Consider the following 115,343-nt stretch of genomic DNA (forward strand, 5'->3'; position numbering starts at 1 on the left):
TCCCGACCAATTGACCGACCGGCAGGACGAATCCCTCACCGCATTGGGGAACACGGACCCCAAGGGCCAGCTCTACCGCGCCTGGCAGCTCAAGGAACTCCTGCGCACCCTGCTCAAACACCCCATCGGACAGGCCAAGGGCGAGTTGAACCACTGGGTGTTCTGGGCGTCCCACAGCCGCATCCCCGAGATCGTCGAACTCTCCAAAAAGATCCGCAGACGCCGCCCCGACATCCTGCGCACCATCGAACTCGGCTACTCCAACGCGAGACTCGAGGCGTTCAACAACCGGATCAAGGTCACCATCCGTATGGCCTACGGCTTCCACCACGTCGACAACCTCATCGCCCTGGTCATGCTCCGATGCGGCGGCCTCGACATCCGACTACCCCAACCCACCAACTAACCCACGAAAACAACAGAAGCCTCACATTTCTCCAGCTCCTCACAAGATCGTGAGGAGCTTTTTATGTTTTCATAATGTTTTATAATCTTTATGAATGTTTCATAATTCTCCTGAAAGGACTGCTATGGTCAGGGCGAACGGGAATCCCTTCAAGCCCAGTGCAGGCCATACTCCCCCATTGCTGATAGGCAGGGATGAAGTCATCGATGATTTCACGGAGGGACTGGGCGATGGCCCTGGCGCCCCATCACGTCTGATGCGCATCACCGGCGCCAGAGGTGGCGGAAGCATTTGAGGACACCTTCTCCGAATCCGGCATGACGATTGCCGGTCAGGCGCTGAGCATCGCCACCGAAGCCACCTATGGCTACCCGTTCATGGTGCAACTGGTCGGCTACCACATCTGGCGGCTCGCCAGCCGCCTGCATCCTCTGGATCCCGTCATCTCCATGGAGGACGCGGAGCAGGGCATCGCCAAGGCGCTTTCCCGACTGGGAGACATGGTGCACGGTCCGGAACTGGACAGCCTCTCCCCCGTGGACAAGACATACCTATTGGCGATGGCCCAGAATGACGGTCCTTCCTCAACATCGGTGATAGCCAACCGCATGGGCAAGGATCTCGGCTACGCCAGCACGCCGCCTACATCCGCATGAGCATCGATCCGGGCAACTGACGGGATGTCACCACCAACGGAATGTCACCGCCGCAACTCTACTTCGCGAAGTACTCCTCGACCGCGGTGCTCAGATCGGCGATGTCGTCGATGATGCGGTAGCAGCCGTGCTCCTTGAGCTCGCCGGGTTCGGCGTATCCCCAACCGCAGCCGAGGCAATCAAGTCCGCATGCCAGAGCGCCGTCTGCATCGGTCCAACGGTCACCGACCATGAGCGCCCTGTCGCCGGCGGCCGCGTCGAAGTCGATGTGTTCGAAGCAGTAGCGGATGACCTGTTCCTTGGTCAGACGCGAGTTGTCCTTGCTGGCTCCATAGATTCCGGACACCATCGGCGTCACGCCGAATCGATCGCAGATCGGCTTGGCCTGGTATTCGGGCTTGCAGGTGGCCACGGCAAGGTAATAGCCGTCAGCACGCAACACATCAAGCTGCTCGGCGATGCCGTCGAACACCTTGTTGACATAGCGTCCGGCGACCTTCTGTCCGGGGTTGTTCGGGTCATCGAACACGTTCTGGTTGGCGTAGTAGTCGCGGTAGATGTCGACGGCCTCGTCGAGTTTATCCTCCGGGACGTGGTTGCGACGTAGCGAGGTGATGATGGCGGGGCCCACGAAGCGGTGCAGTTCCTCGTCGTCCGGCACCGTCATGCCGATCTTCCTGAAGGTCTCGGTCACGGCCGCGATGATGCCGGGCGCGGAATCGGTGAGCGTGCCGTCCAGATCAAGCAGGACCACGTTCCTCGGATGTTCAGCCATCGGTGTCACTCCCCTGATTATCTCGTCATTTCCATCGGCCACGGGATCATCTGCTCTTGTGCCCCGGGCCGCTTGCCTAGAATAGATTACGTTGTAGCACGGAAGAAAAGTGCCCGGTCCATCGGGCCGGGCACAACGTTCATGCACTGTTCACTCATGACACTCGTTCGCGGTACTCGTATCGCTTATACGTTGCCATCCGTGAGATGCCGAAGGCAATCACTCGTAATCGGGAATCCAGCCGTCGCGATGCATCTGCAGGCGCTTCTCGAGCAGCTCCTTGAGCTCCTCCTCGCTACGACGTTCAAGCAGCATGTCCCAGTGGGTACGCGTTGGCTTGGCGATCTCGTTGGCCTCGGCGTCCTCTCCCTCGCGATGCGCGGTCGAACCGCAACGGCACTCCCATTCGTCCGGGATCTCGGCTCCCTCGGCGAACGGCAGAATGGTGCGGTGCCCATTCGGGCACACGTAGGCGACCTCTTCGCGCGCGGCGAAGTCGACGTTGGAATCGGATTCCAACGACTTCGCACCGATGCTCATGCCACGCAGACTGCGTTCTGCCATAGTTCACGTCCTCCTTATACGACCTATCAACATTACGAAACAGCTCGGACGAGCGTTATATTCCGGTCCGGAAGAGGAACTCAGTCGACACCGGAATAGGATACGACACCTCGATTGACCATTTCGACCGCTCTACGCGCCCGTTTTGCAAGCGATTCGCCGCCAGGGCCGAGATAGGCTTCGGCCGCCGCGATCTGCTGCAGCACGTCGGCAAGCCGCTTGGCATTGCGTACGAAATCGCCACCGGTCAGTTCGACGCCGTGCAGGACGTCCGCCAGATCCCTTCCATCGGCCCACTCGTACATGATGTCGAGAATGCCGGCATCAAGATCGGGAAGCGGATCGAGTCCGTGATCCTCGCACAGGGCGTTGACCTGGTTGCGGATCGCCTTGAGTTCTCCTGCGGCCACGGCGATCGGACCATGCACCGATCCGGGATAGTAGCGCGGTTCGCCACCGAGTCCGCGACGCGCCTCGTACACCAGCAGCGACAGCACAGCCGCAAGACCAGCAGGGGGCAGAAGATCGAGAGCGCCGGTGAGGATCGCCTGCGCAAGCACCACATCCTGTTCGCTGTACAGGCGACGCAGCAGCTGGCCGTGCTCGGTAAGCACGAGATCATGCTCACCTGATTGCTCCAGATACCCGAGTTCGGTAAGCACGTCGCAGATGCGATCGAACTGGCGCGCCACGGAACCGGTGCGTGAATCGTAGCGCTCCTGCGTACGCATCAGTTCGCGCATTTCGCGAGTCCACCGGTGCCCCCATTTGAGATGTTGCTGCAGATCGGGGCATTCGCGACACGGATGCTGCTGCTCCTGCCTGCGCAGATCGCCGATACGTCGATCCAGATCGCGGAACGCATCGGAACGCGCCCGATCAGAGGAGAAGGCCGTGTGTTTGAGTCGATTGCGTTCGGTCTTCTCAAGATCGCTCAACTGCATGCGAATGGTCATGAACTGTCTGAAATCACCGTGATCGCATGCAAAGGCGCGCTCGTAGCCCTCGATCGCCTCACGGAGCGTGGCCATGCGCGATTCCAGCTGCCATGCGGAGGCATTCGCCTCCCACTGTGCGAAGGAATGGTCGAGCGTGATGCGGCTGGTCTCGTAATCACTGGCGTTGAGCAGGTTCACCGCCATGTTGAACGTGGCCTTGAAGCTCGAGTGCAGCGGATAGACGCGCTTGCTGGAGAGCGCCGCTGCCGTGGCCGGGACGAATCCTCGATGATCGACGACAATCGCGTGTCCGATCGTGTCGATGCCGCGGCGTCCGGCGCGGCCGGTCAGCTGGGTGAACTCCCCCGGCGTCAGCGCCACGTGTCCGGTGCCGTCGAACTTCTCCAGCTTCTCGACCACGACGCATCGTGCGGGCATGTTGATGCCGAGGGCCAGCGTCTCGGTGGCGAAGACCATCTTGACGAGTCCCTCCTCGAACAGTCGTTCGACGATCTGTCGGAACAGGGCCACCATGCCGGCATGGTGGGAGGCGAACCCCTCCTCGAGTGCGAATCGGAAGCGGGAGAAGCCCAACGCCTTGAGATCATCCTGCGAGAGCTGCCCTTCGACCATCTCGTCGACGATGGCGCGGATACGCTTCGCCTCCTGTTCGCTAGTGAGCTCGAGCCCGGCGTTGATGCACTGCTCGACGGCCTGATCGCATCCGTTGCGGGAGAAGATGAAGTAGATTCCGGGCAGCATATCGAGGAAGTTGAGTTCGTCGACGACGGCCCACCGACGCGGCGTATGCCGTTCCGGCTTGCGAGCCGGCGCCCCCGCTCGCCCCCGACCCTTGCCACCGTGGCCATGATCATGGCCCTTGTGAGGACGCTCCGCGCCGGCACGTCTTGCAGCACGCCGGTCGAGCTGGTCGAGGCGATTGGCGAGTTCGGGATTGACCTTGGTGGTCTGCTCACCTGAGTCGTCACGCTGATACAGGTCGATGATCTCCGGCTCGGTGCGGTCGTCCTGCTGAACGATGACATGCTGTTCGAGGGGAACCGGACGGCGCTCGGAGACGACCAGTTCGGTATCTCCCCTGACCGATGAGATCCATTTGCCGAAATCCTCGACGTTGGAGACCGTTGCGGACAGTGCCACGATGCGTACGCGCTCGGGCAGATGGATGATGACCTCCTCCCACACCGGTCCGCGGAACCGATCGGCGAGGTAGTGCACTTCGTCGAGGATCACGTAATGGAGCGCATCGAGTGTGGTGGAGTGCTCGTAGAGCATATTGCGCAGTACCTCGGTGGTCATCACGACGATGTCCGCTTCGGAGTTGATCGAGGTGTCGCCGGTGAGCAGACCCACCTTGTCCTGACCGTACACGTCGACGAGATCGTGGTATTTCTGATTGCTCAGCGCCTTGATCGGCGTGGTGTAGAACGCCTTGACGTTGCGCTCCTGTGCGAGATAGACGGCGAAGTCGGCCACGACCGTCTTGCCGGCTCCGGTGGGTGCCGCGACGAGGACGTTTTTGCCGGCCTCAAGCGCTTCGTCGGCCTGCGTCTGGAAGTCGTCGAGTTCGAACGGCAGGGTACGCGCGAAGCGTGACGCCACACTCGAGGTGCGGATCTGACGCTTCCTGAACGCGGCATACCTCGCGGCGGGCGAGGACATGACCGCATCGTGATCGCCGTTGCGGTGTTTCTTTGTGATATTGCTCTTTGTGCTCATTTATCCGAGAATGCCGTGACGCCAACGCCGCCATGCCTGAACATGGCGGTCTCGTCTGGCTTCCTTCCTGAGGATCACGCCGACGTGCGCCTCTTCGTAGCGCTCGGCGGCGACCTTCAACGGTTGCGTGAATATCGGTGCCTCGTCAGGATTTTCCTGATCGACCGGCTCACTCATACGTGTGAGCCGATCTCCGATCCGTGCACCGGTTTCGGAGATCACCGACAATGCGGCGAGGGCACGTCGGAATACGTAGATGCCACCGATGACGAGCATGGCGATCATGAACAGCGCCAGCAGCAGCCAGATCCACCAAGGCATGACTCTTCCCCTTAATCCGCGTTAATCCGCGTCGCGTGCGGCGATACTCAGCTCGCGCTGTGCACGGGCCACGATCATCGTACGCAGCGTCTCGGGCGCAACGGCGACGATATGACGTGCATGTGCGATGCAGAACGCCACAAACCACGAATCGGATGAGACGATGAGATTCACCTTCTCGCCGTCACCACACGGCGTAACGGTGGCACCGGGCAGGTTCTTGACGAAGGACATATCCTTCGTGTCGGTGATGAACGCCGCAGCGGTTCCGTTGTCGAAGCTCCACTTGCGCAGCTCGCTCAACGGCATGTCCGGAATATCCAGACGCGTGGTCGGCTCGACGAGCTTCGCCTGTTCGATGCGGGCGATGCGAAGCACCTGCCAGGTGCGTGGCTTGCCGTTGGCCTTGTTGATGGCGGGATTCTTCAGGATGATGTCCTGCTTGTCCGCCGGAGCCGCTTTGGCCACATCGGTCCATACGGCCACGTAGTACACGCCTTCATCCACATAGATCTTGACCGGTGCCACGAGACGGCGACGATTGTTGCCGGCACCGTCCGTGTAGGTCATGTCAAGCAGGGACTGCGACGTGATGGCGCGCTTGACCATGCCGAAGTTGTGTGGTTCGAGTTCGTAGCCGGTCAGGCTCAGCCACGGGGTCTGACCGGGCTTGACATGCTGATGCAGACGATGATAAAGGCTTTCGGCCTGGGCCCGCTGATCATCCGGGAGCAGCGGCGAATGGGCCAGATAGCTGACGGATGCGGTGAGCATGCTCAGATACTGGGGTGAGATGCCGGCAAGCCGTTCCAAGCCGAGCGAATTGGTTGCCGATACGATGCCCTCGGCATCCAGCAGTGACCAGTCGATGTCGAAGAACTGGCTTCCGGCCATCTCGCCGTCATCGGAAACGGTGGTGAGCGTGTTGATGTCCTTGTGGATCACGTTGACGGACTTCTTGAGTTCCTCCGGGGTGCGGGGACGGCCGATGAACCGTTCGGCGAGTTCCTCGAGCGAGAACTCCTCGCCCAGATGCGCGGAGAGGAACAGCATCAGCCGGAGACGACGATCCACCTCGCTGCCGGTCTGGAACGACGACTTCTTGGAACGTTGCTTGGAACCGTCGTCCTCGTCCATCTCCCGGTCGTTGTCGGTTCGAGTGGTGTCGGCGGAGACGACGGCCTTCTTCTCGGCGTCGGCGTCGGCCAGAGCCAGCGCCTCGGCGGCGACGAGACGGCGGTGGAACGCGTCGGCCGCCTCCTGGGGGCTGACGATCGAGGCGCCCGGATGCTCGAGCACGTACATGGCCAGATCATCCGAATCGGTATATGCCACGTTGATGTGCTCGCCGTCCACGTCGATGGTGGCGGCGAAACGGCGTGAGTCGATGACCTTGACGAGTGCGTCCGGAATGGTCTGCGTGCCCAGTCCCGGGGCGATCGAATCGAGGCCGAGACCCGGAATCGGGGTCTGGGGAACCCTAGGCGCCGTGCGGGAGGCATGGCTGCTTGCCGCCGACTGATCGGATTCGCTGGACATCGACATGGACCGTGCCAGATAGTTCGCTGCGGCCAGGACAGGCATGTCCTCCGGGTCGAAGCGCAGCCGTACGCGCGGTTCGTCTCCCAGCTGAAGACGATAGGAAGCGAAGTCCTGTCCTTCGGATTTGGACGAATATTCGGGCTGACGTGACTCGATGGCGATTCCCATGGCCGCCAGCTTGGCGCGATCGCGCTGGAACTGCTTGGCGAAAGCGGCCTTGGCTGCCTGATCGGCCAGCTCCCCGTAGGAGTCGGCGTACGCCTTGACTCGTTGCGCGATCTGACGTGAGGTGAGCCACTGCGGGAATGCGGATGACAACACGGCCAGCACATCGAGCTCGTGCTTACCCCACTTGTCCGAAAACCGCCGCCTTCCGGTACTACCTTCTGCCATTAGTCCTCACGTATCGTTAATCTTAAATTTCAACTGCGTGCATAACGCAACTTCCATCTATATTAACTGTGTTTTCAGGCCATGAGGTGCCTTTCGCTAAATTTCGGTCTCAAATTTTTGCCTGACGCCGGTTCGATGCCGGTTCGATGGGCCGGATCCCGCTGTTCGGACCCCGACAATATCCGCTTCACACGGTATATGGCCGATGGGTGGACGCGTATCCGTCTGCACGCGTCCGGGACATGCCGAACGGCGTGTCGCAACGGGGCGAGTGCAGTTTTCGAGAGAGGCGCGATGACGGGGATTCAGGCGGTCGTGACCAGATCGTTCACCCATGTGCGGGCGTCGTGCAACGCGTCGAACGAGCGGTGGACGACCTTGCGGTCCATCGACGTGACTACCACCTTATCCTCGACGGATGCGGGGAGACCATACGATTCGGGAACGATCACCGTGGCGTCGTAGGTGAGATTGGGAGTCAGTCGCGTGATACGCGCCTCGATGCCGTTCGGCGCATCCGCAAGGATCGCCTGATAGTCGAAGACGGAACGCTGTTTGATGAACATGCTTGGTCCTTTCGAAAAATGGGAAACAGGGCCGACACCCTAGGAGGGTTGGTCCGCCCGATGCTAAAAATGGGATAACAAGTGCAGAAAGCAGCAGAATCGACGATATTGAAATCGATGGTGGCCAAGTTAGCCCACCGTCGAGACAAACGGCGATTAAGCTGGATGGAGAACGAATCGACGTCAGTCAGGGAGGTTGTTGATGACGGCGAAACCGATGAGCCGTGATGAGATGCTCAGGATGTTGCGTGTTCACGACGGCGAGGTGCCGAGCCAATGCTCGATGCTCGAAGGACTCGAGTCGGCCCGGAGCACGCTTGCGTCCATGCCCACGCTTGAGGAGCTGTCCCGCAGGGAGCAGGGCAGGCTCGGTGCCACCCGGCACTGAGCCTTGATCGTCGGGTCCGCCGACGGGGTTGCTGGTGGACCCATTGCATCGTTTATTCGACAGTTATTCGACAATCGTCATTTCAGCGCTGTGATAAGCGCCTGCATGGCCTGGTTGCCTGGAAGCTCAGCAACGTCCGTGACCTGATCCACGACGCCGTTCACACCGAACCGCGCGATGGAGTCGTCGCCGGTGTAATCGACGGACCGGAATCCGTGACGTCTCCACGCGAGACGTTGCACGTCGGAGGATGTGAGCAGATCAAGCAGTCTCTCCCCCTTCTCATCCAGAGCCATGAGCGTATGCGTGCTCCAGACTGTGGGCGTGGGATAGGCGATGACGATATCGTCCTTGACCTGCTTGAACGCGTCCGGCTTGTTGACTGCAAGATCAAGTATCTGGCTTTCGTATCCCACGGTCATGGGTTTGGAACCGACCCCGAGAGTGAGAAACTGACTGAACGAATCCTCGCTGGAGGTCTCCATCCATCCCGATTTCTCGAAGATGGCCTTCACGCGTGGGCCGTCTCGTGTGACCGATTCGGTGGTGGCGGGTGCGCCGCCGTTCATGACGGTGGCGATGAGGGCCGCGTATTCGTTACCGGAGTTCGATTGGACGGGATCGGTCGAGTCGATGCGGAACTGTCCGTAGCCGGCGGCGTACCCCACGTCCGTCCATGATCTGTTCGCCTCCATGGCCGTGACCGCCTTGGCCATGTCGATGCGATACACACCATCCTTCACGCTCATGAGCCCCGTGGACACCAGACCGTCGGCGACGGCCTTATGCGTGTAGATGACGATCGGCGAGTTGAACACGATATCGCTGCGCACGGCCTTCACTCCCTGCGCCTTGCCGTATTCGACGGCGATGCGGGAGGAGGGGAACAGATAGTCGAGGCCCTTTCGATTGGCGTCCATCATCGCAAGGCTTCCGGCTTTGCGATACGAGACATCGAGACCCTGTGCGGCGGCGATCCTGCCGAACTCGGGATCGTCGAACAGGCCGATCTTCTCTCCTCCGAGATATCCGTCGACCGTGACGGTTCTGGTCGGTTGGGAGGTCGTAGGGGCGGGACGGGAGGCGTTCCATACGACCAGCCCGAACACGATGGCAACCGCCGCCAGCAGGGCGATCAGTCCGATGAGTTTTGCCGGGATTCGTTTCGTCTCCATGTGGCTTCCCTCCCCTATCCGTACGGGTTCATGCGATGATTCCAACGATACGCGGGATGCGGCGAGTCGATGTATCCGGTCGCGTATCGTGAAGCGCATGGATCGCGTGCGTATAATCTTCGATTTTCCCGATAGGGCCTCCGCGCGCGCATGGCTGTTCCGTCTGCGCGAATTGGGATTGGAATCGCCGAAGGCGACTGTGGAGGACGAACAGCAGCTCAACGTCAAGCGCAATGGCCCCAAGCTCGCCCGTTGGCTACTCACCCACGAGGGATGGCATCTCGTCGCGGACGCCGCGAACCGTTCGGCGGCGCGCAAGGCCGCATACAAGATCAACAACGGCATTCGACGCGGATTCGAGACGGGGGCCTTCGAGGCTAGGGCGCGGCTGGACGAAAGCGGTTCATGGATCGTTGAGGCACGCGTCCGCCCCCGTGCCGATGCGATCGGCGAATCGGGGGCGGACATGGATCCGTTGTTCTGATTCGTTCGTCACTCGGGGCTCTTCAACGCGCCGACCATGTCGATGCGGTCGAGAGAGCGGTTCGTGGCGAGTTCGACCAGCACGGTGAACAGCAATGCCAGCAGCGCGGCAACGGCATAGCAGTACCATGCCACATTCGGCACGATGTTCATGCCCGGCAGATCGAGCTGACTCAGGAGGAATCCGAGCAGGCCGCGGCCGCACGGCAGACCGATCGCGATGCCTAGGCAGGCGAGCAGCAGCATCTCCTTGTTCACGTACCCGTGCACCTCGCGCTTGCGGAAGCCCAGCACCTTGATGGTGGCGAGCTCGCGTTCGCGCTCGGAGATGTTCGTGGAGGCGAGCGTGTAGAGCACCACCACGGCGAGGATGGCCGCCATGACGACGATGAAGCCGATCATCACGAAGAAGATCATGAAGCTCTTGCCGAAGTCCCTCATCTGCTTGGCGGCACTCGTCACGGACAGGTATTCGTCCTGCGAGGCCAGCCGGTCGGCGAATGCGATCTGCGCGTCGTCATCGCCCTTCACCTTGATGAGGTCGGCATTGAGCGTCAAATCCGTATCACTGTCGATGTCGAAGGCGGCGCGGTATGCGCTTTCGGACATGACCACGATGTTGCCGGTGTAGTACTGGGCCACGCCGGTCACCTGCACCTCGGTCGTGTTGTTCGTCGCGTCGGCCAGGGAGACCCTGCTTCCCTTGGACAGCGATAGGGTTTTCGCGGCGTTGGCGGTGACGATCGCGGATACCGAATCGGAGGTGTCGAGCGTGATCGTCTCCCCGTCGCTCGTATGCAGATCAAGGTAGCCGTCGAGGGATTCGCCGTCGGGCACGACCATGAGCTGCGCGGTGAGCTTCTCGTCGGAGTCGCTGCCGTCGGATCCCTCCGTCTGCCCTGCCGTTGAGGACAGCGTGCCGCTTTCGATGTGCATCGGCAGCGAGGATTCAACGTCATGGTTGCTGTCGAGGTCACGCTGCGCCGCATCATGGTCGGCCGGTGAGGTCGCGGCCATGATGTCGTATTTCGCGATCTCGTCGAACTGGCGAGGCATGAGCGTGAGAGCCGACGAGCCCATGCCGAATCCGGCGGTCATGAGCGCGGTGCAGCCGAGCACGCCGATGATCACCATCAGCGCGCGGGACTTGTATCTAAACAGGTTACGCGCGGTCACCTTGCCGAGGAAGCTCAGGTGGTTCCAAATGAAGCCGATTCGCTGCAGCAGGATGGTTCTGCCGGCCTTTGGCGCCTTCGGACGCAGCAGTTCGGCTGGGTTCAGCCGTAGCGAGCCGGCGCATACTGCCATCGCGCTGCCGGTGATGAGCACGAGGAACAGGGCGATGCCGCCCAGTCCGATCGTCCAGTCGATGAGTAGCGGGTAGGTGGGGATCACGTACAGCAGGTGCAGCATGCGTTTGGTGAACACGAACGGCAGTCCGAGCAGGCCGATCAGGTCGCCGATGGCGCCGCCGACGAGCACGGCGGCTGCCGAGTAGATGAGGTACTTGAGCATCGTCTCGTGCCGCGTATAGCCGAGCGCCTTGTAGGTGCCGATGAGCTGGCGGTCCTCCTCCACCATGCGTGCCACCGCGGTCAGACTCACGAGGATCGCGATGACGAGGAACAGGATCGGGAACAGCTTGCCGAGACGACTGATCATCTCGGATTCGGTCTTCACGTCCGCCCAGCTGGCAAGGACGCTGCGGTCGCGGATGACCCATGTGGCGGAGGGCATGGCATCGAGCTTGTCATCCAGCTGTGATTCGGCCTCGTCGATCTTCTGCTCGGCGGCCGTTTTGGCGGGGTTGCCGTCCGGCAGGGCCGCGAGCTTCGCCTTCTGCTCGTCAAGCTGTTGCTGGACGGGTTCGCGGATGGCGTCCTTGACCGTGCCCGTGCGTGTCTGTTCACGCTCGGACTGGATCTTCTCGATGTTCGACTGCACGTCGGACACGCGCTCGAGGTAGGCGTCATCGTAGGTGTTCATCGCGTTGGCCTCGTCCACCCTGATCGCGGCGGACGTGTACGGCGTGTTGTCGTCGGCCACCGCCTGCGGGGCGACGAACAGTGGGTACACGGTCTTCGTTGCGGTCACGAGTGCGAGCGGTCCGGTGGGGTTGACGATGTCGTTCGGATCGATGACCGTGCCGACGATCGTGTAGTCGCCGTCCTCGAACGTGCCGGTCGATTCATCGGCTGTGCCTGACGTGGAGGACAGGGCCGACACTGCCGACGCTGTCGACTCGTCGGGGGTGAACGTGAGCGTATCGCCGATCCTCTTGCCGCTGTCGGTCAGATACTGGCTGGTCACGGCGATCTCGTGTGCAGCCTTGGGAAGTCGTCCCTCGGTCAGGTACGGTTCGTCGATGTGGCGGTCGTTGAGCGCGGTCACGGTGGCCGACGCCTGCCTGTCGTCGATCTTCGTGTACGCGTTGGAGGAGCGTACGCCGGCGACCGCGGACACGCCGTCCACGTCTCGCAGTGCGGCGATGTCGTCATCGTCTAAGCCGAGCGTGGAGACGATGCTCAGATCATGCATCGACGTCGTGTCGAGGAACTCGTCCATGCCCGCGCGCAGGTCGTTGCTGATCGAGGAGAGCGCGCCCATCATCATCACGCCGACCGCGCAGATCACCGCGATCGCCGCGAAGCGTTTACCGTTGCCTGCGATCGCGCGCCAGGCGTCCTTGTAGAGTACGGTGCGTTTCGTGCGCGCATTGCGCGCGCCATGTGCGTGTCCCATGTCGTCTCCTACCATTCGATGTCGGCGATGGGCGTCGGGTTCGGGTTGTGCTTGATCTCGGTGACCTTGCCGGAGCGGAAGCGGATCAGACGGTCGCCCATCGGGGCCAGCGCGGAGTTGTGCGTGACGAGCGCGACGGTGATGCCGCGATCGCGGCAGGCGTCCTGCAGCAGCTGGAGGATCTGCTTGCCGGTGTTGTAGTCGAGTGCGCCGGTCGGTTCGTCGCACAGCAGGAGCTTCGGGTTCTTGGCGAGGGCGCGCGCGATGGCGACGCGCTGCTGCTCGCCGCCGGAGAGCTGCGCCGGGAAGTTGTTGAGTCTCTCCCCCAGCCCGACCTTCTTCAGGGTTTCGCGGGCGTCGAGCGCGTCGGGGCAGATCTGGCTGGCGAGCTCCACGTTCTCAAGGGCCGTGAGGTTGGGCACAAGGTTGTAGAACTGGAACACGAATCCGACGTCGAAGCGGCGGTAATCGGTCAGCTGCGCCTCGCTGGCCTTGGTCACGTCCTTGCCGTCGATGGTGACGGTTCCGGAAGTGGCGCGGTCCATGCCGCCGAGGATGTTCAGCGTGGTGGATTTGCCGGCGCCCGATGCGCCGAGGATGACGGCGAGCTCGCCTTTTTCGATGTCGAAGGTCGCGTGGTTCAGTGCCAGCACTTCTGATTCGCCGCTGCCGTAACGGCGCACGACGTCATGGAATTGAAGGAAGGGCATGGTGGGTTTCCTCTCTTGTGATTACTCGACAGTATGTCGTCGCATCACACGATAATGAGGTCGACGGCAATCATCAATCGACAATTTCCCGTGATATATCGAGTGATTCCCCGAGTGATTCAAGGAGCGTGAGTAGTGGCCAGGAAGAACCCGGAACTGACCGGACAGACCATCAGGAACATCAAGGAGGCCTTCTGGAAGCTGTATGAGGAGAAGCCCATCGAGAAGATCAGTGTGAAGCAGATCACCGATCTTGCCGGCTACAACAGGGCCACGTTCTACCTGTACTTCTCCTCGGTGCGCGACGTGCGCGACCAGATCGAGGACGATCTGCTCGCCCGGCGAGACGCGATGCTCGATGCATCGGTGCATGACGGCAAGCTCGACATCACCCCCGAACTGACCGCCCTGCCCGTGGCGCTGTCTCGCTACGGCAGGGTACTGCTCGGTCCGCATGGCGACCCGAAGTTCGTGGCACGCGCCGAGGAGAGCGTCTGGCCGTACATCCAACCCATTCTGTTCCCGGACACCCCGAACGTCGAGGACATCAAAGACCCGCAGGAACGACGTCGGCTGGAACTGCTCAAGCATTTCTATCTCTCTGGCATTCTCGGTATCCTCCGTGCGGCGATCAACGATCGCGATCTCATCGACCCCACCGAGATCGGCAGGTTCATGTCCGAGGAGCTGCTCCCACGCATCACCCCGCATACCGCGGACGCTGGCGAAAACCAAACAGCCAAGCCCAGCGGGCATGCCGCCCCGATAGGCATGGACGGCGCCGGACGCGACTCAGGTTCGCGCGGATACGCCGCGCCGGGTCAAATACAGCACGTACCAGGCGACGGGCAGGGTGAGCAGGCCTCCGGCGATGAACACCCATGAGATCGGGATCACGTCGGCGAGCGGGGCGAAGATCAGCATGCCGAGCGGCATGCCGAACGTGGCGAGCGTGGTATCGAGACCGAAGACGCGGCCGGTCATCGACTCGTCGGATTCGGACTGCATGATCGTGCGCATCGGACCGACGCAGATGGCCGACGACATGCCGTTGAGCACGTTGATGACGAGATAGGCGAGCAGGTTGGGAGCGGTGCCGAGCCCGATGACGGTGACGCCCACCATGGCGATGCCGAACACGACCATGCGCATCTGTGAGCGGCCGTCACGCAGCACCTTCGCGCCGATCGTGGACATGAGCGCGCCACCGAGCAGCATGCCCGCGCTCCAGCCGAGCTCATTGGCGGCGAGCTTGTCGGACGCGGTGACGAGGTTCACGAATCCCAGATGCAGGTCGATGCCCTCGTATTCGCGGGTCATGAGCAGCAGCGTCAGATTCATCGGGGCGACGGCCACGAAGCACGTGAGCGCGTCGCCTACGATCACGCCCTTGAGACGCGGGTTGCCCATCGTGTAGGCGAAGCCGGACTTCAGATCCGCGAACGTGCGCTTGAGCACGGCGAGCGGCAGCGGTCCGTCCGGCAACGGCTCCCCTGCTGCGTCGGCCACGTCGGCATCTACCTTTGATCCGTCCGCCGGACGTTTCGCCGGCACACGGATCATCGCGACGAAGCCGACGCCAATGACCGCGGTCGTCACATCGACCAGCAGGATCGACCACAACGGCACCATGTTGATGAGCACGGCGGCGATCGCCGGCGCGACGATCATGTTCGCCGAATTGATGACGCCGTAGATCGAATTGACGCGCAGCAACTTGCCCGTAGGCGTCACATCGGGGATGAACGATTGGACCGCGGGCATCTGGATGCCGCCGCCCGCCGAGCGGATGAACAGGACCGCGAAAATCACCGCGAGGTTCGCCCATCCCAGCGCGAAGCTCACGGACAGGAACACAGTGACGGCCGCGATGACAAGGTCGGGCAGCATGATGAGGATCTTGCGGTTGTACCGGTCGGCCATGGGGCCGCCGAACATGGAGACGATGGCCTGCGGCACCACGCCGAACAGGGTGGCGAACAGCATGGACGCGCCGGTGCGCGATTCGAGGACGATCCACCACCACAGGGCGTATTGGACGATGCTGGAGCCGAGCAGGGAGAACGCCTGGCCGGCGAGCAGGAGCGCGACGCGGCGCATCCAGCCGTCCTCGCGCCGGTCATGTGCGATTGCCGTCGTTTCGACGGCACGGTTGTTCTGAGACATGGATGTGTTCTCGGACTTTCTTCGTTGGGCGCATACGTGGGAAACGTGGCGTATCGCGCCGTTTGCTTGATGACAATGATGGATGGCGATGATCGGGCGTGCCTTACGCGCATTTGGGTACAGCTTCGCTTGGGCTCGAACGGTCGCGGTTCGGGCCTCAGTACTCGTATCGGCCCAGCAGACCATCGGTCTGTGGGCACATGGTCATCAGTAGGGAACACATGGGTTCAGAGCGTATACGTATATGGCGACCACATGGGCGTGAACGTTGATGCCCATGTCGTCGCCATAAACGCCGTGATTCGGCACGCGCCCTCGTCGGCCGCGTGATGTTCCGTCAGGCAAGGTCAATCGGTGTTGCCGACCCGTCCAGATACGCTGCGCACGCCTTCGCACAATACTCCCAGACAGCCTTCTCCCCTTGCGGAGAGATCCATTTCGGGTTGATGCGCTTGGGCTTGCGGTTACCCCAGAACTCGCCGCTCACCCCTTCGACGCTCGGAGAGGTAGCCATCAGCACGCTGGTTCTAGCCCCGTGCGCGGCGGTTCGCATGAACGGCGTCCACAGGATGACGAGCGGTAGCATGAACGGCGACTTGCGCAACGATTCGCGCTGCAATCCGGTGACGGCCGATCCGGGTTCGACGGTGTTCACGGTGATGTTGGCGACGCCGGCCGCTTTGAGCCGCGCATCGAACTGCCGCATCAGCCACCATACATACAGTTTCGAGGAACCATAGGCGCGCACGAGCGAATAGGAGTGTTCGAGTTCGATGTCATCGAGCCGGGGTGCGCCGCTTTGCCGGTATGATTCGCTGGACACGGTGACGATGCGTGCGGACGGGCTGTTCGCCAGCATCGGTAGGAGCAGGTTGGTGAGCAGGAACGGCGCCAACGTGTTGATCGCGAACGTGCGCTCGTGCCCTTCGGCCGTGGTCTCGCGCTCGTTTCCGAATTGCCCTCCGGCGTTGTTGACGAGCACGTCGAGACGGCCGTACCGTTCGTTGATTTCGACAGCGAAGCGCGCCACCTCCCTCATCAGCGACAGATCGGCAACGTGACAGGTCACGTTGGGGTTTCCGGTTTGTTCGATGACCCAATCGCACGCGTGTCGAGTCTTGTCCGGGCTGCGTCCGTGCATGATGACGGTGTGACCCTGCGAGGCGAGCGCAAGCGCCGTCCGTTTACCGATGCCTCCGGATGCGCCGGTGACGAGTATGATCTTCGCGCCTTCCCTGCTCTCCGGGTGTCCGATCGCGTGATTCATGGTGCCATCGTTCATGGTGGTTCCGTCCTCCGTTCCGTCCGTTGCGGTGGCTGTTATCCTGCGTGTCCCGCGCGGATGCGCCGCCGATGTGATGTAACATGTGTGACACCATCGACGCTATCGGACATCGACGCCGCAGCGCAAGCGAGCCGGCGTCGGACATGACAGAAGGCGGGGAACTGTGACATGGCAACCGACCGCAGACTCATCACCCTCCACCGCAACAACGAGGAGTCGAACGCGTTCGTGCGCGAGTGCATCGAAGGCGCACTCATCCGCCTTATGGAGACGAAACCGTTCGCCACGATTACTGTGACGGACATTGCGCGGCAGGCTGGGGTCTCACGCAACGCCTACTACCGCAACTACGCGTCGAAGGAGGCGATACTCGCCGAATACCTGAACGGTCTCATCGAAGCGGTCGACCGCACCCTGAACGCATACGACCCGCTCACGCAGACGCGCGACGCGTGGATGGCGATGCTCGCCGCCGTGCGCGACGTCGCACCGCAATATCGTCTGCTGTTGGAGGCCGGCTACGGCGGGCGGATCGCTGACGCGATGCAACGCACATGAACCGTGGGCCCGCCGCGGGCGAGACCGGACCACGCTACGCGAGCCGGTTCTGGGCGGGCGCGATCTACGCGGTAATCGAACAATGGGTCCTTTCGGACCTGGACGCGCCGGAGGAGGAACTGGCGGACATCATGACCGCGCTGATGCACCGTGGCGTGGCGACCGCCGCCGAATTCGGCACCGGCTGCACGGCGAATGCCGGTGCCGACGAGGCTGTGGCCGACTGACCAGGACGGATGCGAATGCCGCCTATGCGACTTGCGGACGCAGGCTGCCGTGTTCGCCTACGACGTAGCGCAGTGCGTGGCCGCCGTGCTGTCTGCGACACTGGTGACTGGCATCGGGATGCCGGGCAACGGTCTAACGAAACCATATGCGACCGTCGACATCGTCGACGACAACACATCGAAGACAAGGAGCATGATATGAAGAAGACGCTGGTGCTGGTGTTCCACCCGGACCTGGGCGGACAGTCCCACGTGAACAAGACGCTGGCCGAGGCCGCCGGCGAACTGGAGAACGTGATCGTGCGCGACGAGTACGCGCTGTATCCGGACGGCAACATCGATGTGAAGGCCGAGCAGCAGGCCGTCGAGGCCGCCGACCGCGTCGTGTTCCAGTTCCCGCTCTACTGGTTCTCCTCCCCCGCGCTCCTCAAGGAGTGGGAGGACGTGGTGCTCGAGCATGGCTGGGCGTACGGCTCCGAAGGCCACGCGTTCGAGGGCAAGGAGTTCGTCGTCGCCGTGTCCACCGGATCACCGGAGTCGAAGTATCAGCCGGACGGCGACAACCGCTTCACCATCGACCAGGTGCTCGTGCCGTTCGAGGGCACCGCCAACCACATCAACGCCACGTGGGTCAAGCCGTTCGTCACGTTCGCGTCCTTCGGCATCAGCGACGAGACGCTGGCCGAGCAGGCCGAGGCGTACAAGGCGTTCCTGACCAAGTGAGTTGATCGAGAGACGCCGGTTCCCGGGACTCGACGATGTGATCCCGGGGAACCGGCTCAGCGCCTGCGGCAGAAGAGGACGGTCATGACGAAGCCGACGGCCGTCAGCGCGATCATGGCCCAGAACGCCACGCTCACGCCGGTCGGATCGTTGCCGCAGGCGACCATGACGGCGACGAACACGGCAGAACCCAGCGCTCCGGCGATCGTTCTGAGCGAGGTCAGCAGGGCGCTTGCGTCGCTGGCATGCGCGCGGGCCTTCCGTAGCAGCTTCGAGCCGAACGCGGACATGAGCGCGCCGCCGAGCAGCATGGCCGAGCCGGTGTGGGTCTGCATGACTATCCACCACCAGATGGCATACTGCACGATGCTGGAACCCAAAAGCGAGAGGGCCTGGCCGGCGAGCAGCAACGTGACGCGGAGAAGCCAGCCGTCCTCCTTGGGGATGTCTTTGGGAGCGTCCTTGAGGTCGTGCGTCACGATGGCGGTCGAATCGTCGGTGATATGCGTTTATGAGCGTGATCGGTCTGAGACTTGTATGTGTGTTTGCCCCTTTCCCCTGTTGCTTGTGACGACTGGCTTCCAGCCGATCGTCCATCGATACGGGGAAATCGCGGGCGAAGAACGGCTGGCGTGTTGTTCGCGGCACCGGTTTTCCTCGGCGTAACCGGCCCGTGACATGGGGTGAGGTTTGCGCATCTACCGTACGGGCCATGAGCGAAAACAAGGATGCGGCCTCGGTGCCGCTGCCCGTTCTTTCCCCGACCGGCGTCGCCGGGGACAACACGGAAGGCGATCTCTACGACGCCGTCATCATCGGCGGCGGCCCCGCCGGACTGTCGGCGGCGATTTACATGACGCGAGCCGGCTACCGCACGCTGGTCGTCGAGGCCGGTTCGTACGGCGGCCAGATCACGCTCACCTCCGAGGTGCGCAACTATCCGGGCATCGAGCGGGCGACCGGCCAATGGCTCGCCGAGTCGATGCACCGCCAGGCGGCCGGGTTCGGCGCGGAGTTCCTCGAGGCGAAGGTGCAGATGATCGATCCCCGCGGGGACGTCAAGGTCGTCGCCACATCCAAGGGCGTGGTGCGCGCGTTCAGCGTATTGATCGCGACCGGGGCGGTGCCGCGCCGTGCCGGGTTCGCGGGCGAGCGGGAGTTCGCCGACCGATCGGTGGCCTACTGCGCGACCTCGGCGGGCAACATCTACAACGGCTACGAGGTGTTCGTCATCGGCGGCGGTTATTCGGCCGCCGAGGAGGCGGTGTACCTGACGCAGTTCGCCGACCATGTCACCGTGCTGGTGCGCGGACACGGGTTCACCTGCGCCGCGCAGGTGGCCGAGAAGTGCATGCGCCATCCGAAGATCGACGTCAGGTTCGACACCGTGTTGGAAGCGGTCGGATCATCGCCCGACGGGGAATCCGCCGATGACGGCTCCGTGGGCGATGGTTGTCTGCGCTGGGCCCGACTGCGGGATCGGACGACCGGTGAAACCACCGAATACCGGGCACGCCGTGGCCTGACGTTCGGCGTGTTCGTGTTCGCCGGGTTCATCCCCAACACCACGCTGGTCCGTGACTTCGTCGACCTCGACGAGCGCGGGTACATCAGGGTCGACGCGAAGCAGCGCACCAACGTCCCGGGCGTCTACGCGGCCGGCGACGTGTGCGCCAAGGACCTGCGCCAGGTCGTCACCGCTGTCGCGGACGGCGCCGTGGCCGCCCTCGACATGCAGTATCTCGCCTCCGACATGCAGGACAAAACCGGCCAGATCCCGCCCGCGCCCGTACCGCGGTATTAGATTCCAGCGGAAGTATCCACGCTTTCGGTCTCTCCTCTTTCACTGCAGCTGCGCCCATATCTTCGTTTGTGTTCGATGAAGATAGAAGTCAATCTTCATCGAACGCAGATGAAGATGTGATAGCATCTTCATTGCAGGCAGAAGAAGATGGAGAAATATATGGCTCCTCATCGAAACTGCTGTCTTCGGACATTCCCACGAACCTGCGCGGCCGGTCCCTGTCAAGGGAGATGTGGCCTCTGAGTTTCAAGGAGTATTGCCTGTTCCACGATATTCCGACGACCCGGATCGCCGGGGAGTATTCCGCGAACACACGGCGCCCGCTGCAATCCGCGTTCGTTGAATATCTCAACGTGGGAGGATTCCCCGCCGTGCAGCGCATGGGTACGCTTGACCGCATGCGCATGCTTCAGGGCTATGCGGATGAGATCGTAATCAAGGACGTCCTGGAACGATTCGGCACCACCTCGATGCGGGTCGCCACATGTTTTTCCCGCAACGCCATGCGATCCACGGGACTCAAATTCTCCGTCAACGCCCAGATCAAAGCCCTGCGCGGCATGCAGGTTCCGGTCTCCGGCCCCAAGCTGTATGATCTGATGGACGATTTCGAAGATGCACACCTGCTATTCAAAGTGGGCGACTTCACCCTCTCCATTCGCGACAACCCCAAATCCTCGTACAAGGTCTACTCCGTCGACCCCGGCCTCTCATTGGCCGTGGCGCCCGCCAATCATCTCGACCTCGGGCAACGGCTGGAAACGGCGGTGTTCATAGAACTCAAACGACGATACGGCGACAACCGAACCAACGCGATCGCCTCATATTCAGCCAAAAACTGCCCGGAAGTGGACTTCGTCGTCGGGGACGAAGCGACCGGAGAGCCATATCAACTGATCCAGGTCGCAGTACGGACCGGCATTGACGGCACAAGCGTCGTCGACTTCGCGGACCCGTCGTTGAGCGACAAATTCCGCAGCGAGATAGGCAACCTCACGGCAGCTATGTCTAATACGGCCCTACGACACGGAACGCTTATCTCATTGGATGAGGAGGAGGGAAGCGTTACCACTCCTGCGGGAACCATCGATGTGGTTCCCGCATGGCGTTGGTTCCTGCAATAGACGATGCCCCACAAGGCTACGCGAGCCTGCGGTATTCCTTCTCGTCGACGGGCTCGAGCCATTCGTTGGAGGCACCATCGCGTTTCGGCATGATGGCGATGTGCGCGAACGCCTCGGTGGGAGCGGCGCCGTGCCAGTGTTTGGTCTCCGGCGGAATGTAGGCCACGTCGCCGGGCTTCATCTCGACCGGGTCGCGCCCTTCGATCTGGTAGTAGCCGCGGCCGCCCACGGCGAGCAGGATCTGGCACACGCCGTGGTGCACATGCCAGTGGTTCGTGCAGCCGGCCTCGAACGTCACGTTCGCGACGTTCACCTGAGCGTCGCCGGCGAGCGCAGCCAGGTAGCTTTGTCCTTCGAAGTACTGCGCGTAGGCGTCGTTCGGTTCCCCGATTGGGAATGCGCTTGGATTGTCCATGATCGTCCTTTCCTTATGTTCTTTGTGTCGGCCGGCGTCGCGGCCGGCCGTGCATCGTGTCGTGTCCGGGTGCACGGTTTTGTACGCTACGGACCTCAAGCGCTCGAAGTCAATACCGGAAGGCGTCGGCGCCTCACAGGAACAGACGGACGACCGCCACGACGGACAGCACGTAGACGAGCATGCTGAACGTGGACTGGCTCACGCGCCGGGCCACCCAACGCCCGCAGAGTACCGCGGCGACCACCAGTGGGATCGTCCACGCCATCGCCGTGAAGTTCGTCCATGTGATCATGCCCAGGCCGATGGAGAACGGCAGTTTGACCAGATTGATGATGAGATAGAACCATGCGGTGGTGCCTAGGAACCGCATGACGCTGAGGTTTTCGGACAGGAAGTAGATGGACGTGATCGGCCCGCCCGCGTTGGCCACCATCGTGGTGAACCCGGCGAGCGCGCCGCATACCACGCGTTTGGCGAGGGAGAGCGCCGTCTTCCCGTTTCCGGCATTGTCGTCTGTGGCCGGTTCCGTCCCCTGCCTCCGGCCGGCATGTGCCGTCCGGTCCGTTCCCGCCATCCGTTTGCGTGCGAGCGATAGGAAGTACATCGACACGAACACCGCGAGGATCACGCCGATCGTCAGGCGCGTGACGGTGTTGTCCGCCACGAACAGGAACCCGGCCCCCGCCGCGATGCCTATGGCGACGAACGGGAGCAGGCGGATGAGCGAACGACGCGACACGTTGCCGCGGTACGCCCAGATGGCGCTCCAGTCGGCCACGATCGCCATGATGAGCGTGATGCCGGTGGCCTCCTTGGCGGGCATGACGGCGGTGAGCGTGGCCACGGCGAGGATGCCCGCGCCGGGAGCCAGCGACTTGTCCAATCCGTACAGCACCGCGGCCAAAGCCACCACGGCCATCACGCCCACCGTCGTCATCGTCATCTCCCTCTTGTGCGCGTTGCCTCGCATTCATGCCGCATGGTTTTCCGCACATATAGGATGTGGCGTGCGGGCACCCATACGGGCGAGCACGGTGATTCATCCTACGCCCGAAAGCCGGCCCGCGTCCCGCATGTTTGGGAATCAACCGAATATCGGGACCGGGGCCGGTCTTTTCATGCCGTTCCGTGCGGAATCACACCTTGGCCATCTCGGGTGGGAGGCGCGTGGAGAAACGGAACATGAGCGCGGCGAGGACGATGCCGGCCACGGCCAACCCGGCGATGACCCACATGCTCGATGCGAACCCTTCAAGATACGAGTCGGACTGCGAGGTTCCGGAGCGTGCGGCGGAGGCGGCGAACTCGGTGATCAGGGCGCTGGCCACGGCGGTGCCGATCGCGCCGGCCAGCTGCTGGACGGTGTTCATCACGGCCGAACCGTCCGCGTTGAGCCGCGCGGGCAACTGGTTGAGGGCATGGGTCTGGTCGGGCACGAGCACGAAGCCGGAGGACGCCATGAACAGTGCGTATGCGACGGCCACCACCCACACGTTCGCGTGTCCCACGATGAGCGCGATGTCCGTCATGGTGACGCCGATGAAGCCGCACAGGATGAACTTCGGCGGGAAATGGCTCTTCAACGCGCCGCCGATCATCGGGGCCGCGATGGCGCCGACGACCGCGCCCGGCAGCAGGATCAGCGCCGCGACGAGCGAGCCATGGCCGAAGCCGCGCTGCAACAGGATCGGCAGCAGGAAGTTCAATCCTAGCACACCGCCCGAGGCCATGAGCAGGATGAGCATGCCGAGCGAGAACCCCGCGTAGCCGAACACGCGCACCTCGATGAGCGGATGCTCCATGCGAAGCTGCACGGCCACGAATACGGCGAGCACCGCCACGGCCGCGACAAGCGTGGCCCAGAACTGCCGGTCGCCGTTCCATTCGGCGAAGAAGCTCACCGCCACGATGAGGCCGGCGAGACCCAACGCCACCAGCATGAGCGACGGCATGCTGATCGAGGCGTGCTCCTTGTCCCCCGGATGGCGGATCTCAGGCACCGAAACCATGCCGAGCGCGAACGAGAGCACGAGGAACGGCAGCATCGTGTAGAAGATCCAATGCCAGTCGAGGTACTCCATGACCACGCCTCCGAACACCGGTCCCACGGCGGGGGCGGCGCAGGTGACGAGGCTGACGATGCCGAGCATCGCTCCTCGTTGTTCGAGCGGGGCCTTCTCCAGGATGATGTTGGTGATGAGCGGCAGCGAGATGCCGGTGCCGAGCGCCATGACCAGACGTGCGGCCAGCAGCATCGGGAAGCTCGAGGCGAGCGCGCCGATCAGCGTGCCGAGCGTGAAGATCGCGACGGCCGCGACGAACAGGGCGCGGGTGGCGAACCGGCGCACCATGAACGGCGAGCTCGGGATCGCGATGGACAGCAGCAGCAGGTAGCCGGTGGTGAGCCATTGCACGACGGACGCGCCGATCGAGAACTCCTCCATGAGCGTGGAGTAGGCGATGTTGAGCGAGGTCTCGGACAGGATGCCGAGGAAGGTGAGGATGGAGAGCGCGATGACGGCGACGGTGAGCTTCGCGCCGACGGGGCGTTTGGCGTCGGCCGTCGTCCGGAGCGATCGCGGTGTCCGATCCGTATGCAGTGTCTGCGTGCGCGGCGTGGTTCGTTCGTTCATGATTCGTTGTCGTCCTTTCCGTCCGTCATCTGTCGGCTGTCCGTCTTCTGATCGTTCTCGGTCGCCTGCCAGCCGTCGTCCCGCATGAGCCGCAGCGTCCGATTCATCACGCGCGCCACGGTCTCGCATTCCTCTTGGGTGATGCCGGCGAGCAGTTCGCTCAGATGCTCGTGATAGTCCGCCACATACGCCTTGCGGATGGCGAGTCCCCGTTCGGTGAGCGTGAGTGTGACCGCGCGACGGTCGGCGTCGTCCGCATGTTTGACGAGCAGTCCTCGACCGGTCATTTCGCCGATGAGCTTGGCGACGCTGGGCGTGGTGACGCCGAGGAACGCGCTCACGTCGCCCACGCGCGCCGTGGCCGTGTCCTGTCCGTGTGGCGCGTTGATGTGCCAGACCGCGTCTATGACGTGTACGTAGCGCGGTTTCATGCCTTTGGGTAGTTCGGGCATGAGCTCGGTGACGCTTTTCGCCTTCCAGCAGGCGTCCAGCAGCAGCCGCACGTATGCGGCCGGCAGTCCTTCGGATGCCGGCCGCGTGTTCGGATCGTCCATCAGCAACCTCCATATAGTTACCAAAGATAATGACCATTGGTAACTATATGGGTGCACTGGACACCTCGACACCCCATATGGCGAGGGCATCCCGGCGCTAGTCGAACACCACGGTCCAGTCGGGGTCGCGTCGGGCGGCGAAGCACATGGCGATCTGATCAGCGGTGTTCTTCGCCACGGCGAGTTCGGGCAGTCCGTCCTCGGCGAAGTACCCGGATCGGAGGGTCTCGATGTTGGGTTCGAAGTGTCCGCCCACGGCCGTGCACAGCACGAAGATCTTGCAGATCCCATAGGCGTAGGGCGGCACGTTGTGCCTGTTGCGGTCCTGTATGGCGATGACCCGGTCGGCGGTCACGTCGAGTCCGGACTCCTCCTTGGCCTCCTTGACCGTGTTCTCGCGCACCGACTGGTCGACGTCCACCCATCCGCCCGGCAGCGACCATGTGCCGTCGCTCTCCTGAACCAATAGGATGCGATCGTCCTTGAAGATGGCGGCGCGGGTGTCGAGCTTGGGCGTCTGGTAGCCGGTCTCGTTGCAGAACAGGTCCTTGACCTTCTCCAACGGCAGGTCGGATTGCACGGCGAGCATCTCGGCGGCGATGTCTCGGATGCGCCGGTAGCGCTCCCTGTCGTAGGCGCTTTCGCCGTAGGCCAGCCCCGCCTGCGCGAGGCTCTGCAGTTCCACGGCCCAGTCCAGCATCGGCCCGTATGGGTGGTTGGGCTTGGCGTGTGGGGCATCGCCATGCGCCGTGTCGCCGTCCGCCGAATGATCCATGGCCCTTCCTTTCCGACGTGCGACTCCGACCGCCGCCGCGTCTGGCCTATGCTGTCCACCTATGCTGCCCTCCCCACTGTACCGCTATTTGACGGCCGTGAAGAAGAAGCGCGGGAACGGGAAGATGATACTGCCGTCGGACTGCGTGGGGTATTCATCCCGAACGCGTTCGAACACCTGCCGTTCGAACTCCGCCCGTTCGGCGTCGTCGGCGAGCGCCTGCAGGTAGGGGCGAAGTCCGGTGCCACGATACCAGTCCATGATGGCCTCGTGCGAGGGCAGGGTGTGCATGTAGGTGGTCTTCCACATGCGGAACCGTGCGGCGTGCGCGTGCAGGAGCTCCCAGTAGTCGGGCGGCGTGAGGTTGAAGAACTCGCGCTGTTGGGGCAGCTGGTCGGCGTATTTTGGCGAATGGACGAGTTCGGCGATGATGCGGTGGATGGGCTCCTCGTAGTTCATGGGCGTCTGCACGGCGAGCGTGCCGCCTTCGCGCAGCAGGCCGAGCAGGTTCGGGATGAGGTGCGGGTGGTCGGGCACCCATTGGATGCACGCGTTGGAGAAGACGACGTCGAAGTCGTGTGACAGGACGTCGAGTTGGCTCTTCTGCGAGACGTCGCACAGCGCGAATTCGATGTCGGGGTGGGCGGCGCGTGCGGCGTCGATCATCTCGGGCGAGCTGTCGACGCCGAGGATGCGCGCGTGCGGGTATCGTTCGCGCAGCACGGCGGTGCTGTTGCCCGGCCCGCAGCCGATGTCGAGCACGCGAGCGATCGTGCCGTCGTCGGCGGGCAGTTGGGCGGCGAGATCGCGCGACGGCTGCGTGCGTTCCGTGTTGAAGCGCAGATACTGTTCGGAATCCCATGTGACCATGCGGTTCACGCTAGTGGCGTCATACCGTCGGTCATCGATTCGTGTTCGTATGGCGATACGCCGCCCTGAGACGCCCCAATGGTTCCCCGCGACCGTGCCACGCACCTTTGGCGGTCCATGGCGTGCGGAGCGTGGCATGCCCTCCCCGCCTGCGGCGTATGGCCTACTACCATGGGAACAGTCGCGTTTCGTGGCGATGAAGAAGACGATGAGTGGCCCCGAGATAGATACGTGTGAGCGGCCAGACCCGGCAGGGCTGTCGCGTCCGTTGTGTCTCCCATCCGCCTTATCCACTCGTCTCGGGGGACTCAACGTGAAAGCCTCGGGGAATCACGTTGAGTCCCCCGGATCCGCGGGATTCAACGCGGTTGTGGGCGTTTTCGTCGTTGTGTCCCGCGACGTGGACGCCGACCCCTTGTCCGGCAGTTGGTTGCGGATTGGAAAATCATTGGAATTCCGCCGTTTTAGGGATGGTGCCGGTCGGCGGTCTCCGGCCCGGTGCCGCTGTGGGCGGGGATATCGCGGGACTCAGCGCGGAAATCGCGGGGAATTGCGTTGAGTCCCCCAGATTCACGGGACTCAACGCCGGAATCGCCCTTGGCCGCGTTGAGTCCCCCGCGGACCGCAAGTCCGTCCCTTCAGTCGATGACGGGATCGGACGGCTTGCGTGCGGGTTTCGCGTTGAGGTACCAGTAGGCCAGTGCGACGAACAGGGAGCCGCCGAGGATGTTGCCCAGCGTGGCTGCGGACAGGTTGTACGCGATGGCTCCCACGTTCAATGCGCCCGCGCCGGCGGCACCGGCGCCGAACCCCATGAGCTTGGCCGCCAATCCCATGGGCAGGAAGAACATGTTGGCCACGCAGTGTTCGAAACCCATGGCCACGAAGCCCGCGATGGGCAACAGGATGCCCAGCACCTTGTCCGCCACGGACCGTGCGGCGAACCCGATGCGCACCGCCAGACACACGAGCACGTTGCACAGGATGCCGCGGACGAACAGCGTGCCCCATCCGGGCGTGACCTTCGCCGCGGCGGTCGCCACCGCGAGATCGCCCACCGCGCCGTCGGCGAGCCCCATCGTGCCGGCCAGGGCGACCAGCGACACCAGCAGCAAGGCGCCGGCCAGATTGCCGAACCAGACGATGATCCAGTTGCGCAGCATCTGCCTGAGCGTGACCTTATGCGCGGCGAGGTCGGAGACCATCAGCGAGTTGCCGGTGAACAGCTCCGCCCCGCAGCACAGCACGAGCACGAGCCCCATGCAGAAGGCGAGTCCGCCCACGAACCGCTTCGGCCCCCATGTCATCGCCGGGTCGGCGGTGACGATCAGGAAGAACAACGCCCCGAAGCCGATGAACGCGCCCGCGAGCATGGCCGAGACGAAGGCGCGCCGGCCGGTCAGCCGCGTCTTGGCGACGCCGGCGTCCTCCACCGCCTCCTCGGTCTCCACCGGGGTAAGCGCGTTGATGCTGAGTCGGGGCGCCGGCGACGCGGACCGCCCCGGCCGCCCCGTACCCATCGTGTCCGTTCCCATCCGCACGTCCTTCCTCAGTTCCACGACTTGGACCGATGCACAGCCCGTAGCCCAGCTCCTTCTATTATCCGCATTCATTGTATCGATGATTATCCGAATTTATCCCCTCGTATAGATGGAAACGCTGCCGTACCAAGCTTTATATGCCCGTATCGAATACTGTGGATCGCGATTCTTTCCGAATGCTCGTCCCCGGTCCTCAGCGTTCGCGCCAGCACAGCAGCTCGAAGGCGAGGATGAGGGCGAGCAGGGCGGCCGAGGCGAGGAACACGGTCCTCAGGGCGAGGGTCAGCGTGGGCAGGAACGTGGCGACGACGCCGAACACGGCCACGCCGACCGCGCCGCCTACCTGACGGAACGTGTTGAACATCGCCGAGGCGATGCCTGCCTGTGACGCCTCCACGCTGGCGAGGACGACGCCTGCGGCGGCCGGCGTGGTGATCGCGGCTCCGAATCCGACGACGCTCAGGCCCGTGGCGATCACCCATACGGGGATCGGCGCGGGATACAGGAACTCGAACAGGAATCCGGCGATCATGATCGCCAGTCCGAGCGTGATCGAGAACCTCGATCCGCGCGCGGTGATGATGCGCCCGCCGAGGATGTTGCCGAAGACCGTGACGAACGCGCTCGGCACGAACACGAGCCCCGCGGAGAGAGCGCCCATCCCCCGCTCGTTCTGCAGGAACATCGTCGAGATGAACACCATGCCGTACCAGTTGAAGATCATGACGAAGCCGATCATCAGCGCCACCTGCATGCCGCGCACGCGGAACAGGCCCAGCGGCATCATCGGCGTAGCCACCCGCGCCTGCGAACGCACGAACGCCGCGAGCGTGAACGCGCCGCCGGCCGTCATCCCCCATGCGAGGGGCGAGCCGACGCCGAGCGAGCCGATCTCGATGACGCCCGCGATGAACAGGACGAATCCCGTCAGCGCCAGCGTCTGCCCTGTCCAGTCGAACGGCTTGGGCCGTCGCGGCGATGGCGCGACGCGCAACGTGAGCAGGAGCACCAGCAGGCAGAACGGCACGTTGATCGCGAACACGAGGCTCCAGTGGATCGGTGTGAGCAGTCCGCCGAGCAGCGGGCCCACGGCCGAGGCGCTCGCGCCTCCCGCGCCCCACAGGGCCAGCGCCCATGCGCGGCGGCGAGGGTCCGGGTTCGCCTCGTTGATCAGGGACATCGATGCGGGCAGGATGAGCGCGGAGGCGACGCCGAGCAGGCAGCGTCCGGCGACGAGCGCCGTCATCGACCATGCGAATGAGCTGAACAGCGACGCCGCGGCGAACAGCGTCGCGCCGGCGATGAACACGCGTTTGGCGCCCCATCGGTCGGCGAGGTTGCCGCACAGGAGCAGCAACGCGGCGAACAGGAGGCTGTAGCCGTCGACCACCCACTGCTGGACTGCCATGTCGCCGTCGAGGTCGCGGGCGATGGTCGGCAGCGCCACGTTGACGATGAGCACGTCCATGCCGACGAGGAACGAGGCGATCGACGCGGCCGCCGTGGCGAACGCCGCCGGATGGCGTGCGTGATGGTCGTGGCGGCCGACGGCGGGCCGGCCTTGGGTCATGGGGCCCGTGTCCGTCACCCTGCCGTCCTCGGTGTCCCTGATGTCGCGCGTTGCGGTCGATGAGCGCATGCCGTTCCTCCCTTGTCTCCCGTATCCAGTGCGACTATCCCCTCGGCGGATGCCTGACATTGTTCCGCAGTAATCCGTTCGAACAATCGCATGGGACAGTGTAGGCTTGAGAACGACTGGAAATCAGCGGATATCGGACGATTCTGGTTCATGGTGCATGAACCAGAGGTTCATACGCTACGATCGGCGCTCGTTCGTGGCCGATCGGGAGAGCCACGGACTGGCGGAATGGTGCGAGGAAGGGCGGGATCATGTACGACCGGAGACTGGACGCGCTCATCGCCGCGGCCGAGACCGGCAGTTTCACGGCGGCGGCCCGGCGCCTGCACATCTCGACGCCGGCGTTGGCCAAACAGGTCAACACGTTCGAAAGAGAGTACGGGATCACGGTGTTCGACCGCTCCCGCAGCGGCGTGACGCCGACCGCGGTGGGAGCGGAGTTCATCGAGGACGCCCGTTCGATCGTCCGTCAATCGAATGAGATCATCGCGAGGATGCGGCGTCGCGCGCATACGGGCACGCCGCCGGTCAGACTCGGCATCTCCGCGCTGCGCCCCGCCCGGCGCGTCCTCGACCTGTGGCAGCGCGAAGCCGACCCGCGCATCCGAGTGGAGCTCGTGTCGATGCCGGATGATGAGATGCCGATCGACGACATCATCGCCCATCTGGGCGAGGACATTGACGCGGTGGCCACCGCATTCGTGCCGGAGCATTGGACGGAGGTCTGCGGTACGCTGCCGATCTCCTACGAGCCGCTATGCATGGCCGTGTCTCGCGGCAATCCGCTGTCGCGCCGGCCTCGGCTCAGACTCGACGATCTCGACGGCCGTGACGGCACGCGCACCCGCATCCGCATCCTGCGCCGATGCGGCGGCACCGACGACATCGCCCGTGACCTGCTCGAACGCCGGGCCGGCGTGGAACTGGTCGACATCGACCATTACGACCTGAACCTGTTCAATGAATGCGCCGAAACGGGCGACCTGCTCATTTCCAAACCCATGTGGGACGGGGTTCACCCGCAGCTCGTCAACGTGCCCGTCGACTGGCCGCGGCCTGTCGGCATGCACTACGGGCTCCTCTACCCCGCCGACCCGGAACCGCAGGTCAGAGCGTTCGTCGAACGCATCGGCGCGCTCGCAGGGGCTGCGCACGCGTCTTAGGGCACGATACGTCATGGGGCGGAGCCGTCGAGGGCGACCGCCCCGTGACGTGAACGGCGAAACGGATCCTCGTCCTCACGCCTCGCGGGAGGCCATGTGCGCGCGGACCTTGACAGCGACGTACCAGACGACCAGAGCGACGACGACCACGGCGACCGCGTACTGGAAGCGGTCGAGGAATCCGAGGATGGAGCACCATCCCGCGCCGAGCAGGTAGCCGGCCATGACGAGGATCGTGTTCCAGACGGCCGAGCCGACCGCGGTCAGCAGGGTGAACCGCACAAGGTCGGTGCGCGCGATGCCCGCGGGAATGGAGATGAGGCTGCGCACGATCGGGATGACGCGGCCGATGAACACCGAGAGCAGGCCGTAGCGGGCGAACCAGTCGTTGGCCTTGTCGATGTCGGAGGCGTCGGTCAGGGGCATCTTCTCGAATAGGCGGCGCATGCGTTCGGCGCCGATCGCGTAGGCGATGCCGTAGAGCATGAGCGCGCCGGCGACGGAGCCGATGGTCGCGCCGACGATCGCCTCGGCCAGGGTCATATGACCCTGCGCGGCGGTGAAGCCGGCCAGCGGGAGGATGACCTCGCTGGGGATCGGCGGGAACAGGTTCTCCAGCAGCACGGCCACGCCGGTGCCGAGTCCGCCCATGACGGACATGAGGCCGACGAGCCAGTCGGTGATGGCTCCGATGAATCCGCCCGTGGAGACCGGGCATGCGGTGATGTTGTCGATCATGGCGCCAACGTTATGGGGAACGGTCTTAGGTTCCGCTAATGGGCGACACGCCCGGCCGCGACGCCGGGCTCACGATGTCGGGCTCACAACGCCAGCGGCAGCGTGATGCGCATGGTCGTGCCCTGCGCCGACGTGGATTCGACGTCGAGCGTCCCGCCGTAGCGGTTCGCCACGTCGCGCGCCAGCGCGAGCCCCAGACCGTAGCCCTGGTGGGCGGTGCCGTCGTCGCCGCGCGCGAAGCGCCGGAACAGTCGTTCGGGGTTCTCGCCGATGCCGGGGCCGTGGTCGGCCACGCGGATGACGGCGTCCCCGCGATGATGGTAGCCGACCGACACGGTCACATGCGTGCCGTCGGGCGCGTGCGCGACCGCGTTGTCCAATACGGCGACGAGGCAGCGCGACAATCCCATCGCGTTGCCCTGCACGACAAGATGCGCGGGGTCGCCGTCGACGCGCCTGTCGATGATGACCCCGCGCTTGTCGGCAAGAGGCCGCACCGCATCGACGGACTGGTCGACGACCCCGGCGAGCGGCACCGGCTCGGCGTCGACCGCGCCACGCGCCGCGACGAGCAGGTCGGTGATGATCGCGTTCATGCGGTCGACGTCACCGCGCAGGTCGTCGAGCAGGCCATCGATGGGCTGGCCGTGCGCACGGCGGAAGTCGATCAGGTCGATGCGCGTGGCGATGACGGCGAGCGGGGTCTTCAGCTCGTGGCTCGCGTCGGCGACGAAATCCTTCTGCAGTTCGAACGCGTGTTCGAGCGGCGCGACCTCTCTGCGCGAATAATACCGGCCGATGACGGCGACCGCGACGATGACGCCGAGGACGAACAGGACGGTGAACCCCACGGCCTTCCTGGTGTCGATGACCATCATGCCGGAGCCGAACTGTTCGGTGACGCTCGTGGCGTCGGGGTCGATGCCGCGTTCGGCGAACTCGTGACGGGAGCCGAGCAGCACGCCGAGGACGAACAGGACGCCGCCGAGGATGGTGACGGCCGCCATCGCGACGGTCATGCGCAGGCTGATAAGCCCGGCGACATGCCCGTGCGCGCCTTCGCGATTGTCCGCCATGTCACGCCTCCGGGTTGCCGATGCGATAGCCGCGCCCGCGCACCGTGTCGATGATGCGGCGCGTGGTCTTGCCACGCACGTACGAGACGTATACGTCGACGGCGCCGATGTCGGAGCCGTCCGAGAAGGCGGCGCGCAGGATCTCCTCGCGGCCGAATACATGGTCGGGGGCGGCGGCGAGCGCGGCGAGCAGCCTCGTTTCGGTCTCGGTCAGCGGGACCGTGCGCCCGTCGGGGTCCTCGATGACGTTCGCGTCGGGTTTGAGCAGCCAGTCGCCGATCATGGTGGATGAGGCCTGCGCGTGGAATCCGCGCAGCAGGGCGCGCAGCCGGGCTTCGAGTTCGGCGAAGTGGAAGGGTTTGGTCAGGTAGTCGTTGGCGCCGGCGTCGAGGCCGTCGACGATGTCGTCGACTTCGGCGAGCGCGGTGAGGGCCAGTGCGGGTGTGGTGACGCCGCTGGCTCTGAGGGAGCGGATGAGGTCGAGTCCGTCGCCGTCGGGCAGGCGTCGGTCGACGACGAGCGCGTCGTAGCGGTTCGTGTTGAGGAGGTTCCGGGCCTCGCGTTCGGCGCGCGCCCAGTCGACGCGGTGGTCGGCGCCGAGCATTTCGGTGGTCATGGCCCCGAGGTCGGGGTCGTCCTCGAGGAACAGAATGGCGGGCAGCAGGAGCCTGCCGGGGTCGGTCATGTCGTTCGTCGTCATGCGCGTCCGTCCTTTCGCTGTTCGTGCCGGCTCGGGCGTCGGCATGATCCGTCATCGTCCATCGCGGTGGCATTATGGTTGCCCTTGATATATCAGACATTCCAGAGTCTAAGACCGCGCTAAGAAACGCTTGGGGTTGGGCGCGTGGCCGAGGGGAAGGTAACGTGCGCTGATATGAATGAAACGCATATGACGCACGTATTCACGGCCGAGGGGGTGTCGTGCACGGTGCCGTCGCCCGACGGCGAGCGCACGGTCTTCTCGGGATTGGATTTCGCGATCGACGCCGGCGTGATCGTCGATCTGGTGGGACCATCGGGTTCGGGCAAGAGCAGCCTGCTGACGGCGTTCGCGTTGCTGAACCCGCATGCGCGTGGCACGTTCGCGTTGGACGGGAGGGATTCGTCCGAGTTCACGCCGCAGGGGTGGCGACGCGAGGTCGCCTATCTGCCGCAGAGGCCGGTCCTGCCGGGAGCCACGGTGGCGGATGCGATCCGCCTGCCGTTCATGCTGTCGGTGAGGGCCGGCGGACAGGTCGGACGGGAAGGGCTGCGCGATGGGAACGGCCCCCGTCGTCCGGGAGGACTGTTCGGCCGGTTCTCGGCATTGTTCCGTGACGGCGAGGCGAACGCGCGGAATCTGTTGTCCGAGGAGCGCATCCGGGCGACGCTGGATGCGATGGGCTGCGGGGACATCGATCTGACGCGCGCCCCGCATGACCTGTCCGGCGGACAGGCGGCGCGTGTCTCGCTGGCCAGGACGCTGCTGACGTCGCCGAGGATGCTGCTCGCCGACGAGGTGGATGCCGGTCTGGACGACGAGAACGCCGAGAAGGTCGCCTCGATCATGGCCGATGCGGCCGCGCATGGCATGGCGATCGTGCGTATCCGGCACCGTCCGCCGGACGGGCGCGCCTCGCGGATCGTGACGTTGTCCCACGGCGTGCTGTCCTGGGATGGGAACCGCGCGAAGGATCCGGATGCGAAGGATGCGAATAAGGAGGCGGTCGCATGAGCGGCAACGCGTATGACATCGACGTATGGGGTCTCGTCGTCGCCCTGGCGATGGTGGCCGTCGCCGCCGGCGTGAGCGGCCTGATGCGCATGGGCATCGGACGTTCGCTCATGTGGTCGGCGTGCCGCGCCCTGCTGCAGCTGTGCGCGATGGGGTTCGTCGTCGGCTATGTGATCCGCGCGGACAACGTGTTTCTCGTGTTCGCCACGATCGGCGTGATGCTCGTCGCCGCCGTGCAGATCACGCTCTCGCGCGCCAAGGGCGTGCCGAAGGGGCTGGCGGGCCCCGTGCTGCTGAGCCTGACCATTACGATGCTGCTCATGATCGCGCTGGTCACCGAACTCGTGGTGCGCCCCCACCCGTGGTATGCGCCGCAGCTGGTCGTCCCCCTGACCGGCATGCTTCTGGGCAACACGGTCTCCGCGCTCGCGGTCGGACTGAGCCGATTCTACGAGAGCATGGACGAGCGGCGCGACGAGATCGACACGATGCTCGCGCTCGGCGCGACCGCATGGGAGGCGGCGCGGCCCTCGATCGTCTCGTCGATCCGACTGGGCCTGCTGCCGACGATGGCGACGCTCGCCTCCTGCGGCATCGTGACGATCCCCGGTATGATGGCCGGTCAGGTCATCGCCGGTGGCGACCCGCTGGAGGCCGCGAAATACCAGTTCGTCGTGTTCGCCGCGATCGCCTCGCTCACGCTCGTCGCCGACGGGTTGATCATGGCGATGGTCTACCGCACCTGCTTCACCGCACTCGATCAGTTCCGGTCGGCCGACATGCGCGGCGCGAGATGACCGGTGCCGGCCGTCTCGGGCCTCTCCCGTGGGCTCGGTCCCGTTCCGCCCGTTCGCCCCGGTGCCTGTTCACCCGGTGTTTGCGATCCGCCATGGGCCTAGGGCGACTGCGGGCGCTACCATGGGAGGCATGGAGAATGAATCCATGTATGGTAGCGAAGAAAACAACAACGACAACAACGAATCGAACGATGCGAGGATGACGGCGCCGGGCGCCGAGGGGGCGCGGATGGCGGATGGGAGCGGCGCGGTCGTGGACCGCTCGTGGCTGAATGAGGCGAAGACGAGCATCGACCAGTGGGCGTACATCATGCTCAGGGACGCCGATGATCACGACATCGACTGGGAGTGGGTCCGCTCGCTCGACCTGGAGCACGGCATCGGCGTGGCATCGCCGGCCGACTATGAGACGGGTGCCGCCTCGAACGTGCACGACCTGCTCAAGGCGGATCTCGAGATCCGCGACCGGCTCGAGGCGATCATCGCGAAGATGAGCATGACGTTCATGCGCGACTTCGACCGTCACATCACCACCTACGAGCTGCCGCGCGCGCTCGCCTACGCGGACCGCAGGCTCAACGACCAGATCCAGCTGCTGCGCGACCGCGGCATCGCCGAAGGACTGTGGACCGTCGCCGACGAGGACCGCCAGCGCGTCACCGTGCCGGTGCTCACCGCGGCCAGGCAGGACGTGAACGTCGACGACATCCAGGACCGCACCGCCGAGATCGTCAACGCGCGCGCCGAACGGCGCAAGGCCGACCGCGCCAAGCGCGAGGAGGCCCGACGCCATCGCGAGCAGGCGCTGTTCGAGGCCGACGAGGTGACCTACGGTTCCGTCGAGGCGGGACCGGACGAATCCGCGCCCGCCGACTCCAGCTCCGACCAGGGCAGCCCCGACTATCTGATCGAAGGCCAGCCCGTCATCAACGACGACAACCCCGCGGTCCCCACGATCGAACAGGTCAACCGCGACGAGACCGCCGTACCCGAGGAACGCTTCGAGAAGTCGCGCCATGCGGCCGCCGAGCATGTGGCCGAGCACGCCGCCGCCCGTCCCAAGGACTACTGGCGCGAGGTGTTCCTGCCCGGACGCGACGTCGACAAGGTCATGGGCATCGACCTGGAGACCAACGGCACCGAACCCGCGCGCACGTACATCATCGACGTCGGATTCGAATACATGAACATGCGTTCGCCCCGCCCCGCGGATGCGCCCACCGGATACCGCTATGACAAGGACTACTACGAGGACGGGGACGCCTACGACCAGCACCACTGGTCGTTCGGCGTCACCCCCGAGGCCGCGCGGCACGGCAACCCGTTCATCATCCAGCTGACCGGCATCGACATCAAGGAGCGCGTCGGCGACTCCTATCCCCTGTTCGACGAGGATCCCGAGGCGCAGGCCGAACTGCTGAAGCGGCTCACCTCGCAGCCGTTCGTCGCCCACATGGCCACGTTCGAGCACAGCTTCTTCATGCTCAACGTCAAGGGGTACGCCGAGGCATATCGCAACGGTCACGTCACCATCATCGACACGCTGCCGATGAGCCGCCTGTGGGATGAGGGATCCATCCCCAGCGAGGACCATCCCGACGGCGACAATCGTCTCGACGCGTATGCGAAACGTCAGGGATCCCTGCACGAGGACGATTCCGAACGCCATCTGGGACTCGAGGACACGCACATCATGCTGCTGGCGATGAAGCACCATCTCACCCAGCTCAAGGCCGAGGCGCGCGGACCGTGGGGTCCGGGCGGCAAGGCCGGCGTCGGCGGCAAGCACATCGTCAACTACCACCGTCGCCACTGGCGTCGCTGAGCATCACTTGAAAGACGCGAGGTCCCTCGCGCGGCTTCATGTCCGCACGAGGGACCTCGCATAGTGCGGATCCGCGAGGAGACTGCTCGGCTATTCGGCGTTGACACCGAGCATCGAACGCAGCCAGGAGAGTTCGGCCTCGACCTGTGCGTCATGCACGCTGATCAGTCCCCTGCGATACGGATCGTCGATATGGTCTATCGTCAGCGGATGGCCGGCGTCGCAGTAGAAGAAATGCGTGTCGCCGCGGGACAGCAGATCGTACCGGCGGCGCAGCACCGCCTCGCGGTCGGCCCCGTCGGGTACGACGGACAGGAAGGTGAGCACCACGCGCCACCGGTTGAAATCCGTGATGGTGAACCCGTCCGCATCCTTGAGAGCCTCGACGATCCGCTTTCGGCCTTCCGGTTCCAACGTGAACAGGTGACGCTGACGGCCGTCGCGCACATCGGTGCGCTCCGAGATGAGCCCGTCCCTGACCAGACGCGCGGTGGCCGGGTAGATGGCGCCGTCGCTGAACCGGCGCATGTCGCCCTGCAGCTGCTCCATCTTCTTGCGTAGCTCATAGCCGCACATCGTCCGCTCGGACAGGAATCCGAGGATCATCATCTCAATCAGGCTCATAGGTTTTAGCTTACCTGCATGTCAGGGGTCACGTCCGGTCCCTCAGCACGTTGCCGAGGATGTGGCGCATGAACGGGATCGTGGTGGCGAACGTGAGCACGTCGGCCACGGACTGCGCCGCCTCGACGCCCGTCACGCCGATCAGGTGCGGCAGGACGAGCACGATCGGCGCGAGATACAGGCCGGTTCGGCACACGGCGAGGAACGAGGCGATGCCCGTCTGCCCCAACGTCTGCGAGATCATATTGCCCATCATGTTCACGCCGTTGAGCACGACCGTCACGCACTGGAAATGCAGCGCCGCGACTCCGACGGCGATCACCGCCGGATCGGAGCGGAAGATCTCGACCAACTGCGGGGCAACGACCCAGATGACGACCGCCAACGCCAGCAGCACGCCGGTGGACAGCTTCACGCAGAACCAGAACGCCTCGCGCACGCGGGCGAACCTCCCCGCCCCGTAGTTGTAGCCGCACACCGGCTGGAACCCCTGGCCGAGTCCGATGATGACCGAGTTCGCTCCGAGCATGATGCGCATGACGATGGCCATGCCGGCGATCGCCGCATCGCCGAACGGGTTCGCGGCGATGTTCACGCAGGTGGTGGCGATCGATCCTGCGCTCTGACGAACGAGCGACGGCAAACCTCCGCCGACGATCTCTCGCAGCAGCAGCGGATCGGGACGGCAGTTGCGCAGCGACAGTTTCAGCACGCCGAACCTCGCGCTCATGACGGTCAGGATCAGGAAGCTCACGGTCTGGCAGATGCCGGTGGCCAGTCCCGCGCCGAAGATGCCGAGGCCGAACACGAAGATGAACAACGGGGCGAGCAGGAAGTTGAGCAGCGCCCCGCAGACCAGTCCGATCATGCCGAACGCGGACTGCCCCTGGTAGCGCAGCAGGCCGTTCAGCGCGAACGAACCGCACACGCACGGGGCCGCCACGAGGATCGGCGTCAGATAGGTCACGGCATACGGCGCGATCGTGGCGGTGGATCCGAGCGCCACGACCAGCGGTCGCAGCGTCGACAGGCAGATGATCGCCACGAGCAGGCCGGAAAGGAACGCGCCCGTGAATCCGATGGCGAGCAGACGGGACGCCCTCTCGTTGTTGCGTTTGCCGAGCTCGCGGCTCATCGAGTTACCCGATCCGTTGCCGAAGAAGAAGCCGAGCGCCTGCAGTATGGTCATGATCGAGAACGCGATGCCGATCGCGCCGGACTGCGAGGTGCCCAGCTGCCCGATGAAGTACGTGTCGGTGAGATTGTACGCGGTGGTCACCAGATTCGAGATCACCGCCGGAATGCACAGCCGCAGGATCAGCGGTCTGATCGGGCTTTGCGTCATCTGACGGTACTTCGCGTCCGCCGACGCCCTTCTGATTCCCTGTCGCATCTTGACCACGGGATGGTACTGTACTCCCCCCGTGCCGACCGCATCGCGGCGAATGTCACTTGCCGGGCGTACCGACGTTGGGCAGCCGTTTCACCTGTTCGATGACGTCACGATGCTCCTCGATGAGCTCCGAGGCGTCCGTTTCGCGCCCCTCGGCGATCGCCCTCCAGTACAGGGTCTTGAGCGAGACGTACGCCTGCTGCATGCGGATCGCCTCGGCACGGGCGGCGAGACGCAGCGCCTGCGCGTCGAGCAGCTCGATCTGTCTGGTCGCTCCCGCCGCGCCGTCCTGCGTGTTGCGCAGATACTCGCGCATCGATTCCAAAGGCATGCCCGTCGCCGACAGGCACGCCACCGTCGTCAGTCGCTCCAGATCGGCGTCCGAATAGGCACGGCGCCCGGACTGGTCGCGCGCGATCGGCGGGATGATGCCGATCTGCTCGTAATAGCGCAGCGTCGACTCAGGCAGTCCGGATGCCAGGGACGCCTCGCGGATGGTATGCCATGCGGTGACCGTCATGCTCATGCTCCTTATCTGTGTCTGGCATGTCCCACGCCATTACCATGCAATCTACGGGTCTCAAGCGCTTGAGGTCAAAACGCCTCCTCACTTCAGATACCGTCCGGTGACGCTCGCCGGGTTCGCGGCGACCTCGGCCGGCGCGCCGACGGCGACGATCCTGCCTCCGGCCTCGCCGCCTCCCGGTCCCATGTCGATGATCCAGTCGGCGTTGGCGATCATGTCGAGGTCATGTTCGATGACGACGACGGTCGCGCCCGCCGAGACGAGACGATCGAAGACGCCGAGCAGGACACGCACGTCGAGCGGGTGCAGGCCGATGGTCGGCTCGTCGAAGACGAACACGGCGTCCGACTGGGCGCGCCCCATCTCGCCGGAGAGCTTGAGCCGCTGCGCCTCCCCACCGGACAGGGACGGGGTCGGCTCGCCCAAAGTCAGGTAGCCGAGCCCCAGATCGTGCAGCGTCGTCAGACGCGCATGCACCCTGCGCAGGTCCGTGGTCGCCTCCAGCGCCTCGTCCACGCTCATCGCCATGAATTGGGGCAGCGACAGCTCACGTCCGTCCCCCGTCACGCGTCGGATGCCGTCCGCCTCGGGCGAATAACGCGAGCCATGGCAGTCGGGGCACGCGATGTCCACGTCGGGCAGGAACTGCACGTCGAGCGAGATCGACCCGGTGCCGTCGCAGGTCGGACAGCGAAGTCGTCCGGTGTTGTAGGAGAAGTCGCCGGCCTTCCAGCCGCCCGCCTTCGCCGCCTCGGAACGCGCGAACGCCCGTCGCAGATCATCATGGACGCCGGCGTACGTGGCCACCGTGGAGCGCACGTTCGCACCGATCGGCGTCGCGTCGATGAGATTCGCACGCATGATGCCGTCCGACTCGATCGCATGCACATGGTCGGGCATGGGCGCGGGCGAGTCCGCCCCCGCTCCCTTCGCGGCGTTCGCCCGCAGAGCGGGAATCAGCGACTCCAGCACCATCGTCGTCTTGCCCGATCCGGACACGCCGGTCACGACGACGAGCCTGCCGCGCGGGACATCCACCGAAAGCGGTTTGACCGTGTGGATCGGCCCCGTCTGCATGTGGATGCGGCCGAGATCGAACATGCGATCGGCGTCGATCCCCGTGCGTACGCGCCCCGGGCCGTCCTCGAGGAGGAACGGCGCGATGCGGCTGCCCCGCGCGGCGGCGTGCGCGACGTCGGCGACCGACCCCTGCGCGATCACCCGGCCGCCGCCCGCACCCGCTGCCGGTCCCATCTCGATCAGATGGTCGCAGGCCTCGAGCACGCGCACGTCATGGTCGACGACGACCACGGTGTTGCCGTCCGCCACGAGATCGCGCATCACGCCGATCAGCCCGTCGACGTTGGCCGGATGCAATCCGATCGACGGCTCGTCGAGCACATACAGCACGCCGGTGGTGCGGTTGCGCACGGCGCGGGCCAGCTGCACGCGCTGGCGTTCGCCGGTGGACAGCGTGGAACCGGCGCGGTCGAGCGTGAGATACCCGAGCCCCAGCTCCATCAGCCGACGCGCCACGTCGAGGAACGATTCCGCGATGTTCGTGGCCATCGGACGCATCTCTGGAGCAAGCGAGGCAGGGACGTTCCGCACCCAGGAGACGGCGTCGTCGAGCGTCATCGCGCTCGCCTCGGCAAGATCGACGCCGCACACCCGCGGGGCGCGCGCGGCCTCGCTCAGACGGGTTCCCCCGCATGACGTGCACGGCCTCTCCTCGAGGAACCGGGAGACGCGCTTGAGTCCCTTCTCGTCCTTGGCCTTGGAAAGCGCGTTCTTGACGGTGCGGACGGCGTTGTAGTAGGTGAAGTCGAGTTCGGCGAAGTCGTCGCTCTTCTTCGACCGGTAGAGGATGTGCTTCTTGACGGCCGGGCCGTCGAACACGATGTCGCGCTCCCCGGGGGTGAGCTCACGGAACGGCACGTCGGTGCGCACGCCCATCGCGCGGCACACGTCCTTCATGAGATCCCACATGAGCGAGCCCCACGGCAGGACCGCACCATCGTCAATGCTCTTCGACTCGTCCGGCACGAGGGCGGCACGGTTCACCTCGCGCACGACGCCGGTGCCGGAGCATGCGGGGCACGCGCCGGCCGAGTTGAAGGCGAGGCTCTCGGCGCCGGGACCATGGAACTCGCGGCCGCATCCCGCGCAGGTGATGGGCAGTTCGGCGGCCACGGCGAGCGTGGGCTCGTTGCGCGTGCCGCAGTGCGGGCACACGTGCGAGCCGACGCGGGAGAACAGCAGACGCAGGCTGTTGAGCAGTTCGCTCATCGTGCCGAACGTGGAGCGGACGCCCGGCACGGCGGGACGCTGATGCAGGGCCAACGCGGCGGGGACGTGCAGCACCTCGTCCACCTGCGCACGCGACGCCTGGGTGAGCCGTCGGCGCGTGTACGTGGAGAGCGCCTCGAGATAGCGTCGCGACCCTTCGGCGTAGAGCACGCCCAGAGCGAGCGAGCTCTTGCCCGAGCCGGAGACGCCGGCCACGCCCGTCAGCGCGTGCAGCGGCACATCGACGTCCACATTCCTGAGGTTGTGCACGCGCGCGCCCCGCACCTCGATGGCCGTCGGCCCCGCGCCCCCGCGCCGCGTCATCCCGTTCCCTGATCCCATGCCGTCCCGTTCGTCATCCATGCGGCCAGTATATGTCCGATCAGAATCGGATCAGCGACTTGATGACCTCGCGACGGTCCATCGCCTCGTACGCCTCCTGGATATGGTCGAGATCGTAGATGCCGGTGAACACGCGGCCGGGGTCGATCCGGCGCTCCAGCACGGCGTCGAGCAGCCCGGCCTCGAGATCGTAGTGGCGCACCGGCGCAGGTCCGCCCTTGATGCCGATGTTGCCGTAGAACGTGCCCTCGGCGCTGATCTCGACGTCATGGGGAAGACCGACGCGGCCGATCACGCCGCCGCGTCGGATAAGCCCCAGCGCCGTGTCGAACGACTGCCTGGAGCCCACGCATTCGAGCACCGCGTCCGCACCGTAGCCTCCGGTCATCGACAGCACCCTGTCGACGGCGGCCTGGTCGCGCTCCGCCACGATGTCGGTCGCGCCGAACTCGCGGGCGAGCGCCGCACGGTCCTCGTGACGGCTCATCGCGATGATGCGACCAGCGCCGAGCATGCGGGCGGACAGTACGCCGCACAGGCCCACCGCGCCGTCGCCCATGACCACGGCGGTGTCGCCGGGCCTGACCTCGGCGGATACGGCCGCATGGTATCCGGTGGACATCACGTCGGCGATCGTGAGCAGTGAGGCGAGCGTCTCGTCGTCGTAGTCCTCGGGTGAGCCGGGCACCTTGACGACGGTGCCGTCGGCCTCGGGGACGCGCACGTACTCGGCCTGGCTGGCGCCGAAGTATCCGCCGTGCGGGCAGACCGATTCGAAGCCGGCCCTGCACACCGGGCATGTGCCGCAGCTGTACGGGAACGGCAGCACGACGAAATCGCCCGGTCGGACCGACGTGACGGCGTCTGCGACCTCATCGACCACGCCGATCGCCTCATGGCCGATCTGGCTGTTGTGCGGGTGGGCGCTCTGCCCTCGGAAATACCACAGGTCGGAGCCGCATACGCAGGCGCGCACGACGCGCACCACGGCGTCTCCGACCTGTTCGATCCGCGCCTTCGGCACCTCGCGTACGGTCATCTCCCCCGGCTTCGCGAAGATCGCGGCTTTCATCGTCTCGCTCATCAGCACTCCTTAAGTCGAACATTGGCTTTTACGGATTCCACGCTACGCCGTTGAAGCGCTCGAAGGGCAAATACGCGACACGCCGGATGAGGCGACGTCTCACTTCACCTGGGTGATGACGTCGCCTCTGACCATGAACCCCTTGCGCGCCATGTCGATCATCGGCTGGTCGAACTTGCTGTCGGTGTAGAACTCGTCGATCACCGCATCCGGTCCCAGCACCTGGCGCAGCCGCTTGGGCTTGTTCGTGTTGAAGTTGAGATAGGTGACCTCGAACGTCTCCGGGTCGATGGTCGAGGCGATGAGCCGTTCGACGCCGAGTCGCCTGCACGCCTCCCCCACCGTCACGTCGAACGAGGCGGTGAGGATCACGTCGTCGGGGCGTGGGTCGTACCATGGCTTGATCTTGCGCATGTTGCGGTCCCAGAACGCGTTGACCAGCGATCTGAGTCCGCCGGTCAGATCGTCGGCCCCGATGACCGAGGCGTCGGCGACCATCACGTCCCCGTCGAGCCCGGCTTTGGCGACGGCGTCGAGCCGGCTGGTGCGCAGCTCGTCGATCCCCCTGGACGTGGACAGGTCCCTGAGGTATCTGCGCGCCACCTTGCCGACGCCGCGCTCCATCTGCTCGAGCGTGGCGCGACCGAGCTTGTACTTGATCGCGTAGCGCAGCACCGGGGCGATGTGACGGAACACCTTCATGTCGTATCTCGCGCTGAACAGGTAGAGGTCGAACAGGCTCTCCCCGTCGTAGATCGTCCCGTCGAAGTCGAACACCCGCATGCCGTTCCCCTTTGCGCTTCCCGCTTTCACTCAACGCCCCACTATAGGGGAACGGACGGTTCGGGGAAAGCCGCGACGCGAGAACGGCGCGGCTTTCCGGGGTTCACGCCCTGCGCGGCATGTCCACGTCGGTGTCGATGGCGATGGTGACCGGGCCGTCGTTGACCAGTCCGACGCGCATGTGGGCGCCGAAACGCCCCTCCCTGACGACGAGACCTCCCGAACGAAGCGCCTCGTTGAACCGGATCCAGACGAGATCCGCATGCTCCGGCCCGCCCGCCGCGATGAAGCTGGGACGATTGCCCTTGTGCACGTCGGCGAACAGCGTGAACTGCGAGATCGACAGGATCTCGCCCCCGATGTCCTGGATGGAGCGGTTCATCCTGCCGCGCTCGTCCTCGAACACGCGCAGGTTGAGCACCTTGTGGGCGAGCCATGCGATCTCGGCGTCGCCGTCCGCATCGGCCACGCCGACCAGGATCATGTATCCGGGGCCGATCTGCTGCGGTTCGAACGTGGGGTCGACCTCGCCCAACTCGTTGACGACGTCGACGCCTGCCTGTGACACTCTCTGGATGACGATGCGCATGAGTCACGATTATGCCACGTGATACCGCGCACCCCGGGACCTAGGTCCATGCGCGACGATGGGGCGGCGGCTTTTCCGAGCATTATCGGGAAAGCCGCCGCCCCATCGATCATGGAATGCGGATGATGCCCGCGGCCGATGCGGGACGACGCGACGTCACTTGATGATGACGTCCTCCGGCTTGATGTCGGAGGTGAAGCTCGGGGCGAGCTCGCTCTCGTACGCCTTCTCGAAGAAGCCGTCGGCGGTCAGGGTCTTGATCTCCTTGTTGGTCCAGTCGAGCAGGCTCTTGTTGCCCTTCTTCACCGCGGGCGCGATCGTGGACTCGTCGCCGAGGGTCTTGACGCCCACGGTGAATCCCGGATTGTCCTTGGCCCACGCGTACAGGTACGTGTTGTCGTCGGCGAGCGCGGCCACGCGGCCGTCCTTGAACGCCTGGAACTGCTGGGTCTTGGAGTCGAACTTCTGGAGATTCACGTCGGGGTAGTTCTCGGTGAAGTACGTTTCGGCGGTGGTGCCCTTGGTCACGGCCAGGTCCTTGCCCTTGAGCTGGTCGGCGCTGGTGATCTTCGCGCTGTCCGGGGAGACGACGCCGATGGACACCTTCATGTACGGTTCGGCGAAGTCGACGACCTGCTTGCGTTCGTCCGTCACGGTGAAGTTGGCGAGGACGAGGTCGACCTTGTCGCTCTTGAGCGAGTCGACGCGGCCGTCGGCGTTGACCTGCACCCAGTCGACCTTGACGCCGAGGTCCTTGCCGATCTGGTTGCCGAGGGCGACGTCGTAGCCGGCGCGGGTGCCGTCGTTCTTCACGTAGCCGTAGGGCGGCAGGTCGCCGAACGTGGCGATGCGGATGGTGCCGGCCTTCTTGATCTGGTCGACGGTCTGGCCCTGCTGCGATGACGATGATCCCGATCCGGAGGCGCCGGCTGCGGCCGGGTCCGGACCGTTGCCGCATGCGGCGACGGAGATCAGCGTGACGGCGGCGAGTGCGCCGGCGGCGATGCGCTTGAGGTTGAACATGATGGTTCCTCTTCTCTTTTCTGTGTTTCTGGTTGTTTTCTGGTTGTTGCGGATGGGTACGTGTGGTGGGTGTGTGTCGTCATTCGTCGCCGACGGGCGACATGCTGTCGAGGAAGCTTCTGGCGCGGTCCGTCGCCGGATGCGTGAAGAAGTCGTCTCCGGACTGGCGTTCGAGGATCACCCCGTTCTCGAGGAACATGACGGTGTCGGCGACGCGGCGGGCGAACTCCATCTCGTGGGTGACGACGATCATCGTCATGTGCCGTTTCGCGAGTCGGAGCATGAGCTCCAAGACCTCGCGGACCATCTCGGGGTCGAGCGATGCGGTGACCTCGTCGAAGAGCATGAGCTCCGGGTTCATCGCGAGGGCGCGTACGATGGCGATGCGCTGCTTCTGTCCGCCGGACAGCTCGCGCGGATAGGCGTTCTTGTATTCGGTGAGCTGCACGTCCCTGAGCAGACGGTCCATCTGCTCGTCGACCTCGGCCTTGGCGCGCTTCTGCACCTTGGTCGGGCCGAGTTCGATGTTTTTGGCGACCGTGAGGTTCGGGAACAGGTCGTAGCTTTGGAACACCATGCCGATCTCGGTGCGCAGCGCGCGCCACGCCCGTTCGTTGTTGTTCGGCACGACCCTACCCTTGAAGCGGATCTCGCCGCCCTGGATGGTCTCCAGACCGTTGAGGCATCGGATCAGAGTGGACTTGCCGGAGCCCGAGGGGCCGAGCAACACCAGCACCTGACCGCGGTGCACGTCGAAGCTCACGTCCTTGAGGACCTCGTGGTCGCCGTAGGATTTGCGCAGATGGCGTACCGAGAGCAGCGGCTCCTCCCCCGCCTCGTTCGGCGTGACGCCGCCGGGCGCCGTGGTCGTTCGCGTGTTGTCAGCCATTGTTACGCTCCTTGGCTCGCTTCTCGAGTGCCCTGGCGATCATCGCCAGCGGCCAGCAGATGATGAAGTACAGGAAGAAGATGAATCCGTACACCCAGAACGCGGCGTCCGGATGGGTCATGCGGTTGGCCTCCATGATCTGCTGGCCAACGGTGACCACGTCGATGACGCTGATGAGCAGCAGGAGCGACGTGGTCATGATCACGCGCGCCGCAAGGTTGATGACGGCCGGGATCATGAGGTTGACCGACTGCGGGATGCGCACGTACCACAGCAGCTGCAGCCCGCTCATGCCCAGCGCCCGTCCCGCGTCGACCTGATGCTCGGACACGGAGATCAGGGCTCCTCGCACGATGTCGCTGATCTCGGCCGACACCCACAGGCCGAACGCGACGACCGCGACGGTCACGCCGTCGACCTGCACGCCCAGCTCCCTGGGCAGGATGTAGTAGGACAGGAACAGCAGCACCAGCGTCGGCACGATGCGGAAGAACTCCAGATACAGGCGCAGCACGGCGCGCAGCACCGGGTTCCTCAGGGTGCGCAGGGCGCCGAGGACGACGCCCAGCGGGATGCCGGCCAGCAGGGCCAGTCCGGCCACCGTCACGGATGTGCCCAGACCCGACAGCAGACGGGTGAGATTGTCGCCGACGAACAGCACGTCCATGCCGGAGGCGAGCGCCACGTGCAGCGGATCAGTCATCGCCGAAAGTACCACGACGAACCCTCCTTTCCAGCAGCGTGAGCAGCACCGACAACGGGATCAGGATGATCGCGTAGGCGACCACCAGCATGAGCAGATACTCGTCGCTGCGGTAGTACATGCCGATCAGGTCGCGGGCCGTGTTGGTCAGCTCCGGCACCGCGATCACGGTGAACACGGAGGTCTCCTTGACCATGAAGATCACGTTCGCGGCGACCGCCGGCACGCTTCGGGTCAGCCCCTGCGGCAGGGTCACATGGCGGATCATCTGCAGCGGCGAGAGTCCCAGAGCGCGCGCCGACTCCTTCTGCACGCGCGGGATGCCGCTGAACCCGCCGGTGAACGCGCCGGACATGTACGCCGCGCCGAACACCGACATGCCGATCACGGCGCACGCCTCGGCGCTCCACCTCACGCCCACGGACGGCAGTCCGTAGTACAGGAAGAACAGCTGGATCAGCAGCGGGGTGTTGCGAAACAGCTCCTCGAATACGGAGCTCGCCTGCGCGAGGACCGGCACCCGGTATTCACGCACCAGCGCGAGGACGAGTCCCAGCACCGCGGCCAGCGTCACGCTGATCGCGGACAGCCGCAGCGTGACGACGAACGCCTTCTCGAAGATCGGCAGCGCCGACAAGATGGCAGCCCAGCTCACAGGTCGTTCCTCCTTCCCGTTCCCGTTTCGATGTCTTCGATGTCGTTGACGCACACGGTTCGCGCGTCCTTCTCTCTCCTCGCCCGCACGTTGTGGCGCGGGGATTGCGATTGCTTCGACGGCACCCAGCGTAGCGGCTTCCCGCACCGCCGTTTCGCCGTCCGTGCGCTCGCGCACGTCCAAGGCGGCGGGATGCGCAGACAGCGGATGCATGCACGGGACGTTCTGCGCGACATGTGCGGCACCGCATGATCCCAACGGTTGCAACGGTTTCACACCCTCCTGTGCGGCGTCGCCCAAGGGGTGACGAGGTCTCTCCCCGCCCTCGGCTATGAGCGGCGTTTATATCCCGCCATTGATTGTTCCGAATCGGCGCCGTCCGATACGTGGCCCACGACGCTGCCACGAGCCCTGCCACGAACCGGTGGCGCTTGTCGCTTTCCGTCTTAGACTGGAAGGCATGTCTTTAACTATCGGAATCGTCGGACTGCCGAACGTCGGCAAGTCCACCATGTTCAACGCGCTCACCCGCAACAACGTCCTGGCGGAGAACTACCCGTTCGCCACCATCGAGCCGAACACCGGCATCGTGCCGCTGCCGGACGATCGTCTGCCGGTGCTCGCCAAGCTGGTGCACACCGAGAAGATCGTGCCCGCCACCGTCACGTTCGTCGACATCGCCGGCATCGTCAAGGGCGCCTCCGAAGGCGAGGGCCTGGGCAACAAGTTCCTCGCGAACATCCGCGAGGCCGATGCGATCTGCGAGGTCGTGCGCGCGTTCAAGGACGACGACATCGTGCACGTCAACGGCAAGGTCGATCCGGCCGACGACATCGACACGATCAACACCGAGCTGATCCTCGCCGACCTGCAGACCATCGAGAACGCATTGCCCAAGCTGGAGAAGGACCTCAGGGGCAAGAAGATCGAGAAGGAGTACTTCGACGCCGTCAAGGAGGCGAAGACGATCCTCGAGAACGGCGAGACGCTCGACAAGGCCGCCCGTGAGGGTCGCTTCGACAAGGACTCCGTCTACGACCTGCACCTGATGACCGCCAAGCCGTTCATCTACGTGTTCAACGTGGACGACGACGAGCTGGCCAACGACGAGCTCAGGACCAAGCTCTCCGCCTCCGTGGCCCCGGCGCCGGCCGTGTTCCTCAACGCCCAGTTCGAGGCCGATCTGACCGATCTGGACGAGGCGGACGCCCGCGAGATGCTCGAGGACGCGGGACTCAAGGAGTCCGGCCTCGATCAGCTGGCCCGCGTCGGCTTCGACATCCTCGGCCTCCAGACGTTCCTGACCGCCGGCGAAAAGGAGGTGCGCGCCTGGCAGATTCACAAGGGCTGGACCGCACCGCAGGCCGCCGGCGTGATCCACACCGACTTCGAGAAGGGCTTCATCAAGGCCGACATCGTCTCCTACGACGACTTCGTGGCCGCGAACGGCTCGATGGCGCAGATCAAGGAGGAGGGCAAGCTCCGTCAGGAGGGCCGCGACTACGTGATGCAGGACGGCGACATCGTCGAGTTCAAGTTCAACGTCAGCAAGTAGGGTCTAGCACCCCTCGAAAACGGCGGAATTCCAACGTTTCCGGTTTCCGGGAATGGGTGGATTTCGCCGTTTTTCAATTCACGGGGAATGGCCGATTATGGCCCGTATCTGGCCGTTTGTGGCCCGGATAGAGTGCCCATAGAGTGCCCTTTTTGAGGGGTGCTTTCCGGCGGACATTCGAAGGCACTCCCGACCAGGGAGGCAACAATCACGGCAGCCAACGGCCAGAGGCGCACGAAGGGCGCCGGCACCATCATCCACCGTTCTGACGGACGGTGGGAGTTCCGCCGCGAGATCGATCGCGACCCCGCCACCGGCAGACGCCGGTTCATCTCCGCCAAGGGCCGCACGAAGGCGGAGGCGTGTGAACGGTTCGACGCGAAGATCGCGCAGATGGAGCGCACCGGCCTCATCCCCGGCGCGAAGTCCCCGTACCTGAAGGACTACGCGGAACGCTGGCTCGAGGAATACAAGACGAACGTCAAGCCCACCACGTACCACACGCGCGCCGGCCGCATCAACGCGTGCATGGAGGTCATCGGCCATGTGCGCCTGACCGACCTGACCGCCGACCACATCCGCAAGTGCATGCGCGTCCTATCCAAGCGGCTCGCACCCTCCACGCTCAAGGACCATTATGTGAGCCTGAAGATGATGCTCGACCAGGCCGAACTCGAGGAGCTCATCCCCGTGGATCCATGCCGCAGGGGCCGACCACCCCGCGTGGAGCCCACGGAGGCGCGCATCCTCTCGCCCGACCAGCCGAAACGGCTGATAGACGCCGTGCCCGACCGGGGCGCGACCCGACGCGGCCCACAGCCGACGACGGACGTGGACGAATCATGGATGCTCCTGTTCGAACTCGCGTTCGCCGCCGGCATGAGGGAGGGCGAACGGTACGCGCTCATGCCCTACGAGCTCGAGATGCGCGACGGCGTGCCAGGCATCCACGTGCAGCAGCAGATCCAGCCGTACGGCCGACCCGACGAAGTGGAGATCCCCAAATGGCTCAAAGCCGAGCACCTGTACGGCATCCTATGGCTCACCACCCCGAAGACGCTCGCCGCCAAACGGTTCGTGCCCATCTCCACGAGCCTATGGGACCGCCTATGGGCGCGCATCAAACGATTGGACATCGGCCAGCACGAGCTCGTGTTCACCAACCAGCGCGGCAACCCGATCCGCAGCAGCGAACGCTACAACTGGCGCAAGGCGCTCGCCGCCGCCGACCTGCCCATGGTCAACGTGCACAGCGCACGACACTGGACCGCCAGCATGACGGCACGCGCGAACATGCCCGACGATGCGCGCACCGCCATCATGGGCCATACCAGCATCCAGATGACCAACCGCTACACCCATCGGGACGCGGACAGCCTCGCCAAACTCCTCGGTCAGGCCATCCCCGAACTCCATGATGACACCGACGTCATCGAAGCCGAGGTCATCGAGGAAGCCGCATAGACGAAACCAACAACGAAGCCCCGGCGCTCGCAAAGAGCGGCCGGGGCTGTCTTCGTGCGGGCCGGTCACGCGTTCTGCAGATCGTTGTATCGATGCTCAAGGCCTTCGCGCAGCACTTGGCTGTAGTTGATTCCCTCGCGTTCGCCGAACGTGTCGAGCCATGCGGGGATGGTCACGTTCTTGCGTACGCTTTTTTTGCCGTATTTTTCAGCGTATGCGTCCATGTCCAGGCTGATGAGGGTGACGATGCCGCCCGGTTCCTCCGGTTTCACGTCGGCGATGTCGGTGGCGTGCGGCTCGTGTCGCCCCTCCTCGAGCTCGCCGAGCACCCATCCGCTGGCCGCGTCCACGGCCATGTCGAGCGCTTCGGGCAGGTTGCGGCCCTCGGTGACAAGGCCGGGCATGTCCGGGCAGAGCACGGTGTATCCGCCGGGGACCCCAGACGGGTAGAGAACGACCGGGTAGACGAGTTTCATTTGATCCTTCTTTCGTTGATTCCGGCTTGCTTCCATATCGATTTGACGGTGAACGGCGCAAGGTCCCCGTTGTGCTTCGGGACGGTGACCCTTCCGGGCTTGTCCGGGTGCGTGTACTGGCAGTGGCTTCCGCTCTGCGAGTAGAGCCGCCATCCGTCCTTGCGGAGTATCTTCTCGATTTCCTTGAACCTCATAGCATGTATGATACGCATAATGCGTATTGAAGTCAACCGGTGAGAACTTGGTGAGATGTAACATCGGGGTGTATTTCGTCAAGTCCGCCGAAGCGGAAAGGCGCAAGTGCCGTTAGCAAACATAAAGATGCGTGGCGATGTGAATGAGGAATAGGAGATTGTTGATGACTACGGCCGAAAGGTAGCGCTATCACTCACGCCACGGTCAGGGTCTGGGCGAGCGTGTGGGAGACGCCGGGGGCGAGGGTGACGGCCTTGTCGCGGCAGAGGGCAGCCTCGACAGCCACGAAACCGCGCCATTCGCCGGCACCTGGACGGGTGTTGGCGAATGCCTCGCCGCCCGTCCTGCCGGGATTCCACACCACGGTCTGAGGGGAGCCGGACTTGTCGATTCGGATGGTCCGGTCGAGTACGGCGTCGTGCAGTTCCAGCGGATAATCCGAATAATAGACGCGATCGACGGCGCTGTCGCCGAACGTCACGTCCGCGTCGGCCTGCGTTTTCGGCGGGAAACCGGCGATTGTGGCGTCCAGATACGTGCTGCCTTCGAGTCCGCGCAGTCGAGCTCCGTCAAGGTCACCGACATGCAGGTACGAGTGCAGCGCGGCCTCGAAGGTGAGCGGCGCCTCTCCGGTATTGGCGACGGTCAGGGCCATCGTGAGCGAGCGGGATTGCAACGTCACGTCGTAGACGGCGCGGAATCGTGGATTCGGTTCGTCATCCAGCCATGGAATCTCACCGGCCGGCGCATCGGCAGGCTCCAGCACATACCGTATGCAGCTGCCAGCTAACTGGCCCCCGGCGGACTGGTCTCCGGTGGGTTGGCCTCCGGCGAACGAGTCAGAATCGAGGTGCCACCACGAGCGCCGGGCGAACCCGTGGATCGAGCTTTTCGCGGTCTGACGGCCATGCGCATATCCGGGGCCGAACCACGGGAAGCAGATGGGTACGCCTCCGCCAAGGGGACGACCATTTTCGAAGCGCCAAGTGGACGGCGTCCAGATGACGTCCGGCTGGCCGGCAGGCGCCCACCGCAGGAGATGGGCGCCGTAATCGCTGATGGCCGCAGTGCCGCCGGCGTTGGACAAGGTGCGGATGACGAAATCAGGCATGATGACCTCGGAAAGCAAACGTGGATTTGGTAGACGGATTACCGGTATCTCAACAGGTACCGAGCCGTTACCTGAGCTGTCGTCCGGCGCACCAGACGTGTTGGACGGTCCAGTCGGTGGGGCCGAGGAGGTTGAGGTCGGCGGCGTATCCGGGGGCGACCAGGCCGAGCGGGGCGCCGGTGACGGGGTTGGGCCGGTCGAAGCCGAACGCGCGGGCCGGGGTCAGGGTGGCGGCCTCGACGGCGTCGGCGGGCGCGAACCCGAGTTCGTTGACCGCGCGTTGGACCGCGACCTCCAAGGTGAGCGTGGAGCCGGCGATCGCGCCGTTGGAGACCAGGCGCGCGTGCCCGTCGACCACCGCGCCACGCGCGGCCGGGTCGATGCCCGCCGAACGGCACGCGTGCTCGAACGCCTCCTCGCCCGAACCATCCACGCCCGCCGAGCCTGAGGCGACGATCACGCCGCGCGCGTCCGACACGACCCACCAGCCCGAACGCACGCCACGCGCATCCACCTTGCGCGCCCCACGAATCGCGACCGGCCGGACATCGCCCTCCAACGCGGTCGTCACCCGGGCGACGACCGCCCGCCTATCCTCAACCGTCATACGTCATGCTCCTTCACATCCGGACCCCGAGTCCCGACCGGTCAGATGCCCTGCCAGGCCGGCTTGTGCGCGTACGCGTACCGGTAGTAGTCCTTGTGACGCAGACGCGAGGCCGCCTCCTCGTCCACGATGATCGTCGCATGCGGATGCAGCTGCAGCGCGGACGCCGGGCAGAACGCGGACACGCCGCCCTCCACCGTCTCCTCGATCGCCTCCGCCTTGCCCGAACCGAACGCCAGCAACACCAGATGACGGGCCTTCAACACCGTGCCGATGCCCTGCGTGATGCAATGCGTCGGCACCTTGCTGACGTCGTCATCGAAGAAACGCGCGTTGTCGATGCGCGTCTGCTCCGCCAGCGTCTTCACACGCGTGCCCGACGCCAACGACGAGCCCGGCTCGTTGAACCCGATATGCCCGTCCGTGCCGATGCCCAGAATCTGCACGTCGATGCCGCCGGCCGCCTCGATCGCACGATCATAGGCCGGACCGGCCAACGCGATCCGCTCGCCGTCCTCCAACGGGGCGCCATCCAGGATATCGCCCGGCACATGCACCTTCTCCGGGGCCAGACCCAACGGCTCGACCACCGTGCGATGAATCGTGGAATGATACGACTGCGGATGATCCAACGGCAATCCCAGATACTCGTCCAACGCGAAACCACGCACACGCGACACGTCGATCGACTCGTCACGCACGATCCGCGCCAGCGCCCGGTAGGCGGCCAACGGGCTCGAACCCGTGGCCAGACCCAACACCGCGTCCGGCTTCGACTTGATCAGATCAGCCACCGCACGACCATAGATCTGGCCGGCCTCCTCCTGATCCTTCACGATGATCACTTCAGCCATAATCAGTTCCTTTCCGTTGTGATGACTGCTGATGAATCGATGATTGCGATTGATTTATGTGATGGGATATAGCGATTACCGGAGCACCATGCCGAGGCTCCTGAGGAACTGGGCGGTGGTGTGCTTGTCCTTGAAGACGGCGGTGTTGCCGAGGATGCGCTCGCACACGCTGCCGACTTCGTCCTCGACGGCGGCATGAATCGTCTCCGGGTCGTGCGCGCCGTCCAGCTTGGCAGCAATTTCATCCCATTGGCGGTGGAACTCCGTGCAATCCTCCGGCAGCGGCTCGCCGGCCGCGAGCGCCGCCTCGAGCCTGCCAAGCTGATCGACCAGACGGCCGGGCAGGATGAACAGGCCCTGCGCCTCGATGAGTCCGATCGGCTCCTGCTTGATAGTCCAGAACTCGGGATGCGCGTGGAAGATGCCCTCGGGGTATTCCTCGCTCACCGCGTTGTTGCGGAAGATCAGGCTCATCTCGTAACCGCGGCCGGTGATGATGGCGCTCGGCGAGAGGGCCGACTGGCGGTTGCCGTCCGCGTCGTGGCTGGCGATATCCTGCTGCGGGTCGTCGTAGTTCACCCATGCCTCGCGGATGCGGTCGGACACCTTCACGATGTGCTCGCGCGATGGTGAGACCACGCGCACGGCGGTGCCAGGCCAGTCGAGGATCTCGACCACGGTGTCCGGGAAGTCGGGCACGGCGAACGTGACCCACGCGGCGGCCTTGTGCATCGGCAGCAGCTCGCCGCCGCCCTGATAGTGGTCGTGGGCGAGCACCGAGCCACCGATGCGCGGCAAAGCGGCGTTGCAGCCGAGGAAGTAGCCGGGGAAACGGTCCACGAAGTCGAGCAGATGGACGAACGTGGCGCGGTCCACATGCATCGGCGTGTGCTGCGTGTTCACGCAGATGCCGTGCTGGCGGAAGTAGCCGTATGGGGAGAACTGCCAGAACCACGGCTCGCCGCCGAGCGTGACCGGGATGGTGCGCAGCGTGCGCTTGTTGCGTCCGGCGAAGCCCTCGTTCTCGTGGCAGATCGTGCACTTCGGGTATCCGCCGGCCACCGAATTGCCGGCGGCGGCCTTCTTCATGTTCTTGAATTCGGGCTTGGCAAGGTTGATGGTGATGACCAGCCCGTGCGAGTCGAAACGCGGGTTCTTGTCGAGCACGGCCTTCTTGACGTAGTTGTTGGCCACACAGTAGCGGTAGAACCAGTGCATGGCGGTCATGCCGCCGGATTCCCCGTCGGTCTTTCCGTCGAGTTCGATGACGGTGAACCGGTCCTCCACATAGGAGGGCCGTTGGGAGAGCAGGCCCATGATGATGTCCGCATACACCGGGCCCTCCTCCGCCTCGAACAGTCCGGCCGCGGTGGCTGCGGCGCGGAAGTCGGCCAGCAGGGCGTCAGGGTAGGCGAAGGATTCGCTGATTGATTTGCTGATGGATTCTCTCCCCCGGTCGGCTTCGCCGACAGCCCCCTCATCAGAGGGAGCCGAGTGGGAAGAGGCATCGCCGGTGGCGCGCTCATCAGAGGGGACCGAAGCTGAGGCAGCTTCGGCCTGGTAGGAATCCAGCCCGAACAAGGCGAAGATGTTGTTGCGCATCCAGTCGGCGTCGCGCGGGTCGAGGTCGAGGTTGCGCACGGCGAAGTCAACTAGCGCGTCGATCGAAGCGTACACGGCGGCGAGCGCGGAACGGTCGCCAGCGGGCACAGCCGTGGCGGATGCGGCGGTTGTCTCGGTCATCAGCGTCCCTCCCCCGCTTCTCCGGCGCCGGCGCCGTCCAGCACTTCGTCCACGATGGCGCGGATCTCGCCGGCCTTGGCCTCCATCTCCTGCACCAGCTTGATCTGCGTACGGGCGCGCACCAGATTGTGCTCGGGGTACTTGGTGGCGAAGTACGTGTCGCCGGCCAGATAGTCGGCGAGGAAGCGCATGCCGCATTCCATGGTCATCAGGTTGCCGGCGAACGCGAACAGCTCGGCCTCGCGCGGCGTGACGCTCTCGTGCACGGCGCCGATGAAGCCCTCGGCGTACGCGCGGAAGTACTCGGTGCTGAAGTGCACCTTGTCGAGGTCCTTCTCGTCCTCGAGCGCGGTGGAGGCGCCGAAGCGGATGGAGTCGCCGAAGTCGTAGAGCATGGAGCCCGGCATGATGGTGTCGAGGTCGATGATCGCGCGGGCCTTGCCGGTTTCGGCGTCCATCAGGATGTTGTTGAGCTTGGTGTCGTTGTGGGTCACGCGCAGCGGGATGGAACCGTCGGCGAGCCCGTCCGTCACCGCGGCGTACTGATTCTCCTGCTTCAGGAAGAAGTCGATCTCCGGCTGGCAGGTGGCGGCACGGCCGAGCTTGTCCTCGGCGAGCGCGGCCGTGAAGTCGGCGAAACGATGCGGGGTGTCGTGGAAGTGGGCGATGGGCTCGGTCAACTGCGAGGCGTCGAACTCGGCGAGCGTCTGCTGGAACTTGCCGAACGCCGCGCCGGACTTGCGGAACACGTCCGCATTCGGCACGAGGCTGTAGTAGACCGTATGGTCGATGAAACTGTACACCCGCCACGCGCCGGACGCGATGTCCGCGTAGGTGCGGCCGTCCTTGGTGGGGATGATGTCGAGCGTCTCCTGGCCGCGTCCGCGCAGGAACTCGGTGACGAGCTCGATATTGCGCATGAGGTTCTTGGTGTCCGGGAAGATGCTCGTGTTCATCTTCTGCAGGATGTACCGGCGCTGGTTCGTGACCAGCAGATAGGTGACGTTGATATGACCGTCGCCATACGGCTCGATGCTCTCGACCTCGCCTTCCAGCTGGAACAGGTCCGCTACGGCGGCGAGCTCGTTATCGATGGTTGCCATGGGTTCCTTCCTTCGTGCGCGCGTTGCGGTTCGCGCCGCTCGTCTGTTCGCGCGGACTGCCGTCGACTTCCTCGCCGACCGCAATCCGCAGATGTCCTTCACTGATATTCAAACACAGGCCCTGCAAGGCGCTTCGATTTTATGGGAGTATGAAATCCTTGGAATGATAATGGTTTTGATGTTTTTCGCGATTGGATTATGCTGTTCGGTCAGCACAATTTCCATTATCATCAGGACAATTTTTTGATATGGTGGTGCCATGACACCGGTTGAGCATCATGTGGACGCGGCGGTTTCGCATTACTACGTGTATGTCCCCAGCCGCAACGCCCTGAGCATGTTCCTGTACCCCACGCGCATCGGCCTGTACCGCTATCTCAAGGGCTACTGGCTCAACCGTGGCTCGTTCGACAGCTTCATCCTCATGGCGGTCTACAGCGGCACGTTCACCTTCACCGTCAACGGCCGGCGATCCACGGCGAACACCGGCGACCTCGTGCTGCTCGACTGCCATGAACCGAACGTCTACCAGGCGCAGGCGGAGACGGACTGCACGCTGCTATGGATGCACTTCGACGGGCGACTCGCCCACGACTACTTCAAGGCGATCCACGGCGAGCTGGGCACCGTCGTCACGCTGAAGCGCGCCACCTACGCCATCAGCCGGTTCCGCATGATCTACGACACCTTCGCCGAGGAGCGCAAGGTGAACGAGGCGCGCATGTCGCTGGCCATCACCGAAATCCTCACCGAATGCCTGACCGCGCGCGACGATGCCGAACAGCGCGCCGGAGCGCCGTACAACCAGCATGCCATCGAGGAGACGCTCTCGTACATCGCCACGCATCTGAACGAGCCGCTGCCGGTGGCCCAGCTCGCGGCGATGGCGCTGATGAGCGAGTACTACTACATCCGCGTGTTCCGCCAGGTGACCGGCTACACCCCACACACGTACATCGTCAACGCGCGCATGCACGCGGCGAAGTACATGCTCGTGACCGGCGATGCGACGCTGAAGGAGATCTGCGCCGCCTGCGGCTTCTCCTCCACCAGCGCCTTCTGCGCATCGTTCAGGAAGCGCTTCGGCGTGACACCCCTGACGTTCCGAGACTCGTCGCGCAGCCCGGCGCGCAGGTCGTCACGCACGACGCCCGTCCGCGCGTGACGCACAAGATCACTGCGCGCGAATCATCGTGTACTGCGACTCGTACAGGCGGTAGTACGCACCCTTTGCCGCCAGCAGTTCCGCATGCGTGCCGTGCTCCACGATTTGGCCATGGTCGATGTAGAAGATCTGGTCCGCGTTCTCGATTGTTGACAGCCAATGGGCGATGATGAAGCTCGTGCGCCCTTCAAGCAGATGCCGCAGACCAGCCTTCAGCGCCTCCTCGGTGCGGGTGTCGGTGTTCGAGGTCGCCTCGTCGAGGATCAGGATGCGCGTGTCGGCGAGCAGCACGCGCGCGAACGCGATGAGCTGCCTCTGGCCGGCCGACAGTGTCGAACCGCGCTCCTCGACCACCGTGTCGTAGCCGTCGGGCAACTCCATGATGAACTCGTGCGCATGCACCGCCTTCGCCGCAGCCTCAATCTCCTCGTCCGTCGCGTCGAGACGGCCGTAGCGGATGTTCTCGCGCACGTTGCCGGAGAAGATGAACGTATCCTGCAGCCACACCATAAGACCCCGGCCAACCACCGGCGGGCGATCCCGTGGCTCGCCAACAGCCGCAGCCAGGTGGACGACCTGACCAAAGCCCAACTGGAGGCGGTGCATCAGGCGCAGGCTGAGCTGACCACGGTGTTCGACACGGTCTACAACATGTACGACGACCCGGCCGAGAGAGGACGAGAACACGCCCGCCGATCCACTTCAGATTCAGATTCACTATATTGAATTGATATCAGCGCAGGCGGCGTGGCTTCTGCGTGGAACAGGATCGCAAAGGGGCGGGATGATGGAGAAGACTCCCCAAAAGAGGCGCCGGGAGCGAGTGACGGCGATCATCATATTGACGGTTGCCGGATTGATCGTTGCCGGATTGCTGTTGTATTGCATACCCTGGCCGCAGCGCATTCGCATCGATGGCGACGCATACCGAGTCGATGCGAATGCAGGTGGTGCCACCTCGTATACGATTTCATTCGATGCGACGCGATTGCGCTATGCATTTCGGGATGATCGGCTCACGGGCCATATCGCTATAGCTCGGAAAGACAGCGGGGACATTGTGGTTGATCAGGATATTGACAGAAAGCTATGGATCATACAGGATGTCACCCGTTCCTCCACCGAGGGTGCAACTTCGATATTCAATGGTTTCTGGGTGGAATACCCCGCACCTGTATATGAAATGAGGATGACGCAGGTAAGTGGAGTGCTGTCCGCCGATGGATCATCACTGCTCATCGACATCCACGGTGACCGGAACGATGATGTCGGCATGTATGTCGCTCCCACCGCCGATGAACAATCCGCCAATCGACTGAAAGACGAATTCGGCAAGGTGGTCGACATTGATGGCTGGATTGCCGATGACTGAAATCATCACCGGCGATATGCCGAGGACCCGCGAGGACGCAGCATCGGAAAACCGCGACGATTGCGGTGCACGGCATATGGTGTCAGGACTGGTCTACTCCCCTCGCAGCGCCTCGGTGGGAGTGAGCCTCGCGGCCCTCGACGCCGGGTAGATGCCGGCGAGCGCGCCGACGAGCACGGCCGCGACCCACGCGGCGGGCAGCGTTCCCCATTCCAGCGCGGCCGGCTGTCCCGCCCATATCGCGAAGCCGAACGCCGCGCCGGCGCCGAGCGTCACGCCGGCGAGACCGCCGAACGCGGAGAGCATGGCCGCCTCGGTGACGAATTGCATGCGGATCGCGCCCGGCGTCGCGCCGAGCGCGCGTCTCAGGCCGATCTCGCCGCGGCGCTCCATCACGGTGACGATCATCATGTTGGCGATGCTCATGCCGCCCACGGCCAGCGCGATCGCGCCGATCATCAGCCCCAGCGTGTTGAGGGAGTCGTCGGTGGTGTTTCGCGCCTCGGACAGGTCTGCCGACGCGTTGACGGACACGTTGGCGCCGGTCAGGTTCGCCGCGTGGGCGAGCATGCGGCGCAGCGTCTCCGCGTTGCCCGGTCTGGTGCGCACGTAGATCGCGCTGATCCGGCCGATCGCCTCGGCCTGATCCGGGTGACTGGCCTTCGCCTGCGCCGAGCCGACGATGACCGACGAGTCGAGGTTCTGCGCCTGCGGTGCCGGGGCGAGGATGCCGACGACCCCGTACCATGCGTCGTCGATGAGGACGCGGTCGCCGACCTCGGTGACGCCGAGTCGGTAGGCGGCCTCGGAGCCGAGCACCGCCACGGGCAGACGCTGGTTGTTCTCGTCGATGCCATGCCCCTGCGCGACCCTCGCCCCGACGGCGTCCAGAGCGCCCGGCCGCATGACCGTCAGCGCCAGGGCGTTGCCGTTGGACTTGGGCACGAACTCGTTCTTGAAGATCCTTGCGTTCTCGGGCGCCGTGTCGAACACGCCCACCCGTTCCACCTGCGGCTGGCGTGCGATGGTCTCGGGCGCGTACTCGGGCAGGGGTATGGGCTGCTGTGCGGCGTCACGTCCCTCAGACACGACCTGCAGGTTCGCGCCGAGCGCGTCTAGACGGGCGAGCAAAGCCGTCTGGTTCGACGCGGCGATGCCGGAGAGCGCCACGTATGCGGCCACGCCGAGCGCGATGCCCAACGCGGCGAGTACCGTGCGGGACATGCGTCCGGTGGCTCCGATCCACGCCGTGTGCATGAGGTCCGCGAATCGCGTGGTCGGCGGGCGTCCCGACGGGCGTGCCGTTCGCGTGATGCCGGTCATGCGCTCCTCCCCTCGGTCACGACGCCGTCCTGGATGTGCAGCCGTCTCGGGAATCGCGCGGCGATGGATGGGTCGTGGGTAACGACCACGAGGCTCGCCCCGTCGTCCGCCGCTCCCAGCAGCAGGTCGATGATCGCGTGCCCGGTGGCGGTGTCGAGCGCGCCGGTCGGCTCGTCGGCGAAGATCACGTCCGGGTTTTTGGCGAGCGCGCGGGCGATGGCCACGCGCTGCTGTTCGCCGCCGGAGAGCTGCGGCGGCCGGTGTCGCAGGCGTTCGCCCAGTCCGACCCGCTGCAGGGCCTCGATGGCGCGTGTGCGACGGTCGCGTCGCGGGAGGGACGTGTATTGCAGTCCGGTCGTCACGTTCTCGAGCGCGCAGACGGTGGGGATCAGGTGGAACTGCTGGAACACGAAGCCGATGCGTGTCGCGCGCAGGGCGCTGCGGCGCCGCTCCCCCATGGCCGCGACGTCCTCGCCGCCGTAGCGCAGGGTGCCCGTGGTGGGCATGTCGAGCGTGCCCAGAAGGGACAGGAGCGTCGATTTGCCCGAGCCGGACGGCCCGACGATCGCGATCCGTTCGCCGTGCTCGATCGCGAGCGATGTGGGGTGCAGGATCTCCAGCGGGCCGGCGTCCCGTCCCGGATAGCTTTTCGTGGCCCGGTCGAGTTCGAGCAGGGCGGTCATGAGACGACCACCTTGTCGCCGGCCTTGAGCCCGTCGGCGCGGGTCAGCTGCACCTGCGCGTTCGCGACGAGGCCGAGTTCGACGGGGATGCGTTCGAGCCGCTGCCCGCGCACCACGTCGACCGCGTATGTGTTGCCGGCGGAGGCGATGATCGCGGTGACGGGCACGATCAGCGTCTCCGCGGTGTTCGCGTTCGTCGCGTTCGGGATGACGAGCTGCACGGAGGTCGCGCCGAAGCTCGCGACCTGCGTCTGGTCGGGGAAGTCGACGCGCGCCGACGGCGAGGTGACCTGCCCGTCCTTGCCGGAGGACTGGCCGCCCTGGTCGACGGCGGCGAGCGCGGTGTCGATGGTCGTGTTGTTCGGCAGGATGACCTGCACCTTGTCGCCCGCTTTGAACGTGGCGGCCTGTGTGGCGGTGAGCGTGGCCTCGACGTGCAACGCCACGCCGGTGTATGTGCCGGGGCTCACGTCGGTTTCGCCGAGTCTGGCGGTGACGGTTTTGATGCGTATGGGGGCGGTCGCGGCGAGCGCCACGGATCCGGGTTCGAAGACGCCGGTCACCCGGTCGCCTGTGAGGCCGAGGGTTTTGGCCTGCCATTGGCGTATGGCTTCGCGGGTGCGCCAGTCGAAGTGCGCGTTGGGGGCGGCTTTGAAGTAGCCGAGTTCCTGCAGGTTCGTTTCGAGTTGGGTGACGTCGGGCCCGTCGGGCACGTCCACCTGGAGGGTGCGCCAGAACGGGCGTGCGCCGTGGAACAGCGGCACGGTCACGCCGTCCATCTCGTATACCTGTTGGCCGGTGGCGATTTCGGCGCCGGGCGTGGGCAGTTGGGTGATGGTGCCGGTAGCCGGCTGGAATTCGGATGGTTCGTCGTATTGGAGGGTGCCGCCGAGCCGGGTTTCGGCGTTGAGGACGCCTGTGGTGACCGGCTGGGTGCGCAGCGTGCTCACGTCGACGCTCGTGCCGGACGAGGCGTGCACGCCCGTCGACGATGAGGACAACGTCCCCGTGCCGCCTGAGCCGGTCATGCCGGCGATCAGCGTCCATGGCCGGGTGAACGCGCACACGGCGATGAGTCCCGCGACCGCGACGCATACGGCGATCACGGTGATGATCCTGCGCATCCTGCCGATCCGTCTTGCTTCCGTCCGTGTCATCGTGGTCCCTCCTGTGTGTGCCGTGCATGGTCGCCGGTGGCCGTCATTGCGCGGTCATCGCCCCGTCGGCGCCGTTCGCCTCGTCCATCACCTTCATGTAGTCGTAGCCGAACTCCTCGGGCGTGCCGTCGAATCCGAAGCTGATACGCGTGTCCCCGACCGGGCATTCCCTGAAGAAGCGTCTGAGCTCGTCGGCCTTCACGGTCCGTGGGATGAGGATCGTGGTCGGCTCGTCGCCGCTCGGGTCCGCGACCCAGCCGAAGCCCTTGTCGCGCGCCTTCCTCGCGAAGTCGAGCGCGGCGCGTTTGTCCTCCTCGCTGTACGTGGGCTGGCCCGAGGCGAGGTCCTGCGCGGGTTGGGAGAAGTTCGGGTGCTTCGCCTCGCAGTCCGCGTAGTCGGCCCGCTTCGACTCGTACGGTGTGCCGGCGAGCGCGGTGGAGTCCTTGAAGGCGACCCATACGGTGCCGTTGTCGAGCGAGGTGAACATGGCGTTGGCGTAGAGCTGTTGGGTGGCGCTGTCGGTGCCGATGCTCATGCCGGTGTCGTCGGTGGTGACGGGGTTGCCGGTGCGGTCGATCATGCGCAGCTCGGCCATGTTCCTGACGGTGGGGGCTTTGGCTTTGCCGGATGCGTCGGGTGTGCCGGGGCCGACGTCGGTTCGCGCGTCGAGGCCTTTGGCGGTGAGGCAGGCGACGAATCTGCGGGCGGTCTCGTCGACGGGGAGGTTGCTGGTGGTGTCGGTGGCGTTGGCGTCGTCGCCGGCGCCGGGGGTCGCGGTGCCGGATGCCGGGCCGGCGCAGGCGGCGAGCGCGAGGAGGAAGGCGGCGGATATGGCTGCCGCAGTGGTTGCGGTGAGGGGTCGGTTGCGGGTCATCGCGAGTCTCCTTGGGTGGTGTCCGTCGGGACGTGTGGTCGGGTGGTGTCGCGTCCCATTCAACCGGGTGCTTCGTCGCGTGTCGGTGTGGGTCGGGTTTACCTTCGGCTTACCTGCGTCGGATGGTTGCGGGCTGTTCTACCGCTGTGCGTCGGTGGCGTCGCAGCCGGGGCCGGGGTTGAATTCGCAGTACACGTCGTTGAGGTTCTCGCTCCACGTTATGCCGAAGGGTACGCCGTTGTAGGTGGGCCAGTCGTCGCCCTTGTAGGTGCGCAGGAACCGTCTGAACTCCTCCTTGGAGGTGGTCTCGGGGATGATCACGCTGGCGTGCGTTCCCGCGTTGGTGGGGTCGGGGTCGGGATACCAGTCGAATCCGGCGGCGCGCGCCTTGCGGGCGAAGTTGAGTTCGGCCAGCGCCACTTCGGGGTCGGCTTGCCGGCTTCCCGAGAACGGCGGCTGCGCGAAGTCGGGGTTGGCCTGTTCGCAGGCGGCGTAGTCCTGTTGCTTGGCGGCGTAGGGGGTGCCGGCGAGTTCGGCCGATGTCGTGAAGCCGATCCATAGGCCGTCGTCGTCGGTGGCGTGCAGTCGGACGTTGGGGTACAGGCTGTCCGTGCCGTTCTCGTCCGTGGTGTCCGTGCCGGCCGTGTTGCCGGATTGGTCGAGTCTCCGGACGACGACGGTGGACTTTGGTATGTCCTTCGCGGCCATGCTCGAGGTGGCGATCGAGTACGATTCGACGGTTTTCGCGTCGATGCCCTTGTCGGTCAGGCAGGCGACGAACCGTTTGGCGGTGTCCTCCAGATGGTCGTTCTCGGCTTTCGCGGCGTCGCTGATGCCGGCGCCTGCGCCGGTCGCGCCCGTGGCGCCGGTGCCGGACGTGTCGGTGTCCGGCTTCGTCGAGCATGCCGCCGCCCCAAGCAGGCATGCGGCGGCGAGCGCCGATGCGATGATCCTACGTGTTATGCCCGCGTGGAATGTGGGTGTGACCGTGCCCATGGTGGTGCTCCTTCGCTCCATCCGGCCGTCATGCGTGGCCGTATTCCCATAGTAGTCCCTTTGCGACCTCGCGCATGATCGCCGGATAGCAGCTCGTCGACGGTGCCGTATCGGTGGGAACCTCCCTTACCCTCGCCTTACCGTCGCCGCGGGAGGATAATGGCGATACGGAAAGGACGGACCGCAGGACGCCGTCGGAAGCACGGGGACAAGGAGCGTGGGGAAGCATGCGGATACTGATCGTCGAGGACGACCGTGAGCTGGCGGCCGCGTTGGATGACGCGCTGCGCTACGAGGGGTATGCGACCGACGTGGCCATGACGGGCGTCGAGGCGCTCAAGGCGCTGGCCGACACGGACATCGACATCGTCCTGCTCGACCGCGACCTGCCCGTCCTGTCCGGAGACGCGGTGATGGCGACGATCGCCGCGAACCGCATTCCCGTCGCCGTGATCATGCTCACCGCCGCGACCGACGTCAGCGACAGGGTCAGCGGGCTCGACCTGGGCGCGGACGACTATCTGACCAAGCCGTTCGCCTATCCGGAGCTCCTCGCGCGCATCCGCGCCCTGCAGCGCCGCACCGGCAAGAGCATTGCCACGGCCGCCGTGCTCACCCGCGGCGACCTGACGCTTGACACCATGCGCCGGCTCGTGTTCCGCGACCACGGGCGCACGCTCGTCAAACTCACCCCCAAGGAGTACGGCGTGCTCCTGGAGCTCATGCGCGCCGACGGCGGCTACGTGAGCGTGGACGAACTCCACAGAAGTGTATGGGACGCCGGCCCGGACGTCGAGGCCGCCGACGTGGTCAAGACCACCATGTACTCGCTGCGACGCAAACTGGAGGACCGCGACCTGATCGTCTCCGCGCGCGGGGAAGGATACCGGCTCGCATGACCCGCAACCACGGTCACGGTCACGACCAGCCGCCAGCCAAGGCGCGGACCGGCATCCGAAACCGCGTCTCCCGCATCCTGCGCCGGATCGCCGGCAGGCTCACCCCGCGCACGTTCCGCGCCAGGCTCACCATCGCGATCAGCGTCGTGTTCCTCATCGCCCTCGGTTCGGCGGCCATCGTGCAGACCGTCATCATCAACGGCATGTTCTCCTACGCGATGACCATCTCCTACGAGAACGGGCAGGGCGGCGGGCAGAGCACGCAATCGGACGTCGGCACCGGCGGGACATCGACGGACGACGACTTCCTGTCCGCGCAAGGCTGGAGCGCAGGATCCCTCCCTGGTACGCGGCAACAGCCGGACGCGGACGACCCGCTCCTTCTCGGCTCCTCCAACGGCAAGGGAGAGGGGACGGTCACCGGCAGGACCAACGGCGAACCCTATCATCTCGACTGGGGCGGCGACGGATCGTTCACCATCACCACACCGTACGGGATCTCCATATGGAACCGGGACGCCATAACCAACGGACTGCGCATCAGCGCCGCCGTCATCTTCGTGTTCTTCGGCGTCACCAGCATCCTCGTCATCTGGACCGTCACCTCACGCATGTCCCGCAGGCTCAAATCCATCAGCGAACAGACGGCCGCACTCGACCCGAACGACCTCGGCACGCGCATCGACACGGACGGTGCGGGACGCGGACGAGGCGGAGACGAGATCACCGGCCTCGGCGACTCCATCAACGGCATGCTCGACCGCATCCAGGCCGCCTCCGAAGCGGAGCGGCGGTTCGTGTCCAACGCGTCGCATGAACTGCGCACCCCCATCGCCGCCGTAGAAACGAACCTCGACGCGCCCTTGGCGCAGGGACGATTCCCCGAGGACGTCGCACCATCCGTCCGCCGGGCGCTCGCCGCCAACCGGCGCGGCGCCGAACTCGTCGACGCGCTGCTCACCCTCTCGCGCATCCAAAGCGGCGCATACGGCAAACTCACCGCAACGGGAACGGGGAACGGGACGCACGACGCAACGGGCGCACGCGTCACTGGCCTCACCGCATGCGTGAACGACGCGCTCGCCGACATGGAACACGACATCGACGCACGGCACATCGGCGTGACCGTCGACGCCGCAGACGACGTTACGGTCAAAGCCGATCCCGCGCTGATATGCCTCGCCGTCGGCAACCTCATCCGCAACGCCGTCGTGCACAACACGGATGACGGTTCGATCACGGTGTCGATCGATGCGGCGGACTCCGACGAGGTCTCGCTCACCGTCGCGAACACCACCGACGAGCAGCTGCCGGACAACCTGGACGAACTCGTCCAGCCATTCCACCGTGGCGTGAACTCGCGCATCAGCGCCGTCTCCGGCGTGGGGCTTGGCCTGTCCATCGCCGACGCCGCATGCACCGCGATGAATGCGAAGCTGCGCCTGTCGAAGGAGACGGCGGCGAAGGATGGCACCTTCATCGCCACGATATCCGGCCTATCCGCGATTTCGTCTTGAGCAGTCAGAGGTTGTTAGGAGAAGCCGCCGGGCGATCATCGTATCGGCGAACCGCAGCGAGCAGTCGTCCGATTTGGGGTTGCCCAGCGGTTCGATGGTGCCGAACCAGACTAGGGAATCGTCGAACACGACGAATTCGCTGCAGGATTCGACGGCGTGCACCGTGCATCCCAGCGCTCGGAGCCTGTCCATGTTGCGTTCGGTACGCTTGCGCGAAGCCGGTGTTGCCGTGGGCGCGAGGCGCACGGTGACGTCGACGGTCACTCCCCTGCCGACCGCTTTGAGAATCGCGTCGTCGACTTGTTTGATGGCGCGTTCCGATAGGTATCCGGCTTGGACGGTCATCGTGCGACTGCAATGTTCGATGTCGTCACGGAACGTCTTGAGGAATCCCGCAACGGTGATGACAGGCGTGACCTTGCCGATATCCATCGGATTCCCATGTTCTGAATCGCCTAGTGTCGATTTGCGTTCCATCAGCGCCTTTGTCTTTGCTTGTCGCATCGCGTCGGTCCTGCCCTCTTCGGACAGTAGCGGTTCGTACCCCTGTGCCATGTATGCCTTCAGCCGTTTGCGATACATGCTGGCGGCCATGGGCACGGTTACGTCGACGTAGTCGTAGACCCGTACCTCGCGTTTGCCGTCGTTGTCGCGATGCAGGCGGCCCACATATTGGGTGACGGCCGCTTCCACCGACACTGGAGCGGCGAGCAGCAGCGTGTCCAGCCGTTTCTGGTCGAATCCCTCACCGATGTAGCTGCCCGTCGCCACGACTGCAAGACGTTCATCCACGGGGATGCTCGCAAGCCGTTCGAGATTGGTTTGCCGCGTCTTCCTGGAATCGGCCCCGTACAGGAGAATCACATGTCCGCACCCGCGTTTGCTCAACCCGTCGGCGAGCGCCTTCGCATGTTCGATGCGTTTGGTGAGCAGGAGCGGTGTGCGATGTTCTTCGATGACGTGCATGGCGTCGTCGAGGATCATGGTGTTGCGTTGCGTGTTCGCGCATGCCGCTTCGAGGTAGTCGTGGTATCCGTATGGTTCGGTAAGATCGAGGTTGATGGGTGTGAAGCGTGGGACGAATCGGCGTGTGAAATGTTGTGCTGCCATCTGGGTACTGACGTCGACGATGTGGCGGACCGGTCCGCATTGCATGATGGTGATGGGTTGCATGCCGTCGTCGCGTTTCAGTGTACCGGTGAGTCCGTAGACGTGTTTGGCGGTTGTCTCGCGTGCGATGGCTTCGGTGTCTATGGATGCCACATGGTGGCATTCGTCGAAGATCACCATGCCGTAGTTCCTGACATTGTCTCTGACTCGCTTGTCTCCGGACGCGTCGCCTTTTTCGAAGAGTGATTGCGCGAGTGCGATGTCGATGATGCCGTTGGGTTCGTTGCGTCCGGCTCCGATCTGTCCGATGATGCCGTGTTGTTTCCGGCTTATTCGTCCGGTTTTGGTCAATCGCGGAGGCAGTGTGGCTGTGATGTCGAGGAATTGTCCGAGTCGTTCCTTCCATTGGTTGAGCAGAGCGGATGATCGCAGAATGATCAGCGTGTTGGTTCGGTGTTCGGCGATGAGGTTTGCCGCGATTACGGTTTTGCCGAATCCTGTCGGTGCGATGAGAATGCCGTCGTCATGGTCGAGCATGGCTTTCGCCGCGATGGCCTGTTGTTGGTTCAGTTGTCCGGTGAATGCCGCGTGGATGGGTTTGCCTGTATTCCGCTTGTCCTTGTAGGTTACGGTGGTTCCGGTTGCGCTGAGCAACGCGTTCAACGGTTCTTTGCATCCGCGTGGCAGGAGGATTTCATCCGTGGTTTCTTCGCTACGGTGGATGATGCGCGGCTTGTTGTAGACGGGCTGGCGCATGGCTTGTGCCCGGTAGAAATCCGGGTTGGCGATTGCGGCCAGTCGTCGTATCGCGTTGAGTGCGTGTGCCGTCATGTCGGCTTTCGGTATGACCAGCATGTTGCGTTCGATGATGGTGATGGTCTTTGGGACATCCGATGGGGTGAGTGTTCCGCTGCGGTTTGCGGAATGGTTCTTGTCCGGCTGGTCGGATGACCGTTTGCCGTTGGTGGCTGAAGTTGTGGAATCCTCCTGACGAGCGAGTCTGCCCAGCGGTCCGCCGTTGTTTTGGGCTTGGGCGGCGATGGCATGCACCTGTTCTGGCGTGATGCGGCTGATCGTGGACAGATACGCCCATTGGTCGGGATATGCGTCGAATTGCTCGTCCACGAACACGCTGTTCCCCTCGTCGCGCGCCATGCGTTGCAGAGGCAGGGCGATCAGGTTGCCGCATCCGCCTACGGGCAGAGTGTCCTGATTGGGGAACATGCGGTCATATGAACGGAATCTGATGTGTGTCAGGTCGGAGGCTTCGGTCAGCAGCGCTTCTCCCATGCGGCGGGCTTCGGCGGCTTCGATGGGTTCGATGGGTTCGGTGAAGAACAGCCATAGATGTCCGCCATCGCCGGATCGAGATCGTTCCATCGACGGACTCAGACCGTGCTGTTTGCAGACGCGACGTGTCGCCGTGATCTCATCCCGCCACCCGTCGTCGTCGAAGTCGATGGCGAGAAACCAGACCGTCGATTCCTTGGACATCGGGTACAGGCCCACGACGTTGGTCATTCTCTCATCTCGTTTGGTGAAATGATTAAGGAGCACCTGATCGGTCAACGGCTTGCAGCGGCGTTGATCCGGCGGCGTGGGAACACGTTTGCCGTTGGCCAATGCGGTCCACTCGTTCCATGCGGCCGGCGCATAGCCGACCTTGCCGGTTTTCCTGCTCACGAACCCGTGCGCGTACACGTCGCCGCAGCCGTGGAGTCCCTCTCCGGGCGGATCTACGTGGGCGTCTGCGTGGATACCGCGTGCACGCTCGGCGTGTGCGCGGAGAGGAACGCACTGTTCAACATGATCACGAACGGGGAGGATGCGTTTCGTCGTGTGATCGCCGTGGGCCGTGACGGGAAAGCAGTCGCCCCTTGCGGCGCCTGCCGTGAACTCATGGCCCAACTGATGCCTGACGGGTACGGGCAGGTGGAGATCATGATGGATTACGAGCGGGCTCGGATCGTCACGTTGGGTGAACTGGCACCGCAATGGCGGATTTGAGCGGCTACGATCTCGGTCCGGGGTCGTAGCCACTCAAATCGTTCACGCCAGGGAGGCGCCCAGCTGCCTGATGCGGTCGAGATGGCGTGCGGCGGCCTCGCGCTTGGCCGGATCGTCGTCGCCCATCGACAGGCCGTCGACGTAGACGAGCTCGGCATCCTTCACGCCGCAGTACTTCATGAGGGTCTGGCGGCGGATCTGGTTGTCCAGCGCCTCGCCGATGCCGTCGGACTCGTACCAGGATTCCGTGCCGCCGGTCAGAAGGATCACGCGCACCGTCTTGCCGGCGAGCGCGCCGGGCGTGCCGTCCGCGTGGTAGGCGAAGCCGCGGCAGATGACGCGGTCGAACAGGCCCTTGACCATGGCGGGCATGGTGTACCAGTAGACGGGGAACACGAGGGCGATCACGTCGGCTGCGGCGAGTTTGTCCTGGATGGCGGCCACGTCGGCGGGGACGGGACCCTTGCCGAGGTAGTGGGCGCGGTCGGCGGACGAGTAGACGGGGCTGAAATCCGTGTCGTACAGGTCCAGGATCTCGGCCTTGCCGCCCTGTTCGGCGTAGCCCTGCGCGAAGGCCCTGCCGACGGCGTTGGTCAGGCTGGTGTGTTCGGGGTTGGAGGTGATGACGAGTGCGGTGTTGCTCATGCTTCCAATCCTTGCCGTCGATCTGGACGATGGGAGGCGTATTCGGTCGGTTTCGTTCACCTGTCGGTCGCGGGTCCAAACGCGTATTCGTCGATAATCTGATAGGTGTAAAGGTAGCAAGGCCATATTCAGTGGTTCTGAACACAGGGAGGAACGACATGACCGATACGACGAAGACGGACGGGGCGACGAAGGCGCTGATCGTGGTGGACGTGCAGCCGACGTTCTGCGAGGGCGGCGAGCTCGGCGTGGAGGGCGGCAATGCGGTCGCCGAACGGATCGCCGCATACGTGCGGCGGCATCGCGGCGACTACGCGTTCATCGCCACCACGCAGGACTGGCACATCGAACCGGGAGCGCACTGGTCCGAGCATCCCGATTTCGTGGACACTTGGCCGGTGCATGGCAGGGCGGGCAGCCCGAACGCGCGGCTGCACCCCGCGATCGAGGCGCTCGGCATCGCGCATCATTTCAAGAAGGGACAGTATTCTGCCGCCTACTCCGGTTTCGAAGGCATCGAGGACAACACTGATCACATCCAAAGCCGCGCCGAGGTCGAGGCCGCGCAGGAGGCGGGACATACGCTCGCCAACGCGCTCAAGGCCGCAGGCGTCACGCGGGTGGACGTGGTCGGCATCGCCGAATCGCATTGCGTCAAGGAGACCGCGCTCGACGCGGTCCGTCTCGGATACCCCGTCACTGTGTTCGAGGACCTGACCGTACCGGTCAGCGAGGAGCTGGGCGTAGCCGCACGTGGGGAGATGGCGCAGGCCGGCGTCACGCTCGCCGAATCGCAGACCAAGACGCGATAGCGGCGGAGGCATGACGTTCCCGGATGACAACATCATGCCTTCCGGGAATATTTCGCCATAAGCAGGATGAATACCGGCATCGGCATAGCACATGTGTTGAAACACCATAATGTTGAAGGTAGGGACGGCAAAGGAACCGTCCGACACCCGCCGGGGACGACGGGCGAACGAAGACACGAACCGAAAGGACGATCATGAGCGACAAGCGTGTGAAGGTCGGCGGCAGCGACCTCGAGGTGTTCCCGCTGGTACTGGGCGGCAACACGTTCGGTTGGACCAGCGACGAGGCGACGAGCCGCAGGGTTCTCGACGAGTACGTGGAGGCCGGCGGCAACTTCATCGACACGGCCGACGTGTATTCGGCGTGGGCGCCGGGCAATGCGGGCGGCGAATCCGAGATCATCCTCGGCCGCTGGCTCGCCGTGCGAAACAACCGCGACAAGGTCGTCATCGCCACGAAGGTCAGCGAGCACCCGCAGTACAAGGGCCTCGGCCACGACAACGTGATCGCCGCCGCGAACGAGTCGCTGCTGCGCCTCGGCGTCGACACGATCGACCTGTACTACGCGCACTTCGACGACAAGTCGACCCCGCTCGAGGAGACGGCCGCCGCGTTCGACGAGCTCGTCAAGGCAGGCAAGGTCCGTGCGATCGCCCTGTCCAACTACACGGCGGACCGCATCGAGGAATGGTTCCGCATCGCCCGCGAGCACGGCTACGCGCTGCCGGTCGCATTGGAGCCGCACTACAACCTCGTCACCCGCGGCAACTACGAACGCACGCTCGCCCCCGTCGCCGAACGCGAGAACCTCGCCGTGTTCCCGTACTTCTCGCTGGCCGCCGGCTTCCTGACCGGCAAGTACCGTTCCGCGGCGGACGCCGAGGGCAAGGCGCGTCAGGGCATGGTCGCCGACTATCTCAACGCCGACGGCTTCGCGCTGGTCGACGCGCTCGACAAGGTCGCCAAGGCGCACGACGTGGCGATCGCCACGGTCGCGCTCGCATGGCTGCGCCACCGCCCGCAGGTCGCCGGACCCATCGCCTCGGCGCGTACGCCCGAGCAGCTGCCCGCGCTTCTCGCCTCCGTGGACCTCGACCTGACCGCCGACGAGGTCGCCGCGCTCGACAAGGCGTCCGAGCCGTTCGCGAAGTGACGGGAGGGATCCTGCCATGCAACGGCCGATCGTGACCGACGAACGGTTCCTGTCTGTCGCCTCGGAGCCCGCAGCCGACACCGACGAGGACCGGCTGGTCGCCGTGGACCTCGCGGACACGCTGGCCGCGCACGCCGACTCGTGCGTGGGGATGGCCGCGAACATGATCGGCGAACGCAAACGGATCATCGTGTTCCATGACGAGCTGACCGGACGGAACATGACGATGTTCAACCCGCGCATCGTCGCCCACGACGGCGAATACCGCATCGAGGAGGGGTGCCTGTCCCTTGCCGGCATGAGGCCCGTCGTACGCTACAAGCGGATCACGGTCGTCTACCTGAGCCGTAGGTTCCGGGAGCTCACCGCCACGTTCGAGGGATTCACCGCGCAGATCATCCAGCATGAGATCGACCACTGCGAGGGCATCCTGATCTGACCGGTCGATCGTTCAGAGCAGCGTCGGCGTCTCGACCCCCGGCGGCGGATGGATGAGCCGGCATCCATCCGCCGCCGGGGCGAACGGCGCACCTCATGGAAGGCGAGACGTCGGAGCAGTTCGGTGTCGTGCGATCGCACGTCCGCGAACAAAGACGCGCCGCCGATCGCACGGTCACGCCACATGGCGATCATCCAAGCATCCTTGCCGGGGCGGATGCTCCGGGCCGGCAGGTGGCTCAGTCCAGCCTGTTCGCGTCGATGACGCGGTCGTCCAGGAACCAGTAGTCGTGCGGATCGCCGCGCAGGGCGGTGAACGGCACCGGCGTCACGCCCGCGGCGGCGGCCTTGTCCAGCAGATAGCCGCGTACGATCCACGGGTACTCCAGTACCCCGGAGCGCAGGTCGATGATGTTCTCGATGGTTTCGCCGCTTACCCCGAAATCACTGCCGATCTGCTCGGCGGTCAGACCCAGCAGCCTCATGTTCTCACGGAACTCCCGAATCGTGTTCGCCCGCTGCTCACTCGTCAACGACATCTTAATACTCCCCTTCCTTATTCTGTTTTCCATGGATTACCGTGTGCGTTCTCGGTGCGTTCTCGGTATCAAGCTGCATTGAAATCCAAGATAGTACTGCTTCACATCAGCGGGTGGTGGGCTTCCAGTTCGCAGATGACGCCGGTCTCCTTGCGGATCCATTCGGTGGCCTGCAGTGCGGCGATGTTCCACAGCGCGTACGGCATGCCGCCGAAACCGGGGTGTTCGGCCCAGAAGGTCAGGTTGTCGCCGTACGCGACGAGTCGGGTGTCGTCCGTGACCGGCATCGCGGCGTGATAGATCTGGTTGGCCAGCGTCGCGACGAACTCGTTCGCCGCGTCCAACGTGTCGGTAAGATGCTGGTCGGCCGTGGCCGGCGGCCCGACGATCTCCCATGATTCGACGTCCGCGGCGTCCCACTGGGCGTTCTCGCCGTTCACCTTGTTCTCGATCGTGACGAACAGTCTGGCGAATTCGTCCGAGGTCAGTCCGGTCACCCTGCGGCGTGTGGACAGCTCAATCGGCGTCATGCCATCTCCTTTCGGACCACCCGGGCGGCTATGCCTGGCCTTCGTAGAGGTAGAAGGTCTCCGGGGCGTCGCCGTACAGGGCCGCGCGCCGGCCGCGAAGCCGGGACAGGCCGCAGTGGTCGTAGAAGCCGATGTCGCATCTCGTGTCGGTGAACAGGAAGTATCGACGCACTCCGGCCTTCCGGAACTCCTCCATCGCGCGGTCGAACAGGACGCGACCGATCCCGCAGCCGCGGAGTGACTCGTCGACGAGGAACAGCACCACCTCGGCGTCGAACTTGGATTGGACGCCATGCAGCAGCTTCGCGTCGAGGTGCGTCAGGGACAGCATCTTGCGCAGGCCGTCACGGCCTTCGGCGGATGGCAGCAGTGAGGCGGCCAGTCGCAGGATGGATTCGCGATGCCAGTTGAACAGCCGTCGGCGCGACCGTGCTCCGGGCACGTCGACATGCGTGGCGATGATGCCGACCGGCTTGCCATCACATTGTGCGAGCAGGGCAGATGTGGAGCCGAGCATGCTGTAGTGCAGGTCGATCATGGCGAGCCGGCGCGCGCACGACGGGCTCAGCCCCGGTTCGGCGTACCACATCCGACGCAGTATCTCGGCGATCGCCGGGTAATCCGCCCGGCGAAGCGGACGAAGAATGATCGAGTCGTTCACGAGCCTATTGTCCCACGCCCCAGAGCCCGACACATAAGCAACATAGCACAATTCATATGATAGCGACATACATATTTCCCTTTCTTGCTCTTCTTTTTCATATGAAAGTCATATTCATATGAAAAAGAAGATCGGTGCACGCCTATGTAGACCTGCTGCAAAACCTTGATTTTCAGCCGTTTCATTCAAATGAATATTGCTTTCATATGATTTGAGCTTGATTCCATTATGCTTCAGCACGGTGCCCACATGGAGGAAACTTGCGAGCTGCGTTCAGTGCAGCACCGTCGTCATGGCTTCGGAGACGACCGTGACCAGCAGGTCGGCCTTGTCGCCTTGCTCGGTATCGCAACGATGCGACCATTCCAGCAGCGTCTCGATCGTGCAGTCGATGAGGCAGGAGATCGACAGGCGCACGGTAAAGTCGACCGGCGGCACGTCATCGCCGCCATCAACGGAGCCGTCGCCGACGGCAGAAGCACTGGAGGGCATGACCGCGGTGGAATCAGCACTCCCCCACGCGCGCGCGACGGCCGATGTCCATCGGGGCACTCGCGCATACAACGCCGCGAGCAGCGCCTCGTTGGATCGAACGATCCGCAGACGCGCCGCCAAATCCTCCAACTGTTCGGATTCGACGGAACCGAGGATCTGTGGTATCACACGCCTCGCGAACGCGATCGGTGACGCGTCCGAACGAGTCGCAAGCTCGCGCTTCAGATCGGCGAACAGCTCGCCGTCAGCGGGAAGCCCGATGATCAGATCCTCCTTGGACGGGAAATACCGGAACAGTGTGATCTGCGACATGCCCGCCTCGGCGGCGATGCGCTGTGTGGTCACCGCGTCATAGCCGTATTCGCCGAACAGACGCATGGCGGTGTCCCTGATGGTTCTGCGCGTCTCCATCCGCTTGCGTCGCTGCCAGCGGGTCCTGGCGACGGCGGCCTTGACCGAGACGCCGCGTTGCGAGGATTGACGGCCCGTCGTCCCCCTTGCATCCTCGCCCTGTCCAGAACCGTTCTCGGCCATCGTGTCCTCCCCTGATTTCACCGCGTGGTTCCCTGCATGTGATGTTATCCGATGGTACCGGAGGCGCCGTCATCGGCGCATCATCGGCGGTCCGAACGGATCACTTCGACGTCTGTGCCGGCTCCCGGACCCTGCCTTCGATACGTTCCATCGTCATGGGCCTGTCTCCGCCGCTCCATACGGGCACGGTGTCGACGAGCGGATCGTTGGTCTCCAGTCCGAACCATTCGACCGGCCGGCTGACGGCGCGTTTGATCCATTGATAGCTGCGCACCAGCGTACGGTCCGAGTCGGGCAGGGACGATTCCGGGCTGACCACGCGATGCATGAGCACGTATCTGACACTGCCGATGCCGAGGCGCTCGTTCCTATTGGCGAGTTTGGGCCATTGCGGTTCGATGCGGTTGATCTCGCCGCGGGAAAGCATATCCGCCATGATGGCGTCCATGTACTGCCGAAGATAGAACTGAGGCTCCTTGTATCCGAGGATGATGATCACGCGATGCAGGTTCTGGCCGTAGGAGACGACCTTCCACCGGCGTTCGAACGGACGTTCGGACTGGATGAGGGTGACGATCCAGTAGGCGTGGCCGCGATGATGGGTCATGCTGGCGGCCACGTCCTTCTCGACCTCCTTCATGCTCGGGTCCGCGGTCAGGTACACGAGGTTGTCGGCCACCAGATCACGCCGCTTGTCGGCCATGGCGGCGGTAAGGATATGCGACAGATCCTCTGCGTGCACGTGCCCCCGGTCGGACGCCTCCAACTGGCTGCCACGCGAGCAGATGTGGAATACGCCGAACAGTACGCCCCAGATGAGCACCGTGATGTATCCGCCCTCCATGAACTTGGCCGCTGCGGCGGACAGGAACAGCAGCTCGATCGCCCCGAACAGCATGCAGGAGACGAGTGCGCTCAGCCGTTTGCCCTTGACGCGCCACAGGAACTCGAACAAAAGCACGGTGATCATGAGCATCGCGACGGTCAATGCCAGGCCGTAGGCCGCCTCCATGGCCGACGAGGACCTGAAGTACAGCACCACGACGATGGTGAGCCCCGCGAGCAGCGCACAGGCGGAGGGAATGTAGATCTGCCCCTTGCTCACGCCCGGATAGCGCATGTTGAGACGCGGAAGCCAGTTCAGACCATCCGCCGCGGCGGTCAGGGTGAACGCGCCGGAGATCAGAGCCTGCGAGGCGATGACGCCGGCCGTCAGGGCGAGCACCACGCCGAACGGGCGGACCTGCTCGGGGATGATCTGGAAGAACGGGGCGGCGTCGGAGACGTTCGCGCGATGACCTTCCAGCATCCATGCGCCCTGACCGAAGTAGGAGCAGATCAGCGTCAGGTTCACCAACGGCCAGCTGGCGCGGATGTTGCCGCGGCCCACATGGCCCATGTCCGCATACAGCGCCTCGGCGCCGGTCAACGCGAGGAACACGCTGCCCATGAGCGCCACTCCGGCCTTGTTCTCATGAGAGAACAGGAATCGGATGCCGATCGTCGGATCGAGCGCCTGGATCACGGTCCAGTCCCGGGTGACGATGTTCATGACGCCGATCACGGCGATGAACGTGAACCATACGGTCATGATCGGCCCGAACAGCGAACCGAGACGGTTCGTGCCGGCATGCTGGCTCAGAAACAGCACGGCGATGATGGCGATGGCGATCATCACCGACAGCTCCTCGGACCAGTAGACGCTGCCGCCTATCGCGGGGATCGATGCGAGTCCCTCGACGGCGGAGGTGATGCTCACCGCGGGCGTGAACACGCTATCGGCGAGGAACGCCGCCGCGCCGATCATGGCGAACGGCGCCGCCTGCCTCCAATACCGGCGCACCGCGGCGAACAGGGCGAACACGCCTCCCTCGCCGTCATTGTCCGCGTTCATCACGGTCCACACGTATTTGATGGAGACGACCAGCAGCATGAACCAGAACACCAGCGATAGCGATCCCAGGATCTGGAATCGGTCGAGCCGCCCTCCCTGGGCGAGCATCAGCGCCTTCGGCGCATAGATCGGACTCGTGCCCAGATCGCCATAGACGATGCCGACCGCGATGAGCATACCGGCGGGCGTGGCCCTGTCGAACGGCTTCCTCTCCTGTCTCTCCCTCTTTCCCCTATTGCCTGTGACAGGATGTTGTCGAATGACACCCAGCATCGCTCATTCTCCTTCGGCCGATCCGACCAGACGCATCAATATGCCATCCGCACCGAACGAACCCCAATGGAGCGGATGACATCCAGCGTCATATTGTAGACGCGCCTGACCATCCCGCCTTCGACAGGTCGACGGGTGTCCACCGCAAACGCGCCGCTACGCGCGGGCCGCATCCATCCGGCATACGCCCAGTCGCATCGCCGCCGAAATCACGCATCCGGCGGAATCATGCGCCTATAGTTGTCGGCTAACGGCGCATCGTCCCGATACGCGCCCGGAACGATCGAACCGCCCACCGTAAGGAAAGGACAACCATGACCGACGCCAACGAAACCGGCGTGACGCGCATGAGCGCCAGCATTGCAGAGCCATCGACGAACCAGACGGGAACGAAGCCTGCCGTCCCCGCTGGAAGACAGCTGCCGGAGCCCTGCGAGAAGACCACGTTCCACAGCATGCAGGCCGAGGGTCACGAGATCCGCTACGCCGCGAAGGTTGGCACGATCCTCATCGACACGCCCAAGGTCAAGCCGGCCGCCAGCGTCTTCTACACCTCGTTCGAACTGCTCGACGCCAACGACAGGGTCAACCCCGAACGTCCAGTCACCTTCATCTTCAACGGCGGTCCGGGCTCGTCCACCACGTTCCTGCTCATGGGGTCGATCGCCCCGAAGCGCATCGACGTGCCGGACGCAGCCCCCGTGCCCGCGGCGCCCTATCATCTGGCTGACAACCCGCATACGCTGCTGCCGGCCTCCGACCTCGTGTTCATCGACGCGCCCGGTGCCGGCTTCTCCGAGATCCTCGACGCCGCCAAGCCGGAACTGTGGTCGGTGGACGGCGACGTGGCCGGTTTCAGCGCGTTCATCCGCGCCTACCTGAGCAGTCACCGCCGCTGGAACTCCCCCAAGTACGTGCTCGGCGAATCCTACGGCACGACCCGAGGCGCAGCGCTCGCCTATCGTCTTCAGCAGGACGGGGTCGCCCTGAACGGCCTGACCCTCATCTCGAACATCCTCGACTACGCGTACACGCTCGACACATCCGATCAGTTCTACATCGGCTACTTCCCCACTTTTGCTTCGGTCGCCAGGTATCACGGTCGTGCGGCGAACGAGGTGGAGCAGTCTGAGCATCTCCGGGCGGCGCGTGCATTCGCGAACGGCCCGCTGCGTCTCGCATTGGCTGCGGGCGCGTCTCTGCCCGACGACGTCAGACATCGGGTCGCCGAACGCTACGCCGAGCTGACCGGTCTGGACGCAAAGTACGTGTACGACTCCGACCTGCGCGTGGTCGACATGCGCTTCCGCAAGGAGCTGCTGCGCGACGAGGGCAGGATCGTCGGCCGCTACGATGGCCGCGTGGCCGGATACGACCTCGACCGGATGAACGACGAGGAGACGTTCGTCGTGGACGACGCGTTCCTTGATCCGGCGTATTCGAGCCTCGCCAACGCGTACCTGCGTGACGAGCTCGGCTGGGACAGGAAGCCCGAGCGCGTCGGGTTCGCCGACTTCGACTGGAACGCCACCACCCCCGGCAAGGGCTGGACGTGGTGGCACAAGCAGCCCGACATGACCAAGTCGTCGTGGGGCCAGAACATCCCGTTCCCGAACGTGGTGCCGGATCTCGCCGCCGCGATCGCCCATCAGCCGACGCTCAAGGTGCTTATCGGCAACGGCGTCTACGACCTGTGCACGCCGTTCTTCCAGACCGAATACGACATCGACCATCTGGGACTGCCGAAGCCGTTGCGGGGCAATGTGGCATTCACCTACTATCCCGCCGGCCACATGCTGTACTCGTCCGTACCGAGCCTCGCCAAGTTCTCCGAAGATCTGAAGCGCTTCTACGCCTCCGACGTGACGGGTCTGCGCGCGATCGACGAGCGTCCGGCTGCCTCCATTCCCGACATCCAGCTGTGATCGGAGACCAAGTAACGATCAACACGTTGTTGATATAAGCGTGCGTCATTGAACGACACGTTGTTCAATGACGCACATGTCACGGTACCTCAGCGATGTCGCAGCAGTCTTCTCGCTGTCGTGATTGAGAAAGCGACCGCCCAGACTGCCGGCATCGCCATGATGGAGAAGGCCAGCACGCGTGGCCATGAGGAGCCGGCCACACCGGTGAGGTTGGTCATGGCGGTCGAGACGTCGTACATGCCGTGGGCCACGATCAGCGGCGTGATCATGCCCATCCGGCGGTACAGCAGCACCGCGAGCACCGGCCAGACGGCGATGGCGAACGCGGCCCACCCGTAGTAGAGGTGGAACGGCACGCGCAGACCGACCGCAACGCACGTGACCAGCCACCACGGAGCTCCCGCATAACGCAGACCGATCACGACGATGCCGAGCAGCACCAGCTCCTCGGTCGGACCGGCGAGAAACATGTTGACGCAGTAGAGCATCGCCGCAAGACCGCTCTCGTAACGGGCGGCGAACGGATAGTCATAGAACGGCGTGCGGATGACCGCGGAGACGAGATCGATCGAGGCGAATCCGGCAAGCATGCACCAGCAGTATGCGAAACCGGTACGCCACCAACGCCGCCACCGCAGGGCCGAGCCGGTTCCGGTCAGTGACCGCCCATCCGGAACGAACACGAATCCGCATGCGCGCCATCGCAGCAGCAGAAACACCATTGCGGCGACGCCGGTCAACAGCAGGTTGTCGATCAGATGCCGACTCTGCCCATACACGGTGACCATGCCAGGTCTGGCTGGTCCCGCGCCCCCGGTCAGATCGCGGATCGCGACCCGAATCCCGTCACCCCAGCCGTATGCGTACAGCGGCGCAATGCACAGGCAGACGATGACGGCCGTGATCGCACGGTGCCGCTCGACAGGACGCACCCGTTCGTCCAGCGCATTCGATTGCGCGAAACCCTGCGTGAGCTGCGATGGAACAGTCCGCCACAATGCCATGTGATCCGCCATGCCAGCCACTCTACGTCCATGTACGTCCGTTCGTCCACACACGACGCGAAGCCGATCACGCAAAGAAGGCGACGACGAATCAGGGACATTTCAGGGCCCTCCCCGATGCCCCTGATGACGATTCGCACACACCGATCTGCGATAATGCCAAGGAGAACACCGACCGGAGAACTATCGCGATCGAAAGACGGGAGACTGGATGGCACGGAACGAGGCGAACACGGGACATGCACAGACGACACGAAACACCGTCCTTGCCGCAATCGCGATCATCTGCGTGCTCGCACTCGCCTTCACGGCCGTCTTCGTGTGGTCCCGTTCCGGATCGACCCGTCAGACCGCATCCAAGCCGGCCGACTACTGTATGACCACGACGTCATCAGGCAGCTATCCACTGAGCCTTACACAGACGCGCAACGCCTCGCATATCACCGTGATCGCCATAGGACGCGGACTTCCCGACCATGCGGCCACGGTGGCGATCGCAACGGCCATGCAGGAGTCGAAGCTCGTCAATCTTGACTACGGAGACCGTGATTCGGTGGGCCTGTTCCAGCAGCGTCCGAGTCAGGGATGGGGCACGATCGAACAGCTGATGGACGAGACGTATGCGACGAACGCCTTCTACGATGCACTGGTGAAGGTCGCGAACTGGCAGACGATCCCCGTGGAGGACGCCGCACAGGCGGTACAGCGCTCCGGATATCCGGACCTGTACGCGCAGTGGGACGGCATGGCCCGCGCGTGGGCATCCGCCATGACCGGCGAGGTAGCGGCCGGCATCACCTGCTCGATCCATTCACGTTCCACAGCCGATCCCGATGGTCTGGTCTCGGCGTTTCGCACTCTGTTCCCCTCCATCACGATCGTTCGTTCACTGGGACTTGACGACGATTCGGACTCATCCGGCTCATCGGATTCGTCGAATCACGCTTCAACCTCGAACTCCGCGAATTCCGACAACTCCTCCACAGCCGATCAGCCATCCACGGTCGAGACGACTCTCACATTCACGCTTCCGGCGGGCTTGTCGACGACCGAGACGAAGAGACGGGGCTGGCAGGCGGCGACCTGGCTGATCGCCCATGCGCAGCAGTACGGCATAGACGCCATCCACACGAACGGCATGGAATGGACACGCAAGACCGGCTCCTGGTCCGGCACCGAGGCGGCGGAGCAAACGCTGACGGCGACGTTCCAGTGACGACGTTCCAGTGACGGCACCGTTCCGATCGCGTACTGCTAGCGGCGCAGACCGCGCAGCAGCGCGATCTCCTCCCGGTGCGTGGTCTCGGTGAGCTCCTTGGTCTCGAGGATCATCGGCAGTCGGGCCATGCGCGGATCGTTGACGAGCCGCGTGAAGAACGGGACGCCCAGCTTGCCTTCGCCGATGTTGGCGTGGCGGTCCTTATGCGATCCCAGTCCGAACTGGGAGTCGTTCGCGTGGATGGCCTTCACCCGATCGAACCCGATGAGCTCGTCAAGTGAGGCCATCACGCCGTCGTAGTCGTCGAGCAGATCATAGCCCGCATCGAACACATGGCAGGTGTCGAATGTGATGCCCACACGGCCGCGCACGGCGGGGTCGACGCCGTCGATGATCGTGCGCAACTCCTCGAAGGTGCGACCGCATTCGGTGCCCTTGCCGGCCATGGTCTCCAGCAGGATCATGACGCTGGCGGAGGCATCCGTCTCATCCGCCAACAGCTCGAGCACCCGGTTCAGTCCCTCGGCGATGAGCCGGCACCCGGTCTCCGCTCCCTGCCCGACATGCGCGCCGGGGTGGATGTTGAGATACGTCTCCTGACCTGCCGCACGAATCGCCCCGAGCAGCGTCATGTCCTCGACGAGCGCCTGAATGGCGAATTCACGTTTTGCTGGATCCTTGCCGGCGAGATTGTACACGTAGGGCGCATGTACGACCAACGGACCATAGTCCTCGGCCTTGAGCGTGCGTCCGAACTCCCCCGCACCTGCGGGATCGAGTGCCTTGGAACGCTTGCCGTACGGCGAACGAGGGAAGAACGCGAACGCGCTGCCGCCCTCGTCATGTGAACGTTTGATGAGGGCTTTCCAACCGCCCGCCGTGGACAGGTGGGAGCCGATGTACAGCGAGTCGCCGTTCGAACCCGAATCCATGGTCATTGCCGATCCCCTTTCGTCGCGCCTGTCGGCGGTCATGGTCTTCGTTCACCTTACACAATCGCCCGTTCAGTCGGCGTACCGGCGGACGAGGTCGCGCGGCGGCCGGGTCACGCACCATGCGAGCAGCAGCCCCAGCGCCGTCACGCCGAGGGCGATCGCGACCTGCAGCTGCCAGATCGGCACGGTCCGCAGCCAATAGCCGATGTCGTCGGCTCCGATCATGCGGTTCCACGCCACGTGATAATAGCCGAGCGCGATGCCGGAGGCCATGCCGGCGGGCACCGCGGCGAGGAGGATCACCGCGGCCTGCGTGACGCCGAACCGGCGCAGGAAGCGCGGCGAGGCGCCCACGGCATGCATGGTGGCCATGTCCCGCTGCACCTGGGTGCGGGCCAGCAGCAGGGAGATCGCGGTCGCGAGCAGCGCCAGCGCGCCCAGCAGCGCGATCGGGATCAACGCCATGTGGTCCAGCCACGGCAGCAGGTAGACGTCGCCGGTGATCGCGCTCAGGGGGCTGTCCTGTCCGACCTGTGCGGAGACCTGCTGCGTGATCGTGTATGTGGCGATCGCCGAGGTCAGCGACGTGGCGGGCGACTGGCCGGACAGCGACGCGAGCTGCACGTATTCGCCGATGTAGCGCAGACGGGTGATGCCGAGCTGCCGCGCGGTCGTGGGGCTCATCGCCAGCCTCTGGAAGCCGCGGACGAACACGGCCCTGCGCTTGACGATCCGTGTCGCGTCCGTCGCGCCGTCGGCGTCCGGGTTCGCGGATGCGGATACGGCCACGCGCACCATGCCGTTCTCGTCGATCATGCCGGCGTTGCCGACCACCACGCCGCCTTCGTCGAGCGTCCGGGCGGCTTCGTTGGCGTTCGGGAAACCGGAGATGCGCATCGCGTCGCCGTCGAGGATCAGCGAATTCTCGAAGGAGGTGGAACTTGAGCCGGCGCCGTAGATCGACGACGAATAGGACTCGGCGATGGGCACGCAGGTGACCGGCGTGCCGGGGAACAGCGCGGAGGCGGCGTCCTGCCGTGTCGTGTCCGGATTGTCGACGGGGCTGTCGTGATCGCAGTCGCGATCCTCCGGCAGCAGCGTCGTCGCATAACGGTAGCCGTGTTCAGCGTTGAGTCTTACGGTCTCCTCGCTCGTGCCGTTGTCGGTGGACTTGTGCCATCGCCGGTAGTCCTCCGAATAGACCGGGTGATGGGCCGTGACGGGCGTGCGCTCGGCGAGACGGCTGATGGCGTCGCGGACCACCGCCCGGTCGAACGCGTTGTTGACCGGCACTTCGGTGGCGATGAGCATCCCCGTGCCGGAGACGAACTGGGAGGTGCGCTCATGTTGCGATTCCGTCGTGGATCCGGTGAGCACGGTCATGTACGAGGCGATGCAGACGGTGACGAGCACCGCGCACGCGGCCGGCACGAACCGTCCCCGGTGTTCGGCGGCGTCGCGCAGGGCGAGCCTCGGGCCGACGCCCATGCGCGTGCCGATCACACCGCACCAGCCGGCGAATGCGCGCATCAGCAGCACGAGTCCGACGATCGCGGCCAGGATCGTGGCGGTCAGGAGGATCGTACGCGCGTTGATCCCCGATGACATGCCGCCTGGATCGGCCCCGCCGTCGGGCACTGGCGCGTCCAGACGCAGCCCGATCACACCGCAGATGACGGACAGGACGATGAACAGCGGCCCCGACCATGCGGCGAGGCATGCGACGGCCCCGCGCAGCCGGCGCATGCGGACGGGACGGGAATGGGCCGGGCCTGCGGCTGTCGCGGATCCCCGGTCTCTGGTCGGCCGGTCCTTCAGCGCGTCGACCGGGTTCATGCGGGCGACCGTACGCGCCGGCAGGAACGTGGCGGCGAAGCCGATGACGACGGCGGACAGGACCGCGACCGGCAGGATCGCATAGGGGAACCCGGCGAGGACCTCCCCGTGCGTGGCCCCCTGCATGCCGCCCGTGTACGGCGCCGCCGCGACGGCGAACGCGAAGCCGAGCCCCATGCCGGCCACGCCTCCGATCAGTCCGATCGCCAGTCCCTGCGACGAGATCACCCGCTTCAGGTCGCGTGGCGCGCCGCCGGAGGCCGCGACCAGTCCGAGCATGCGACGCGACTGGTCCGCGGACACGGTGAACGCGGGGGTGACGAGGAACAGGACGAGCATGACGCCGAGCAGCAGCGTGATGACGACCGTCACCATGCGCTGGGCGAGCAGTTCGGGGTCGATGGGCGTGGGATACAGTTCGTCGGCCGTGGGATAGCCGTCCGTCAGCACGTACCGGGAGACGGCGAACACCTGTGATGTGTTGAGCCGTCTGATCTGCCGCCAGGTGACCGGCCGGTCGCCCATGACGAGGTAGTGGCCGTCGACGCCGGTCGGGTCCGCCTCGACCATGGCGGACAGCCATCCTTCCAGGCCCCATGCGCGGTTGTCGTCGTCCGTGGTGATGCCGCTGACCGTCCATGCGCGCTGGGAGTCGGCGATGACCTCGCCGATGCGTCCGTTGGCGCCCATGAGCCCGTCGAACGGGGGCGCGACCAGTGTGACGGTGTCGCCGACGGTCACGTCGAGTCGTTTCGCCAAGGCCGCGCCGATCACGATCTGCGTGTCGTCGGCGGGCGCCCTGCCGGTGGCGAGTCTCGGCATCAGCTTGGGCAGCGCGTCGGCCACGGCCTCGGTCATCGTCGCGGTGGTGGCGGTGGACAGGTCGACGTCCTTGTCGGTGCCGGTGCCCTCGCTGGCCTTGGCCTGCTCGCCGGGTTCGAGCGCGGTGCCGGTGGTGGCGATGAGCTGCTCCGACTTCCAGTACGCCAGCAGCCGGTCTCCCCTCGGCAGGATGTCGCCGATGCTTTCGGCGCTGGCGGGTCTGATGGAGGGATCGTCCATCCATGTGCCGGCGGCGCCTTCGGGCAGCTGCGGGAACGGGGTATCCGCGTTGACGGCGGTGGCGGTGACGACCGCCTGCACACCGTCGGGGATGGCCGCGAGCGCGCGGCTGCGGGTGGGAGGCGCGGAGGAGGTGATGCCGACGGTGGCGACCATCGCCGCGATCGTCAGCATGACCAGGAGGATCGACAGGATCGTGCGCGCCCTGTGGCGCAGGGCGTCGCGCCAGCCGAGGCGCAGGGCCGTGCGGTATCGGCGGATGCGCGCCGGTATGGTCGGCGTGGATGCGGTTCCAATCGTGGCCATCACAGCTCCCTCTCCTCGATGTCGAGCAGGTCGTCGAGGTCGCTCGGCCCGGTTTCGTCGACGATCCGCCCGTCGCGGATGAAGACCGTGCGATCGGCCCATGCGGCGAACCGCGGTTCGTGGGTGACCAGCAGCACGGCGCCGCCCTGATCGGCGCGGGCGCGCAGCACCTCGAGGACCGTCACCCCGGCCTTGGAGTCGAGTGCGCCGGTCGGCTCGTCGGCGAGCAGGAGGCGTCGCGGGCCGACGAGCGCGCGGGCGATGGCGACGCGCTGCGCCTGCCCGCCGGACATGTCCTCGGGGCGGCGGTCGGCGAGTTCGGCCACGCCGACCTCGCGCAATGCGGCGATGGCGACGCGGCGAGCCCTGGCGGGCTTCCAGCCGTCCAGTTCGAGCGGGAACGAGACGTTTTCGACGGCGTTGAGCGAGGGCAGCAGGTTGAAGTCCTGGAACACGTATCCGGCGAACCTGCGGCGGATGGCGGCGCGGTCGGCCACGCTCATCGCGGCCAGATCGCGCCCTTCGACGAGCACATGGCCTTCGGTGGGTACGTCGAGCCCGCCGGCCATGTTGAGCAGCGTCGACTTGCCGGATCCGGAGGGGCCCATGATGGCGACGAACTCGCCGGGGCGCAGGGTGAGGTTCGCGTGTTCGAGCGCGACGACGCGGCGGGCGCCCTCGCCGTGGATGCGGGTCACGTCGCGCAGTTCGAGGACGTAGGGCGTGCCGCTGTCGTCGGTTGCGGTGGTGGTGTTTGTGGTGTTTGCGGCGGTGTTCATGCTGGGATCCCCTCCCTGCTGCTCGCGTTGTCCTTGTCGTTCACATCGTTCGCCGTCCCCGGTACGGAATCCGTCGTGGCCTGCGCACGCCGGATCGACGCGCGCAGCTGCGCCGCGTCGACGGTGTCAAGCCATCGCAGCTCCGCTTCGGTGATGAACAGGTGATGGTCGAGCACCAGCCGTGTGGACACCTCGTCTGCGGGGGTGTTTCGCCGCAGGCGGGTGACGTCGTGGAGCAGCTGCTGCAAGGCGTGACGCTGGTGCTGGATGAGTGCGGACACGTCCAGTCCGGGCACCTCGACGGCGACGGCCAGTTTCATGACCAGTTCGTCGCGGCCGCGCTGCTCTGGTGTGACCGGGGATCGCCACCATCGCTCGAGCTCCCTCCGTCCCGACGGGGTGAGCCGCCATATCGGCGCGGGCGATTGCGCGCGCGATCGCGATCTCACCGCGGTGGCGTCGGCCGTTGCGCCGTCCTCCCCCGTCGTATCCTTGTCCGCCGGCCGGTCGCCGACCGGCTGCTCCTCGACGAGCCCGTCGCGGCCGAGGCGCTGCAGCGTGGTCGACACCTGACCCATGTTGAGTGGCCAGGTCAGGCCGATCGTACGGTCGAAGTCCTTCTTGAGCTGGTATGCGTTGGCCGGCCCGCGCTCCAGCAGCGCGAGCAGCGCCTCCCTGATCGCCATGATTCCCGGATTCCCCTTTCACGGCCGCTCGCTTGCGGCCGCCGTATCGTCGACATCAACGGCTACCGAGCAACCAACCACTTACAAGGTTACTGAGTAACCAGTAACCCATAGGTTACTCAGTAACTACTCCCGACACGCGCCTATCCCCTTCCGTGGCGCAACAATTTCCCGAAATCTCCGGCCATTTCCGGAGATTGTTGTGCTGAGTCAGAGTCAGTGCAACAATCTCGCGGAATCAAGGGTGATTTCGGGAATTTGTCGCGCTGGGTGGTGGTGCCGGGCGCAGTAGAGCCGGACGCAGTGGCGTTGGGCGCAGTAGAGCCGGAAAGCCGGCGGACGGGACCGAAACACGGGACGCCCGGTGGGTGGAGGGAACCGAGTCGGGTTCTCTCCACCCACCGGGCGTCATACGGGGTGATGGGCCTGCGGGCCGGGGTCTCCGGGAGACTTCCGGAGACTCCAAACCACCGGAACCTACAGTTCGCGCAGCTGCGCGGCGATCTGCACGGATTCGACGCTGGCCTCGGCCTTGTTGCGGGTCTCCTGCCATTCGTTGGCGGGCACGGAGTCGAGCACGATGCCGGCGCCGGCCTGCACGCTCGCCTCGTGATCGCGCAGGAACGCGGTGCGGATGGCGATGGCCATGTCCATGTTGCCGGAGAAGTCGAAATAGCCGACGGTGCCGCCGTAGATGCCGCGGTCGGCCACCTCAAGTTCGTCGATGATCTCGACCGCGCGCGGCTTGGGGGCGCCGGAGAGCGTGCCGGCCGGGAACGCGGATTTGAACACGTCGAACGCGGTCAGCGACGGGTCGACCCTGCCGGTGACCGTCGAGCAGATGTGCATGATGTGGCTGAAGCGCTTGATGTCCATGAGCTGGACGACCTCGACGGACTGCGGAACGCACACCTTGCTCAGGTCGTTGCGCGACAGGTCGACGAGCATGATGTGCTCGCTGCGCTCCTTGGGATCGGCGAGCAGCTCCTTGGCGAGCTTCTCGTCCTCCTCGGGGGTGGCGCCGCGCGGGCGGGAGCCTGCGATCGGGAAGGTCATCGCATGCCCGTTGTCGACCTTGATGAGGGTCTCCGGACTGGATCCGATGACGTTGAAGTCCCGGCCCTCGGCGTCGGTGAGCGCCATGAAGTACATGTACGGGCTCGGGTTCAGGGTGCGCAGCACGCGGTACACGTCGAACGGGTCCGCCGGAGAATCGATGTCGAGACGCTGGGAGATGACCACCTGGAACACGTCGCCGTCGACGATGTGCTTCTTGGCGGCCTCGACGGCCTGTTCGTACCGGCTTTTCTCGGTGCGGAACCGCAGTTGCGGCTGCGGCCTCGACGGGTCGAGCGCGTTGACGCGCGCCTCACCGGGGGTCGGTGTGGAGGCGTCGACCTGCATGCGCTCCAGACGCGCGACGGCCTCATCGTAGGCGACGTCGGCACGCGTGGGCTTGTCGTCCACGTTGATCGCGTTGGCGATGAGCCACACGGACCCGGAGACGTGATCGACGACGGCGATGTCGGTGGCGAGGGCGAGCACCATCTGCGGCTGACCGGTCTCGTCCGGGGCCTCGGCGCGCAGCGTGGGCTCCCAGTGGCGGATCGCGTCCCAGCCGACGGTGCCGACCAGACCGGAGGTGAGATTCGGCAGACCGTCGACGTGCGGAGCCTTCAACGCCTTCAACGTGGCGTGGGCGACCTCCACCACATCGCCGTGTGTCGGCACGCCGGCGGGTACGGTGCCGAGCCAGTCGGCGTTGCCGTCCTTGTCGGCACGCAGCTGCGCCATCGAATTGACGCCGATGAAGCTGTAACGGCTCCACGTGCCGCCGTATTCGGCGGATTCGAGGATGAATGTGCCCGAACGGCCGTTGGCGAGACGCTCGTAGAAGCCGACCGGAGTGAGCGAGTCGGCGAGCAGCCGGCGCACGATCGGGATGACGCGGTACCCCTCATCGGCAAGACGGTGGAACTGCTCGCGCGACGGCCATGTGCCGCCCCAGTTGAGTCCCCTGACGCTGTTCTCGTCGCCGACGGTTTCGGTGTTTCCGCTCATCGATCCTCCTCCTGCTTCCGCTCCTGCTCCACGGTGCGATGCCCCTCGACGACCGGCAGCGGACCACCCTCGAGGAAGCAGCTGCGCTTGCCGGTGTGGCATGCGGCCCCCACCTGATCGACCTCGACGAGCAGTGCGTCGCCGTCGCAATCGAGCGAGACCCCCTTGACGTATTGCACGTGGCCGGAGGTGTCACCCTTGCGCCAGTATTCCTGACGGGAGCGGGACCAGAAGGTCACGCGTCCGGTGGTGAGCGTGCGGCGCAGCGCCTCGTCGTTCATATACCCGACCATGAGTACCTCGCGGGTGTCGTACTGCTGGATCACGGCGGCCACGAGACCCTTCGCGTCGCGCTTGAGACGGTCCGCGATGCGCGGGTCGAGTTCGGTTGAATTGTCGTAGGTGATGTCTGTCATATGTCCTTGTCTGCCTTTGGAAACCTGATAATCCGAAGAGCCGCTCTAGCGCACGGTGTAGCCGTGGCGCTTGAGCTCGGCCTTGACGTCGGCGATGGTCATGATGCCGAAGTGGAAGACGGATGCCGCGAGCACGGCGTTCGCGCCCGCCTCGATCGCGGGCGGAAAGTCCTCGACCTTGCCGGCGCCGCCGGAGGCGATGATCGGGATGCTGACCTCTTTGCGCACGGCGCGGATCATCTCGAGGTCGAAGCCCTGCTTGGTGCCGTCGGCGTCCATCGAGTTCAGGAGGATCTCACCGGCGCCGAGCTGCTCGGCTCGCTTGACCCACCAGATCGCGTCGATGCCGGTGGACTTGCGACCGCCCATCGTGGTGACCTCGAAGCCGGACTGCGTATGCTGCTCGCCTTTCTCGCGACGTGCGTCGACGGAGAGCACGAGGACCTGATTGCCGAAGCGCTCGGCGACCCTGCTGATCAGCGTGGGATCGTTGATGGCGGCGGTATTGACGCCCACCTTGTCCGCGCCGCAGCGCAGCAGGGAGTCGACGTCCTCGGGAGTGCGCACGCCGCCGCCGACGGTCATCGGGATGAAGACCTGCTCGGCGGTGCGGCTGACGACGTCGACCATCGTGCCACGATGGGAGCTGGAGGCGGTCACGTCGAGGAACGTCAGCTCGTCGGCGCCCTGCCGGTAGTATTCGGCGGCAAGCTCCACCGGGTCGCCAGCATCCTTGAGATTCTCGAAATGCACGCCCTTGACCACTCGTCCGGCATCGACGTCCAGGCACGGGATGACTCGAACCGCCAGCGTCATACTTCACTCCCCTTTGCTTTGCAAGGCTTTCGTTACAGATGTCAAGGCTAGCGGCGAAGCGTTACATCGTCATCGCGCGTCTCGCTATGCTGACTCGCGGCTGACTCGCGACGACGATCATCCGATTCGGTCTCACGACCGACGCTCGAACGCCTCCCTGGTCTTGGCGGCGAGCTGTCCGCAGGCGCCGTCGATGTCCTGACCGCGAGTGTCGCGCAATGTGGCGGTGATGCCGGCTGCGTGCAGGATATCGAGGAACCGTGCCTCGTCCTCGGGTTTGGAGGCGGTCCAGCGAGAACCCTCTATCGGATTGAGCGGGATCGGGTTGACATGCGCCCAGTTGTCGCCGTAGTGGTTGAGCCGCTTGGCGAGGAGCCTGGCGTGCTCGGCCTGGTCGTTGATGCCGCGCATCAGCGCGTATTCGATGCTGACGCGGCGCTTGGAGGCAAGGAAGTAGTCATGCGCGGCGTCGAGCACTTCAGTGGTGTTGAAACGCTTGTTCATCGGCACGAGTTCGTCGCGCAGCTCGTCGCTCGGCGCGTGCAGCGACACCGCCAGACGCACCGGAAGCCCCTCGGCGGTGAGCTTTTTGATGCCGGGGACGACACCCACGGTGGAGACGGTGATGTTGCGTGCGGAAATGCCGAACCCCTCGGGCGGCATGGCGGAGATCTGACGTACGGCGGAGATCACGGATCGGTAGTTGCCCATCGGCTCGCCCATGCCCATGAACACGATGTTGCTCAGACGCCCGGGTCCTCCGGCGACCTCGCCGTCGCGCATCATGCGTGCGGCGACACGCACCTGTTCAAGGATCTCACCCGCGGACATGTTGCGGGTGAGACCGAGCTTGCCCGTGGCGCAGAACGGGCAGCCCATGCCGCAGCCCACCTGGCTGGAGATGCACAGCGTGGTGCGCGTCGGATAGCGCATGAGCACGGATTCGATATGGGAGCCGTCGAACAGACGCCACAGGGTCTTGATGGTGGTGCCTTCGTCGGCCACCTGCCGGGTGACCTCATGGATGAGTTCAGGGAAGAACGCGGCGGCAGCCTCGTCGCGTTTGGCGGCGGGAAAATCGGTGAACTCGGCGGCGTTGACGTCGAAGTGGCCGTAGTAGTGGTTGGCGAGCTGCTTGACGCGGAACTTCGGCAGACCCAGTTCGGCCGCCTTGGCGATCCGCTCCTCGCCGGTCATATCCGTGAAATGCAGCGGTGGCTTTCCGCGCCGGGCGTGGTCCTTGGAAAGCACGTCACGGAACGCGCCGGTGGTGCCACCGGGGGTGATGCCCGTCTCGGGAGTGTCATGATGCTGATCGTCAATGGCCATGTCGGTCCTTGGATGTTCCTTTCGTAAGGCCTTGTATTCGAACCAATGTCAACGGTTCGCCGTTACAGGCCGGTGAACCACAGCAGGATGCAGGTGAAGGGAGCGGCCATGAGGATCGAGTCGACGCGATCCATGACTCCGCCGTGTCCCTTGAGCAGGTGACCCATATCCTTGATGCCGAGATCGCGCTTGATCATCGAGGCGCACAGGTCGCCGAACGTGCCGGTCACGCCGACAAGTACGCCGGAGACGATCGGCACCCACCATTTGGCGGCCCATACGTCGGGGGTGTAGGTGAAGAACATGACGGCGAACGCCCCGGCCATGGCGAACAGGATCGAGCCCGCCAGACCCTCCCAGCTCTTCTTCGGGGAGATGCGTGGGGAGAGCTTGTGCCTGCCCAGCCATGCGCCGGCGAACAGGCCTCCGGTATCGGACAGCGCCGGCAGGAACACCAGCATGATCGCATGGGCGACGGGGTGACCGTGGAAGGTCAGCGGGATGATGATGCAGGAGGCGAGCACCGGGATGTAGAGCACCGTGAGCACGGAGACCGCCACATGGCTGAGCCTCGAATGATGCTGTTCGCCGCCGTCGTGGTTGAACGACGATTCAAGGCGCGCCCCCGCCTCGGTGCTGGACAGCTTGTTCGCGACGGCGAGCGACAGACGATTGCTGAAGCTCAGCTTGGCCGTGGCGGACATGGCCACGAGCATGATCGACGCCATGGCACACAGCGCCATGGCCACCACATGCAGTGGCGAGAAGTATGCGGCGAAGAGGGTGATGGCCGAGCAGATCCACAGCATGACCACGGGTATATGCAGACCGACCGTCGCGAAGTCGACGCGCAGCTCCCACAGGGCCAGCACCATGAACACGACGACCAACGCCACGAACAGGTCGATGTTGATGAGCAGTGCGGCGAGAATGACGGCGATGAGCAGCACGGCCGTGCCGATCGCCTGGGGCATGTTGCGCCCGGTCTTCTTGTTGATCTCGTCGAGCGCGACCTCGGCCTCTTCGTGGAGTTGTTCGTTGCGTTCCATGGGTGTGTCGGAGGTTCAGACCTCCATGATCTCCTTCTGCTTGGTCTCGAGCAGGGCATCGATCTCGTCGGTGATGGACTTGGTGACCTTGTCGAGGTCCTTGAGCAGACGATCGCCCTCGTCCTCACCCAGATCGCCGTCCTTGACGGACTTGTCGATGCCTTCCTTGGTCTTGCGGCGGATGTTGCGCACGGCGACCTTGCCGTCCTCGGCCTTGGACTTGGCGAGCTTGACGTACTCCTTGCGGCGGTCCTCGGTGAGTTCCGGCATGGTCAGACGGATGACGTTGCCGTCACGGTTCGGGCTGATGCCGAGATCCGAGTTGCGGATCGCCTTCTCGACGGCGCCGGCCTGAGATGCGTCGAACGGGGTGACGGACAGGGTGCGCGGTTCGGGAACGCCGATGGAGGCGACGGCCTTGATCGGCGTCGGGGCGCCGTAGTAGTCGACCATGATGCCGTTGAGCAGTGCCGGGTTGGCACGGCCGGTGCGGATGCCCGCGAAGTTCTCCTTGGTGTTCTCCACCGTCTTGGCCATCTGTTCCTTGGCCTGATCGATGACGTTTGCCATGTGTGTTCTCCTTAAGTTAGAGCTTGTGTGCTGTCTGTTCTTCCACGAACGGTTCAGACGAACGGTTTCGTCTTTCGATTGTAGATGCCCGAGGTGGCCGCGGGTCAGTCCGCCACGCGCGATTCGGCGGTGGACACGAGCGTGCCGATCTCCTCGCCGAGCAGGGCGCGGGTGACGTTGCCCGGCTCCTCGAGGCCGAACACACGGATGCGCTTCTTGTTGTCGCGCGCCATGGACAGTGCGGAGGCGTCCATTACGGCGAGGTTGTCGACGAGGGCGCGGTTGTAGCTCAGCGTCTCGAAGCGCTTGGCGTTCGGATCCTTGCGCGGGTCGGCGGTGTACACGCCGTCGACGCCGTTCTTGCCCATGACGACCTCATCGCAGTGGATCTCGAGGGATCGCTGGATGGAGACGGTATCGGTGGAGAAGTACGGCATGCCGGCGCCGGCGCCGAAGATGACCACACGGCCCTTCTCGAGATGGCGGATGGCCTTGAGCGGGATGTACGGCTCGGCGACCTGACCCATCGTGATGGCGGTCTGCACGCGGGTGGCCTGTCCCTCCTGCTCGAGGAAGTCCTGCAGGGCGAGGCAGTTCATCACGGTGCCGAGCATGCCCATGTAGTCGCCGCGGGAGCGGTCGATGCCGGCCTGCTGGAGTTCGGCGCCGCGGAAGAAGTTGCCGCCGCCGGTCACGATGGCGACCTGCACGCCCTGACGCACCGCCGGGACGATCTCCTCGGCGATGCGACGGATCACCGAGGTGTCGATGCCTACCTTGCCGCCGCCGAACGCCTCTCCGGACAGCTTGAGGAGAACCCTGCGCGGTTTGTCTTTTGCATCGTTGCCAGTCATGGAACACCCTTTCGTTCTCGGGTCCGAGTCCGGTGTCGGCCGGGACCCACGAAAATTACCGTCTAACAGGTTATCCGCTATTGGCGACAGGCGTCCGGCCGATCGGCGTCCGAGGTCTCGGGACGGTTGCGCGTCGAGCGTGCGGCGAGCCAGTTGAGCACCGATCCGGAGACCACCAGCAGGGTTCCGAGCCAGAACGGCAGCGAGAGCGCCAGACCGAGGATCAGCGAGCTGGCCGCCACGGAGGGTACCGGGGTCGCGTAGGACGCAATGGCCAGGGTCCTGAGGCTGCCATGCAGGATGCCGTACCCCCAGCAGGCGTAACCGCCGGCGATGACCACTGCGCATCCGAGGACGGCGATCCAGTCGATGACGCCCGGCGTTGCGGCGGGAAGTCCCTGACCGGACATGAAGTGGATGATCCACAACGCGACGGCCACCCCGGGGAAGAACACGGACGTGCCGTCGAGTCCGCCGGACAGCGTCGGAGTGATGACCGCGTACACGGACCATGCGGATGCCCCGAGGAACGCAAGCAGATACGGCAGCGGATTGGCTGCGATATGGCCCACCGCGGCCGTGAAATCGAGCCCGCTGTTGCCACCGACCGCAAGAGCCACGCCGATGGTGGCGACCACGGCGCCGGGGATGGCCCGCCATACGGCCCCCTTGACCCGTGGCTTGGTGATGCCGGCGGAGAGCAGCACCATCATCGTGGGCCACAGATAGTTGACGAGACTGACCTCGACCGATTGCGCGGCGGTGGACGCCAGTCCGATCGACAGGGAGATCGACGACTCGTAGAAGACGAACAGTGCGCCGCCGATCGCGAGATAGCGTCTGGGATAGTTCCGTAACGGCGCGGGACGGTGGAAGACGAGCAGCAGTACGACGCCGACGGTGTAGATCATCGCCGATCCGAGCGTGGCGCCGAACGATTCCGCGACGATGCGCACGAGCGCGGTCATCATGCTCCACAGCAGCAGTGCTGAGAGTCCCACCGCCGTGGCTCTGGTTGCGGGCACGTATCTGAATCCGCGCCCCTTCGGTGATTGGCGATTCATGTCGTTTCTCTCTTGGTGTCGTTCGTCGTTCGTGCTTCCCGTATCTTCCCGCAGTACGGCAAGCGGCCGTGCGCCACGCGTGGAAACGTGGTGCACGGCCGCTCACGGACGGGATGACGAAGGATCAGTCCTCTTCGCCCTTGCCGACCTCGATGCGGGCGAAGGCCAGAGCCTTGCCGCCGACCTCTTCGAACAGCTTGCCGACGTTCTTGGACGGATCCTTGACGAACGGCTGCTCGAGCAGGACGACCTCCTTGTAGAAGGCGTTGAGACGACCCTCGACGATCTTCGGAACGATCTTCTCCGGCTTGCCCTCGGCGAGGGACTTCTCGGTGGCGACACGACGCTCGGACTCGACGACATCGGCCGGGACGTCCTCACGGGTCAGCCACTTGGCACCCATCGCGGAGATCTGCAGGGCGGCCTCGTGCGCGACGGCGGCGCCGGCCTTGTCGGTGGCGATCATCGCGACGATGCTCGGCGGCATCTCGACGGACTTCTTGTGGGCGTAGATCTCGACGTGCTCGCCGGAGATCTTCGCGAACTGGCCGACCTTGACGTGCTCGCCGAACAGGGCGGCAGCTTCCTCGATGGCCTCCTTGACGGTCTCGTCACCGGCCTTGGCGGCCAGCAGCTCGTCGGCGTTGTTCGCATCGGCGGCCACGGCGTAGCCGAGGATGGTGTCGGCGAACTCGACGAACTTCGGGGTCTTGGCCACGAAGTCGGTCTCGGAGTTCAGCTCGACCGCGTAGCCGGTCTCGCCGTTAGCGCCCTCGACAACCTTGGAGGCGATGGTGCCCTCCTGAGCCTTGCGGCCTTCACGCTTGCCGGCGGCGGCGATACCCTTGGCACGGATGATCTCCTTGGCGCGCGCGACGTCGCCTTCGGCCTCGGTCAGGGCCTTCTTGACGTCGAGCATGCCGGCGCCGGTGTCCTCACGAACCTGCTTGATCAGAGCGGCGGTAATTGCTGCCATGAAACTATCTCCTTGAGATGAAACTCGATTGTGTACTCCTAGAATCGGAGGTGCAATCCTTGTCGCACCTCCGATTCTAGCGTCTACCGGTCCCTAACGGGTCACTCGGCCTTGGCTTCGCCCTCGGCGGACTCGGCCGGAGCCTCGGTCGCGGCGGCGTCCTGGTTCTCCAGCAGGTCCTTCTCCCAAGCGGCCATCGGCTGCTCGGCGGACTCGGACTCGTCCTTGGCGGCCTTGCCGGAACGCTCCAGCAGACCCTCGGCGACGGCGTCGGCCATCAGGGTGGTCAGCAGCTCGATGCCGCGGATGGCGTCATCGTTGGCCGGAATCGGGTACTCGACGGACTCCGGGTCGGTGTTGGTGTCGACGATGGCGACGACCGGGATGCCCAGCTTGTGAGCTTCCTCGACGGCCAGCGCCTCCTTGTTGATGTCGACGACGAACATCGCGGACGGGGTGCGGCCCATGTTGCGGATGCCGCCCAGCTGCTTCTCCAGCTTGTCCTTCTCGCGCTCGAGCAGGAGCAGCTCCTTCTTGGTCAGGCCGGAGCCGTGCACGTCGGAGAAGTCCATCTCCTCGAGCTCCTTGAGACGGGCGACGCGCTTGGAGACGGTCTGGAAGTTGGTCAGCATGCCGCCGAGCCAGCGCTCGGAGACATACGGCATGTTCACGCGGGTGGCTTGGGCGGAGACGGCCTCCTGAGCCTGCTTCTTGGTGCCGACGAAGAGCACGGTGCCGTTGTGGGCGACCGTGGTCTTGATGAAGTCGTACGCCTTGTCGATCATCTCGAGCGACTTGAACAGGTTGATGATGTGGATGCCGTTGCGCTGGGTGAGGATGAACTGCTTCATCTTCGGGTTCCAGCGGCGGGTCTGATGGCCGAAGTGCAGGCCGGCCTTCAGCATTTCGCTCATAGTGATCTGAGCCATGGTGATACACCTTTCTTGTCGGTTATTGCCTGGTCATGCGCACCCGGGTGCAGCCGTTCCCCCGATTGACACGGGGTCGGGCCGACCGACACGGGCCGTCGCGAGCATGACGCGAATTCTTGGTGCGCCGGTTGACGATAATGGGTGGCTCGGAACGCCTGCGACTGCGTTCGTTGCCGGGTGGCACACAAATTTTTAGGATACCACGGGGCATGGAAAAGGCCTGTGCGACGACGAGCATGCGTCACACAGGCCTTTGTCGGCGTCGGCTTATCGCCCGATCACTTGGCGGCGTGCTCGCGCATGTACTTCAGCGCGGCGCGTCGTTCCGCCTTCTCGAGACGGTCGAGATAGACGTGTCCGTCGAGGTGGTCGGTCTCGTGCTGGAGCATGCGACCCATCAGCCCACTACCCTCAAGCACGATCTCCTTGCCGTTAAGATCGATGCCCCTGACGCGCGCGTAGTCGGCGCGACGGGTCTTGTACCACAGGCCGGGCACGGACAGGCACCCCTCGTCACCGTACTGCTCCCCTCGGGTCTCCTCGAGCACCGGATTGAGGATGTATCCGATCTTCCCGTCGATGTTGTAGGAGAAGGCTCGCAGGCTCACGCCGATCTGGTTGGCGGACAGGCCGGCGCGGCCGGGATCGTTCACCGTCTCCAGCAGATCGTCCACCAGCCGGCGCACGGCCGGGGTGATCTCGCGGATCTCATCGCAGGGCGTGCGCAGCACGGGATCTGGTACGATGCGAATCTCTCGGATGGCCAATGCTTTCAGTTCTCCTTGTCCTCGTCATGACCGTCGGCACGGTCGTCGGCACGGTCGGTCCGCTCGGAGCCGTCGGTCTGATCGGCTTCGGCTCCCGGGTCCTCGCGCTTGATTCTCTCGGATACGCTAGCAATGGAATCCGACACGTTCTCCTTGGCCTGCTCGTAGGCGGAGCGCAGGGCCTTCGGGTTGACGTTCTCGGAGGCCTGCTTGACGGTCTCGGCGGTACGCTTGACCGATTCGGTGGTCCTGTCGAGGATGCGCACGGTGGCGGGCAGCGGCTTGGAGGCGCCGCGCGGCGCGTAGATCTCGCCGTCGATGATGCTCTCGTAGCGCTTGAGTACCTTCGGGCGCACGACCTTGAGGCTCGGGGTCAGCGTGCCGTTCTCCTGGGTGAACGCCTCGTCGAGCACGACGAACTTGCGCACGGACTCGGCGCGGGAGACGTTCGCGTTGGCCTTGTCGACGTACTGCTGGATGTAGGCGCGCACCGCGTCGTTGGCCGCGATCTCGTCCATCGAGGCCTCGCGGTCGAGTCCCTGCGAGGCGAGCCAGGAACGGGTCATCTCCTCGTCGAGCTCGATCAGCGCGGAGATGAACGGCTTGCCGTCGCCCACGACGACCGCATGGTCGACGATCGGGCAGGTGGCGATGACCTCCTCCATCGGCGCGGGGCTGACGTTCTTGCCTCCGGCCGTGATGATGATGTCCTTCTTGCGGCCGGTGATGTACACGAAGCCGTCGTCGTCGATGGTGCCGAGGTCGCCGGTGCGGATCCAGCCGTCGGCGGTCTTGACCTGAGCGGTCAGATCGGGCTGCTTGTAGTAGCCGAGGAACACGTTCGGGCCAGTGAGCAGCAGCTCGCCGTCCTCGTCCTGCCTCACGCCCATGCCGGGGCCGGGCTTGCCCACCGATCCGACCCGGTTCGCGTCCTGCCAGTTGACCATCATCGGAGCCGCGGTTTCGGTCATGCCGTAGCCCTGGATGAAGGTGATGCCGTCCATGCCGTTGAAGAAGTGCGCCAGATCGGCGTTGAGGGGCGCGCCGCCGCAGGCGAGCCAGGCGAGGTTCGGCCCCAGCGCCGAACGCACCGACTTGCCGACCGTGGACATGAAGAACGAGTGCTGCATGCGGGCGATCAGCGAGTGTCCGCGTCCCTCCTGCTCGTCCCTGGACCACTGCACGAAATGACGGTATGCGGCGGCGAACACACGGCCAGCGATGCCGTTGCCGGCCTTCTGGGAGGCGGCGTTGTACACCTTCTCGAACACACGCGGCACGCCGAGCAGATACGTGGGCTTGAACGAGCGCAGATCGGCTAACAGATGCTTGGCGCCCGGGATGTAGCCGACCACGCCGTGTCCGCCGACGGCCACGTACTGGATGTAGCGGGCGAAGCAATGGGCCAGCGGCAGGAACAGCAGCAGACGGTTCGGCTCGTAGAGCATCTCGTCCAGGATGATGTAGCCGTTCTTGACGATGTGCACGAAATTGCGGTTGGACAGCATCGCGCCCTTGGGTTTGCCGGTCGATCCGGAGGTGTAGACGATGGTCGACATGTCGTCGGCCTTCACGCGGGCGATGGCCTCGTCGAGCTCGTCGTCGGGCACGTGCGCGCCGAAGTCGGCGACGGCGTCGAGTCCGGCGGCCTTGAAGTTGAAGATGTACTTGAGGTCCTTCACCTGATCGCGCACCTGCTCGAGTGTCTGCGCATGCTGGTGGTCGCCGGCGAACGCGATCAGCGGCGCCGTATCCATGATGATGGAGGCGGCCTGCCGCTCCGAGTCGGTCTCGTAGATCGGGACGCTGACCGCGCCGATCGCGGCGCAGGCGAAATCGACGACTCCCCACTCGTAGCAGGTGGCCGAGTAGATCGCCACCATCGTTCCCGGACGGACGCCGAGTCCGATCAGGCCCTTGGCCACTTCGCGCACGCGTGCGAGCATCGACGCGGCGGAGACGGTGTGCCAGACACGCTCGTCGTCCTGGTATTCGGCGATGTCGCCGTCGGGTTCGGATGCCGCTCTGTCGGCGAGCAGCGAGAAGATCGTGTCGCCGTCGCCGGTCACATATTCGGGGTCGGAGATGTATTCACGCAACATAAGGCTCAACTATACCCGCTATGTCTGTATTTCAACGCCTGATCGGCGGCCTGCCTAACCCATATCCACGACGACGCACATCCATCTGCATCCTATGCGTCTGAGTGCGACGGTCGACCAGTAGACCGTGCCGCCCACGGAGATCTTGATGACCATTTCGACGCTCGTCTCGTTGACTAGGGTGCCGGAGACGTCATGCGGCACCACGGGAAGACATCGCATCCGCGCGCGCAGCTCGAGGTTTTTCCTCAGCTGGCTGTCCACCAGGAAGGCGAGGGTCTCGATCCGTTTGAGACACGGCGCGGTCACGGCGCGCTTCAGCGCGGACGGGGCGAGCTTGCCGCGGATCACATCGGCCGTCAGACATGCGATCCTGCAGGCCGAAACCGCCAGTGCATGGCATTCGCGCTCCCCCATCACGCCGTCCTCGGTGGCCACGATGCGATACGGCACCGCATCCGCCCCGAGCTCGACGTAGATGGACCCCTCGTATACGGGCAGATTCTGCTCGGTGCGGGATGGCGCCCCGTCACCGTCGGACGATTCGTAGGCGTTACCGCTGGTCTCGGATCGCCATGCGTCGCGCGCGCCGTTTATCGACCGGCGCGTGACGCCATCGCGCTCCGTGCCGTCCGTGCCGTTCATATCGCCGTCGATGTCGTTCGTGCCGGTCATGGGGACTCCTTCATCCGTTTTCGCGATTTGCGTTTCGCGATCCAGCTCACCACGACAAAGTCCCCGCGTCAACGACGCGGGGACCCAATGTGATGACTGTGGATGATCCGGTGGATGACCGGCTACACGCCCGACGGCTCAGCGACGGCCGCTGTAGGGCGCCACGACCACGCCGCAGCGCTGGAAGCTCTTGATGTCGACGTAGCCGGTGGACGCCATCGCACGCCGCAGCGCACCGATGAAGTTGGTGGTGCCGTCTGCGGTGTGGCTCGGTCCGAACAGGATCTGCTCGAGCGAGGCCACGGTTCCGACATCCGTACGGTAGCCGCGCGGCAGCGTCTGGTGACGCGCCTCGGCGCCCCAGTGCTTGCCCCTGCCCGGAGCCTCGGTGGCGCGCGCCAGCGGGGCTCCCAGCATGACGGCGTCCGCGCCCAGGGCGAGCGCCTTGACGAAGCTGCCGGAATCGCCCATGCCGCCGTCGGCGATGAGCTGGACGTAGCGGCCGCCGGACTCGTCCATGTAGTCGCGGCGGGCCTCGGCCACGTCGGCGATGGCGGTGGCCATCGGGGCCTCGACGCCGATGGTGTTGCGGGTGGCGGAGACGGCGCCTCCGCCGAATCCGACGAGCACGCCGGCGGCTCCGGTGCGCATCAGGTGCAGCGCCGCCGTGTAGTTGGCCGCGCCTCCGACGATGACCGGCACATCGAGATCGTAGATGAACTGCTTGAGGTTGAGCGGCTCATGGTCCTGCGAGACGTGCTCGGCGGAGACCACGGTGCCGCGGATGACGAACAGGTCGACGCCCGCATCGACCACCGTCGAATAGAACTGCTGCGTGCGCTGCGGGGAGAGCGCACCGGCAACGGTGACGCCCGCATCGCGGATCTCGTGCAGGCGCTGGGTGATCAGCTCCGCCTTGATCGGCTCGGCGTAGATCTCCTGGATGCGCTTGGTCGCGGTCTCGGCCGGCAGCTCGGAGATCTCCTCCAGCAGCGGCGTCGGATCGTCGTAGCGGGTCCACAGACCCTCGAGGTCGAGCACGCCAAGCGCGCCGAGCCTACCCATCGCGATCGCCGTGGCGGGGCTCGTCACCGAGTCCATCGGCGCGCCGACGACCGGCACGTCGAACTCATAGGCGTCCACCTGCCAAGCGGTGGAGACGTCCTGGGGATCGCGGGTCCTGCGGGAGGGAACGATGGAGACATCGTCCAGAGAGTAGGCCAGACGGCCCTTCTTGCCCAAACCGATTTCAATTTCCTGAGACATATCTCCCGAGAATAATGCGCGGGTATGACGGCGAGTCACGGCGCCCGCGGGCGCATTTCGCCGCATCTCACATTTTCGAACGCCCGCTTTCGCCGTTACATGGATGAGATATGAATGGTCACGTTCTTTTTCAACCGTCAGGAGGAAGCATGGCCAAAATCAAGGTCGAAGGCACAGTCGTCGAGCTCGACGGCGACGAAATGACCCGCGTCATCTGGAAGGACATCAAGGATCGTCTGATCCTGCCCTACCTCGATGTGGATCTCGATTACTACGATCTGGGCATCGAGAACCGCGACGCCACCGACGATCAGGTCACCATCGACGCGGCCAACGCCATCAAGCGCGAGCACGTGGGCGTCAAGTGCGCCACCATCACCCCAGACGAGGCACGCGTCAAGGAATTCGGTCTGAAGAAGATGTGGAAGTCCCCCAACGGCACGATCCGCAACATCCTGGGCGGCACCATCTTCCGCGAGCCGATCGTGATGAGCAACGTGCCGCGCCTCGTCCCCGGATGGACCAAGCCGATCGTCGTGGCCCGCCACGCCTTCGGCGACCAGTACAAGGCCACCGACTTCAAGGTGCCGGGAGCCGGACGTCTGACCGTCACGTTCACCCCCGAGGACGGCTCCGATCCGATCGAGCACGTGGTCTACGACTACGGCGCGGACGGCGGCGTGGCCCAGGTGCAGTACAACGTCAACGATTCGATCAGGGGCTTCGCCCGCGCCTGCTTCAACTACGGTCTCATGCGCCACTACCCGGTGTACCTGTCCACGAAGAACACGATCCTCAAGGCGTACGACGGACAGTTCAAGGACATCTTCGCCGAGGTGTACGAGACCGAGTACAAGGAGAAGTTCGAGGCCGAGGGACTGACGTACGAGCATCGTCTCATCGACGACATGGTCGCCAGCTCCCTCAAGTGGCATGGCGGATACATCTGGGCCTGCAAGAACTACGACGGCGACGTCCAGTCCGATTCCGTGGCGCAGGGCTTCGGCTCGCTGGGCCTCATGACCTCCGTGCTCATGACTCCGGACGGACAGACCGTCGAGGCCGAGGCGGCGCACGGCACCGTGACCCGCCACTACCGCCGCTGGCTCAAGGGCGAGAAGACCTCCACGAACCCGATCGCCTCGATCTTCGCCTGGACCGGCGGCCTCAAGCACCGCGCGGACCTCGACAACACCCCTGAGGTCCGTCACTTCGCCGAGACGCTCGAGAAGACGATCGTCGACACCGTCGAGGGCGGCCAGATGACCAAGGACCTCGCCATGCTCATCGGCCCCGACCAGCCGTGGCTCGACACCGAGGGATTCATGAACGCGCTCGACGAGAACCTCGCCAAGGCGCTTGCCGAATGATCCGCAAGGATGATCAGGTGACCCAGAGTCCAGCCCGTATTCCCGTTTCCTAGGGAAGGGCTACTACAATCGAGGCGAAGATCGAAAAGATCGCAAGCATCGTCCGTCGATTGAAAGGATCCCCGCCCCATGGCCACAAGCCGCAGCCACATCGCAGTACGACTGATCGCCATGGCGGCGGGGATCTCTTTGCTGTTCGCCTCCGGAGCGTGCTCGACCGGCTCCGAGAATGACGTGAATGCGAACGGCGCCACGACCGTCACCACATCCAAGACCACCGCGGGAACGGTGGCCATCTTCACCCCATCGGACGGCATCACCATCTCCCAGCGCACACCGCTCAACAAATGGGCGAAGCTCACGCCGCAGATCACCGAGGAACTGATCGGCCAGGGGGTCCGCAAGGACGCGATCGAGAAGACCACCTCCGACAGTCTCGACCAGCAGAGCCATGACGTGCAGGACTGGATCGTCGATCACATGACCGCCAGCCAGGACTCCTCGGACGGTGGCAACGACAGCTCCGACCCCTCGCATACGACGATCATCGTCGCGCCGGTGGTCGACGCCGACCCCTCCACCCGCCAGTACGGCGATTACGTCACGCAGCCCACCGATTCCTCGGATTCGACGGATGCCGGTTCCTCCGATTCCTCCGCAGGGGACACCGACGAGCAGGACGCCTATGATCGTCTCGATGCTGCGCTCAAACTGGCAAAGGACGCCGGCATGCATGTGGTGTTGCTGTCCAACGGCGTCGACGGATTCTCCCCCGACGCGTTCGTCCGATTCTCCACGGCCGAGCAGATCGGCGCACTTCAGGCGACCAAGCTCATCGCCAAACTCGATCTGGACAAGGCCAGCAAGGACAACCCCAAGGCGATCGAGGTGCTAATCCCCTACTCCGCCTCAGGCGACGAGCAGTCGAACGAGGTGGGATCCGGTTCGAAGTCCGATGCGGCGTCCGACGCGAAGAGCGATGAAACCGATACGGGCGAGACGACGCAGTTCGACGACGCGTTCGCGCGCGCCGCGTTCTCAGGCATGTGGAGGATACTCCAACCCTATTTCAACCAGGGCAAGGCATACAGCCCGTCCGGTCTGCTCGATAAGAACACCAAGGACTCCGACTGGCGTGCCGTCGCCGTCCCCGCGGACGACGAGAAGCACATCGCCGCCGCACTGGACGAGCGTCTTCCCATCGAGAAGAACGATGCGGGCACGACGTATACGAAGGTCGATGGCATCATCGCGATGAACGACTATGTGGCCTCGGTCGTGACCGATGAGCTCGCCTCGCTCGGCTATACGGGTTCGGCGGCGGACATCAACCCGTCGATCACGATTTCCGGCATCGTGGGCAACATCACCGGCAAGAAGGATCTGCAGCGGGGCAAAGTGCCCGATCCGGTGAAGGCTCCGGACGCCGATGGCGAATCCGCCGGAAACGACGACACGGATTCGTCCGACTCCACGCAGGATCCGAACGCCGACGACGAATCGGATTCCCGCTGGCCCATCGTCACCGGATTCGGCGGTTACGTGGACACCATTCCGCAGGTCGTCAACGGCAAGCAGTGGATGACCGGGCTGGAGAACCGCAATGCCCTCGCCGCCGATATCGCCGAGACGACCGTTCGCCTCAACCGCGGGGAATCCCTCGCGGATCTCAAGTACATCACCAAGGAGCTCGTGCCCGGATCGTCCTCGAAGACCAAGGTAAGCACGATCAGCGAGGACGCCCTGTCCGTGAGCGCCTACAATCTCAAGACGGTGCTCATCGATCCCGGCTACATCACCATGGCCGATGCCGGCCTGTGACGTGGAGGACGGTCGAGCGGTCGAGAAGGTGTAGGCCAGCTCAGAAGCCGAGGCGTTCGAGCTTCTTGGGATCGGACTGCCATCCCTTGGCAACCTTGACATGCAGGTCCAGTCTGGCCTTGCAGCCGACGATACGGTTGACCGGCGTGCGCAGCCTCTTCTTGACGGCGGTCAGATGCTCGGCGCCGCGGCCGATGATGATCGGCTTCTGGGAGTCGCGCTCCACGTAGATCGAGACATGCACCTCGGCCTTGCCGTCATAGGTCTCGCCGGTTTCGTTGTCCTGCGGGTATTCGATCGAATCGACCACGACGGCCAGTGAGTGCGGCAGCTCGTCGTCCAGCTGCTCGAGGAACGCGCCTCGGATGAGCTCGGCGATGGTCTCCTCCGGGCGTTCCTCGCTGACCTGATCCGCCGGATACATCTGCGGGCCTTCGGGCGTGTGCTCGATGAGCACGTTGCGTACCTCGTCGAGGTTGTCGTGCTCTAGGGCACTCACAGGCACGATGTCCGCGAAATCGGCGAATTCGTTGATCTCGATGAGCTTGGCGACCAGCTGCTCTCGGGACAGCTCGTCGATCTTGGTGACGACGGCGATCAGCGGGATCTTCCATGTGAACGTGCCATCGTCCTTTTTGACGGCGAAGTCGGAACGCAGACGCGACAGAATGCGCTTGTCTCCGGGGCCGATCTCCTGATCGGCGGGCAGCAGGAACGCCACCTCGTCGACGTCGGACAGGCTTTCGTCGACGATGTCGTTGAGACGCTGGCCGAGCAGGGTGCGCGGACGGTGGATGCCGGGGGTGTCGACGAGCACCAGCTGTGCGTGATCGGTGGTGAGAATGCCGCGGATGGCCTTGCGCGTGGTCTCCGGACGTGATGACGCGATGGCGATCTGCGTGCCGATCAGCGCGTTGATCAGTGTGGATTTACCCACGTTCGGTCGTCCGACGACCGCCACGAAGCCGGAACGGTACGGCTGCTCGGTTGCGGTGGTTGCTGTTTCGCTCATATCACTCCTCATGGCCTTCGCTATGGCCGTCATGCGTGTTGCGTGTCTTGCTCTTGTCGTCATCATCGGCGTTCTGATCGCCGGATTCGGACTTGTCATCTTCCTCGCGCCCCTCGACGTGGGCAGGTTCGACGACGATGGTGGACACCTTCTTGCGGCGTCCCGCAGAGTCGACGGCGGTGAGTCTGAGGCCGCGCGTCACGGCCGAGGCCCCGACGATCGGCACGCGGCCGATGAGTTTGGTGAGCAGGCCGTAGACGGTGTCGACGTCATCCTCGTCGATGTCGATCTCGAAGAGCTCCTCGAGATCCGCGATCGGCGTGCGAGCGGGCATGCGCCACTTGTTCTCGCCGATCTTCTCGGGCTCCTCGCGCTGGGTGCGGTCGTGCTCGTCCTCGAGTTCGCCGACGATCTGCTCGATGGTGTCCTCGATGGTCACGAGACCTGCGATACCGCCGTATTCGTCGACGACGATCGCCACGTGCTGGCGGGAGCGCTGCATCTGGTGGAACAGGTCGTCGACCGGCTTGGATTCGGGCACCAGCATCGGATCGCGCACGATGGAGGACACCTCACGCTCCATCGCCGCCGGATTGAAGGCGGTGGCCCTGACCGCGTCCTTGAGGTACGCGACGCCGATCAGATCGTCGACGTCCTCGCCGATGACCGGCACGCGCGAGAATCCGGAACGCGAGCACAGCTTGAGCATGTCCTCCAGCGTCGCGTCCTTCTCGATGCAGATCATGTCGGTTCTCGGCACCATGATCTCGCGGGTCAACGTATCGGAGAGGGTGAGCACATTGCGCAGCATCTCCGAAACCTCAGGATCGAAGTCGTTCGATTCGACGAGACGGTCGATGGTGGCGCGTCCCTGCTCCTGTTGGATCTTCTCGAGCTCCTCGTCATCGGAGAGGTTCTGGGAACGGCGTCGGCCGTCAGGCGCGGCTCCGATGCTGGTGAACGGGGTGATGGTGTTCGCGACGGTGACGAGCCAGGAATGCTTGATCATGATGTCGGCCGGCTTGACCGCGCCGGTCTCGCGCGGACGCACCAGCACGCTCACCACGCCGACGACGATGGCGACCACCAGTCCGATGATGATCTGCAGCCAGACCATCGCACCCCAGATCGCAGCGACGATGGCGACGAGCGCGCCGACGAGCACGTTGCAGGTGACACGGAAGAACGCGCAGGCCCCCGCCGCCGCATACCGGTCGGCGATGAGCCGCTGCACCCGATGGATGCGCGTGATCTTCTTCATCCTCGAGAACTGCGAGAGCTCGGCATCGGTCTGCACTTCGAGGATGAGGTTGTTCAGGCTTGCCCGGGTGACCCGTCCCGCCGCTCCCTCGGCGGCCGCCAGCAGCAGCGACAGCCAGACCAGCAGGGCCGCGACGACGACCAGCACGGCGGTTATGACGATCAGGGTCGATTGGGAATACTCCATCGGTGTTCGTTCTTTCCTAACGCGATCGGGAATATGAGATTATGACAGGTTACGGGTTTATGGCTGTTGTCTTCGATCAGTGGGTGATCTGACGGCCCGCGCCATGTTCGGCGTCGTAGATGGCCAGTGCATCCGGGCTGCCGGCCGGCAGCCCCACGGGAGCGCCCAGATCGTGACGCACCGCGATGAAGGTGAGCAGCAGCTGGCGTTGCAGACCGAACATCTGACGTTCCTGCTCCGGGTTGACATGGTCGTAGCCGAGCAGGTGCAGGATGCCGTGGATGGTCAGGAGCATCATCTCCTGCAGCACGCCGTGGCCGGCAGCGGCGGCCTGCTGCGCGGCGACCCATGGGCAGATCACGATGTCGCCGAGCACTCCCTCCATGACGGTCTTGCCGTCTCCGGGGCGCAGTTCGTCCATCGGGAAGCTCATCACGTCGGTCGGTCCCTCGAGGTTCATCCAATGCGCGTGCATCTCGGCGATCGGCTCGGGGTCGACGAAGAGGATGGTCAGGTCGGACTGCGTGCTCACGCGCATCTGGTCGAGCACCCATATGCCGAGATCGGAGAACAGCTTCGGCTCGATCGTCCACACGGTCTCGTTGGATACGTCAACGCTCATCGGATGCAGGTTCCTTTCGGTGCTCGGTTCGGTTCATGTCGTCGTGATCGCCACCATGCTCGGCGCGTTCGTCATGGTCGTCATGGTCGTCATGGTCGACGCGCGCGACGTGTCCGGCATGACGGCTGGAGATACGGCGATGGTCGCCGTCGAGGCCCTCGTGGCGGTTATACGCCTCGACGATCAGACCTACGAGACGGTGGCGTACCACGTCCTGCGACCCGAGATGCACGAATGCGATGTCCCTGATGCCGTCGAGGATCCGTTCGATGGTCGCCAATCCCGATCTGGGCACGGTCAGGTCGACCTGCGTGATGTCGCCGGTGATGACCATCTTCGTGTTGAAGCCCAGACGGGTGAGGAACATCTTCATCTGCTGTTCGGTGGTGTTCTGCGCCTCATCGAGGATGACGTACGCGTCGTTGAGCGTACGGCCGCGCATGTAGGCCAGAGGCGCCACCTCGATGGTGCCGTCGTCCATGAGACGTCTGAGCTGGTCGGCGCCGAGCATGTCCCCCAGCGCATCGTAGAGCGGACGCAGATAGGGGTCGACCTTGTCGTTGAGCGTGCCCGGCAGGAAGCCTAGGCTCTCTCCGGCCTCCACCGCCGGGCGGGTGAGGATGATGCGGCGCACCTGCTTGTCCTGGAAGGCCCGCACGGCCTTGGCGACGGCCAGATACGTCTTGCCGGTACCTGCCGGGCCGATGCCGAACGTGATGGTATGCGACTCGATGGCGGCCACGTAGGCGGCCTGACCGGGGGTCTTGGCCCGCACGGGCTGGCCGGAGGCGTAGGTGATGACGCCCGGCACCGTGGGCCTGCGCCGTTCGTCTCCCGTCGAACGGGAGGAGACGTTGGCCTCCATGCGCTGCAGCGCCTCGACGGTGCGGCCGTGGCCCGGATGGGTGACGCGGGTGCGGTTGTCGAGCACGTCCTGATCGATCATCCGCCGCACGGTGTCCGCGTCCATCGGCGCCGTATGCGCCGCCTCGATGATCGTGTGGACGAGCTCCTCGGCCTTGGAGGCGTCGGACTCGGTCTGCTTGGACCGCGAGACGATGGCCACGCGGTTGCCTCGTACCAGAATGGTCAGGTCGGGGAACGCGCGTTCCACCTCGCGGATCACCTCGTCGACAGGTCCGAGGACGGCCACGGGATCGAGTTGGGTGGGGATGGTGATGGTTCGCGTTGTCGTCGCCACGGAGCCCTTATCCCCTACTCGTCCAGGACTTCGCCGGTGAGCACGTGGGCGTGCACGTGGAAGACCGTCTGTCCTGCGTCGAGTCCGGTGTTGAACACGAGGCGGAACGCGCCGTGGAACCGCTCGTCCGCGATCCTCTGGGCGATCTCGACGATATGGGCGAGTTCGGCGGGATCGGCGGCGGCAAGTTCGGCGACGTTCGCATAATGACGCTTCGGGACGATCAGCACATGGACCTTGGCCTTCGGGTTGATGTCGTTGAAGGCATAGGCGGTGTCGTCCTCGTAGACCTTGCTGCTGGGGATCTGTCCGGCGATGATCTTGCAGAACAGGCAGTCATCGGCTTCGCTCATACGTGCTCCTTGCTCGACGTGTTGTTCGATGGGGTTTGGTTTCCTCGCACTCAGCTTAGCGCGTCAGGCGTACCGTCCGAGCGCCCGGCTCAGCAGGGAGAGAGCGACCGGCCCGGCGGTCGAGGCGCGCAGGATGTTGCGCCCCAGCACGACGCTGTGCGCCCCCGCCTCGACGAACCGGGAGACCTCGTCCTCGCTGATGCCGCCTTCGGGGCCGACGACCACATATATGGTGCGCGGTCTGCCATCCGCGAGACATCTGCCGGATAGATCGGCGACCAGCGATTCGACGGAGTCCCACGTGTCGGTGGCGTCCTGATGGAGGACTACGACCAGATCCCCGTGCACGTTGGCCCTCAGGCACATCGACACGATCTGCTTCGAGGAGACGCACTCCCCCAACTCCGGCCTCCACGCGCGGCGCGACTGCTCCGTAGCGGCGTCGATGACGGCACCCCATTTGCGGTCGGTGCGCCCCGCCTTCCACTTGGCGATGGACCGGTCGGCCTGCCACGGGATCACCTCGTCGACGCCGATCTGCGTGGCCGTATCGACGGCCTGCTCGTCATGTCCGGTCTTGGCGAGGGCCTGCACCAGCGCAAGACGGGTGATCGGCCGCGGCTCGCGCGTGAACTCCCTCACCTCCGCCAGCCCGGTTTCGGGATCGACCAGTTCGGCGGCGATGCGCAGACCCGCGCCATCGGAGAGCTGGAGCCCGTCGCCGGCCTTGAGACGCATCGCCTGCACGGCGTGACGTCTGACCGAGGCCGGCAGAGTGATCTTCCATCCGGCGTTGAACTCATCCGAGTTGACCGGCACGTCGTCATGGTCCGAATCGAGGAGGAACAAAGCGTTTGTCATGGTTCCAAGGCTATCAACACCGGTGCGACACGCCGGCGATTGCGCGTCCGTCGATCGATGATAAAGTAATCACTCGTTGCCACGCAGTGACACCTGCCCGGGTGGCGGAATGGTAGACGCGCTAGCTTGAGGTGCTAGTGCCTATTTTTAACGGGCGTACGGGTTCAAGTCCCGTCTCGGGCACCATCGAAAACCCCTTGGAAACAAGGGGTTTTCTTGTATCCGCAGCCCATTCGGTCGCTCGCCTATGAAACAAAGACATATAAAAGGAGTTTCCCATGCGTTTCGTCCATCTCGAATCCATCGACGACGAGCGCGTGTCGGCATATGTCAATCTGACTGAGATCCAGCTGCGCAATCGCCTGGAGCCGGCGAAGGGACTGTTCATCGCCGAATCGCCGAAGGTCATCGACCGCGCGCTCGCCGCGGGACGCGAGCCGATCTCCCTGCTGGTCGAGGAGCAGTGGATCGAGGGCATGGCCGACGAGTTCTCCTTCATCGACGGGCATTGGGGCCCGGACGTGCCGGTCTACGTGGCCTCACCCGACCAGCTGCAGCGACTGACCGGATACCGTCTGCACCGCGGGGCCCTTTCCGCCATGCGTCGCTGGCCGTTGCCCTCCGTGGCGCAGGTGTGCGAGCATGCCACACGCGTGGCGGTGATGGAGAACATCGTCGACCATACGAACGTGGGGGCGCTGATGCGCTCGGCCGCCGCGCTCGATGTGGACGCCGTGCTGGTCACCCCCTCCTGCGGCGACCCGTTGTACCGTCGCGCGGCGCGCGTATCGATGGGTACGGTCTTCCAGATCCCGTGGACTCGCATCGGCGGCGAGGACAGGCGCTACTGGCCGTTCAGGGGCATCGACGAGCTGAAGTCCCTTGGCTTCACCACGGTGGCCATGGCGCTCGAGGACGACTCGATCAGTCTCGACGAGCTCACCCGCAGACTCGACAACGATCCCGCCGAGGCCGATCACATCGAGAAGCTGGCGCTGATCTTCGGCACCGAGGGCGACGGCCTGTCGCGCCACACCATCGCGCGCGCCGACCTCACCGTGAGGATCCCCATGGCGCACGGCGTCGACTCCCTCAACGTGGCCGCCTCCAGCGCTGTCGCCTTCTACGCGACACGCCCGCATCGCATCTGATCTCTCCTCTCCTCGTCTCCCCCGTATCCCCCTCCGATCGCACTCGGCCGATGATCGTTTCCCACGCATGACGAGGCCTTCGACGCACCCCGTACATGTGATATGCATCACTGCCGACGCGAGAGGACACACCGAGACGCGCGGGACGACGTTGCTTGCGTGTCGCCGTTTTCGTGCAATCATTGTCAATGTGAGACCGAGACAAGGATGCCCGGTTTACAACCCCGAGCGGCGTTGAAAGACGCTGGAAGTTGTTGAGAGGAGCAACGTAGACAATGGCCAAGAACAAGCAGAAGATTTTGTCGATCGTGCTGGCGGGCGGCGAGGGAACCCGCCTGATGCCGCTGACCCGAGACCGTGCGAAGCCGGCCGTTCCCTTCGGCGGCGTGTTCCGTCTCATCGACTTCCCCCTGTCCAATCTGGTGAACTCCGACTATCGCCACATCGTCGTGCTCACCCAGTACAAGTCCCATTCGCTGGACCGTCACATCTCCCAGATGTGGCGCTTCTCCTCCCTGCTGGGCAACTACGTCTCCCCCGTGCCGGCGCAGCAGCGCCTCGGCAAGCACTGGTACCTCGGCTCCGCCGACGCCATCTACCAGACCATCAACATCATCGAGGATGTCCAGCCCGACATCGTCGTCATCGTCGGCGCCGACCACGTCTATCGCATGGACTTCGGCCAGATGGTCCAGCAGCACATCGAGTCCGGTGCCGAGTTCACCGTGGCAGGCATCCGCCAGCCGATCGAGCAGTCGAAGCAGTTCGGCGTGATCGACGTGGATCCGGAGCACCCGAACCAGATCAAGAGCTTCCTCGAGAAGCCGGACACCTGCGCCGGTCTTCCGGACGATCCGAACTCCTTCCTCGCCTCGATGGGCAACTACGTGGCCAACACGGACGCCCTGTTCGACGCCCTCGCCAAGGACGAGAAGAACGAGAACACGAAGCACGACATGGGCGGAGACATCGCCCCGTACTTCGCCTCGCGCGGCGAGGCCGGAGTGTACGACTTCAACACGAACGAGATCCCCGGCGCCACGCCGACCGATCACGCCTACTGGCGCGACGTCGGTACGATCAAGCAGTTCTACGATGCGCACATGGATCTGATCGCCTACGTGCCCGAGTTCAACCTGTACAACCAGGCGTGGCCGATCTACACGAACTCCGGCACGCTGCCGCCGGCCAAGTTCGTGCACGCCGGACGCGACCGTCTGGGCCATGCGACCGACTCGATCGTCTCCCCCGGCGTGATCGTCTCCGGCGGCGAGGTGCACCACTCGGTGCTCTCCCCGAACGTGCGCATCCACTCGTGGGCGCAGGTCGTCGACTCCGTTCTGTTCGACGGCGTGATCATCAACCGTCGCGCCCGCGTGTACAAGGCGATCCTCGACAAGAACGTCGTACTGACCGAGAACTCCACGGTCGGCATCGACACCGAGCATGATCTCGCGCGCGGCTTCACCGTCACGCCCGAGGGCATCACCGTGGTGCCGAAGGGAACCGTCGTCGACGACTGATCGCTTCCCGATACGACATTCGGCTATGACATATGATGATGGGCTCCGACCGTAACTGGTCGGAGCCCATCATCATATTGCCGCAGATGCTGTGGATCAGTGGATCCGGTATCGCAACTGCAACTTCAGTACTGCGGCATGTTGTCGAAGTTGAAGCCGAGCGCGGCGAGCTGCTCGCGACCCTCGGGCGTGATCTTGTCCATTGTCCAACGCGGCTGCCACGTCCAGTCGATGCGGAACTCCTCGACGAGACCGGCGAGGGTGCTGGCGCACTCGTCCTCGATGAGATCGGTCAGCGGACAGGCCGGCGTGGTCAGCGTCATCGTGATGATGGCACGGCCCTGATCATCGATCTCGATGCCATAGACCAGACCAAGATCGATGACGTCGATGCCGAGCTCCGGGTCGATGACCTGATGCAGGGCCTCACGCACGTCCTCGGCGGTGGCACGGCCGATATCGTCGACGAACTTGAGCGGGATGTTGCTGTCGTCGCCATGCTCGTCGTCACCGTGACCGCATTCGCTCTTCTTGTGGCGACCGCATGCGCACATGTCGTCCGCATCCGATGCCGACGGGGCGGGATGCCCGTTCGGGAATCCCTTGGCCAGAGCCGGATTGGCCATCACGCGACGGGCGGCCTCCTCATCCTGCAGAACGTCGTTGACCGCGTCGAACACGGACGGCTGCGGTTCAGGCACCAGATTATCGCTCATTGTCACTCCATACCTTGGATAGGATTACAGCGTCTACTGTACGCGAGCTGTTTCGGCTTGTCATGCGTGCGCGTCCACGTCTTGGCTATCGGCTGAGAGAGGCTTGGGTCCTCCGGGGCACGTTCACGCGTTCTTGGCGGCCAGCGCCTTCGCGATGGAGTCCTTGAGACCCTCCCATGCGAGCAGCGCGCACTTGATGCGCATCGGATACTTGGACACTCCCTGGAAGACGACTCCGTCGCCGAGTCTCTCCTCGGCGGCCTCATCGTCCAGACCCTTGCCGCGGGACTCCATGAGCTTATGGAAGGTGTGCTCCAGCTCCATCGCCTTGTCGACGGTCTGACCGTCGACAAGATCGACCATGACGGACAGGCTCGCCTGTGAGATGGAGCATCCCTGTCCATCCCATACGACGCGCCTGATGGTGTACGGCTCCTCGTCGGAGACTTCCACGTGCACGGTGGCCTCGTCGCCGCATGTCGGGTTGAACTGGTGGGATTCGCCTGGCGTGCAGTATTC

108 protein-coding genes, 1 tRNA gene and 5 pseudogenes (1 of these 114 running past the window's edge) are annotated in these 115,343 nt (G+C 64.6%); 32 read left to right on the top strand and 82 right to left on the bottom strand.

Features of this window, described 5'->3' with window-relative positions:
* Together BW11_RS06215 and BW11_RS06220 are read left to right on the top strand one after the other, a co-directional pair.
* Positions 1-406 (top strand): transposase (locus BW11_RS06215; RefSeq protein WP_140476352.1); only part of this gene is annotated, 406 nt, incomplete at its 5' end.
* Positions 407-684: 278 nt separating this feature from the next.
* Complete coding sequence (locus BW11_RS06220) at positions 685-1,062, top strand: hypothetical protein (protein ID WP_140444963.1); 378 nt, start codon at positions 685-687, stop codon at positions 1,060-1,062.
* Between the two features lie 58 nt (positions 1,063-1,120).
* Here the strand turns inward: BW11_RS06220 and BW11_RS06225 are convergent, their stop codons facing one another.
* From BW11_RS06225 to BW11_RS06250, 7 genes and pseudogenes are all read right to left on the bottom strand, one after another.
* Positions 1,121-1,837 (bottom strand): HAD hydrolase-like protein, encoded by a 717-nt coding sequence (locus BW11_RS06225; protein ID WP_140444964.1) that lies wholly within the window; start codon positions 1,835-1,837, stop codon positions 1,121-1,123.
* Positions 1,838-2,056: 219 nt separating this feature from the next.
* Positions 2,057-2,401, bottom strand: coding sequence for an RNA polymerase-binding protein RbpA (locus BW11_RS06230; RefSeq protein WP_043166477.1), 345 nt, complete (start codon positions 2,399-2,401; stop codon positions 2,057-2,059).
* 80 nt (positions 2,402-2,481) lie between these two features.
* Positions 2,482-5,022, bottom strand: coding sequence for an RNA helicase (locus tag BW11_RS06235; protein WP_258184567.1), 2,541 nt, complete (start codon positions 5,020-5,022; stop codon positions 2,482-2,484).
* A 57-nt stretch (positions 5,023-5,079) separates the two neighbouring features.
* Positions 5,080-5,400, bottom strand: coding sequence for a hypothetical protein (locus BW11_RS06240; protein WP_043166473.1), 321 nt, complete (start codon positions 5,398-5,400; stop codon positions 5,080-5,082).
* A 21-nt stretch (positions 5,401-5,421) separates the two neighbouring features.
* A pseudogene (locus tag BW11_RS12030) lies at positions 5,422-6,504 on the bottom strand (helix-turn-helix transcriptional regulator); the annotation flags it as partial.
* 95 nt (positions 6,505-6,599) lie between these two features.
* Positions 6,600-7,335, bottom strand: a pseudogene (locus BW11_RS12035) (WYL domain-containing protein); the annotation flags it as partial.
* A 305-nt stretch (positions 7,336-7,640) separates the two neighbouring features.
* Positions 7,641-7,901, bottom strand: coding sequence for a hypothetical protein (locus BW11_RS06250; RefSeq protein ID WP_140444967.1), 261 nt, complete (start codon positions 7,899-7,901; stop codon positions 7,641-7,643).
* Between the two features lie 202 nt (positions 7,902-8,103).
* Between BW11_RS06250 and BW11_RS06255 the strand changes: the two genes are divergently transcribed.
* Entirely contained in the window at positions 8,104-8,289 is a 186-nt protein-coding gene (locus tag BW11_RS06255) for a hypothetical protein (RefSeq protein ID WP_140444968.1), read from the top strand.
* A gap of 77 nt (positions 8,290-8,366) precedes the next feature.
* On the opposite strand, the gene BW11_RS11830 is transcribed toward BW11_RS06255, so the two are convergent.
* Positions 8,367-9,464 (bottom strand): substrate-binding domain-containing protein, encoded by a 1,098-nt coding sequence (locus BW11_RS11830; RefSeq protein ID WP_181162520.1) that lies wholly within the window; start codon positions 9,462-9,464, stop codon positions 8,367-8,369.
* Positions 9,465-9,552: 88 nt separating this feature from the next.
* Here BW11_RS11830 and BW11_RS06265 point away from each other — a divergent pair, with 88 nt between their 5' ends.
* Positions 9,553-9,948 (top strand): hypothetical protein, encoded by a 396-nt coding sequence (locus BW11_RS06265; protein WP_375137644.1) that lies wholly within the window; start codon positions 9,553-9,555, stop codon positions 9,946-9,948.
* An 8-nt stretch (positions 9,949-9,956) separates the two neighbouring features.
* Here the strand turns inward: BW11_RS06265 and BW11_RS06270 are convergent, their stop codons facing one another.
* Positions 9,957-12,689: an ABC transporter permease gene (locus BW11_RS06270; protein ID WP_181162521.1), complete on the bottom strand. Its 2,733-nt coding sequence runs from the start codon at positions 12,687-12,689 to the stop codon at positions 9,957-9,959.
* An 8-nt stretch (positions 12,690-12,697) separates the two neighbouring features.
* Positions 12,698-13,399 (bottom strand): ABC transporter ATP-binding protein, encoded by a 702-nt coding sequence (locus BW11_RS06275; protein ID WP_140444970.1) that lies wholly within the window; start codon positions 13,397-13,399, stop codon positions 12,698-12,700.
* A 135-nt stretch (positions 13,400-13,534) separates the two neighbouring features.
* Here BW11_RS06275 and BW11_RS06280 point away from each other — a divergent pair, with 135 nt between their 5' ends.
* The gene (locus tag BW11_RS06280; RefSeq protein ID WP_140444971.1) at positions 13,535-14,284 is read left to right on the top strand and encodes a TetR/AcrR family transcriptional regulator; all 750 of its coding nucleotides are present in this window, start codon (positions 13,535-13,537) and stop codon (positions 14,282-14,284) included.
* On the opposite strand, the gene BW11_RS06285 is transcribed toward BW11_RS06280, so the two are convergent.
* Complete coding sequence (locus BW11_RS06285; protein WP_258184578.1) at positions 14,192-15,499, bottom strand: MFS transporter; 1,308 nt, start codon at positions 15,497-15,499, stop codon at positions 14,192-14,194. The genes BW11_RS06280 and BW11_RS06285 overlap by 93 nt on opposite strands.
* A 403-nt stretch (positions 15,500-15,902) precedes the next feature.
* Positions 15,903-16,847, bottom strand: a complete 945-nt coding sequence (locus tag BW11_RS06290) for an SDR family NAD(P)-dependent oxidoreductase (RefSeq protein ID WP_219846726.1) — start codon at positions 16,845-16,847, stop codon at positions 15,903-15,905.
* Positions 16,848-17,018: 171 nt separating this feature from the next.
* Here BW11_RS06290 and BW11_RS06295 point away from each other — a divergent pair, with 171 nt between their 5' ends.
* The 3 genes from BW11_RS06295 (at position 17,019) to BW11_RS06305 (ending at position 18,358) form a co-directional block, all read left to right on the top strand.
* Entirely contained in the window at positions 17,019-17,408 is a 390-nt protein-coding gene (locus tag BW11_RS06295; protein WP_140444973.1) for a TetR/AcrR family transcriptional regulator, read from the top strand.
* Positions 17,405-17,635 (top strand): TetR-like C-terminal domain-containing protein, encoded by a 231-nt coding sequence (locus BW11_RS06300; RefSeq protein WP_140444974.1) that lies wholly within the window; start codon positions 17,405-17,407, stop codon positions 17,633-17,635. The genes BW11_RS06295 and BW11_RS06300 overlap by 4 nt, the downstream gene beginning before the upstream one ends.
* 198 nt (positions 17,636-17,833) lie before the next feature.
* Entirely contained in the window at positions 17,834-18,358 is a 525-nt protein-coding gene (locus BW11_RS06305; protein ID WP_140444975.1) for an NAD(P)H-dependent oxidoreductase, read from the top strand.
* 302 nt (positions 18,359-18,660) lie between these two features.
* On the opposite strand, the pseudogene BW11_RS12040 reads toward BW11_RS06305, so the two are convergent.
* Positions 18,661-18,840 (bottom strand): annotated as a pseudogene (locus BW11_RS12040) (hypothetical protein); the annotation flags it as partial.
* A 230-nt stretch (positions 18,841-19,070) separates the two neighbouring features.
* Here BW11_RS12040 and BW11_RS06315 point away from each other — a divergent pair.
* The gene (locus BW11_RS06315) at positions 19,071-20,162 is read left to right on the top strand and encodes an FAD-dependent oxidoreductase (protein ID WP_140444977.1); all 1,092 of its coding nucleotides are present in this window, start codon (positions 19,071-19,073) and stop codon (positions 20,160-20,162) included.
* Positions 20,163-20,230: 68 nt separating this feature from the next.
* The gene (locus BW11_RS06320) at positions 20,231-21,286 is read left to right on the top strand and encodes an ATP-binding protein (RefSeq protein ID WP_181162522.1); all 1,056 of its coding nucleotides are present in this window, start codon (positions 20,231-20,233) and stop codon (positions 21,284-21,286) included.
* 16 nt (positions 21,287-21,302) lie between these two features.
* Here the strand turns inward: BW11_RS06320 and BW11_RS06325 are convergent, their stop codons facing one another.
* The 8 genes from BW11_RS06325 to BW11_RS06360 all read right to left on the bottom strand — a co-directional run bounded on the left by BW11_RS06325 (position 21,303) and on the right by BW11_RS06360 (position 29,716).
* Complete coding sequence (locus BW11_RS06325; RefSeq protein ID WP_140444979.1) at positions 21,303-21,701, bottom strand: cupin domain-containing protein; 399 nt, start codon at positions 21,699-21,701, stop codon at positions 21,303-21,305.
* A 133-nt stretch (positions 21,702-21,834) separates the two neighbouring features.
* Positions 21,835-22,641, bottom strand: a complete 807-nt coding sequence (locus BW11_RS06330) for a sulfite exporter TauE/SafE family protein (RefSeq protein WP_219909196.1) — start codon at positions 22,639-22,641, stop codon at positions 21,835-21,837.
* A 199-nt stretch (positions 22,642-22,840) separates the two neighbouring features.
* Entirely contained in the window at positions 22,841-24,337 is a 1,497-nt protein-coding gene (locus tag BW11_RS06335; RefSeq protein WP_140444981.1) for a DHA2 family efflux MFS transporter permease subunit, read from the bottom strand.
* Positions 24,334-24,891: a MarR family winged helix-turn-helix transcriptional regulator gene (locus BW11_RS06340; RefSeq protein ID WP_258184568.1), complete on the bottom strand. Its 558-nt coding sequence runs from the start codon at positions 24,889-24,891 to the stop codon at positions 24,334-24,336. The genes BW11_RS06335 and BW11_RS06340 overlap by 4 nt, the downstream gene beginning before the upstream one ends.
* A gap of 97 nt (positions 24,892-24,988) precedes the next feature.
* A complete protein-coding gene (locus tag BW11_RS06345) occupies positions 24,989-25,591 on the bottom strand; it encodes an NUDIX hydrolase (protein ID WP_140445082.1) in 603 nt (200 codons plus the stop codon).
* 159 nt (positions 25,592-25,750) lie between these two features.
* Complete coding sequence (locus BW11_RS06350; protein WP_140444982.1) at positions 25,751-26,536, bottom strand: methyltransferase domain-containing protein; 786 nt, start codon at positions 26,534-26,536, stop codon at positions 25,751-25,753.
* 638 nt (positions 26,537-27,174) lie between these two features.
* Positions 27,175-28,071: a formate/nitrite transporter family protein gene (locus BW11_RS06355; RefSeq protein WP_219846727.1), complete on the bottom strand. Its 897-nt coding sequence runs from the start codon at positions 28,069-28,071 to the stop codon at positions 27,175-27,177.
* A 199-nt stretch (positions 28,072-28,270) separates the two neighbouring features.
* Positions 28,271-29,716 (bottom strand): MFS transporter, encoded by a 1,446-nt coding sequence (locus BW11_RS06360; protein WP_258184570.1) that lies wholly within the window; start codon positions 29,714-29,716, stop codon positions 28,271-28,273.
* Positions 29,717-29,967: 251 nt separating this feature from the next.
* Here BW11_RS06360 and BW11_RS06365 point away from each other — a divergent pair, with 251 nt between their 5' ends.
* Positions 29,968-30,879, top strand: a complete 912-nt coding sequence (locus BW11_RS06365; protein WP_140444983.1) for a LysR family transcriptional regulator — start codon at positions 29,968-29,970, stop codon at positions 30,877-30,879.
* Positions 30,880-30,954: 75 nt separating this feature from the next.
* On the opposite strand, the gene BW11_RS06370 is transcribed toward BW11_RS06365, so the two are convergent.
* The 3 genes from BW11_RS06370 to BW11_RS06380 form a co-directional block, all read right to left on the bottom strand.
* The gene (locus tag BW11_RS06370) at positions 30,955-31,617 is read right to left on the bottom strand and encodes a DedA family protein (protein WP_140444984.1); all 663 of its coding nucleotides are present in this window, start codon (positions 31,615-31,617) and stop codon (positions 30,955-30,957) included.
* Positions 31,618-31,700: 83 nt separating this feature from the next.
* Positions 31,701-32,693, bottom strand: a complete 993-nt coding sequence (locus tag BW11_RS06375) for a HAMP domain-containing sensor histidine kinase (RefSeq protein WP_140444985.1) — start codon at positions 32,691-32,693, stop codon at positions 31,701-31,703.
* Position 32,694: 1 nt separating this feature from the next.
* Positions 32,695-33,393, bottom strand: coding sequence for a response regulator transcription factor (locus BW11_RS06380; protein WP_219846728.1), 699 nt, complete (start codon positions 33,391-33,393; stop codon positions 32,695-32,697).
* A 189-nt stretch (positions 33,394-33,582) separates the two neighbouring features.
* Between BW11_RS06380 and BW11_RS06385 the strand changes: the two genes are divergently transcribed.
* The 3 genes from BW11_RS06385 to BW11_RS06395 all read left to right on the top strand — a co-directional run bounded on the left by BW11_RS06385 (position 33,583) and on the right by BW11_RS06395 (position 37,029).
* Positions 33,583-34,407 carry an ATP-binding cassette domain-containing protein gene (locus BW11_RS06385; protein WP_140444986.1) on the top strand — a complete coding sequence of 275 codons (825 nt, stop codon included), beginning with the start codon at positions 33,583-33,585 and terminating at the stop codon, positions 34,405-34,407.
* The gene (gene fetB, locus BW11_RS06390) at positions 34,404-35,204 is read left to right on the top strand and encodes an ABC transporter permease (RefSeq protein WP_043164014.1); all 801 of its coding nucleotides are present in this window, start codon (positions 34,404-34,406) and stop codon (positions 35,202-35,204) included. Before BW11_RS06385 ends, fetB begins: the two co-directional genes overlap by 4 nt.
* 229 nt (positions 35,205-35,433) lie before the next feature.
* Positions 35,434-37,029 carry a DNA polymerase III subunit epsilon gene (locus tag BW11_RS06395; protein ID WP_375137646.1) on the top strand — a complete coding sequence of 532 codons (1,596 nt, stop codon included), beginning with the start codon at positions 35,434-35,436 and terminating at the stop codon, positions 37,027-37,029.
* Positions 37,030-37,119: 90 nt separating this feature from the next.
* Here the strand turns inward: BW11_RS06395 and BW11_RS06400 are convergent, their stop codons facing one another.
* From BW11_RS06400 to BW11_RS06450, 11 genes are all read right to left on the bottom strand, one after another.
* Positions 37,120-37,653, bottom strand: coding sequence for a PadR family transcriptional regulator (locus tag BW11_RS06400; protein ID WP_140444987.1), 534 nt, complete (start codon positions 37,651-37,653; stop codon positions 37,120-37,122).
* 28 nt (positions 37,654-37,681) lie between these two features.
* Positions 37,682-39,046: an MATE family efflux transporter gene (locus BW11_RS06405; protein WP_140445087.1), complete on the bottom strand. Its 1,365-nt coding sequence runs from the start codon at positions 39,044-39,046 to the stop codon at positions 37,682-37,684.
* A gap of 55 nt (positions 39,047-39,101) precedes the next feature.
* Positions 39,102-39,572 carry a MerR family transcriptional regulator gene (locus tag BW11_RS06410; protein ID WP_107044431.1) on the bottom strand — a complete coding sequence of 157 codons (471 nt, stop codon included), beginning with the start codon at positions 39,570-39,572 and terminating at the stop codon, positions 39,102-39,104.
* Positions 39,573-39,653: 81 nt separating this feature from the next.
* Positions 39,654-42,185, bottom strand: a complete 2,532-nt coding sequence (locus BW11_RS06415; RefSeq protein ID WP_140445088.1) for an ATP-binding cassette domain-containing protein — start codon at positions 42,183-42,185, stop codon at positions 39,654-39,656.
* A 58-nt stretch (positions 42,186-42,243) separates the two neighbouring features.
* Positions 42,244-43,287, bottom strand: coding sequence for a zinc-dependent alcohol dehydrogenase family protein (locus BW11_RS06420; RefSeq protein ID WP_140444988.1), 1,044 nt, complete (start codon positions 43,285-43,287; stop codon positions 42,244-42,246).
* A gap of 99 nt (positions 43,288-43,386) precedes the next feature.
* Positions 43,387-44,070 carry a haloacid dehalogenase-like hydrolase gene (locus BW11_RS06425; protein ID WP_140444989.1) on the bottom strand — a complete coding sequence of 228 codons (684 nt, stop codon included), beginning with the start codon at positions 44,068-44,070 and terminating at the stop codon, positions 43,387-43,389.
* Between the two features lie 103 nt (positions 44,071-44,173).
* Positions 44,174-44,659 (bottom strand): D-aminoacyl-tRNA deacylase, encoded by a 486-nt coding sequence (gene dtd / locus BW11_RS06430; protein WP_107044427.1) that lies wholly within the window; start codon positions 44,657-44,659, stop codon positions 44,174-44,176.
* Positions 44,660-44,815: 156 nt separating this feature from the next.
* Positions 44,816-45,682: a transporter substrate-binding domain-containing protein gene (locus BW11_RS06435; RefSeq protein ID WP_140444990.1), complete on the bottom strand. Its 867-nt coding sequence runs from the start codon at positions 45,680-45,682 to the stop codon at positions 44,816-44,818.
* A 79-nt stretch (positions 45,683-45,761) separates the two neighbouring features.
* Positions 45,762-46,571, bottom strand: a complete 810-nt coding sequence (locus BW11_RS06440) for an amino acid ABC transporter ATP-binding protein (protein WP_140444991.1) — start codon at positions 46,569-46,571, stop codon at positions 45,762-45,764.
* Entirely contained in the window at positions 46,564-47,289 is a 726-nt protein-coding gene (locus BW11_RS06445) for an amino acid ABC transporter permease (RefSeq protein ID WP_140444992.1), read from the bottom strand. Before BW11_RS06445 ends, BW11_RS06440 begins: the two co-directional genes overlap by 8 nt.
* Positions 47,267-47,929, bottom strand: a complete 663-nt coding sequence (locus tag BW11_RS06450) for an amino acid ABC transporter permease (RefSeq protein WP_140444993.1) — start codon at positions 47,927-47,929, stop codon at positions 47,267-47,269. Before BW11_RS06450 ends, BW11_RS06445 begins: the two co-directional genes overlap by 23 nt.
* A 460-nt stretch (positions 47,930-48,389) precedes the next feature.
* Here BW11_RS06450 and ychF point away from each other — a divergent pair, with 460 nt between their 5' ends.
* Both ychF and BW11_RS06460 read left to right on the top strand, forming a co-directional pair.
* Positions 48,390-49,484: a redox-regulated ATPase YchF gene (ychF, locus tag BW11_RS06455; RefSeq protein WP_140444994.1), complete on the top strand. Its 1,095-nt coding sequence runs from the start codon at positions 48,390-48,392 to the stop codon at positions 49,482-49,484.
* Positions 49,485-49,691: 207 nt separating this feature from the next.
* Positions 49,692-50,948, top strand: coding sequence for a site-specific integrase (locus BW11_RS06460; protein ID WP_140445089.1), 1,257 nt, complete (start codon positions 49,692-49,694; stop codon positions 50,946-50,948).
* Positions 50,949-51,013: 65 nt separating this feature from the next.
* Here the strand turns inward: BW11_RS06460 and BW11_RS06465 are convergent, their stop codons facing one another.
* The 7 genes and pseudogenes from BW11_RS06465 to BW11_RS06495 form a co-directional block, all read right to left on the bottom strand.
* On the bottom strand, positions 51,014-51,424 hold the full coding sequence (locus tag BW11_RS06465; protein WP_140444995.1) for a type II toxin-antitoxin system HicB family antitoxin: 411 nt from the start codon (positions 51,422-51,424) through the stop codon (positions 51,014-51,016).
* Positions 51,421-51,618 (bottom strand): type II toxin-antitoxin system HicA family toxin, encoded by a 198-nt coding sequence (locus BW11_RS06470; protein WP_109136690.1) that lies wholly within the window; start codon positions 51,616-51,618, stop codon positions 51,421-51,423. The genes BW11_RS06465 and BW11_RS06470 overlap by 4 nt, the downstream gene beginning before the upstream one ends.
* Before the next feature lie 194 nt (positions 51,619-51,812).
* Positions 51,813-52,730 (bottom strand): D-hexose-6-phosphate mutarotase, encoded by a 918-nt coding sequence (locus BW11_RS06475; protein ID WP_140444996.1) that lies wholly within the window; start codon positions 52,728-52,730, stop codon positions 51,813-51,815.
* 67 nt (positions 52,731-52,797) lie between these two features.
* Positions 52,798-53,088: pseudogene (locus BW11_RS11960) on the bottom strand (amidohydrolase family protein); the annotation flags it as partial.
* Between the two features lie 290 nt (positions 53,089-53,378).
* Positions 53,379-54,191: a glucosamine-6-phosphate deaminase gene (nagB, locus tag BW11_RS06485; protein ID WP_140444998.1), complete on the bottom strand. Its 813-nt coding sequence runs from the start codon at positions 54,189-54,191 to the stop codon at positions 53,379-53,381.
* A 75-nt stretch (positions 54,192-54,266) separates the two neighbouring features.
* Positions 54,267-55,934, bottom strand: coding sequence for a UDP-glucose--hexose-1-phosphate uridylyltransferase (locus BW11_RS06490; protein WP_140444999.1), 1,668 nt, complete (start codon positions 55,932-55,934; stop codon positions 54,267-54,269).
* Positions 55,934-57,037 carry a phosphotransferase enzyme family protein gene (locus tag BW11_RS06495; RefSeq protein WP_140445000.1) on the bottom strand — a complete coding sequence of 368 codons (1,104 nt, stop codon included), beginning with the start codon at positions 57,035-57,037 and terminating at the stop codon, positions 55,934-55,936. Before BW11_RS06495 ends, BW11_RS06490 begins: the two co-directional genes overlap by 1 nt.
* On the opposite strand from BW11_RS06495, the gene BW11_RS06500 reads away from it, so the two are divergent.
* Entirely contained in the window at positions 57,036-57,284 is a 249-nt protein-coding gene (locus BW11_RS06500; RefSeq protein WP_140445001.1) for a hypothetical protein, read from the top strand. The two genes, BW11_RS06495 and BW11_RS06500, sit on opposite strands and share 2 nt — an antisense overlap.
* A gap of 12 nt (positions 57,285-57,296) precedes the next feature.
* Positions 57,297-58,202 carry an AraC family transcriptional regulator gene (locus BW11_RS06505; protein ID WP_140445002.1) on the top strand — a complete coding sequence of 302 codons (906 nt, stop codon included), beginning with the start codon at positions 57,297-57,299 and terminating at the stop codon, positions 58,200-58,202.
* A 9-nt stretch (positions 58,203-58,211) separates the two neighbouring features.
* Here BW11_RS06505 and BW11_RS06510 read toward each other — a convergent pair.
* Positions 58,212-58,721, bottom strand: a pseudogene (locus BW11_RS06510) (ATP-binding cassette domain-containing protein); the annotation flags it as partial.
* 265 nt (positions 58,722-58,986) lie between these two features.
* Here BW11_RS06510 and BW11_RS06515 point away from each other — a divergent pair.
* Positions 58,987-59,574, top strand: a complete 588-nt coding sequence (locus BW11_RS06515; RefSeq protein WP_140445003.1) for a hypothetical protein — start codon at positions 58,987-58,989, stop codon at positions 59,572-59,574.
* Positions 59,575-59,667: 93 nt separating this feature from the next.
* On the opposite strand, the gene BW11_RS06520 is transcribed toward BW11_RS06515, so the two are convergent.
* The 5 genes from BW11_RS06520 to BW11_RS06540 form a co-directional block, all read right to left on the bottom strand.
* Positions 59,668-60,897, bottom strand: a complete 1,230-nt coding sequence (locus BW11_RS06520; protein ID WP_140445004.1) for an ABC transporter permease — start codon at positions 60,895-60,897, stop codon at positions 59,668-59,670.
* Positions 60,894-61,580 carry an ABC transporter ATP-binding protein gene (locus BW11_RS06525; RefSeq protein ID WP_140445005.1) on the bottom strand — a complete coding sequence of 229 codons (687 nt, stop codon included), beginning with the start codon at positions 61,578-61,580 and terminating at the stop codon, positions 60,894-60,896. Before BW11_RS06525 ends, BW11_RS06520 begins: the two co-directional genes overlap by 4 nt.
* The gene (locus BW11_RS06530; protein ID WP_140445006.1) at positions 61,577-62,737 is read right to left on the bottom strand and encodes a peptidoglycan-binding domain-containing protein; all 1,161 of its coding nucleotides are present in this window, start codon (positions 62,735-62,737) and stop codon (positions 61,577-61,579) included. Before BW11_RS06530 ends, BW11_RS06525 begins: the two co-directional genes overlap by 4 nt.
* Before the next feature lie 43 nt (positions 62,738-62,780).
* Complete coding sequence (locus BW11_RS06535; protein ID WP_140445007.1) at positions 62,781-63,611, bottom strand: hypothetical protein; 831 nt, start codon at positions 63,609-63,611, stop codon at positions 62,781-62,783.
* Between the two features lie 138 nt (positions 63,612-63,749).
* Positions 63,750-64,607, bottom strand: a complete 858-nt coding sequence (locus BW11_RS06540) for a hypothetical protein (RefSeq protein ID WP_140445008.1) — start codon at positions 64,605-64,607, stop codon at positions 63,750-63,752.
* A 227-nt stretch (positions 64,608-64,834) separates the two neighbouring features.
* On the opposite strand from BW11_RS06540, the gene BW11_RS06545 reads away from it, so the two are divergent.
* Both BW11_RS06545 and BW11_RS06550 read left to right on the top strand, forming a co-directional pair.
* Positions 64,835-65,506 carry a response regulator transcription factor gene (locus tag BW11_RS06545; protein WP_140445009.1) on the top strand — a complete coding sequence of 224 codons (672 nt, stop codon included), beginning with the start codon at positions 64,835-64,837 and terminating at the stop codon, positions 65,504-65,506.
* A complete protein-coding gene (locus BW11_RS06550) occupies positions 65,503-67,023 on the top strand; it encodes a HAMP domain-containing sensor histidine kinase (protein WP_140445010.1) in 1,521 nt (506 codons plus the stop codon). The genes BW11_RS06545 and BW11_RS06550 overlap by 4 nt, the downstream gene beginning before the upstream one ends.
* Here the strand turns inward: BW11_RS06550 and BW11_RS06555 are convergent.
* Entirely contained in the window at positions 67,003-69,816 is a 2,814-nt protein-coding gene (locus BW11_RS06555) for a DEAD/DEAH box helicase family protein (protein ID WP_219846729.1), read from the bottom strand. The two genes, BW11_RS06550 and BW11_RS06555, sit on opposite strands and share 21 nt — an antisense overlap.
* 6 nt (positions 69,817-69,822) lie before the next feature.
* Between BW11_RS06555 and BW11_RS06560 the strand changes: the two genes are divergently transcribed.
* Positions 69,823-70,140, top strand: a complete 318-nt coding sequence (locus BW11_RS06560) for a cytidine deaminase (RefSeq protein ID WP_219846730.1) — start codon at positions 69,823-69,825, stop codon at positions 70,138-70,140.
* Between the two features lie 42 nt (positions 70,141-70,182).
* Here the strand turns inward: BW11_RS06560 and BW11_RS06565 are convergent, their stop codons facing one another.
* Positions 70,183-70,785 (bottom strand): NAD(P)H-dependent oxidoreductase, encoded by a 603-nt coding sequence (locus BW11_RS06565; RefSeq protein ID WP_043164054.1) that lies wholly within the window; start codon positions 70,783-70,785, stop codon positions 70,183-70,185.
* Between the two features lie 158 nt (positions 70,786-70,943).
* Between BW11_RS06565 and BW11_RS06570 the strand changes: the two genes are divergently transcribed.
* The 3 genes from BW11_RS06570 to BW11_RS06580 all read left to right on the top strand — a co-directional run bounded on the left by BW11_RS06570 (position 70,944) and on the right by BW11_RS06580 (position 73,190).
* Positions 70,944-71,597, top strand: coding sequence for an isochorismatase family protein (locus tag BW11_RS06570; RefSeq protein WP_043164056.1), 654 nt, complete (start codon positions 70,944-70,946; stop codon positions 71,595-71,597).
* A gap of 194 nt (positions 71,598-71,791) precedes the next feature.
* Complete coding sequence (locus BW11_RS06575) at positions 71,792-72,751, top strand: aldo/keto reductase (RefSeq protein ID WP_043164058.1); 960 nt, start codon at positions 71,792-71,794, stop codon at positions 72,749-72,751.
* A gap of 16 nt (positions 72,752-72,767) precedes the next feature.
* A complete protein-coding gene (locus BW11_RS06580; protein WP_140445013.1) occupies positions 72,768-73,190 on the top strand; it encodes a peptide deformylase in 423 nt (140 codons plus the stop codon).
* Positions 73,191-73,428: 238 nt separating this feature from the next.
* Here BW11_RS06580 and BW11_RS06585 read toward each other — a convergent pair whose 3' ends face one another.
* The 5 genes from BW11_RS06585 to BW11_RS06605 form a co-directional block, all read right to left on the bottom strand.
* Complete coding sequence (locus BW11_RS06585) at positions 73,429-73,728, bottom strand: DUF2316 family protein (protein ID WP_043164063.1); 300 nt, start codon at positions 73,726-73,728, stop codon at positions 73,429-73,431.
* 101 nt (positions 73,729-73,829) lie between these two features.
* A complete protein-coding gene (locus BW11_RS06590) occupies positions 73,830-74,258 on the bottom strand; it encodes a hypothetical protein (protein WP_043164065.1) in 429 nt (142 codons plus the stop codon).
* A 28-nt stretch (positions 74,259-74,286) separates the two neighbouring features.
* Positions 74,287-74,919 (bottom strand): GNAT family N-acetyltransferase, encoded by a 633-nt coding sequence (locus BW11_RS06595; protein WP_052118968.1) that lies wholly within the window; start codon positions 74,917-74,919, stop codon positions 74,287-74,289.
* A gap of 273 nt (positions 74,920-75,192) precedes the next feature.
* Positions 75,193-75,969 carry a TetR/AcrR family transcriptional regulator gene (locus tag BW11_RS06600; protein WP_140445014.1) on the bottom strand — a complete coding sequence of 259 codons (777 nt, stop codon included), beginning with the start codon at positions 75,967-75,969 and terminating at the stop codon, positions 75,193-75,195.
* A 79-nt stretch (positions 75,970-76,048) separates the two neighbouring features.
* Entirely contained in the window at positions 76,049-78,115 is a 2,067-nt protein-coding gene (locus BW11_RS06605) for a KUP/HAK/KT family potassium transporter (protein WP_140445015.1), read from the bottom strand.
* Positions 78,116-78,429: 314 nt separating this feature from the next.
* Here BW11_RS06605 and BW11_RS06610 point away from each other — a divergent pair, with 314 nt between their 5' ends.
* Entirely contained in the window at positions 78,430-80,040 is a 1,611-nt protein-coding gene (locus BW11_RS06610; RefSeq protein ID WP_258184575.1) for a S10 family peptidase, read from the top strand.
* Positions 80,041-80,129: 89 nt separating this feature from the next.
* Here the strand turns inward: BW11_RS06610 and BW11_RS06615 are convergent, their stop codons facing one another.
* On the bottom strand, positions 80,130-81,059 hold the full coding sequence (locus BW11_RS06615; RefSeq protein ID WP_043164070.1) for a type II CAAX prenyl endopeptidase Rce1 family protein: 930 nt from the start codon (positions 81,057-81,059) through the stop codon (positions 80,130-80,132).
* Positions 81,060-81,258: 199 nt separating this feature from the next.
* Between BW11_RS06615 and BW11_RS06620 the strand changes: the two genes are divergently transcribed.
* Positions 81,259-82,263 (top strand): cobalt transporter, encoded by a 1,005-nt coding sequence (locus BW11_RS06620; protein ID WP_140445016.1) that lies wholly within the window; start codon positions 81,259-81,261, stop codon positions 82,261-82,263.
* 38 nt (positions 82,264-82,301) lie between these two features.
* Here BW11_RS06620 and BW11_RS06625 read toward each other — a convergent pair whose 3' ends face one another.
* The 18 genes from BW11_RS06625 to BW11_RS06710 form a co-directional block, all read right to left on the bottom strand.
* Positions 82,302-83,198 (bottom strand): deoxyribonuclease IV, encoded by an 897-nt coding sequence (locus tag BW11_RS06625; protein ID WP_140445091.1) that lies wholly within the window; start codon positions 83,196-83,198, stop codon positions 82,302-82,304.
* 72 nt (positions 83,199-83,270) lie between these two features.
* The gene (locus BW11_RS06630) at positions 83,271-86,405 is read right to left on the bottom strand and encodes an FtsX-like permease family protein (protein ID WP_258184576.1); all 3,135 of its coding nucleotides are present in this window, start codon (positions 86,403-86,405) and stop codon (positions 83,271-83,273) included.
* A complete protein-coding gene (locus BW11_RS06635; protein ID WP_140445017.1) occupies positions 86,405-87,184 on the bottom strand; it encodes an ABC transporter ATP-binding protein in 780 nt (259 codons plus the stop codon). The genes BW11_RS06630 and BW11_RS06635 overlap by 1 nt, the downstream gene beginning before the upstream one ends.
* Positions 87,181-87,870: a PadR family transcriptional regulator gene (locus tag BW11_RS06640; protein ID WP_140445018.1), complete on the bottom strand. Its 690-nt coding sequence runs from the start codon at positions 87,868-87,870 to the stop codon at positions 87,181-87,183. The genes BW11_RS06635 and BW11_RS06640 overlap by 4 nt, the downstream gene beginning before the upstream one ends.
* A 477-nt stretch (positions 87,871-88,347) precedes the next feature.
* Positions 88,348-89,931, bottom strand: coding sequence for an anthranilate synthase component I (gene trpE / locus BW11_RS06645; RefSeq protein ID WP_140445019.1), 1,584 nt, complete (start codon positions 89,929-89,931; stop codon positions 88,348-88,350).
* Complete coding sequence (gene hisI / locus BW11_RS06650; RefSeq protein ID WP_140445020.1) at positions 89,928-90,347, bottom strand: phosphoribosyl-AMP cyclohydrolase; 420 nt, start codon at positions 90,345-90,347, stop codon at positions 89,928-89,930. The genes trpE and hisI overlap by 4 nt, the downstream gene beginning before the upstream one ends.
* Before the next feature lie 45 nt (positions 90,348-90,392).
* The gene (gene hisF, locus BW11_RS06655) at positions 90,393-91,163 is read right to left on the bottom strand and encodes an imidazole glycerol phosphate synthase subunit HisF (protein WP_043164075.1); all 771 of its coding nucleotides are present in this window, start codon (positions 91,161-91,163) and stop codon (positions 90,393-90,395) included.
* Positions 91,164-91,295: 132 nt separating this feature from the next.
* A complete protein-coding gene (gene rlmN / locus BW11_RS06660) occupies positions 91,296-92,492 on the bottom strand; it encodes a 23S rRNA (adenine(2503)-C(2))-methyltransferase RlmN (protein WP_181162524.1) in 1,197 nt (398 codons plus the stop codon).
* Between the two features lie 62 nt (positions 92,493-92,554).
* Positions 92,555-93,541: a phosphatidate cytidylyltransferase gene (locus tag BW11_RS06665; RefSeq protein WP_107044036.1), complete on the bottom strand. Its 987-nt coding sequence runs from the start codon at positions 93,539-93,541 to the stop codon at positions 92,555-92,557.
* A 15-nt stretch (positions 93,542-93,556) separates the two neighbouring features.
* Entirely contained in the window at positions 93,557-94,111 is a 555-nt protein-coding gene (frr, locus tag BW11_RS06670) for a ribosome recycling factor (protein WP_043164081.1), read from the bottom strand.
* Between the two features lie 104 nt (positions 94,112-94,215).
* Positions 94,216-94,965, bottom strand: a complete 750-nt coding sequence (gene pyrH / locus BW11_RS06675; protein ID WP_043164083.1) for a UMP kinase — start codon at positions 94,963-94,965, stop codon at positions 94,216-94,218.
* A 77-nt stretch (positions 94,966-95,042) separates the two neighbouring features.
* The gene (gene yddG / locus BW11_RS06680; protein ID WP_140445021.1) at positions 95,043-96,029 is read right to left on the bottom strand and encodes an aromatic amino acid DMT transporter YddG; all 987 of its coding nucleotides are present in this window, start codon (positions 96,027-96,029) and stop codon (positions 95,043-95,045) included.
* Positions 96,030-96,153: 124 nt separating this feature from the next.
* On the bottom strand, positions 96,154-97,005 hold the full coding sequence (gene tsf, locus BW11_RS06685) for a translation elongation factor Ts (RefSeq protein ID WP_140445022.1): 852 nt from the start codon (positions 97,003-97,005) through the stop codon (positions 96,154-96,156).
* Between the two features lie 101 nt (positions 97,006-97,106).
* Entirely contained in the window at positions 97,107-97,934 is an 828-nt protein-coding gene (rpsB, locus tag BW11_RS06690) for a 30S ribosomal protein S2 (protein WP_043164087.1), read from the bottom strand.
* Positions 97,935-98,215: 281 nt separating this feature from the next.
* Positions 98,216-98,704 (bottom strand): peptide deformylase, encoded by a 489-nt coding sequence (gene def / locus BW11_RS06695; protein ID WP_107044033.1) that lies wholly within the window; start codon positions 98,702-98,704, stop codon positions 98,216-98,218.
* A gap of 5 nt (positions 98,705-98,709) precedes the next feature.
* Positions 98,710-100,806, bottom strand: a complete 2,097-nt coding sequence (locus BW11_RS06700) for a long-chain fatty acid--CoA ligase (RefSeq protein WP_140445023.1) — start codon at positions 100,804-100,806, stop codon at positions 98,710-98,712.
* 54 nt (positions 100,807-100,860) lie between these two features.
* Positions 100,861-101,481, bottom strand: a complete 621-nt coding sequence (locus BW11_RS06705) for a hypothetical protein (RefSeq protein WP_140445024.1) — start codon at positions 101,479-101,481, stop codon at positions 100,861-100,863.
* Between the two features lie 138 nt (positions 101,482-101,619).
* Positions 101,620-102,747, bottom strand: coding sequence for a GuaB3 family IMP dehydrogenase-related protein (locus BW11_RS06710; RefSeq protein ID WP_140445025.1), 1,128 nt, complete (start codon positions 102,745-102,747; stop codon positions 101,620-101,622).
* A gap of 149 nt (positions 102,748-102,896) precedes the next feature.
* Between BW11_RS06710 and BW11_RS06715 the strand changes: the two genes are divergently transcribed.
* Together BW11_RS06715 and BW11_RS06720 are read left to right on the top strand one after the other, a co-directional pair.
* Positions 102,897-104,117 carry an NADP-dependent isocitrate dehydrogenase gene (locus tag BW11_RS06715; RefSeq protein ID WP_140445026.1) on the top strand — a complete coding sequence of 407 codons (1,221 nt, stop codon included), beginning with the start codon at positions 102,897-102,899 and terminating at the stop codon, positions 104,115-104,117.
* 129 nt (positions 104,118-104,246) lie between these two features.
* Positions 104,247-105,938, top strand: a complete 1,692-nt coding sequence (locus BW11_RS06720) for a hypothetical protein (RefSeq protein WP_140445027.1) — start codon at positions 104,247-104,249, stop codon at positions 105,936-105,938.
* A gap of 40 nt (positions 105,939-105,978) precedes the next feature.
* Here the strand turns inward: BW11_RS06720 and era are convergent, their stop codons facing one another.
* From era to BW11_RS06750, 6 genes are all read right to left on the bottom strand, one after another.
* On the bottom strand, positions 105,979-106,950 hold the full coding sequence (gene era, locus BW11_RS06725) for a GTPase Era (protein WP_258184577.1): 972 nt from the start codon (positions 106,948-106,950) through the stop codon (positions 105,979-105,981).
* Position 106,951: 1 nt separating this feature from the next.
* Positions 106,952-108,397, bottom strand: a complete 1,446-nt coding sequence (locus BW11_RS06730) for a hemolysin family protein (protein ID WP_140445029.1) — start codon at positions 108,395-108,397, stop codon at positions 106,952-106,954.
* A gap of 76 nt (positions 108,398-108,473) precedes the next feature.
* Positions 108,474-109,019 (bottom strand): rRNA maturation RNase YbeY, encoded by a 546-nt coding sequence (ybeY, locus tag BW11_RS06735; protein ID WP_043164101.1) that lies wholly within the window; start codon positions 109,017-109,019, stop codon positions 108,474-108,476.
* A complete protein-coding gene (locus BW11_RS06740) occupies positions 109,009-110,220 on the bottom strand; it encodes a PhoH family protein (protein ID WP_140445030.1) in 1,212 nt (403 codons plus the stop codon). Before BW11_RS06740 ends, ybeY begins: the two co-directional genes overlap by 11 nt.
* A gap of 14 nt (positions 110,221-110,234) precedes the next feature.
* Positions 110,235-110,573, bottom strand: coding sequence for a histidine triad nucleotide-binding protein (locus tag BW11_RS06745; protein ID WP_140445031.1), 339 nt, complete (start codon positions 110,571-110,573; stop codon positions 110,235-110,237).
* Positions 110,574-110,636: 63 nt separating this feature from the next.
* The gene (locus BW11_RS06750) at positions 110,637-111,434 is read right to left on the bottom strand and encodes a 16S rRNA (uracil(1498)-N(3))-methyltransferase (RefSeq protein ID WP_140445032.1); all 798 of its coding nucleotides are present in this window, start codon (positions 111,432-111,434) and stop codon (positions 110,637-110,639) included.
* Positions 111,435-111,529: 95 nt separating this feature from the next.
* On the opposite strand from BW11_RS06750, the gene BW11_RS06755 reads away from it, so the two are divergent.
* The 3 genes from BW11_RS06755 (at position 111,530) to glgC (ending at position 114,108) form a co-directional block, all read left to right on the top strand.
* Positions 111,530-111,620 (top strand) — tRNA-Leu (locus BW11_RS06755).
* Positions 111,621-111,712: 92 nt separating this feature from the next.
* Positions 111,713-112,585: an RNA methyltransferase gene (locus BW11_RS06760; RefSeq protein ID WP_140445033.1), complete on the top strand. Its 873-nt coding sequence runs from the start codon at positions 111,713-111,715 to the stop codon at positions 112,583-112,585.
* Between the two features lie 275 nt (positions 112,586-112,860).
* A complete protein-coding gene (gene glgC, locus BW11_RS06765) occupies positions 112,861-114,108 on the top strand; it encodes a glucose-1-phosphate adenylyltransferase (RefSeq protein ID WP_043164111.1) in 1,248 nt (415 codons plus the stop codon).
* Positions 114,109-114,233: 125 nt separating this feature from the next.
* On the opposite strand, the gene BW11_RS06770 is transcribed toward glgC, so the two are convergent.
* Positions 114,234-114,824 carry a metal-sulfur cluster assembly factor gene (locus BW11_RS06770; RefSeq protein ID WP_140445034.1) on the bottom strand — a complete coding sequence of 197 codons (591 nt, stop codon included), beginning with the start codon at positions 114,822-114,824 and terminating at the stop codon, positions 114,234-114,236.
* A gap of 123 nt (positions 114,825-114,947) precedes the next feature.
* On the bottom strand, positions 114,948-115,343 hold the 3' portion of the coding sequence (gene sufU, locus BW11_RS06775) for a Fe-S cluster assembly sulfur transfer protein SufU (RefSeq protein ID WP_140445035.1). The gene runs 168 nt beyond the window's last position; the window shows 396 of its 564 coding nt (coding positions 169-564); its start codon lies off the right edge, out of view; it ends in the stop codon at positions 114,948-114,950.

The sequence above is a fragment of the Bifidobacterium sp. UTCIF-38 genome (assembly GCF_006454495.1).
GTDB lineage: Bacteria > Actinomycetota > Actinomycetes > Actinomycetales > Bifidobacteriaceae > Bifidobacterium > Bifidobacterium callitrichos.

Coding starts and splice junctions, on each gene's coding strand:
- BW11_RS06530 (WP_140445006.1), bottom strand. CDS start 62,737: ATGACACGGACGGAAGCAAGACGGATCGGCAGGATGCGCAGGATCATC.
- BW11_RS06315 (WP_140444977.1), top strand. CDS start 19,071: ATGAGCGAAAACAAGGATGCGGCCTCGGTGCCGCTGCCCGTTCTTTCC.
- BW11_RS06705 (WP_140445024.1), bottom strand. CDS start 101,481: ATGACCGGCACGAACGACATCGACGGCGATATGAACGGCACGGACGGC.
- BW11_RS06620 (WP_140445016.1), top strand. CDS start 81,259: ATGGCACGGAACGAGGCGAACACGGGACATGCACAGACGACACGAAAC.
- BW11_RS06610 (WP_258184575.1), top strand. CDS start 78,430: ATGACCGACGCCAACGAAACCGGCGTGACGCGCATGAGCGCCAGCATT.
- hisF (WP_043164075.1), bottom strand. CDS start 91,163: ATGACGCTGGCGGTTCGAGTCATCCCGTGCCTGGACGTCGATGCCGGA.
- frr (WP_043164081.1), bottom strand. CDS start 94,111: ATGGCAAACGTCATCGATCAGGCCAAGGAACAGATGGCCAAGACGGTG.
- BW11_RS06585 (WP_043164063.1), bottom strand. CDS start 73,728: ATGTCGTTGACGAGTGAGCAGCGGGCGAACACGATTCGGGAGTTCCGT.
- BW11_RS06715 (WP_140445026.1), top strand. CDS start 102,897: ATGGCCAAAATCAAGGTCGAAGGCACAGTCGTCGAGCTCGACGGCGAC.
- BW11_RS06435 (WP_140444990.1), bottom strand. CDS start 45,682: ATGTTCAACCTCAAGCGCATCGCCGCCGGCGCACTCGCCGCCGTCACG.
- BW11_RS06360 (WP_258184570.1), bottom strand. CDS start 29,716: ATGCGCTCATCGACCGCAACGCGCGACATCAGGGACACCGAGGACGGC.
- BW11_RS06290 (WP_219846726.1), bottom strand. CDS start 16,847: ATGAACGATGGCACCATGAATCACGCGATCGGACACCCGGAGAGCAGG.
- BW11_RS06410 (WP_107044431.1), bottom strand. CDS start 39,572: ATGAGCATGACGGTCACCGCATGGCATACCATCCGCGAGGCGTCCCTG.
- BW11_RS06710 (WP_140445025.1), bottom strand. CDS start 102,747: ATGTCTCAGGAAATTGAAATCGGTTTGGGCAAGAAGGGCCGTCTGGCC.
- BW11_RS06545 (WP_140445009.1), top strand. CDS start 64,835: ATGCGGATACTGATCGTCGAGGACGACCGTGAGCTGGCGGCCGCGTTG.
- trpE (WP_140445019.1), bottom strand. CDS start 89,931: ATGAGCGGAAACACCGAAACCGTCGGCGACGAGAACAGCGTCAGGGGA.
- dtd (WP_107044427.1), bottom strand. CDS start 44,659: ATGCGCATCGTCATCCAGAGAGTGTCACAGGCAGGCGTCGACGTCGTC.
- BW11_RS06640 (WP_140445018.1), bottom strand. CDS start 87,870: ATGGCGATCAGGGAGGCGCTGCTCGCGCTGCTGGAGCGCGGGCCGGCC.
- rlmN (WP_181162524.1), bottom strand. CDS start 92,492: ATGGCCATTGACGATCAGCATCATGACACTCCCGAGACGGGCATCACC.
- BW11_RS06325 (WP_140444979.1), bottom strand. CDS start 21,701: ATGGACAATCCAAGCGCATTCCCAATCGGGGAACCGAACGACGCCTAC.
- BW11_RS06605 (WP_140445015.1), bottom strand. CDS start 78,115: ATGCTGGGTGTCATTCGACAACATCCTGTCACAGGCAATAGGGGAAAG.
- BW11_RS06440 (WP_140444991.1), bottom strand. CDS start 46,571: ATGGCTGACAACACGCGAACGACCACGGCGCCCGGCGGCGTCACGCCG.
- yddG (WP_140445021.1), bottom strand. CDS start 96,029: ATGAATCGCCAATCACCGAAGGGGCGCGGATTCAGATACGTGCCCGCA.
- BW11_RS06625 (WP_140445091.1), bottom strand. CDS start 83,198: ATGGATTCGGGTTCGAACGGCGACTCGCTGTACATCGGCTCCCACCTG.
- rpsB (WP_043164087.1), bottom strand. CDS start 97,934: ATGGCTCAGATCACTATGAGCGAAATGCTGAAGGCCGGCCTGCACTTC.
- BW11_RS06535 (WP_140445007.1), bottom strand. CDS start 63,611: ATGACCCGCAACCGACCCCTCACCGCAACCACTGCGGCAGCCATATCC.
- BW11_RS06235 (WP_258184567.1), bottom strand. CDS start 5,022: ATGTCCTCGCCCGCCGCGAGGTATGCCGCGTTCAGGAAGCGTCAGATC.
- BW11_RS06500 (WP_140445001.1), top strand. CDS start 57,036: ATGGGTTCCTTCCTTCGTGCGCGCGTTGCGGTTCGCGCCGCTCGTCTG.
- BW11_RS06400 (WP_140444987.1), bottom strand. CDS start 37,653: ATGAGCCTGATTGAGATGATGATCCTCGGATTCCTGTCCGAGCGGACG.
- BW11_RS06330 (WP_219909196.1), bottom strand. CDS start 22,641: ATGACGACGGTGGGCGTGATGGCCGTGGTGGCTTTGGCCGCGGTGCTG.
- BW11_RS06490 (WP_140444999.1), bottom strand. CDS start 55,934: ATGACCGAGACAACCGCCGCATCCGCCACGGCTGTGCCCGCTGGCGAC.
- BW11_RS06370 (WP_140444984.1), bottom strand. CDS start 31,617: ATGATCGACAACATCACCGCATGCCCGGTCTCCACGGGCGGATTCATC.
- BW11_RS06540 (WP_140445008.1), bottom strand. CDS start 64,607: ATGGGCACGGTCACACCCACATTCCACGCGGGCATAACACGTAGGATC.
- BW11_RS06240 (WP_043166473.1), bottom strand. CDS start 5,400: ATGCCTTGGTGGATCTGGCTGCTGCTGGCGCTGTTCATGATCGCCATG.
- BW11_RS06345 (WP_140445082.1), bottom strand. CDS start 25,591: ATGCTGGACTGGGCCGTGGAACTGCAGAGCCTCGCGCAGGCGGGGCTG.
- BW11_RS06285 (WP_258184578.1), bottom strand. CDS start 15,499: ATGCGCCGCGTCGCGCTCCTGCTCGCCGGCCAGGCGTTCTCCCTGCTC.
- BW11_RS06230 (WP_043166477.1), bottom strand. CDS start 2,401: ATGGCAGAACGCAGTCTGCGTGGCATGAGCATCGGTGCGAAGTCGTTG.
- BW11_RS06525 (WP_140445005.1), bottom strand. CDS start 61,580: ATGACCGCCCTGCTCGAACTCGACCGGGCCACGAAAAGCTATCCGGGA.
- BW11_RS06770 (WP_140445034.1), bottom strand. CDS start 114,824: ATGAGCGATAATCTGGTGCCTGAACCGCAGCCGTCCGTGTTCGACGCG.
- BW11_RS06665 (WP_107044036.1), bottom strand. CDS start 93,541: ATGGAACGCAACGAACAACTCCACGAAGAGGCCGAGGTCGCGCTCGAC.
- BW11_RS06300 (WP_140444974.1), top strand. CDS start 17,405: ATGAACCGTGGGCCCGCCGCGGGCGAGACCGGACCACGCTACGCGAGC.
- BW11_RS06335 (WP_140444981.1), bottom strand. CDS start 24,337: ATGAACGAACGAACCACGCCGCGCACGCAGACACTGCATACGGATCGG.
- hisI (WP_140445020.1), bottom strand. CDS start 90,347: ATGACAGACATCACCTACGACAATTCAACCGAACTCGACCCGCGCATC.
- BW11_RS06590 (WP_043164065.1), bottom strand. CDS start 74,258: ATGACGCCGATTGAGCTGTCCACACGCCGCAGGGTGACCGGACTGACC.
- BW11_RS06395 (WP_375137646.1), top strand. CDS start 35,434: ATGGCGGATGGGAGCGGCGCGGTCGTGGACCGCTCGTGGCTGAATGAG.
- BW11_RS06550 (WP_140445010.1), top strand. CDS start 65,503: ATGACCCGCAACCACGGTCACGGTCACGACCAGCCGCCAGCCAAGGCG.
- BW11_RS06730 (WP_140445029.1), bottom strand. CDS start 108,397: ATGGAGTATTCCCAATCGACCCTGATCGTCATAACCGCCGTGCTGGTC.
- tsf (WP_140445022.1), bottom strand. CDS start 97,005: ATGGCAGCAATTACCGCCGCTCTGATCAAGCAGGTTCGTGAGGACACC.
- BW11_RS06635 (WP_140445017.1), bottom strand. CDS start 87,184: ATGAACACCGCCGCAAACACCACAAACACCACCACCGCAACCGACGAC.
- BW11_RS06700 (WP_140445023.1), bottom strand. CDS start 100,806: ATGTTGCGTGAATACATCTCCGACCCCGAATATGTGACCGGCGACGGC.
- ychF (WP_140444994.1), top strand. CDS start 48,390: ATGTCTTTAACTATCGGAATCGTCGGACTGCCGAACGTCGGCAAGTCC.
- BW11_RS06405 (WP_140445087.1), bottom strand. CDS start 39,046: ATGCGACAGGGAATCAGAAGGGCGTCGGCGGACGCGAAGTACCGTCAG.
- BW11_RS06295 (WP_140444973.1), top strand. CDS start 17,019: ATGGCAACCGACCGCAGACTCATCACCCTCCACCGCAACAACGAGGAG.
- BW11_RS06270 (WP_181162521.1), bottom strand. CDS start 12,689: ATGGGACACGCACATGGCGCGCGCAATGCGCGCACGAAACGCACCGTA.
- BW11_RS06470 (WP_109136690.1), bottom strand. CDS start 51,618: ATGAGGTTCAAGGAAATCGAGAAGATACTCCGCAAGGACGGATGGCGG.
- BW11_RS11830 (WP_181162520.1), bottom strand. CDS start 9,464: ATGGAGACGAAACGAATCCCGGCAAAACTCATCGGACTGATCGCCCTG.
- fetB (WP_043164014.1), top strand. CDS start 34,404: ATGAGCGGCAACGCGTATGACATCGACGTATGGGGTCTCGTCGTCGCC.
- BW11_RS06745 (WP_140445031.1), bottom strand. CDS start 110,573: ATGAGCGAAGCCGATGACTGCCTGTTCTGCAAGATCATCGCCGGACAG.
- BW11_RS06580 (WP_140445013.1), top strand. CDS start 72,768: ATGCAACGGCCGATCGTGACCGACGAACGGTTCCTGTCTGTCGCCTCG.
- BW11_RS06630 (WP_258184576.1), bottom strand. CDS start 86,405: ATGGCCACGATTGGAACCGCATCCACGCCGACCATACCGGCGCGCATC.
- BW11_RS06565 (WP_043164054.1), bottom strand. CDS start 70,785: ATGAGCAACACCGCACTCGTCATCACCTCCAACCCCGAACACACCAGC.
- BW11_RS06355 (WP_219846727.1), bottom strand. CDS start 28,071: ATGGGAACGGACACGATGGGTACGGGGCGGCCGGGGCGGTCCGCGTCG.
- BW11_RS06250 (WP_140444967.1), bottom strand. CDS start 7,901: ATGTTCATCAAACAGCGTTCCGTCTTCGACTATCAGGCGATCCTTGCG.
- BW11_RS06615 (WP_043164070.1), bottom strand. CDS start 81,059: ATGGCGGATCACATGGCATTGTGGCGGACTGTTCCATCGCAGCTCACG.
- BW11_RS06415 (WP_140445088.1), bottom strand. CDS start 42,185: ATGACGCGGCGCGGGGGCGCGGGGCCGACGGCCATCGAGGTGCGGGGC.
- nagB (WP_140444998.1), bottom strand. CDS start 54,191: ATGGCTGAAGTGATCATCGTGAAGGATCAGGAGGAGGCCGGCCAGATC.
- BW11_RS06420 (WP_140444988.1), bottom strand. CDS start 43,287: ATGAGCGAGACGATGAAAGCCGCGATCTTCGCGAAGCCGGGGGAGATG.
- BW11_RS06575 (WP_043164058.1), top strand. CDS start 71,792: ATGAGCGACAAGCGTGTGAAGGTCGGCGGCAGCGACCTCGAGGTGTTC.
- era (WP_258184577.1), bottom strand. CDS start 106,950: ATGAGCGAAACAGCAACCACCGCAACCGAGCAGCCGTACCGTTCCGGC.
- BW11_RS06475 (WP_140444996.1), bottom strand. CDS start 52,730: ATGCCTGATTTCGTCATCCGCACCTTGTCCAACGCCGGCGGCACTGCG.
- glgC (WP_043164111.1), top strand. CDS start 112,861: ATGGCCAAGAACAAGCAGAAGATTTTGTCGATCGTGCTGGCGGGCGGC.
- BW11_RS06425 (WP_140444989.1), bottom strand. CDS start 44,070: ATGCGGGTGTTCGACTTCGACGGGACGATCTACGACGGGGAGAGCCTG.
- BW11_RS06225 (WP_140444964.1), bottom strand. CDS start 1,837: ATGGCTGAACATCCGAGGAACGTGGTCCTGCTTGATCTGGACGGCACG.
- BW11_RS06255 (WP_140444968.1), top strand. CDS start 8,104: ATGACGGCGAAACCGATGAGCCGTGATGAGATGCTCAGGATGTTGCGT.
- BW11_RS06305 (WP_140444975.1), top strand. CDS start 17,834: ATGAAGAAGACGCTGGTGCTGGTGTTCCACCCGGACCTGGGCGGACAG.
- BW11_RS06380 (WP_219846728.1), bottom strand. CDS start 33,393: ATGACGACGAACGACATGACCGACCCCGGCAGGCTCCTGCTGCCCGCC.
- pyrH (WP_043164083.1), bottom strand. CDS start 94,965: ATGACTGGCAACGATGCAAAAGACAAACCGCGCAGGGTTCTCCTCAAG.
- BW11_RS06365 (WP_140444983.1), top strand. CDS start 29,968: ATGTACGACCGGAGACTGGACGCGCTCATCGCCGCGGCCGAGACCGGC.
- BW11_RS06515 (WP_140445003.1), top strand. CDS start 58,987: ATGATGGAGAAGACTCCCCAAAAGAGGCGCCGGGAGCGAGTGACGGCG.
- BW11_RS06275 (WP_140444970.1), bottom strand. CDS start 13,399: ATGCCCTTCCTTCAATTCCATGACGTCGTGCGCCGTTACGGCAGCGGC.
- BW11_RS06495 (WP_140445000.1), bottom strand. CDS start 57,037: ATGGCAACCATCGATAACGAGCTCGCCGCCGTAGCGGACCTGTTCCAG.
- BW11_RS06375 (WP_140444985.1), bottom strand. CDS start 32,693: ATGGCGGACAATCGCGAAGGCGCGCACGGGCATGTCGCCGGGCTTATC.
- BW11_RS06350 (WP_140444982.1), bottom strand. CDS start 26,536: ATGGTCACATGGGATTCCGAACAGTATCTGCGCTTCAACACGGAACGC.
- BW11_RS06385 (WP_140444986.1), top strand. CDS start 33,583: ATGACGCACGTATTCACGGCCGAGGGGGTGTCGTGCACGGTGCCGTCG.
- BW11_RS06340 (WP_258184568.1), bottom strand. CDS start 24,891: ATGGACGATCCGAACACGCGGCCGGCATCCGAAGGACTGCCGGCCGCA.
- BW11_RS06505 (WP_140445002.1), top strand. CDS start 57,297: ATGACACCGGTTGAGCATCATGTGGACGCGGCGGTTTCGCATTACTAC.
- BW11_RS06520 (WP_140445004.1), bottom strand. CDS start 60,897: ATGACCGGCATCACGCGAACGGCACGCCCGTCGGGACGCCCGCCGACC.
- ybeY (WP_043164101.1), bottom strand. CDS start 109,019: ATGAGCGTTGACGTATCCAACGAGACCGTGTGGACGATCGAGCCGAAG.
- BW11_RS06750 (WP_140445032.1), bottom strand. CDS start 111,434: ATGACAAACGCTTTGTTCCTCCTCGATTCGGACCATGACGACGTGCCG.
- BW11_RS06465 (WP_140444995.1), bottom strand. CDS start 51,424: ATGAAACTCGTCTACCCGGTCGTTCTCTACCCGTCTGGGGTCCCCGGC.
- BW11_RS06760 (WP_140445033.1), top strand. CDS start 111,713: ATGCGTTTCGTCCATCTCGAATCCATCGACGACGAGCGCGTGTCGGCA.
- BW11_RS06720 (WP_140445027.1), top strand. CDS start 104,247: ATGGCCACAAGCCGCAGCCACATCGCAGTACGACTGATCGCCATGGCG.
- BW11_RS06570 (WP_043164056.1), top strand. CDS start 70,944: ATGACCGATACGACGAAGACGGACGGGGCGACGAAGGCGCTGATCGTG.